The organism is Sphingomonas sp. CFBP 13720 (genome assembly GCF_014842075.1).
Lineage (GTDB): Bacteria > Pseudomonadota > Alphaproteobacteria > Sphingomonadales > Sphingomonadaceae > Sphingomonas.
In genome coordinates this window covers 57,672-172,330 of sequence record NZ_JACYVA010000005.1, presented here as the reverse complement: position 1 = coordinate 172,330, position 114,659 = coordinate 57,672, and the positions used below count along the sequence as shown (strand labels likewise).

Here is a 114,659-nt window from a genome sequence, read left to right as displayed (position 1 = left end):
CTGGCCGAACTCGGCGCATCGCTTCGGGCGGACCCGCCTGCGCTGGTCGTCACCTGTGCGCGGGGATCGTCGGATCATGCCGCGACCTATGGCAAATATCTGATCGAAACGCTTGCCGGCGTGCCGGTCGCGTCGGCGGCGCCGTCGGTCGCGTCGATCTATGCCACGCGGATGGAGCGGATGAACGCGCTGGTGATCGCGGTATCGCAATCGGGCCGCAGCCCCGACCTGTTGCGCACCGTCGAAAGCTACAAGGCGGCCGGCGCGCGGGTCGTGGTGCTGGTCAATGACGAGCGCGCGCCGCTTGCCGCGCTGGCGGACACCGTCCTGCCGCTGTCTGCGGGTGCGGAGACATCGGTGGCGGCGACCAAGTCGTTCATCGTCTCGCTCGCCGGCCTTGCCGCGATCGCGGCGCACTGGAGCGAGGACGCGGCACTGCTCGATGCGCTCGACGCGCTGCCCGGCGGACTGGCGCAGGCGTTCGAACTGGACTGGACACCCGTCGCCGATACGCTGGTCGATGCACGCAACCTGTTCGTGATCGGGCGCGGATACAGCTTTGGAATCGCACAGGAAGCGGCGCTGAAGATGAAGGAAACCAGCGCGCTGCACGCCGAGGCGTTCAGCAGTGCCGAAGTCCGCCACGGACCGATGGCGATTATCACCGATGGTTTCCCGCTGCTGGGTTTCGCCACATCGGACGAGGCGGGCGACGATGTCCGCGCGGCGGCGGCGGAGTTCGCGTCGAGAGGCGCGGCGGTGCATCTGGCCGATGCGCGGCGGGGACTGGCCAGCGAACCGCCCGCGATCTGCCAGCATCCCGCGATGGAGCCGATCCTGATGATCCAGAGCTTCTATCGCATGATCAACACCGTGTCGTTGCGTCGCGGGCTGAACCCCGATCAGCCGCCGCACCTGCGCAAGGTCACCGAGACGCGATGACCGGTTTCGTCTTTCGCGGCGGCCGCGTTCTTGCCGATGGCGGCGAGCAGGACGGATGCGCCTTCACCGTCGCCGACGGGCGCATCGCCGCATTCCACGCCGACCGCGATGCGCAGGCGATCGACCTCGACGGCGGCTGGCTGGTGCCGGGCTTCGTCGATACGCAGGTCAATGGCGGCGGCGGCGTGTTGTTCAACGACGCGCCGACGCCAGCGACGATCGCGACGATCGGCGCGGCGCATGCGCGATACGGCACTACCGCGTTCCTGCCGACGTTGATCAGCGACCGGCTGGACGTGGTCGCCGCCGCGCTCGACGCGGTCGATGCCGCGATCGAGGCGGGCGTGCCCGGCGTGATCGGTATCCATGTCGAGGGGCCGTTCCTGAGTCCCGATCGCAAGGGCATCCATGATCCCGTGCATTTTCGTGCGCTGGACGACGACGCGCTGGCATTGCTCACCCGCCCGCGTCGGGGCGTGGTGATGGTGACGCTGGCCCCCGAACGCAATCCGGCAGGCGCGATCGAAACGCTGACCGCCGCGGGGGTGATCGTCAGCATCGGCCATAGCGACGCGACCTATGCGCAGGCGCGGGCGGCGATCGATGCCGGTGCGCGCGGCGTGACGCACCTGTACAACGCCATGTCGCCGTTGCGCCATCGCGAGCCGGGCGTGGTCGGCGCGGTGCTGGAAGATCGCACGGTCTATGCCGGGCTGATCGTCGACGGTGCGCATTTGCATCCGGCCGCGATCCGCATCGCGCTGGCGGCACGCCCGATCGATCGCTTCATGCTGGTGACCGATGCGATGCCCAGCGTCGGCGCGGCATCGAAGGATTTCGTGCTGAACGGTCAGCCGATCCGCGTCGAAAACGGCGTGTGCGTGGGTGCCGACGGGACGCTGGCCGGGTGCGATCTCGACATGGCGCAGGCCGTGGCGAATTTGCACGACCTGGGGGTGGCGATGCACGATGCGGTGGCGATGGCATCGGCCAATCCCGCCGCGTTCCTGCGCCTGTCGCACCGGATCGGCACGCTGTCGGTCGGCAATCAGGCCGACTTCGTGTGGCTGGACGCCGCGCTGCGCGTCCGTGGCACATGGATCGGCGGCGTCCGTATCGTTTGAACCGCCGGGCGACCGGGGGACCATCTTCATCGCGTCGCGCGGCCCAGTCGGCAAGGCGGACGCATCATTCCGGGGCAGCCCATGACCGCCATCCTCCTGACCGCACCGCTTCAGGGCTGGGCCACCCCGCTGGACGACGTACCCGATGCCGTCTTCGCCGGGCGGATGCTGGGGGACGGGGTCGCGATCGATCCGGTTGGCGCCTGCCTGCACGCGCCATGCGATGGCGAGGTGCTGACGCTGCATGCCGGCGGCCATGCGATCACCATGCGGGGTGAGGGCGGCGTCGAACTGCTGATGCATATCGGCATCGATACGGTGCAACTGGGCGGCCAAGGCTTTACCGCCCGCGTTGCGGTGGGCGAGCGGGTCGAGCGCGGGCAGGCGCTGATCGACCTCGATCTCGACGCGCTGGTCCGGTCGGCGCCGTCGGTGCTGACGCCGCTGATCGTCACCAATGCCGATCGTTTCCGCATCGCGACGCGTGAAACCGGACGGCTGGTCGCGATCGGCGATCCGCTGCTGACGCTGGAGCCGATCGCGGTCACCAACGATACCGCGCCGCTGCCCGGCGGCGAACGCGTGGTCGCCAGCGTGCGCGTGCCCCTTGCGCACGGGTTGCACGCGCGCCCCGCCGCGCGGATCGGCGAGACGGCGCGCAGCTTCGCCGCCGAAAGCTGGCTGGCGAAGGACGGCCGCGAAGCCGGAACGCGCGGCGCGGTCGGGCTGCTCGGCCTCGGCATCCGGTTCGGCGACACGGTACAGGTCGCCGCCGCCGGACCCGATGCTGCCGATGCCGTGGCGGCGCTGGTCGCGCTGATCGAAGGCGGCATGGGGGAGGGGGTAGCGCATGCGCCCGTCCCCGCCGTTCCCGCCGCATCGGTGACGCAGGTCGAACTGCCCGCCGGACAATTGGCCGGCACGCTGGCCGCCCCCGGCTATGCGATCGGCATCGCCCGACGCTGGCAGGTCGCCGACATCGCGGTGCCGGTCGACGGCGCAGGCGTTACGGTGGAATTCGGTCGGCTCGATCGCGCGCTGGAGACGGTGCGCGCGGCGTTGAACGACGGAACCGGCGCGGCGGCGGCAATCCGCGCGGCGCATGTCGCGTTCCTCGACGATGCAGATCTGACTGCCGCCGCCCGCACCGCGATTGCCGAGGGCCGCGACGCGGGCCATGCATGGCGCCATGCGACGCGGGCGCAGGCGGCGGGGTTGAAAGGGCTGGGCGATGCGCGGCTGGCCGAGCGCGCCGACGATCTGCTCGATCTGGAACGACAGGTGCTGGGCGTGCTGACCGGCACCGCCGCCAGCGTGCCGGTGTTCGCGCCGGGTACGATCCTGATTGCCGACGATCTGTTGCCGTCGCAGGTGATGGCGCTCGACCCCGCCCACGTCGCGGGCCTTGCGGTGGAGCGCGGCGGGCCGACCTCGCACGTCGCGATCCTTGCCGCGACGATGGGATTGCCCGCGCTGGTCGCGATCGGCGACGCGTTGACGGCGGTGGCCGACGGCACGCCGCTGATCCTCGATGCCGATGCGGGAATCCTGCACGTCGCGCCCGATGCGGCGACGTTGGCGAGCGCGCGCGATGTCGCCGCAGCACGCCAAGCCGCGCAGGCAGCGGCGCTGGCCCGTGCCGACGAAGCCTGCGTCACCGCCGACGGCGTGCGGATCGAAGCGTTCGCCAATCTCGGCTCGCTTGCCGATGCCGAAGTCGCGGTAGCGAACGGAGCGGAGGGGTCGGGGCTGTTGCGCACCGAATTCCTGTTCCTCGATCGCGCGACCGCGCCCGATGTCGCCGAACAGGCGGCGCTGTACGGCGCGATCGCCGCGACGCTGGACGGACGACCGCTGATCGTACGGCTGCTGGACGTCGGTGGCGACAAGCCCGCGCCGTATCTGCCGATCGCTGTCGAGGAAAATCCGGCGCTGGGGTTGCGCGGCATCCGCGTCGCGCTGGCCATGCCGGAGTTACTCGAAGCACAGTTGCGCGCCATTCTGTCGGTTCGTCCGGCCGGACAATGCCGGATCATGGTGCCGATGGTCGCCAGCGTGGCGGAAATCGTCGCGGTGCGGGCCGTGGTCGAACGACTGCGCAGTGAAATGGGCATCGCCGAACCGGTGGAAGTCGGCATCATGGTCGAAACCCCGGCGGCGGCGGTGACGGCGGCGACGCTGGCCGCACATGCCGATTTCCTGTCGATCGGGACCAACGACCTGACCCAATATGCGCTGGCGATGGATCGCGGCAATCCGGCGGTCGCCAGCGGCGTCGACGGGCTGCATCCCGCCGTGCTGCAACTGATCGCCCACACCGCAACCGGCGCGGCGCGGCATGGCCGATGGGTCGGGGTGTGCGGCGGGCTGGCGTCGGATCGGCTGGCGATCCCGCTGCTGATCGGTCTGGGCATCACCGAATTGTCCGCCGCGCCGCGGTTCGTTCCCGAACTCAAGGCGCTGGTACGCGGCCTGACCATCAACCGCTGCGCCGCGTTGGCGACGGAGGCGCTGACGCTGTCGTCGCCGACCGAGGTCCGCGCCCTGTCGCGCGATTTCCTGAAAGGACTGGACGCATGAAGTCGCCGATCGAACTGCTCCAGCCGATCGGCCGTGCGCTGATGCTGCCGATCGCGGTGCTGCCCGTTGCCGGGCTGCTGCTGCGGCTGGGTCAGCCCGACCTGCTCGATATCGCGCTGCTGGCGGCGGCGGGCGACGCGTTGTTCAACAATCTGGGGCTGTTGTTCGCGATCGGCGTGGCGACCGGGCTGTCGCGCGACGGCAACGGCGCGGCATGTCTTGCGGGCGTGGTCTGTTATCTGGTCATACGTAACGGCGCACCGGTATTGATCGGCGTGCCGGGCGAGGTGACGGCGGGGTTCACCGAACCGGTGGCGGCGACGCTGTCGGCGGCGTGGAAGGCGAAGGCGTTCGGGCGCATCGACGTGCCGATCGGGATCATCGCAGGCATCGTGGCCGGTGCGTTCTACAACCGCTATTCCACGATCCGCGTGCCCGAATATCTCGCCTTTTTTGGCGGGCGGCGGTTCGTGCCGATCGTCAGCGGTCTGGCGGGCATCGCCATCGCCGCGCTGATCGGCCTCGGCTTCGAAGCCATCACCGGTGCGATCGACAGCGGCAGCCGCGCGCTGATCGCATCGGGCAGCTTCGGCCTGTTCGCATTCGGCCTGCTCAACCGGTTGCTGCTGGTGACCGGGCTGCACCACATCCTCAACAACGTCGCCTATTTCGTCATCGGCGATTATCACGGCGTGACGGGCGATCTGCGCCGCTTCTTCGCGGGCGATCCGTCGGCGGGAATCTTCATGAGCGGGTTCTTCCCGGTCATGATGTTCGGCCTGCCCGCCGCATGCCTTGCCATGTACCGGTCGGCGTTGCCCGAACGGCGCAAGGCGGTGGGCGGCATGTTGCTCAGCCTCGCGCTCACCTCGTTCCTGACCGGCGTGACCGAACCGATCGAATTCTCGTTCATGTTCCTCGCGCCGCTGCTCTACGTCGTCCACGCGGTGTTGAGCGGCCTTGCGGAAGTGGTGATGGACCTGCTGGGCGTCCGGCTTGGCTACACCTTCTCCGCCGGGCTGTTCGACTATGTGCTGAATTACGGAAAAGCGACGCGACCGATCCTGCTGATCCCGGTCGGGCTGGCCTACTTCGCGATATATTACGGGGTGTTCCGCTTCTTCATCGTGCGGTTCGACCTGAAGACGCCAGGCCGCGATGCCTCTGCCCCGTCGATGACCGCACCGGTCGCGGCGGGCGAGCGGGGGCAGGCGTTCCTCGCGGCATTGGGCGGCGCGGGCAACCTGACCAGCATCGGCGCATGCACCACGCGACTGCGCTTGCTGGTGGTCGATCAGGCGCTGGTCGACGAACCCGCGCTGAAGGGTCTTGGCGCGATGGGCGTGCTGCGTCCGTCCGCACTGGGGGTGCAGGTGGTGGTCGGTCCGATCGCCGATCAGGTCGCCGACGAGATCCGTATCGCGGGCGCTGCCGGTGGCGTCGCGACCTCCGCGCCGGTCATCGCGTCGGTCGCGGACGATGCGGTGACACTGTCGCCCGCACTGGTCGCGGCACTGGGCGGCGACGCGGCGATCGTCGAGGCGCGGTCGCTGGCAGGGCGGGTGCGCGTGGTGCTCGACCGCCCGGTCGAAGCCGCTGACCTTGCCACCTTGCCTGGTGTCCGCGCGGTGGCGCGGATCGACGGACGGGTGCTGCATCTGTTGATGTAGGCTCATCGTCCGACCGGCCTTCGTCGGACGAGGGACCGGTTTAATCGCGAAACCGCAGATGACCGCTATTCCGGGGCAACCCGGAATGGTGGTCACCGGCAATGCGTCGCCGCGTCCGATCGATTCGACTGTGACCGGAATGTCACGCCCGCTCGACAATACTTATAACCTTCTGAAAATTGGTCCTGTCCAGATTGACGAAACGTCGCATCGGCGAAAGACTGTCTTACAGGTGAAACACACCACGTAACCAATTGAAGGCGAACGGCGTCGATCAGGCGACGATGCTCCGGCGGCGACAAGGTCGCTTTCGGAACGTCGTTTCTGTGGGCGTAGCCGCTCGCCCTCGCTCGGACCGCGTCAATCCACGGACGAAGGGGGATTCATGAAACCGATCACCATGCTGCTGACCACATCCTGTCTGGCGACCATGCTGGCAGGCGCCGCCCATGCACAGACCGGCGTTCCCGCCGACGCACCGGTGCCCGGCGGCGTCGACCCGACGATCGCTGCCAGCGAAGATCCCGAAGCCGTCGTCGTCACCGGCACGCGCATCCGCCGTCCCAACGTCACGTCGGCCGCGCCGATCCAGTCGGTGACGTCGGAGGAAATCCGTCTCCAGGCCGCCGTCAATATCGAGGACGTGCTGAACCGCCTGCCGCAGATCGCCCCCGATGCGCAGCAGAATTATCAGGATTCGGACGGTCGCCAGCGGATCAAGCTGCGCAGCCTCGGTTTCGAACGCACGCTGACGCTGGTCGACGGGCTGCGGCTGGGCACGCAGAACGGCGTGGATGCCGGCATGATCCCGGTGGCGATGCTCGACCGGATCGACGTGCTGTCGGGCGGCGCGTCGTCGGTCTATGGATCGGATGCGGTTGCGGGCGTGGTCAACTTCATCCTCAAGAAGAACCTGAACGGCATCAACCTCAACGCCAACTACAATTTCTACAACCACCAGAACAAAGACAACCTGCTGACCCCGATCGCGACGCGCGCCGGGTTCCAGTCGCCGCGCGGGCTGACCAACGACGGCGGTCGCGTCGACGTGACGCTGACGGCGGGCAAGTCGCTGTTCGACGACCGCCTGAACGTGTCGGGCTTCGTCAACTATCGCAAGGCCGACCTCGTCCCGTATGACTCGCGCTCGACCTCGGCCTGCTATCTTCAGGAAGCAGGGCAGGACGGTCCGCTCAGCTGCGCCACGTCGACCTACACGCAATATGGCTATCTCAGCCCGCGTGGCGGCAGCAACAACGGCAACGTCTATGCCAACAACCCCGATGGCACGCGCAGCTTCGTGCCGTTCGGCGTCGGGATTCAGGCGAATCCGTATGACGGCTATTCGTACCAGCGCGAAAGCGACCGGATCAACGCGGGCGGCTTCGTCACGCTCAAGCTGTCCGACGCGGTCGAAATCTACGGCAACGGCCTGTGGTTCAAGGACAACAGCTACAACCGCTATCCGTCGCGCGCGCTCAGCTTCACCGCCTATGGCTCGACGCCGTTCAGCGTGAACTGCAACAACCCGCTGATGTCGGCGGGTCAGCAGTCGGCGATCTGCGGCACCGCAGCGGGTACGTCGGCGTCGATCCCGCTGGATGTGCGCTATCGTTTCAACGCGCTGCCCTATTCGCCCGACAAGTACGAGAATACCGGCTTCCGTGGCGTCGCGGGCGTGCGCGGCCAGCTGTCCGAAGCATGGAGCTATGACGTCGCCGGCGTCTATTCGCGCAGCCAGCAGGACGTGACCTATGGTCCGTTCCCCGAATTCGCGAAGATCAACCGGTCGCTGAACGTCGTCAACGTCGGCGGCGTGCCGACCTGTCAGTCGGTCGTCGACGGCACCGACGCAGGCTGCGTTCCGTTCGACGCGTTCACCGCCAACAACAACAGCACCGCGCTGTACAACTACCTGTTCAGCGGCCGCGACGGTACGCAGGGCAACATCACCCAGTTGTTCGACGTCGTCGCCAACCTGTCGGGCGATCTGAGCACCTACGGCATCCAGTCGCCGCTGGCCGAACAGGGCATCGCCTTCGCGGTCGGTGCCGAATATCGCAAGGACCGGTTCCTCGGCACCGCCGATTCGATCTTCCGCGAACAGAATGGCGGCGAAAACTTCCAGCTGCGCCAGAGCGTAAAGGAAGCGAACGTCGAGGTTCAGGTGCCGCTGGTCGAAAAGCAGCGCTGGACCCACCTGTTGCAGGTCAATGGCGGCTATCGCGTGTCGAAGTACGACACCAACCCCGACACGTTCAGCACGTGGAAGGTCGAAGGGCTGTGGGCACCGGTCGAGGACATCACCTTCCGCGGCGCGATCAACAAGGCGCAGCGCGCGCCGACCGTGATCGAAATCCGTCAGGCGACGCAGCGTCAGTATAATCAGGCGACGCAGTCGCAGGACTTCTGCGCCACCACGACGGTGCAGGTGCCCGATCCCGCCGATCCGACCCGGACGATCACCCAGAATGTCGCGCCGCGCGCGCCGATCGAGGTGTGCCGTGCCACCGGCCTTGCGGATTCGCTGTACGGCAGCCCGACGCTCAACTGCCCGAACGACCAGTGTACGGTGTTCACCGGCGGCTTCACCGTCGATCCGGAAACCGCGTACACCAAGACGTTCGGCATCGTCTTCAAGCCGCGCTTCGTGCCCCGGCTCGTCTTTTCGGTCGATCGCTTCCTGATCGATATCGACGATTCGATCGGCTACCAGCCCTATGACTATTGGCAGGAAGGCTGTCTGACGTCGGGCGGCGATGCGTATTTCTGCGACAAGATCGTCCGCGCGCCGACCACCGGCATCCTGTTCAGCGCGCCGGCGACCAACCCGACTTCGGGCTATATCCAGCAGGGTACGACCAACACCTATAAGACGAAGGCGCATGGCTGGGACTTCCAGGGGCAGTACGCGCTGCCGATCGACCGGATCGGTACGTTCGACTGGATCTTCGCCGCGACGCTGACGACGCTGTCGGGCAATCAGGAATCGCCGATCCGCGACGAACGCGACTGCACCGGCCTGTATGCCAATGGTTGCGGCCAGCTGATCCCGAAGTGGACCCACGGGCTGCGCACGACCTACACCACGCCGGACAAGGTCGCGTCGCTATCGCTCAACTGGCGCTATGTCGGTTCGCTGACCAACGCCAAGAATTCGGGCGATCCGGCGGTCGGCGGCACCCCGGCGGACGCACGGCGGACCTTCTATCGCATCGATCCGATCAGCTATTTCGATCTGGCGGCATCGTTCGCGGTCGGCCGCAACTTCTCGCTGCGCTTCGCCGCGAACAACCTGCTCGACAAGGTGCCGCCGATCCTGCCGGGCTCGCGCGACATCTCGCTGACCTACAACAACACCATTCCGGCGCGCTACGACTCGCTGGGACGGCAGCTGGCGATCGGGGCGACGGTCAACTTCTGATCGACCGCAACGGCGTTACGGGCGGCCCGCTTCCCCCACTGGGAGGCGGGCCGTTCCGCGTTCCGGATATGGGAACGCCCCGTTCGTCCCGAATGAGGCCGGCGGGACAGTCGCACCCGCAACCGGCTCCCCGCTCATCCTGAGTGCCATGAAGCCTGTCGAAATGGCGATATCGAAGGACTGTTGCCGGTGCTTCGATATCGCCGCCCGGCTTCGTCCGGTGCCTATCCGGTCTGAACGGACAGGAAGGAAGGTGGCATGCCCGTTTCCACGGCGGATCGGCATTCAGCGAACATTGGCCATCGTTCGTCACCCCGGCGTGTTCCGGGGTCACGGTCATGCATGCGGCAGCGGCGACATCGCGCGGGACGCTGATCCGCTCTAGCGCCGCAGGCTGGCCGACTTCACCACATTGCTGCGCCCGTCGTCGCCCGCCACCGAATAGGTGAAGCCCGGCAGGATCGCGAAGGCACCGACCTGTCCGTGCCGGTCCATCGCCAGAAAGCCGACCTGCACCCCGTCCAGCGCCTTGCCGCGCAGCTTAGCGATATGCTCCACCGCCTCGCGGCAGGCATTGCCCGGCGTCATCCCCGCGCGCAGCGACGACACGACCCGCGCGGCTCCGGCGATGCGCGTCACTTCTTCGCCAAGCCCGGTGGCGGTCGCGGCACCCACCCCGGCCTCGACGAACAATCCGCTGCCGACCTGCGGCGAATCGCCCACGCGACCATGTAGCTTGAACGCCATGCCCGATGTCGTGCACGCCCCGGCCAGCGACCCGTCGGGCGCGCGCGCGATCATGCCGATCGTGTCGTGGTCCAGCGGCCCGCCCAGCGGCGTGCGCCGGTTCTCGCTATTGGCGACCGGCGCATATTTCGACGTTTTCAGCCATGTGCGCCATTCGGCCTCCGCTTCGGGCGTCAGCAGTTTTTCGGCGGTGAACCCCGATGCCAGCGCGAACTGCCGCGCGCCTTCGCCGACCAGAAACGTATGCGGCGTGCGCTCCATCACCGCGCGCGCGACCGAGATCGGGTGTGCGATATCCTCCAGCGCCGCGACCGCGCCCACGCCGCCGCGATCGTCCATCAGCACCGCGTCCAGCGTCACCCGTCCGTCGCGGTCGGGATAGCCGCCCTTGCCGACCGAATGGTTGCTCAGGTCCGCTTCGGGAATCTTCGCCCCGGCCTCCAGCGCGTCGATCAAACTGCCACCGGCGGCAAAGCGCGCCACCGCCGCATCGTTGGCGGGCACGCCGAAGTCCCATGTCGATGCGATCTGCAACCGGCGGGGCCGGGCGGGCTGAGCGGGCAGTGCTGCGGTCCCGCTGGCGGCGGCGATACCGACCAGAGCGGCACGGCGGGTGATGTTCGACATGGACGACCTTTTTCGCTGATGAAACATCGTTGTGCGGGGTCGGGATTGGGTGGGCAAGTGCGGTACGGGACGAAGTGCCGAAAACATATCGGACGCGCCAGCGACGTCGATTTTGGCGTCACCCGGCAATTTCGCGCCCGCCCGGCAACATTGGCGTCACCCGCCTCCCACTTACGTCACCCCAGCGAAAGCTGGGGTCTCCCGAGGTGAAGCCCCGCCCGGCCCCCGGGAGGCCCCAGCCTGCGCTGGGGTGACGGGAGGGGGAGGGCAGATCGCGAGCCGGCGTGTACGACCGCTACACCGCCACTTCGCGCAACACTGCGTCGAGGTCGGCATCCCCGTCAGCGCTGGTCGCCGTCGTCCCACACACGGGTCGGGCAGGGGCGGGCAAGCAAAACGGTCGGCACGGACCATCCTACGTCACCCCAGCGCAGGCTGGGGTCTCTCGAGGTGAAGTCCCCCCCGGCCCCCGGGGCAGACCCCAGCCTGCGCTGGGGTGACGAAAGGGGGGAAGGGGGCTCGGGTGACGGACGAGAAAGCCGGATGCCGGGCGCCGGGCGGGGCGGCCGGCAGGCGTCCGACTCTACACCGCCACTTCGCGCAACACCGCGTCGAGCACCGGCATGCCCGCCGCCGTCAGCGCCAGCCGGTCGCCGTCGTGTCGCACCAGCCCCGCCGCCGCCAGCGCCGCCACCCGGTCGGTCCGCACCACCTCGCCGATCGTCCGCTCGCCCAGCCGGGCGATGCGGGCAAGGTCGATACCCTCCGCCATGCGCAGCCCCATCACCAGCGCCTCGGTCACGCGTTCCTGCGGGGTCAGCGCATTCTCGCGTTCGATGCCGTGACCGTTGCGCGCCACCGCCGCGATCCAGTTTTCGGGCTTCTTGCGTCGCGCCGTCGCATGTCCGCCACGTCGGCCATGCGCGCCCGGCCCGATCCCCGCATAGTCGCGATACCGCCAATAGGTCAGGTTGTGGCGGCTCTCCGCTCCCGGCCGCGCATGGTTCGACACTTCGTACAGCGGCAGTCCGGCGGTGGCGGTCATCGCCTGCGTCGTTTCGAACAGGTCGGCAGCCAGATCGGTATCGGGCAGCGTCAACGCGCCCTTCGCCGCGAGCGTGGCGAAGCGCGTGCCCGGTTCGATCGTCAACTGATACAGCGACAGATGCTCGGTCCCGAACGCCAGCGCGCGCGCCAGTTCGGATTCCCATGCCGCCAGCGACTGGCCCGGCCGCGCATAGATCAGGTCGAAACTGGCGCGCGCGAAATGGCGCTGTGCGACGTCCAGCGCCGCCAGCGCCTCGTCCACGCCGTGCGCCCGGCCCAGAAACGCCAGCGCATCGTCGTGCAGCGCCTGGATTCCCAACGACACGCGATTGACCCCGGCGGCGGCGATATCGGCGAAGCGCGCGGCCTCGACCGACGACGGATTGGCCTCCAGCGTGATCTCGATATCGTCGGTCGGCGGCCAGTAACGGCAGGCGGCGTCGATGATCGCCGCGACGGTCGCGGGCGGCATCAGCGACGGTGTGCCACCCCCGAAAAAGATCGACGCCAGCCGCCGTCCGGGCAACAACGCCGCCTCGTGCGCCAGATCGGTGAGCAGGGCGTGCGCCCATGCGGCCTGATCCACCTGTTCGCGGACATGGCTGTTGAAGTCGCAATAGGGACATTTCGACACGCAGAACGGCCAGTGGACATAGAGCGCGAGCGGAGGTTGGTGGCCGGACATTGCCGACCCATATGGGCGTCATGCGGTGGATACAAATAGCGGCGCTGTTGCTGGCCGGTTGCACGGTGGCCCCGGTCGCTCCGCCCGAGCGCGTCGTCGAACCGCGCAGCTTCGCCGGCGACGCCCCGCGTGGACCGGCGCGGTTGCGCGAGGCAATGGAGGCGGGGCACCGTGCCGCGCGGATCGCGGTCGGCGCGCCGTCGCTGACATGGGACGCCACGCTGGCGGCGGACGCGAAGCGGTATGCCGATACGCTGGCACGCACCGGCCGCTTCGAACATTCGCCACAGCCGCGCGGCGTGCCTGAGCAGGGCGAAAATCTGTGGACCGGTACGCGTAATGCCTATCGCTATGGAGAGATGGTCGGCCATTGGGTCGCGGAGCGGCGCGACTATGTCCATGTCGCGGTGCCCGCGTCGTCGCGGACGGGCAAATTCGGTGATGTCGGCCACTATAGCCAGATCGTGTGGCGCGACACGCAACGCTTCGGCTGTGCCGAGGCAAGCAATGCGACCGATGATTTCATCGTGTGCCGCTATGTCCCGGCCGGAAACGTCGCGGGGCGGGTCGCATATTGATGCCGTGGCGGCGCAACGCGCGCCGTCGATCACCCGCCCCGAAAGGACCTAGCCCCGCGCGCCAGCGATCATCTTGGCGGCGATCGATCGCACCGCGCCGTCGTCCCTGTCCGCGCCCGACACCGGATCGCCCAGCTTGTCGAGGCTGGCATCTAGCGAATCGAGCAGGCCGGGATGGCGTTCCTCGACGTAGCGCATCGTCCAGAACAGCAGATGTTCGACCGCGATCTCGCGGTGGCGGGTTTCGGTAATCGCGTCGGGCATTGCGTGCTCCTCATATTCGAAGCCCCCCAATGCCCGGACGCACCCCCGCGTTCCGTATCAGAACACCGCCGCGACCAGTTGCGCAAAGGCATCCGCCCGGTGGCTGATCGCGTGCTTTTCGTCCGGGTCGATCTCGCCATAGCTGCGGTCCATCCCCTGCTGGACGAACATCGCGTCATAGCCGAAGCCGTTGTCGCCGCGCGGTGGCCAGACCAGCGTGCCGTCGACCCGCCCCTCGAACCATTCGACATGACCATCGGGCCACGCCAGCGCCAGCGCGCAGACGAAATGCGCCGCGCGGCTGTGATCGGGGCCGCTCGCCTGCATCCGGTCCTCGACCAGCCGCATCGCCGCGCCGAAATCCTTCGATTCACCCGCCCAGCGTGCGGAAAAGATCCCCGGATCGCCGTTCAGCGCTTCGACGCACAGTCCGCTGTCGTCCGCCAGCGCGGGCAGGCCCGACAGGTCGGCCGCCTGCAACGCCTTCAGCTCGGCATTGGCGACGAAGGTTGTGCCGGTTTCCTCCGGCTCGGGCAGGTCCAGCTCGCCCGCCGAGATCGGTGTCACGCCATAGGGACCCAGCAGCGCCGCTATCTCCCGGATCTTGCCGGGATTGTGGCTGGCGATGACCAGTCGGCCGGGCGTCAGCTTGCGGATCGCCTGCGGCTCCTTGCCCTCGCCGCTCATCGACCGGTCGCCCGCAACTGTTCGGCGAAGATCCGGCCGCAGCCGATGCGCGCCAGCCGCAACAGCCGCAGCAACGCTTCCTCGTCATAGCATGCGCCCTCGGCGGTCGCCTGCACCTCGGCGATGTTGCCGTCGCTGGTCAGCACGAAATTCGCGTCGGCATCGGCACCCGAATCCTCGATATAGTCGAGGTCGAGCACCGGCGTGCCCTGATGGATGCCGCAACTGATCGCCGCGACCTGACGGCTGATCGGGTCGACGGTCAGCTTGCCCTCGCGCATCAGGCCGTCGACCGCGAGACGCAGCGCGACCCATGCGCCGGAAATCGACGCGGTGCGCGTGCCGCCATCGGCCTGAAGCACGTCACAATCGAGCGTGATCTGGCGCTCGCCCAGTGCCTTCAGGTCGACCACCGCGCGCAGCGATCGCCCGATCAGCCGCTGGATCTCCTGCGTCCGGCCCGACTGCTTGCCCTTGGCCGCCTCGCGGTTGCCGCGCGTGTGGGTGGCACGCGGCAGCATGCCGTATTCGGCGGTGATCCAGCCTTCGCCCTTGCCGCGCAGCCATGGCGGCAGTCGCTCTTCGATCGACGCGGTCACCAGCACGCGCGTGTCGCCGAAGCCGATCAGGCACGACCCCTCGGCATGGCGGGTATAGCCGGTTTCGATCGTGATCGTGCGCATTTCGTCGGGGGTGCGGCCGGATGGGCGCATGGGAATCTCTCCTGAAATCGGCCTTGCCCTAGCGATCCGTTCATCCATGCGCCAGTCGCCGCACGGTAGAAGCGACACAGAAAAAGGGAGGGGCACCATGAAGATCATCGCCTTGGGAATGCTGACGATGCTTGGCGGGTGCGTGATGGCGGTGGGCAACACCACGACCAACGCGCCGCCGGTCGCGATCGAACGTGAGACGATCACCTACGAAACCACGCCCTGTTTCGGCACCTGTCCGGTGTACAGCGTGACGATCCAGCCCGATGGTTCGGGCGTGTTCGACGGAAAGCGCTTCACCGCCGTCACCGGCACACGCACGTTTCGGGCGACCCCAGCGCAATACCGCGCCTTCGCTGCGAAACTGCAGCCCTATCGCCCGGAACAGGGTGAGAAGATTGTTCAGCCCGGATCGCCCGACTGCGGCAACGCGCCGACCGACATGCCATCGGTCGATATCCGCTGGACCGAGAACAGCGGCGGATCGCAGCGCCTGTCCTATTATTACGGATGCCGTGGCGCCGACGGTGCGATGGCGGACACGCTGCGCGCCGCCCCCACCGACCTGCCGATCGCCGCGTTCATCGGCAAGCGCTGAGCCAGTGTCTGATGAAAGAAGCAGTATCCGTCCATGCTGAGTAGGGACTGAGCTTGCCGAAGACTCGTATCGAAGCACGGGTGGCAGTCCTTCGATACGCCATTTCGGCTTCGCTCAATGGCTACTCAGGATGGAACGGTAACAGTTTCATGAAGCCCTCGGCCCTCTGGCCCCGGCCGGAGACAGACACGGGCAGGAACTTTCTTCTTTAACCCATCCCCCCTACATCCTTTGCCATGACCCCGCCCGTCCATGAACTGACCGACCGCGCGCGCGAGATTTTCCGCATCGTGGTCGATTCGTATCTGGCCACCGGCGCGCCGGTCGGGTCGCGGACGATCGCGCAGCGCAGCGAACTGAACCTGTCGCCCGCGTCGATCCGTGGCGTGATGCAGGATCTGGAGGAAGCCGGGCTGCTCGCCGCTCCGCATGTCAGCGCGGGGCGGATGCCGACCGATTCGGGCCTTCGGCTGTTCGTCGACGGCATGATGCATGCGATGGAGCCGTCGCAGCACGAACGTGCCGCGATCGAGGCACAGGCCGGGTTTCAGGGACCGGTCGAGGAAGCGCTGGCCGGCACCGCCGCCGCGCTGTCGGGGCTGTCGGCCAGTGCCGGGCTGGTGCTGGTTCCCAAGCACGAACCGGTGCTTCGGCAATTGTCGTTCGTGCCGCTGTCGGCGGATCGCGCGCTGGCGGTGCTGGTCGGGGCCGACGGATCGGTCGAAAACCGCGTGGTCGAACTGGCGCCGGGCACCAGCCCGCTCGCGCTGGTCGAAGCGGGCAATTACCTGACCGCGCGCCTGTCGGGGCTGACGCTGGGGGAAGCGCGGGCGCGTATCCTGCGCGAGATAGGACAGGAACGCGCCGAACTGGACGCGACCGCGCGGACGCTGGTCGAACGCGGGCTGGCGGTGTGGAGCGAAGATGGCGGCCATCGTCCGGTGCTGATCGTGCGGGGACAGGCGCGGCTGATCGACGAAGCGGCGTCGGGGGATCTGGAGCGCGTCCGGCAATTGCTCGACGAACTCGAAGGCAAGGAAGAGATCGCCCGTCTGCTCGAATCGGCACAGGGTGGCGACGCCGCGCGGATCTTCATCGGGTCGGAGAACACATTGTTCGCGTTGACCGGATCGTCCGTCATTGCCAAGCCGGTCCGCGCGCTGGACGGGCGCGTCGTCGGCGTGGTCGGCGTGATCGGGCCTGTCCGGTTGAACTATGCACGGGTCGTTCCCATGGTGGATTTCACCGCGGCGACGCTGGCCCGCCTGCTTGGCTGAAGACGAAAAGAGACCGGAATGACTGATACCCCCGCCAACGACGACACCGCCGATCTGCGCGACGCGACCGCCGAGGCCGCACCCGAAGTCGCCGAGGCCGATCGCGCCGCCGCGCTGGAAGCGCAACTGGCCGACGCGCAGGCCGAGGTGCTGTATGCCCGCGCCGATCTTCAGAACGTGCGCCGCCGTTCCGAAAAGGAAGTGGCCGACGCGCGTGCCTATGCCGCCACCGCCTTTTCGCGCGACGTCCTGTCGGTCGCCGACAACCTGTCGCGCGCATTGTCGGTGATCCCCGACGACCTGCGCGGCGACGAACGGTTGAAGGGGCTGATCGTCGGCTTGGAAGCCACCGGGCGCGAACTCGACAGCGTGTTCGCCCGGCACGGCATTTCAAAGATCGTCGCGGTCGGCGAAACGCTCGACCCCAATCGGCATCAGGCGATGTTCGAAGTACCGTCGGACGATGCCGCGCCCGGCACCGTGGTTCAGGAAATCCAGACCGGATACATGATCCGCGACCGGCTGTTGCGCCCCGCGCTGGTCGGCGTCGCGAAGGCGCCGGTCAAGGAAGGTGACGCCTGAACGAGATCGCACAACCCGATCTCGCCACCCCGCCGCGTTTCGAACGCATCGTCGATCCGACCGCGATCGTCGATCCCGCGCGGCTGGCGGGGGCATTGGCGGCATTGCCTGACGATCCCGACCGCGCGGCATTGCGCCGCGCGGCGACCGTCGTGCTGCGCGAGGCGCTGGTGCGCGGCCGGAACGAGATCGAGCGCCGTTTTCGCGAAGACCCCAGCCGGGGGCTGCGCACGGCGGCGGCCTATGCCTATCTGACCGATGCGATCCTCGTCGCACTGGCCGACGTGGTCGTGCGGCGGGTCCATCCCAACCCCAATCCGACCAATGCCGAACGCATGACGCTCATCGCGGTCGGCGGCTATGGCCGGGGCGAGATGGCACCCTATTCCGACGTCGATATCGGCGTGCTGACCCCGTGGAAGCAGACCGCGTGGTCGGAAAAGGTCATCGAATCGCTGCTGTACGCGCTGTGGGATCTGGGGCTGAAGGTCGGCCATTCGTCGCGCTCGCTCGACGAAATGGTGCGACAGGCCAAGGGCGACGGCACGATCCGCACCGCATTGGTCGAGGCACGCTATGTCTGGGGCGATACCGGCGTCTATGCCGAAGCGGCGCAGCGCTTCAAGACCGAGGTGCAGGAAGGCACTGCCCGCGCGTTCATCGCCGACAAGCTGGCCGAACGCGATGCCCGGCACAAGCGGATGGGCGACACCCGCTATGTGGTCGAACCCAATGTGAAGGAAGGGAAGGGCGGGCTGCGCGATCTGCACGCGCTCTTCTGGATCGGCAAATACGCCTATAACGTGAACCGCGCCGCCGAGCTGGTGCGCGCCGGGCTGCTCAGCGGTCCCGAATTTCGCAAGTTCAATCGTGCCGAGGATTTCCTGTGGGCGGTGCGGTGCCACCTGCACCTCATTACCGGGCGCGCGGAAGAACGGCTGACGTTCGACGTACAGACCGAAATCGCGACGCGGATGCGCTATTCCGACCGGCTCGGCAAATCGCGCGTCGAACGCTTCATGCAGTTCTATTTCCTGCAGGCGAAGCGCGTCGGCGACCTGACCGGCATGTTCCTCAGCCATCTCGACGAAACCTATGCCGCGCGCGGCGGCCGGTTCGGCCTGCCCCGGCTGCGGCGGCGGCCCCGGCGGCTGCATGGCTTCGTGCTCGATCGCGGTCGGCTGGCGTTGCCGAAGGACGATTTCTTCGCGCAGGACCCCGTACGGCTGATCGAAATCTTCGCGCTGGCCGATCTGCACGCGCTGGAGATACATCCGCTGGCGATGCGCGCCGCGTCGCGCGATGCCCGCCTTGCGGTGCATGTCCGGTCGCACCCGCGCGCCAACGCGCTGTTCCTCGACGTGCTGACCTCGCCGCGCGACCCGGAGTTGGTGCTGCGCTGGATGAACGAGGCGGGGGTGTTCGGCCGTTTCATTCCCGATTTCGGCCGCATCGTCGCCCAGATGCAGTTCGACATGTACCACCATTATACGGTGGACGAACACACGATCCGCATGATCGGCCTGTTGTCACAGGTCGAACGCGGGCTGCTCAAGGACGATCATCCGCTCGCCACCGCGCTGTTCGACGGCATCGTCCAGCGACGTGCGTTGTATGTCGCGGTGCTGTGCCACGATATCGCCAAGGGGCGCGGCGGCGATCATTCGATCCTCGGCGCGGAGGTTGCCGAACGGCTGTGCCCGCGTCTCGGCCTGACCCCGGCGGAAACCGAGACGGTGGCGTGGCTGGTGCGGCACCACCTGTTGATGTCCGCCACCGCGTTCAAGCGCGACCTGTCGGATTTCAAGACGATCCTCGACTTCACCGGCGTGGTGCAAAGTCCGCAGCGGTTGCGCATGCTGCTGGTGCTGACGATCGTCGATATCCGCGCGGTCGGTCCGGGGACGTGGAACGGGTGGAAGCGTCAGCTGCTCTCGACGCTGTTCGAAACCGCCGAGGAAGTGCTGCGGCTAGGCCACAAGCAGCGCGGGCGCGACGAACGCATCGCGGAGAAGCAGGAAACGCTGCGTCGGACGCTGGGCTGGGACAAGGAAACGCTGGCCGCCTATGTCCGGCACCTGCCGCCGGCCTATTGGATCGCGGAGCCGGACGACGTCATCGCCGCCAATGCGCAACTGGTCGACCAGTCGGGCGACACTCGCCTGTCGATCGAAACCAGCGTCGACGAGGATCGCGGCGCGACGCTGGTCACGGTCCATGCCGCCGACCATCCCGGCCTGTTCTATCGCATCGCCGGCGCGATCCATGCGGCGGGCGGCAACATTATCGACGCACGCATCCACACCACGCGCACCGGCATGGCGCTCGACAATTTTCTCGTTCAGAATCCGTTGGGCGGGCCGTTCGACGACGCCGGACAGCTCGAACGGCTGAAGACGACCATCGCCGACGCGCTGGCCAACCGCCTGCGGCTGAACGACCGGCTGGCGGCCAAGCCGCTGTCGCGGCCGCGTGCAGACGCGTTTCCGATCGAACCCAACGTGCTGATCGACAATGCCGCGTCGAACCGTTTCACGGTGATCGAGGTCAATGCCCGCGACCGCCCGGCATTGCTCCACCATCTGGCGCAGGCGTTGTTCCAGTCGAAGGTGACGCTGCATTCGGCGCATGTCGCGACCTATGGCGAACGTGCGGTCGACACCTTCTACGTCACCGATCTGACCGGCGACCGCATCACCGGCCAGTTGCGGCTCAAATCGCTCGAACGGCGCATGCTCGATGCGGCGGCAGGCAAGGATTTTGCCGTTTTCGCCTGACGCTTGCCTGTCCACCGTCGCCATGGCAGCATCGGTGCGCGGCGGAGGAGCAGCACATGGCGGTACTCGGACTGGGCGGCGTATTCTTTCGGGCGCGCGATCCCGATGCGCTGACCGAATGGTATCGCGATTATCTGGGCATCGGTGCGGGTTGCGTCGTGGAGGGGGCAGGGCCGGCCGATCCGTGGATGTGGCGCACGCTGGGCGGTCCGGTGGTCTTCGCCCCGTTCAAGGCCGACACCGATTATTTCGCGGCGGACAAGGCGTTCATGCTCAACCTGCGCGTCGACGATCTGGAAGGCATGCTGGAACAGCTGAACGCCGCCGGGATCGCGATCGAAACGCGCGAGGAATGGGACTCCCTCGAAACCGGCCGCTTCGCCCGCATCCACGATCCTGAAGGCAACGCGATCGAACTATGGGAGCAACCGCCATCGGCTGGGTGATCGTGGCGGCGCTGATCGGCGCCATGCTGGTCGTGGCGATCGCCGCCGCGCGGTCGCGGCCCAAACGCCGTGCGAACGGTGGCGGCTTCGACAGCATCGAAACCGATGGCGGTTCGGATTCAGGTGACTGCGGCAGCGATGGCGGCTGCGGCGGGGATTAGATCGGATCGACGATCAGTGCGATGGCGGCCCCTGCCGCCTGCACGATCGTCACCCCGGACATGTTCCCCGGTCTACCGTGCGGTAATCGCTGGCGGTCGAGCCGTTCTCCGCGTCGTTGGGGTCAGGTGGACCTTGGAAGGGGTCCGGGGTGACGAACGAAGGCCAGTTTTCGCTGAATGTGGATCTGGCCCGGGACGTCAGCGGCCCAGACGCCGCGCTCCGGGTACGCGGTGCGACTGTACGGCGCGAACGGACCTTTTGGCGTAGGATGTACCCCGCCTTCTCCGTTCGTGCTGAGTAGGGGCTGAGCGAAGTCGAAGACCCGTATCGAAGTACCGGCTGGCGTCCTTCGATACGCCATTTCGACTTTGCTCAATGGCTACTCAGGATGGACGGTGCTGGAGAATGATCCGGGTCCAGACCGCCTTTTCGCCCCGTCGAGCATCGGTTCGGCCGGACGGCGTGATCCACGTCCGGCCGGGATTCAGCGGCCCGGTCATCATCCCGGACATTTCCCGCGCCTGTCCGAGCAAGAGCAATGCCGAACGACGCTCGGTCGGCAGACATCGCCACACGGCGAACCCCTAAACACCTTCGGGGCGACGGTCCCGCACTATGACGAGGTCCGATGCGGCCCACCGTCACTCAAACCGGGAAGTCTCGGCCAATACCTCGCTACGCCAAGCCGGGGGACGGGCTATGCAACCCGGCCCAACCGCGCCGTTACGGCGTGGTCGTCCGCGCATTCTGTCCGTCGCCCTGTGGTGCTGCGACGATGTCGCGGGTGGTCGATCCCTTGTCGACCACATTGGTCGCCGGATCGGCCACGCCCGACCGGATGCCGGCATCGGCCTGCGCATTGCCCGCCTGTTCCAGCGTCAGCCGTTCGGTCGCGCTGCGCGCGGCGGGGCCGCCGAACAGCGCCTGCATCGCCTGCGTCGACGCGGCGGTATCCTGCGGACGCGGGGCGCCCGGCTGCGGCGGGACCAGCGAGAAATCGGGCGGGATCACCAGCGGCGCCTGACGCGCCACCGCGAACTCGTCGGGGCGCTGGCGGTTGAGCGCATTGCCCTGACACCCGGCAAGGAGCAGGCCGAGGCTGCTGACGACGACGAACTTACGCATTGGCCTTCTCCACAGGGACGTCGGTCTTGTCGCGGGCGAACAGCGCCCGTGCGAGCAGGACCAGCACGCCGATCGTTATCGCCGCATCGGCGATGTTGAATACCAGAAACGGGCTGTACCCGAAAATATGGAAGTCGGCATAATCGACGACATAGCCCAACCGCACGCGGTCGATGATATTGCCAATCGCGCCGCCCAGCACCAGCCCCAGCCCGGCCAGCTCGACCCGGTCGGTCTCGCGCCGGATCCAGAACGCCACCCCGGTCGCGATCGCCGCCGTCAGCGCCACCAGCGCCCAGCGCGCGGTTTCGCTGCCCGCCTGCAACAGCCCCAGCGACACGCCGAAATTCTGGACGAAGCGCAGGGTGAAGACCGGCAGCAATTCCCGCTCCGCACCCGGATAATCGATGCCCATCGGCCCGGTGACGACATGCTTGACCAACTGGTCCAGCACCAGCACCACCACCGCCAGCACGATCGCGATCGACCGGTTCCGCATCACGCCACCACCGTCGCGCAACGGCCGCACAGCGCACCGTCCTGTTCGACGTCGGGCAGATGCCGCCAGCACCGTCCGCATTTCGCATAGTCGGTGCGCGTCACCGCGACCTCGCCTTCTGCCGGCGTGACCTTCGCGACGATGAACAGCTCGGCCAGCTCGTCGGCATCCAGCGGCAGCGCCGGCACCGTCACTTCGGCCTCAAGGCTCGACCGCACCGTCTTGGCGCGGCGCAGCGGCTCGATCGCCTCGGTCACCTGTTGGCGCAGCGTGCGCAGGTCGGCCCATTCCGTCCCCATCGGCCGGTCGGCGGGCAGCGCGGGCAATTCCGGCCATTCGAGCAGATGGACCGATCCGTCCTCGCTGGGGAAGCGCGCCTGCCACACTTCCTCGGCGGTGAACGCAAGGATCGGGGCGGCATAGCGCACCAATGCATGGAACAGCGTGTCGAGCACGGTGCGATACGCGCGTCGCTTCGGATCGTCCGCCGCGTCGCAATACAGCGAATCCTTGCGGATATCGAAGAAGAACGCCGACAGATCCTCGTTCGCGAAGTCGAGCAGCGCGCGGGCATAGCGGTTGAATTCGAACGCCTCCGCCGCGCTGCGCAATTCGGTGTCGAGCGTGCCGAGCAGGTGCAGGACATGGCGTTCCAGCCCCGGCATGTCCGCGACCGCGACCCGTTCGCGATCGTCGAACCCGTCGAGCGCGCCTAGCAGATAGCGGAAGGTATTGCGCAGCTTGCGATACGCATCGCCGGTGCCCGCCAGCACTTCCTTGCCGATCCGCACGTCTTCGAAATAATCGGTCTGCGCCACCCACAAGCGCAGGATGTCCGCACCCGATTCGCCGATGATCTTCAACGGGTCGACGACATTGCCCAGCGATTTGGACATCTTGCGGCCATTGCCGTCCAGCGCGAAGCCGTGCGTCAGCACGGTATCGTACGGCGAACGTCCGCGCGTGCCGCAGCTTTCGAGCAGCGACGACTGGAACCACCCGCGATGCTGGTCCGATCCTTCGAGATACAGGTTCGCGCGCGTGCCCGCGCCGAAGCGCTTCTCGATCGTGAAGACGTGGGTGCAACCCGAATCGAACCATACGTCCAGAATGTCGGTCACGACCTCGTAGTCGGCCAGATCATAGCCGTCGCCGAGCAGCGCCTGATGATCCGCCGCGAACCACGCATCGGCCCCGCCATCGGCGAAGGCGGCGAGAATGCGGGCGTTGACGCCTTCGTCGCGCAGATAGTCGCCGGTCGTCCGGTGCACATACAGCGCGATCGGCACGCCCCACGCCCGCTGGCGGCTGATGACCCAGTCGGGCCGGCCCGCGACCATCGCCCCGATCCGGTTGCGCCCCTTGTCGGGCACGAACCGCGTCTGCTCGATCGCATCGAGCGCGATCTGGCGAAGGGTAGCACCGTTGCCTGCGGCCGCTCCACCGACCCCGGAAGTCGCCCCGGCCCCGAACGTCGTCCCAGCCCCGGACGTAGCCCCGGCTCCCGACGTAACCACGGCCCCGGACGACATCCCAGCCCCGGACGTAACCCCGGCCCCCGACGTCACCCCAGCGAAAGCTGGGGTCGCCAGCCGCTCCAGCCCTACGCTCGCCAACAGCGGATCGCCGGCCCCACCGATAGCGGCCCCAGCCTGCGCTGGGGCGACGCCCGCGCCCCACGATGCGGTTCGAGCGCCGACCTCCGCGCTCCGGTCCATCGGGATGAACCATTGCGGGGTCGCGCGGAAAATGACCTTCGCCTTCGACCGCCAGCTATGCGGATAGCTGTGGGAAAAGTCGTCCGACGCAGCGATCAACGCGCCCGCGTCGCGCAGGTCCGAACAGATCGGGCCGTCGGACGCCACGAACTTCTTGTTGATGACGCTCCCCTGACCGCCCAGCCACAGCCAGTCGGCGCGGTAGCTGCCATCCCCTTGCACCGCGAACACCGGCTCGATCCCGTTCGCCTTGCACAGGTCGAAATCGTCCTCGCCATGATCGGGCGCCATATGGACGAGGCCGGTGCCGGCATCGGTCGTCACGAAGTCGCCCGGCAGGAACGGGCGGGGCTTCGCGAAGAACCCGCCGAGCGCGTGCATCGGATGGCGCGCGGTCGCGCCGGCGAGCGCCGTTCCAGCAAAGCCGTTCGATACAAAATTGGCTAGGTTGCTATTCTCGTCCAGCCGATCAGGCTCGCTATCGAGTTTCTCCAGAGTGATTCCGGTACGCGCTTTAAAACGATCGATAAGGTCAAATGCGACAACGTAACGCCGTCCATCGCTCGCCTTGAAATGATGGTAATCAATCTCCGGCCCATAGGCCAAAGCCTGATTGACCGGAATCGTCCACGGCGTCGTCGTCCAGATCACCGCATACGCACCCTCCAACTCGGGAGCATTCGGCGCGCTATCAATCTGGAACGCCACGTCGATCTGCGTGGAAACCACGTCCTCATATTCGACCTCGGCCTCGGCCAGCGCGGTCTTTTCGACCGGCGACCACATCACCGGCTTGGCCCCACGATACAGCTGGCCCGACATGGCGAACTTCAGCAACTCCGCCGCGATCGTCGTCTCGGCGTCGAACTTCATCGTCAGATACGGATCGGCCCAGTCGCCCATGATGCCCAGCCGCTGGAACTGGCCCTTCTGCACATCGACCCATTTGGCGGCATAGGCGCGGCATTCGGCGCGGAATTCTGCCGCCGGCACTTCGTCCTTCGACCGCTTCTTCGCGCGATAGGCTTCCTCGATCTTCCATTCGATCGGCAGGCCGTGGCAATCCCATCCGGGGATGTACGGCGCGTCCTTGCCCATCAGCGACTGGGTGCGGACGACGATGTCCTTGAGCACCTTGTTCATCGCATGGCCCATATGGATGTCGCCATTGGCATAGGGCGGGCCGTCATGGAGCAGGAAGCGTTCGCGTCCCGCCCGTTCGGCGCGCAGCCGGTCGTACAGCCCGATCCGCGCCCAGCGGTCGAGGATCGCCGGTTCCTTGGCGGCAAGGCCGGCCTTCATCGGGAAATCGGTCTTCGGCAGGAAGACGGTGTCGCGCCAGTCGCGGGCAGGTTCGGTCGTATCGGTCATGAGCGGCCAAGCGATTAGCCGATGCACGATGCCGCGCATAGCCTCCTCACGCTTTCCTACACGGCGCGGCGATGGCAGGGGGAGGGCGCTCTTTCGATCGTTCAGACCCCTGCCCCGTGATGGTGCCTTCCTCGGCAGCGCGCAATCCTTCGCGCATGCCCGGCGGACGGACGCTTCGGTCGCCTATGCCGATGTCCGCGAGTGTGACTTTCGTGACCTTTGGCGCATTTCGCTGCGCTGTCGGCATCTGTCCGCCCGCACGCAACGCGTATGGAACACCGGTGCAACGGCCATGTCGCACCTCGCGCCGATCGGCCCGATCGCGCCAATGCGACGGACGCCGATGCACGTTCGCGCATCCCGATCGCACCCTGGACGAACCGTCCCGCACCGGTGGCGACCGCTCCGCCACAAATCGCGGCGGGTGTGACTTTCGTGACCTTTGACGCATTTCGCCGCGCTGTCGGCACCCGTCCGCCTGCACGCAGAAGCTATGGACTGCCGCTGCAACGGCCATGCCGCACCTCGTATCCGGTCGGCCCGATCACGCCGATGAGACGGACGCCGAAACCTGTTCCCCCAGCACCGGGCAACCCGATCTCACCCTGCACGAGCCGTCCCGCGTCGGTGGCGAACGCCCCCGTCACAAATCGCGGCGAGTGTGACTTTCGTGACCTTTGGCGCTTTACCGCGCCAGCAACCGCCGCGCCCGATCGCAATCCAGCGCCATTTGGATCTTCAGCGCGTCGAGCGAATCGAACTTCGCCTCGGGCCGCAGGAACTCGATCAACTCGACCTCGATCGTCTGGCCGTACAGGTCGCCGTCGAAATCGAAGAAATAGGGTTCGAGCAATTCGACCGGCTCGCCCGCGATCGTCGGACGGATGCCCAGATTGGCCGCACCGTCCAGCACCCGTCCGTCGCCCAGCCGCCCGCGCACCGCATAGATGCCGTAGGCGGGGCGCAGATATTTGCCCATCGTCAGGTTGGCGGTCGGATAGCCCAGCGTCCGCCCCAGTTGCGCGCCCGGTTCCACCACGCCCTCCACCGCGAACGGTCGCGTCAGCAGGGCGGCGGCGGTGCGCGGATCGCCCGCCTGCAACGCGTCGCGGATGCGCGACGACGACACGACCTGTCCGTCCAGCGTGACGGGTGCGACCGTCTCCGCCGCGAAGCCCAGCCGTTCGCCCAGCGCCGCCAGCACCGCGACATCGCCGTCGCGGCCCCGGCCGAAGGTGAAGTCGGTGCCGGTCACCACCCCGCCCGCGCCGATCGCGTCGGCCAGCCGCTCCTGCGCGAACGCCGCCGCCGACAGGCCGGCCAGCGCACCGTCGAACGCGAACACCAGCATCGCATCGGCGCCGGCCGCCGCGAACAGCCGCTGGCGCTGGTCCAGCGTGGTCAGCCGGAACGGCGGCGTGTCGGGCCGGAAATAGCGTTTGGGATGCGGGTCGAACGTCGCGACGATCGCCGGACGCCCTGCGGCATGCGCACGCGCCACCGCGCGCCCGACCACCGCCTGATGCCCGAGATGATATCCATCGAAATTGCCGAGCGCGACGATCCCGCCGCGCCACCGCGCCGGGACTGCCGCGCCTCCGTCCAGCCGCTCCATGCGCACCGCCCCTAGCGCCCGTCCACGTTTCGCGAAAGGGGGATGGGTGAAGGGCGTTCGAGCGAGGGGAAGGGACCGGTCATCGCGCCATCGACCGGCGGCGGCGTGCCAAGTGCCTGCCACGCCGGGGCAGGGTCCCCTCGCGATTGCAATGCCCGTCCGAAACGTGGCTTACCGGCCCCGTCGTCTGTCCGAAGCCGCATCGGTGGGTGGCCGCACCGCGCCCTACGCGGCCTTACCTGGCGGTCGGCCGCTCCAGCGTCGCGAACGCATAGCCGGGCCGATCGCCGTCTGCCGGATGTTCCTCGCGCCACGTTTCGACCCAGCCGTCGAACGCCGGCACCACCGCATCCCCGTCCGGCATGGCATGTACTTCGGTCAGGTCGATCCGGTCGGCGAGGGGGAGGAACAGCGCAAAGATTTCCGCCCCGCCGATCACCGCCACGTCGTCGCCGGCCAGCGTCAGCGCATCGTCTGGCGTGTGCGCCACCTCGGCCCCTGTCGCCTGCCAGTTCCGGTCGCGGGTCAGGACGATGTGCCGCCGTCCGGGCAGGGGGGCGGGGAAACTCTCGAACGTCTTGCGGCCCATCACCATCGGACGACCCATGGTCAGCGCCTTGAACCGCTTGAGATCGGCGGGCAGATGCCATGGCAGCCGCCCGTCGCTGCCGATCACGCCATTGTCCGCGCGGGCCAGCACGAACGCGATCATATCGCTACCGCCGCCTTGATATGCGGTTGCGCGACATAATCGTGCAGCACGAAATCCTCCAACGCATAGCCGTCGATCGCGTCGGGCCGGCGCGTGATTTCGAGTCGCGGCAACGGCCCCGGCGTCCGTGCCAGTTGCTCGCGCGCCTGCGGCAGATGGTTTTCGTACAGGTGGCAATCGCCGCCGGTCCAGATGAACTCGCCGACCTCAAGCCCGCATTGCTGTGCCAGCATGTGCGTCAGCAGCGCATAGCTGGCGATGTTGAACGGCACGCCCAGAAAGATATCGGCCGACCGCTGATACAGTTGCAACGACAGCCGCCCGCCCGCGACGTGCGTCTGGAACAGGCAGTGGCAGGGCGACAGCGCCATGGCGTGCAACTCGCCCGGATTCCACGCGGTGACGATCTGGCGACGCGAGGCGGGGTTGGTGCGGATCGTGTCGATCAGCCCGGCGATCTGGTCGATATGTCGGCCGTCCGCCGTTTCCCAATCGCGCCACTGCTTTCCGTACACTGGTCCAAGATCGCCATTGGCATCGGCCCATTCGTCCCAGATCGTGCAGCGCTGTTCCTGCAGCCAGCGGACATTGGTGTCGCCGCGCAGGAACCACAACAACTCGACGATGATCGATCGCAGGTGCAGCTTCTTGGTGGTCAGCACCGGAAACCCCGCCGACAGGTCGAACCGCATCTGGTGCCCGAACACCGATCGCGTTCCCACGCCGGTACGGTCGTCGGTCGGAACGCCATGGTCGAGCGCACGCTGCATCAGGTCGAGATACGGGGTCATGGCCGGCACCTTGCAAAACAACGAACCGCTTCGTCCCGGACAGCCATCGGGCGACGTCGAAACGCCGTATCGACCGACGCCGGCGCGCCATGTCGATACGGGGCTTCGGCTCCGCTCCGTCCCTACCGGTACGAACGAGGTTGCGTCCGCGTCCTAATGATCCTGCCGACGACGTACAGAAAAAAGGGCCGATGCGTTACCGCACCGGCCCAGGGGTTTTCCGCAGGAGGAAAGGAATGTCGGCGGCGGGGCGAACCCGCCGCCGGAAAAAGGATCAGTAATTGTAGGCGCGTTCGCCATGTTCGCCGAGGTCGAGGCCTTCCAGCTCGACTTCCTTCGACACCCGGCCACCGGTCAGGGCTTTGGCGACGAAGAACGCGATGGCGGTGCCGACCGACGCCCACACGATGGTGACGAGCACTGCGAACACCTGAACGCCCAGCTTGGCACCCATTTCATAGTCCGCCGCACCCGGCCCGCCGAGCGACGGGGCATAGACAATCGCCGTCCCGATCGCGCCGATGATGCCGCCGATGCCGTGGATGCCGAATGCGTCGAGCGAGTCGTCGTAGCCGAGCTTCGGCTTGATGACCGTCACCGCGAAGAAGCAGACGACCGACGCCACCGCGCCCAGCACGATCGCGCCGAACGGACCCGAATTGCCTGCCGCCGGAGTTACCGCGACCAGCCCGGCGATGATGCCCGAACAGAAGCCCAGTGCCGAACCCTTGTGACCCGAAAACTTCTCGGCCAGCATCCAGAACAGGCCCGCCGATGCCGTGGCGACGAAGGTGTTGATCATCGCCAGCGCGGCCGACCCGTTGGCTTCCAGCGCGGAACCGGCGTTGAAGCCGAACCAGCCCACCCACAATAGACCCGTGCCGACCATGGTCAGCGTCATTGAATGCGGCGCCATGCGCTCGGTCGGAAAGCCCAGACGCTTGCCCAGCAGTACCGCCAGCACCAGTGCCGACACGCCGGCATTGATGTGCACCACGGTGCCGCCCGCGAAGTCGAGCGCGCCGGCCTTGAAGAAATAGCCGCTCGACGCCCACACCATGTGCGCGATCGGAAGGTAGGTGATGGTCAGCCAGACGATGGCAAACACCATCACCGCGGCGAACTTGATCCGCTCCACGACCGATCCCAGCACCAGCGCGATGGTGATCGCGGCGAAGGTCATCTGGAAACTGATGAAGACATATTCCGGGATCTCGACCCCGGCGGTGAAGGTCGCGGCCTGCGATGCCGGCGTTACGCCCGCAAGGAACGCCTTGCCAAAGCCGGACACGAAATTGGACAGGGTGGCGTTGGCGACGTCGGGGCCAAAGGCGACCGAATAGCCGTACATCACCCAGATCAGCATCGCGAGCGCGGCGACCGCGCCGATCTGCGTCATCACCGACAGCATGTTCTTGGTACGGGTCAGGCCGCCATAGAACAGCGCGAGGCCGGGCAGGATCATCATCAGGACGAGGACCGTCGAGGTCATCATCCACGCGGTATCGCCCTTGTCCACCGTCGCGACCGGCGCGGCGGCGGCCGCTTCCTGCGCCCATGCGGGCATCGCCGCGAACAGGCCGAGGCCGGCACCGGCCAGTATCTTCATCGGAGTCTTCATGATGTCCCCCATCATCACAGCGCGGTCAGGTCGGTTTCGCCGGTGCGGATGCGCACCGCCTGTCCGACGTCGAGCACGAAGATCTTGCCGTCGCCGATCGCCCCGGTGTTCGCGGCGGCCTGCACCGCCTCCACCACGCGCGGCGCGATGCCGCTGTCGCACACGACCTCGATCTTGATCTTCGGCACCATGTTGGTGCTGTATTCGGCACCACGATAGATTTCGGTCTGGCCCTTCTGCCGGCCGAACCCCTTGACCTCGGTCACGGTCATGCCGGCGACCCCGATCTCGGTCAGCGCTTCGCGTACCTCATCCAGCTTGAATGGCTTGATGATGGCGATGACTAGTTTCATGTCGCCCCCTCGTCGGTTGTTTCCCTTGACGGGTTACCCAGCAACGAGCGTGCCAACCCCGCAAAAGCGTGTGTCGGGGCGTGAAACGTTCATGACGGAAGCGTTACCAAGCGGTTAATTTGTGCAACGCAAGAAAACTGCCCGCTTTTCAGGCAGGGTCGGTGATGATCCGGCGAGCATCGGACAGATCGTCGGGATCGACCATCACCCGCACCGGGATCAGCAGCCAGCTGCCCTCGCCAAGGCTGGTCTCACTGTCGAAGGCGATCGCCGGGATGCCTTCGCTTTCGAGCCGCCCGACGATGATCTGCGCCTCTACCCGAGGAAAGCGGCCCAGTTCGGCCAGCGCCATCACGCGGCGGTGCCGCCGACGGTCAGTCCGTCGACCAGCAGTGTAGGTTGTCCGACTCCGGCAGGGACCGATTGCCCGCCCTTGCCACACATGCCGACGCCCTCATCCAGCGCGAAGTCGTCGCCGATGCCGCGTACCTTCGTCAGCACGCTGGGGCCGTCGCCGATCAGCGTCGCGCCCTTGATCGGCGCACCGATCCGCCCGTTCTCGATCCGATAGGCTTCGGTGCACGAAAACACGAACTTGCCCGACACGATATCGACCTGTCCGCCGCCGAAGGATTTGGCGAAGATGCCCTTCTTCACACGGCTGAGCAGTTCGGCCGGATCGTCGCGGCCGCCGCGCATGAAGGTGTTGGTCATGCGCGGCATCGGCGCGTGCGAAAAATCCTGTCGCCGGCCGTTGCCGGTCGGCGCGACGCCCATCAGGCGCGCGTTAAGCCGGTCGTGGATATAGCCTTTCAGGATGCCGTCCTCGATCAGGATATTCTCCTGCGTCGGCGTGCCTTCGTCGTCGATCGACAGCGAACCGCGCCGGTCGGCGATCGATCCGTCGTCGACCACCGTGACGCCGGGCGCAGCGACCCGCTCACCGATCCGCCCCGAAAAGGCGCTGGTGCCCTTGCGGTTGAAGTCGCCTTCCAGCCCGTGGCCGATCGCCTCGTGCAACAGCACGCCCGGCCAGCCGGGGCCGAGCAGCACCGTCATCTCGCCCGCCGGCGCATCGACCGCGTCCAGATTGACCAGTGCCTGACCCAGCGCGACGTCGATCGCGCGGTTCCACGTTTCGGGCGCGAACAGCGAATCGTACAGATAGCGTCCGCCGATGCCGAAGCTGCCGGTTTCGCGGCGACCGTTCGATTCGACTACGATCGACACGTTCAGTCGCACCAGCGGGCGAACGTCGGTCGCGACGAAGCCGTCGGGGCGGACGATCTCGATCACGCTCCACGAACCCAGCAGGCTGGCCGACACCTGCACCACGCGCGGATCGCGCGCGCGCGCGGCGGCGTCGATCGACTGGCACAGCGCGACCTTTTCCGCGAACGGGATCAGGTCCAACGGGTCGGCAGCGGTGTATAGGTGCCGGTTGTTGCCGCGCGGCGGGGGTGCCTTCGTCCCCTTCGCCGGATCGATCAGCGCCATCGTCGCCCCTGCGCGCAGGATCGCAGCTTCGGACAGTTCGTTGGCATGCGCGAAGGCCGTCGCCTCGCCCGAAACCGCGCGCAGCCCGAAGCCGGTATGCGTGTCGTACGACGCGGTCTTCAGACGTCCGTCATCGAAACCGAACGCTTCGGAGCGGCGGTATTGGAGGTAGAGTTCACCGTCCTCGGCATTCGCCAGCGTGGCTTGCGTGGCGCGGAGCGCGGCGGCCGGGTCGAGGTCGCCGGAGTAGAGATACGAGCGGGGATCGGTTGCGGTCATCGCCACAATATAGGGGCCCGGCGGCGCGGGGGAATGGGGGGCGGACGGTGCCGGTGATCGATCGTTTTCGTCTTGCGGCCGTCATCGCGTGGCCCGGTACGCCCGTGCAGGCTGCTTGTTTGCGGCCTTCGACGGTTCGTCTGCATGGCAGTCGTCACGGTTTCGACTGTGCTGCAACTGATCTGGTCCGTGCAGCGGCATGTCTGAGCCCCTACTACGCGTGGCGTTCGCGCCAACCCCAAACCGTCGCCCCAGCGAAGGCTGGGGCCTCTCGCGGCGCTTGTCCAGCCCGATTACCGGTAGATCCCAGCTTTCGCTGGGATGACGTTTGGGGCGGGAGACAGGGCGTTTAATCGCAGTGGCAAAACCGCGCTATCGGTTGACGGGCAAGGGAGAGCTTGTCCGCCGCCAGCCTGGTTCGTCCGAACGGCGTTCGGCCTTACCGGCCTGCGCCGTCCCCGTGATCCTTCAACCCCGACTGGTCCGTACCGTCCGCCGGTCCGCCGACAAGCACGAAACGGCGGTCGCAATAGCCGCAGTCGACATAGCCGGTTTCGTCGATCTGGAGCCAGACGCGCGGATGGCCGAGCGCGGCGGCGATCTCGCCGGCGCCGTCGCAGGCGACGCGGGGGGTGGTGACGCGGACGGTTTCGGGCGGTGGCAGCATGAAGATCGCGATAGCAACCGCACCGTTCGCCGACAAGTTGCCAATCGACCGGCGATCGCACTTGGCGCGGCCGCTTCGCGCGCGTAATCGCGGGGCATGACCGTACCCGCCACCGACGCCGCCATCTCGATCCGCGACCTGTCCAAGACCTATGCCGCCGGAAAGGGCGGGGCACCGGCCAAGGTCGCACTGGACGGGGTGTCGTTCGACGTGCCGCGCGGGCAGATCTTCGGGCTGCTCGGCCCCAATGGCGCGGGCAAGTCGACGCTGATCAACACGCTGGCCGGACTGGTCAACAAGACGTCGGGCACCGCGTCGATCTGGGGCTTCGACATCGATCGCAACCCCCGCAATGCAAAGGCGTCGATCGGGATCGTCAATCAGGAAATCCTGTTCGATCCGTTCTTCACGCCCGCCGAAACGCTGGAGATCCAGGCGGGGCTGTATGGCGTGCCACGGGCGAAGCGACGCACGATGGAATTGCTGCGAGCGGTGCATCTGGAAGACAAGGCCAATGCCTATGCCCGCACGCTGTCGGGCGGGATGAAGCGCCGGTTGATGGTGGCGAAGGCGATGGTGCATTCGCCGCCGGTGCTGGTGCTGGACGAACCGACCGCCGGGGTCGACATCCAGCTGCGCCAGCAATTGTGGGACTATGTCCGCGAATTGAATGCGGGCGGGGTGACGGTGGTGCTGACGACGCACTATCTGGAGGAAGCCGAGCAATTGTGCGACCGGATCGCGATCATCGACCATGGCCGGGTCGTCGCCAACGAACCGACCCGCGCGCTGGTCGGCATGGCGCAGGACAAGGCGGTGGAACTGACCGTCGACCGCGACATCGTCGATGTGCCGGCGGCGGGCGTGTTCGAGAAGGTGGAGCGCAAGGGCGACCGGGTGCTGGTCGTCACCTATCGCAAGGACGTGACCAATGCAGGCGACGTACTGGCGGCAGTCGCGGCGCAAGGGTACGGCATCGTCGACGTGGTGACGCGCGAGGCCGATCTGGAGGATGTGTTCCTGAACCTGACCAAGGGTTCCTGATCGCCCCCCGCCCGAATGCGGCGCGGTGCGGTAGCGGCCGGTGCGACTAGAAAGCTCGCTCGTGAGCAACGCCGCTCTCCTTCGCCCGCAATCTCCGTTCGATAGCGTCCGTCGCGCGCGCACCTTCGCTTGGGTTGCAGGGCGGGTTTGGGCAGTCCGGCATCGGCGAACGGTGCGGGGGCGGCTACTTCCCCCCGTCGATTCCGCGCGGTAGGACCGCCGTTCTCTCTTCGCGAACGGATCGCCCTTGCCCGACCCCCATCATAGCGACGTCCTTATCATCGGTTCGGGGGCCGCGGGGCTGACCGCCGCGCTGAACCTTGCCGAACGGTTCCGCGTGACCGTGCTCGCGAAAGGCGCGCTGAACGAAGGATCGACCGCGTGGGCGCAGGGCGGGATCGCCGCCGTGCTCGAACCCGGCGACACGTTCGACAATCATGTCGAGGATACGATGGTCGCGGGGGCGGGGCTGAACGATCGGGCCATCGTCGAATTCGTGGTCGAAAGCGCGCCGGCCGCGATCGCGGGTCTGGCCAAGCTGGGCGTGCCGTTCAACATGGACGGAGAGACGCTGCACCTCACGCGGGAGGGCGGACATTCGCACCGGCGGATCGTCCATGTGGACGACGCGACCGGATGGGCGGTGCAGGAAGCGCTGATCCGTGCAGCACGGGCGCATCCCAATATCACGCTGGTGCCCGACATGGTCGCCGTCGATCTGGCGACCAGCCGGCACGAGCAACGCTATTCGGGCGCGGGCAATGTGTGGGGCTGCTACGCATTCAGCCGCGCGACCGACCGGGTCGAGTTGTTCACCGCGCGTGCGACGATCCTTGCGACCGGCGGGGCGGGGCGCACCTATCTGTTCAGCACCGCGCCGCGCGGGGCGACCGGCGACGGCATCGCGATGGCATGGCGCGCGGGATGCCGGGTGTCGAACATGGAATTCATGCAGTTCCATCCAACCTGCCTCTATAATCTGGAGGTCAAGAATTTCCTGATTACCGAAGCGGTGCGCGGCGAAGGCGGGCGGTTGATCAACCCGCAGACCGGCAAGCGTTTCATGCCCTATTACGACAAGCGGCTCGAACTCGCCCCCCGCGACGTGGTGGCGCGCGCGATCGATGCGGAGATCAAACGCTACGGCCTCGACTATGTCCATCTCGACATCAGCCACATGGACCCCGATTTCGTGCGGGGGCATTTCCCCAATATCTACGAAAAGCTGCTGGGGCTGGGCATCGACATGACGACGCAGCCGATCCCGGTCGTGCCTGCGCAGCATTACACCTGTGGCGGCGTGGTGATCGACCGCGACGGTCGCACCGACCTGCCCGGCCTGTATGCAGCCGGCGAGGTGTCGCAGTCGGGACTGCATGGCGCGAACCGGCTGGCGAGCAACTCGCTGCTCGAATGCTTCGTCTATGGCGAATCGGCGGCGCGGCATATCGCGGCGCATTGGGATGCACTGCCCGTGCCGCCCGCGATCCGGCCGTGGGACGAAAGCCGCGTCACCGATTCGGACGAGGAAGTCGTCATCAAGCAGAACTGGACCGAAATACGGCGCTTCCTGTGGAATTACGTCGGCATCGTCCGCACCACCAAGCGTCTGGAACGCGCGCGCCATCGGATCGCGGTGCTGAACGACGAAGTCGAGGACTATTACGGCCACTTCCGGGTGACCCCCGACCTGATCGAACTGCGCAACCTGTTGCAGTCGGCCGATCTGATCGTGCGTTCGGCGCTGCATCGCAAGGAGAGCCGGGGGCTGCACTATACGCTCGATTATCCGCAGACCGACGAGCACGCGGTCGACACGGTGCTGGTGCCATAGGCGGAGGCCGTTGACCCTGCGGCATGGCGGTTCGGTTCGTCGTCCGGCGCGGGGCATTCGTCGCAATACGGTTCGATTGCTCTTTCGCTTCACGCTGCGTCAACCATGGTCGTGGCAGACGGGGTGCGGATGACGGTGAAGATGATCGATTGGGTCCGGTCGCGACGGGCGACGGTGACATTGGGGCTACTGGCGGTGGCGGGCGCCGGGCTGGCGACGCGCACGCTGCCGCCGCCATCGGCGCATGCCAGCGCGACGACCTATGCCGTGGCGGTGCCGTTGCCCCCGGCGGTGCGGCCGGCACCACAGGCGCTGGTGATGGCGGTCAATGCGCTGGGCGGCGGGTTTCAGGGCAATGTCGGTATCGCGGTGCGCAGCATCGACGACGGTTGGGTCGTCGGCCATGCGATGGACCGCCGCATGCCGCAGCAGTCGGTCAGCAAGCTGTGGGTCGCGATGACCGTGATGGACGCGATCGACGCCGGCCGGCTGAAACTCGACACGCCGGTGGCGGTGACCCGCAGCGACCTGACGCTATTTCATCAGCCGATCGCGTATTTGATGAAGAACGGCGTGTTCAACACGACCGTCGCTGACCTGCTGCGCCGCGCGCTGACGATGAGCGACAATACCGCCAATGACAAGTTGTTGCGGCTGGCGGGCGGGCCGGTGGCGGTGCGCGACTTCATCGCCCGGCGCGGGCTGGGCAACATCCGGTTCGGTCCGGGTGAACGGTTGTTGCAGGCGAAGACCGCCGGGCTGCCGTGGAAACAGGAATATGCGCAGGGCAATGGCTTCAACCTAGCCCGCTCGCGGCTGTCGCCCGACGTGCGCCGGGCGGCCTATCAGGCATATATCGCCGATCCGCCCGACGGCGCGGGCGCGGGGGCGATCGCCGATGCGTTGACGCGGCTGCACGAAGGGCAGCTGTTGTCGGTCGGATCGACGCGCTGGTTGCTGGACACGATGGCCCACACACGCACCGGCCGCGCCCGCATTCGCGCCGCACTGCCGGCGGGATGGACCGTCGCGCACAAGACCGGGACCGGGCAGGACCTTGGTGGGCGGACGGCGGGGTTCAACGATGTCGGCATCCTGACCGCGCCCGACGGGCGGTCCTATGCCGTCGCGGTGCTGATCGGCGATACCGCACGCCCGGTGCCGGAGCGGCAGCAATTGATCCAGACCGTGGTGTCGTCGATCGTCGCGACGCACCGATAAGATCGGGCGAGACGATCGACGGACAAGCGCGCGACCGGCAATCGGTCGCGCGCTTGCCGGTCAGACGTTGAAGCGGAACAGCAGGACGTCGCCGTCCTGCACGACATATTCCTTACCCTCGGACCGCAGGCGTCCGGCGTCGCGCGCGCCGCTTTCGCCCTTGCACGCGATATAGTCGTCATAGGCGATGGTTTCGGCGCGGATGAAGCCGCGTTCGAAGTCGCTGTGGATCTCGCCCGCCGCCTGCGGTGCGCGGGCACCGACCGACACCGTCCATGCCCGTGCTTCCTTCGGCCCGACGGTGAAGAACGTCAGCAGGTGCAGCAGCGAATAGCCGGCGCGGATCACGCGGGCCAGACCGGTTTCGGCAAGGCCCAGATCGGACAGGAACTCGGCGCGGTCGGCCGGGTCCATCGTGGCGATCTCCGCCTCGATCGCGGCTGAGACGACCACCGCCTCGGCACCTTCGGATTTCGCACGGGCAAAGACCTTGGTCGACAGCGCGTTACCTTCGGCGGCGTCTTCCTCGTTGACGTTGCAGACGTACAGGACCGGCTTGGCGGTCAGCAACTGCGCCTGCGCGAACAGCCGCTGTTCCTCCTCATCCTTGATCTCGGTCAGCCGCGCGGGCTTGCCTTCGCGCAACAGGTCGAGCGCGCGGCCCAGCACCTGCGCGGCCAGCTTGGCTTCCTTGTCGCCCTGCTGTCCCTTCTTCGCGAGGTTCGGGACGCGCTTTTCGAGGCTTTCGAGGTCGGACAGCATCAGCTCGGTCTCGACCGTCTCGGCGTCGGCGATCGGATCGACCCGGTCGTCGACATGCTGGATGTCGTCATTCTCGAAACAGCGCAGGACGTGGACGATCGCGTCCACCTCGCGGATGTTGCCGAGGAACTGGTTGCCCAGCCCTTCACCCTTCGACGCGCCGCGCACCAGCCCGGCGATGTCGACGAACGCCAGCTGCGTCTCGATCTTCTTGGCCGATCCGGCGATGTCGGACAGCGCATCGAGCCGGGGATCGGGAACCGCGACGTTGCCGACGTTCGGCTCGATCGTGCAGAACGGGTAATTCCCCGCCTGCGCCGCCTGCGTCTGCGTCAGGGCGTTGAAGAGGGTGGACTTGCCGACATTCGGCAGGCCGACGATACCGCAGCGAAAACCCACTGGTCATATTCCTGAAAAGATGGAGCGGACGCGCCATAGGGCGTCCGGCGCGGATTGACCAGCATGGCCTTGCCGCTAGGACGGCGATTGGGCAGGATCGGCGGCATGCGCGTTCCGATCCTCCTCGCCTTTCTGTTGCCTGCCGCCGGCGCGGCGGCACAGACGATCCAGCCGGGCGAATGGACCGGCACGGTGACGGTCCGCGAACTGGTCGTGCCGGGCGCGCCGTCGTTCCTGCTGTCGATGGCGAAGGGCAAGTCGCGGTCGGAAAAGAAATGCCTATCGCCCGCACTGGCGCAGACTGGGGCCGTGGCGCTGCTGTCGCCCGATCCGAAGGCGAAGTGCACCGTGCTGCACCAGCAACTGGCGGGCGGGCGCTACGAACAGACGCTGTCGTGTCCGCAGCGCAATGGCACGCCGCTGAACGTGGTCCGGCGCGGCAGCTACGATGCGAACGGGTTGACTGGCACGGTGGTCATGACCGGAACGACGCCCAAGGGCGCGATGCGTTTTGCAGGCGATCAGGTGGTCCGGCGGACGAAGCCCGCCTGTCGCGGATGATTACCAGCGATAATTGAAGCTGACGCTGATCCGTTCGCCCTTGCCGGCATGCGGCAGGACTTCGTGACGCAACCAGCTTTCCCACAGCAACAGCGTGCCGGCGCGCGGCGCGACCGTGTCGAACGTGCCGGGGCGGGTGGGGGCGGCCATCAGCATCGGCAGGCGCGGGTCTTCGAACCGGATACCGCCCGCGCCGTCGGGGACGGCGACATACAGCGTGCCCGACACGACACTGTGCGGGTGCAGATGCCCCGAGTGACCCCCGCCGGGCTTGAGCAGATTGACCCACAGGCTGTCGAGTTTCAGCCGCCGTCCCGCCAGATCGAAGCCGCACGCCGCCGCGAACGCCGCGACATGCCGGTCGAGGACGCGCTTGAGGTCGGCAAAGGCCGGATCGCGCATCGGCAGGTCGTTGAGCGAGGCGTAGGACGTATAGCCACGATAGGCATGCGCCTTCGACCAGCGGCGTCCCGCCATGTCCTCTTCCGCCAGCATCCGAACCGATGCGTCGAGATCGGCGATCAACGCATCGTCGGCGATGGCTTCTTCATACAGGGTGGTCGGAAACAGCGAGCGGACGGTCATGGTCGATCCCTTCGGGCCAGCCGTCCGCTTGCCGCAAATGGCGCGGGTTGGAAAGGCAACGCGCCCCGGCTTACGGAAGAAGCCGGTCGGCCCGCAGCCGTTCGAACAGCGCGAAGAACGCGTCGTCGGTCGCGCGATAGCCGGTGAAGCCCAGCCGGCGGCTTTTCGACATGTCCGTCACGACCTCGATCGGGCGACCCAGATCGGCGTCGGTATGCCATGGCGAGGCGAGGCGCGCGAGATCGGGTTCGGCCAGCCCCTCGCGTTGCGCGATCGTGCGCCACAGGCCGGCATCGCCGGCCATCTGTTCTTCGAGCGGGCGGGGCGTGCCGTCGAACGGCGCGGGTTCGACGCCGAACCATTGCGCGATCCGCGACCACATCCATTCCCAACGGAAGATGTCGCCGTTGACGATATTGAACGCCTCGTTCTGCGCCGCCTTCGTCCCGGTCGCCCACAGCATCTGTTCGGCCAGTTGCCCGGCGTCGGTCATGTCGGTCAGCCCGTTCCACTGCGCCGCCGATCCGGGGAAGGCGAAGGGGCGACCGGTTTCGCGGCACAGCGTGGCATAGACCGCCAGCGTCGTGCCCATGTTCATGGCGTTGCCGACCGCCTTGCCGATGACAGTGTGCGGGCGGTGGACGCTCCACGTGAACCCGTCGCGCGCGGCAGCGGCGAACAGTTCGTCCTCCTGCGCGTAGTAGAAATTTTCGACGTCCAGCCGGCCCTGTTCCTCGCGGAACGGCGTCTGCGGCAGCGCGCCCTTGCCGTACGCCTCGAACGGCCCGAGATAATGTTTCAGCCCGGTGACCAGCGCGACATGGCGCGGCCGGGTGGGTGCCGGCAGGCCGTTCAGCAGGTTGCGGACCATCGCCGAATTGACGCGGATATTTTCCGCCTCGCTGTCCTGCCGCAGCCACGTGGTGATGAACACCGCGTCGGGATCGACCCCCTTCAGCGCCGTCGCCGTCGCGGCGGCATCGCGCAGGTCGGCGGCGACGGGTTTGACGCCGTCCTGTGCGGCGGGATTGCGGGCGAGGCCGTGGACGGCCCATCCGCGCTGCGTCAGCAGGGTCGCAGTCGCGTTGCCGACGATCCCGCTGGCCCCGACCACCAATGCTGTCTTGCCCATGTGTACGCTCCGTTTCGGTTGATGCGCAAAGCTGGTAACGCATTGGCGTGCCTTCCAGACGGCACCAGAAGGTGCCCAGCATGCAAGCCGGATCGAACGAGGACGAATGGCGGGAGGATTGCGCGCCGCGCCGCATCCTGACGATGTTCGCGACCAAATGGACCAGCATGGTGCTGCACACGCTGCACGCGCGCCACGGCGGGGCGGCCCGCACCGGCGCGTTGCAGCGCAGCCTGCCGGGCATTTCGCAGAAGATGCTGACGCAGACGTTGCGGCGGATGGAAGAGGCGGGGCTGTTGACGCGGCATGTCGGCGACGGGATGCCGCCCGCGGTCGAGTATCGGCTGACAGTGCTCGGCAGGCGGTTTCTGGAGCCGGTCGAGATGCTCTATGGCTGGGCGCGGGACAATGCCGATGCGCTGGACGCCCTCGGCGAGCGGCGGGGGTGAGTCGGGCTAGGGTGCTTCGATACGGGCCTTCGACTTCGCTCAGTCCCTACTCAGCATGGACGGGTGGGGCTGGGGAGCGCGGGTAGCGGGTAGCGGGGGATCAGGCAGTGACAGGACGACGGCCTGCCTCACGCCATCCGTCGGGCGACCTCGTTCATGAACCGCACGTCGTCGCCCGCCGCGAGCCATTCGGCCTCCGCCGCGACCGCGCCGAGCAGGTCGGTCAGGTCGTCCATCTCGGCCTTCGCGAAATTGCCCAGCACATGCGGCGTCACCCGGTCCTTGTGCCCCGGATGGCCGATGCCCAGCCGCACGCGGCGGAAGTCCGCGCCGATATGCGCGTCGGTCGAGCGCAGCCCGTTATGGCCGGCGGTGCCGCCGCCGGTCTTCACCTTCAGCTTGAACGGGGCAAGGTCGAGTTCGTCGTGGAACAGCGTCACGGCGGCCGGGTCCAGCTTGTAGAAGCGCATCGCTTCGCCGACCGCGCGGCCGCTTTCGTTCATCCACGTGCCGGGTTTCAGCAGTAGCACCCGGTGCGTGCCGATGCGCCCTTCCTGTACCCAGCCCTGAAACGCGCGCTTCGGCGCGGAGAAGCCGTGGACCGCCGCGATCGCGTCGACCGCCATGAAGCCGATATTGTGGCGGTGCATGGCATATTGCGGCCCCGGATTGCCCAGCCCTGTCCACAATTGCATCACGCGCACCCTTCTTCATACGAAAGGGGCGGGGCCGTGCCGCAGCACCGCCCCGCCCCCGATCAGGCCATTCCCGGCACGGACCTGTCCGCCTCCGCCGTTCGTGCTGAGTAGCCATTGAGCTTGTCGAAATGGCGTATCGAAGGTCCGTCCAGGCGGTACTTCGATACGGGTCTTCGACAAGCTCAGCCCCTACTCAGCATGAACGGCGTTATGCCCGGGGCAGAAGCCGAAAAGATCAGCCCTTCTTCTGGGGCGTGATCTTGTCGTCGTCGTTGTCGTCGTCGTTCGGCTCGACTTCGGCAGCTTCACCGGCCAGTTCGGCCTCATGCTCGGCCGACTGCGCTTCGGCGACTTCGGCGGCCAGCGCCTCGTCAGCCTGCGTCGGGACGGTCGGCGGCACGATCGTGGCGATGGTGAAGTCGCGGTCGTCGACCGAAGGCTCCACGCCGTCGGGCAGCGTCACGTCGGAGATGTGGATCGAATCGCCGACTTCGCGGCCGGTCAGGTCGATCGTGATCTCGCTGGGGATGTTCGACGCATCGACCACCAGCTCGACTTCGTGGCGCACGACGTTCAGCACGCCGTTCGCACGCTTGATGCCAGGCGCGTCGTCTTCGTTGATGAACACCACCGGCACGGCGACGGTCACGGTCGCGTCCTTGGCGATGCGCAGGAAGTCGACATGGATCGGCTGGTCGGTCACGACGTCGAAGCTGACGTCCTTGGCCAGCGTGCGGATCTGCTTGCCGCCGACGTCGACCATGATGACCGAGTTCATGAAGTGGCCGGTCATCAGCTGCTTCATCAGTTCGCGGGCATTCACATGGATGCCCTGCGGCTCCTGCTTGTTGCCATAGATTACGGCGGGGACGCGGCCTTCGCGACGAAGTGCCCGGGAGGCTCCCTTGCCAGCCCGGTCACGCGTCTCGGCCGACAGGTGCAGCGTATCGCTCATCATGTCTTCCAGTGCGTTAGATTCATGTACCTTGGCGCGGGCGGGCCTCCAGGGATGACCCCGTCCACGACAAGCGCGGGCGCATAGGGCAAAGGGGCGGCGGACGCAAGATTGCGCGGCGGCATCCGCGGATTTCCGCCAAAGGTCACGAAAGTCACACTCGTGCGCATTTGCGACGAAACGCGGTCCGGCGCGACGACGATGTCAAAGAACGGCCGGCATTCCGGCGGGCGACAGGATCATGGCAGGACCGAGTCGTGTAGGACAGCGCCGATCCGCATCACCGTACGCGCGACCGTACGCGCGCGGTCGCGATGCCGCGCAGCCGCAGCCGGGCCTGCACGGCGTCCGGCCCCGCCAGATGCCCCGCACCGACCGCGACGAAGCGCGTGCCGGGAAGGCGCATCCAGCGCGCGATGGCGGCGGCCCAGCGGTCGTTGCGGTCGGTCAGCAGCGCGGGGCGCATCGCGGGCGGCAGGTCGCGCCCGACGATCGCCGCCAGCGCGTGCGTATCGCCCGCACCCCACGCCGCAACCAGTTCCGCCATCGCCGCGACCGCCCGGTCGCCGCCGGCGATCGTCCGTTCCAGCATGGCCACCTGTACGTCATGCGGCAGCGAATCGAACATCGCGATCTGTTCCGCCTGATCCTCCAGTCCGATGACCGGCATGCCCGCGCGACGGGCGCGGGCGGCGAGCAGCGTTTCGGGCGCGCCGTCGCGGCGATAGCCCGCCGCGTGCAGCCGCGCCGCCGTCAGCGCGGTCGCCGCCAGCCACGGATCGGCGCGATCGAACGCGTCGGGGCGCAGACCCGCCGCTGCCAGCGCGGTGGGCAGGCGGGCTGCGACGGCGGCGGGCAGGCGTGCGGGCAGGGGCGGTGCGTCGGACGGCGGCGCGGCGTCCGCCAGCGCGGCAGCGGTTTCCGCCGGGGTGGGGGCGACCAGTTCGAGGACCAGCGTATCGCTGGCCGCCAATGCCTTCGCCGCCGCCGGGTACAACCATGCCGTGCCGGGGGGCAGGTCGTGGACCGTGCCGAACAGCCAGATCGTCGTGTCTGCATCGCGCGCGGCCCACAGCGCCGGGTGAAGCACGGCAGGCGCGGCGACCGGACTGGCGAGCAACAGCCAAGCGGCGATGGCGGCGAGCCCGTGGCGCAACAGGTGGACGGGGCGGGCGGACGTCATGGCGGATGCATGGGGCCGACGCTCGCAGGCGGTCAACCGGAGGGACAAATCGCTGCGTCCCGAACCCGCCCACGGCTCGCTTGACCCCTGTACGCCCATCCGGCAGACGCTCGGGCGTGACCCAGCCGCTCTCCTTCCAGAAGATGATCCTCACGCTCCATGACTATTGGAGCGACCGGGGATGCGTGATCCTGCAACCGTTCGACATGCGGATGGGGGCGGGGACGTTCCACCCCGCGACCACGCTGCGCGCGCTGGGGCCGGAACCGTGGAACGCCGCGTTCGTCCAGCCGTGCCGCCGTCCGACCGATGGCCGGTATGGCGAGAATCCGAACCGGTTGCAGCATTATTACCAGTATCAGGTAATCCTGAAACCATCGCCCGGCGACTTGCAGGAACTGTATCTGGGGTCGCTGGCGGCGATCGGAATCGACTTTACCCAGCACGATATCCGCTTCGTCGAGGATGATTGGGAATCGCCAACGCTCGGCGCATGGGGGCTCGGCTGGGAAGTATGGTGCGACGGGATGGAAGTCACCCAGTTCACCTATTTCCAGCAGATGGGCGGGTTCGATTGCAAGCCGGTCGCGGGCGAGCTGACCTATGGTCTCGAACGGCTGGCGATGTACATCCAGGACAAGGACAGCGTGTACGACCTGGCGTTCAACGACGCGGGCGTGACGTACGGCGACGTGTTCCTCGAAAACGAGAAACAGATGTCGAAATGGAATTTCGAGGTCGCCGATACCGATACGCTGTTCGACCTGTTCAGAAAGGCGGCGGCGGAGTGCGAGAACAGTCTGGCCGCCGACGTGCCGCTGGCTGCGTATGAGCAGGCGATCGAGGCGAGCCACGTCTTCAACCTGTTGAACGCGCGCGGCGTCATCTCGGTGGCGGAGCGGCAGGCCTATATCGGGCGGGTGCGCGATCTGGCGAAGGGGTCGTGCGCGAAATGGATCGAGACGCAGACGCCGGGCTGGCAGGCGAAGTTTCCGGGGTGGGTGGCATGACCGACTTCCTGCTCGAATTGCGTTCCGAGGAAATTCCCGCGCGGATGCAGGGCCGCGCGCGCGAGGATCTGGCGAAGCTGTTCACCGCCGAACTGGCGAAGGCGGGCATCGCCGCCGCGCGGATCACGACCTATGCCACGCCGCGCCGGCTGGCGCTGATCGCGCACGACCTGCCCGAACGGACCGAGCCGGTGCGCGAGGAAGTGAAGGGGCCGCGCGCCTCCGCGCCGCCACAGGCGCTGGAAGGATTCCTGCGCAAGACCGGGCTGACGCGCGACGCGCTGACCGAACGCGACGGCATATTGTTCGCGGTGACCGAACAGCCGGGGCGCGAGACGGCGCAGGTGCTGGCCGCCGCGATCCCCGCGATCGTCCGGGCGTTTCCGTGGCCCAAGTCGATGCGCTGGGGCGCCGCCTCGCTCAGCCCGGAAAGCCCGCGCTGGGTGCGGCCGTTGCAGGGGATCGTCGCGCTGTTCGGTGAGATGATCGTGCCGTGCGAGGTCGCGGGCGTAACCAGCGGCGCGGCGACGGTGGGGCATCGCTTCCACCATCCGGGCGCCATCACCATCGGGTCGGCGGCGGACTATGTCGAAAAGCTGCGTGCGTGCCACGTGGTGGTCGATCAGAACGAGCGCGCGGCGATCATCGCGATCGGTGCCAAGATGGCGGCGACCGGGGCCGGGCTGACGCTGGTCGAGGATGAAGGTCTGCTGATCGAGAATGCGGGCTTGACCGAATGGCCGGTGCCGTTGCTCGGTCGGTTCGATCCCGCGTTCCTGTCGGTCCCGCCGGAGGTCATCCAGTTGACCGCGCGGGTGAACCAGAAATATTTCGTGTGCCGCGATGCCGAAGGGCAGCTTGCCGACGCGTTCGTCTGCACCGCCAATATCGATGCGGCGGACGGCGGCGACCGGATCGTCGAGGGCAACCGCAAGGTGCTGGCGGCGCGGCTGTCGGATGCGAAGTTCTTCTACGAAACCGACCTGAAGACGCGGTTGGAAGACCAGTTGCCGAAGCTGGACAAGATCGTGTTCCACGAAAAGCTGGGCACGGTCGCGGACAAGGTCGAGCGGGTGGCGAAGCTGGCCGAATGGCTGGCGACGCAGGGCATCGTGCCCGGCTGCGATCCGGCGCTGGCCGGACGCGCGGCGCGGCTGGCGAAGGCCGATCTCGTCACCGGCATGGTCGGGGAATTTCCCGAATTGCAGGGGCTGATGGGCGGCTATTATGCCGCTGCGCAGGGTGAACCGCAGGAAGTCGCGGACGCGATCCGGGATCATTACAAGCCGGTCGGGCAGGGGGATGACGTGCCTACCGAGCCGGTTACGGTGGCGGTGGCGCTGGCGGACAAGCTGGATACGATTGCTTCTTTTTTCTTAGTTTCGGAACGTCCATCCGGTTCACGTGACCCCTTCGCATTGCGACGGGCTGCGCTGGCAATCATCGCATTAGTCCTTGCGAATAAATTACGGCTTTCGGTGAGCGCGGCCCTTCTCCGAAGCGGCCGCATGGCAATCAGTGACGTTGTCATTCGCGATACCAAAGGTGAATTAGCAGAACTCTGGAACTCACTTAGCGTCGCTATTCGTGATGAAGAACAAACGAATGAAGCTTTCCAGAAGATCTTGAAAGAAGGGGATCCCCAGCGTCGAAACGGTCGGTTCGATCCCGATTTTGTCAAGCTTTCCGTCGATTTCTTCGCCGACCGCCTAAAGGTCCAGCAACGCGAAGCCGGCGTCCGGCACGACTTGATCGACGCGGTGTTCGCGCTGGGGGGCGAAGACGACCTTGTCCGGCTGCTCGCGCGCGTTCACGCGTTGCAGGCGTTCGTCACGACCGAGGACGGTGCGAACCTGTTGGCCGGGTACAAGCGGGCGGCGAATATCCTGAAGAAGGAAGGGCCGGTCCCCGCCGTCGCGGAAATACCCGCGACCGGGGAGGAAGACCCGCTGGTCGAGGTCGAGGACCCCGATTTCGCGCCGATCGTTGCCGAGTTCGCCCGCACCGAGCGCGAGAAACATGCGTTCGAACCGGCCGAGGCCGCGCTGATGGCGGCGCTGGACGCTGCCGAGCCGCGCGCGGCGCAGGCGATCGCGGCGGAGGATTTCGCGGGCGCGATGGCGGCGCTTGCGACGCTGCGCGGGCCGATCGACGCATTCTTCACCGACGTGACGGTCAACGACGCGAACGCGAACAAGCGCGCGCACCGGCTGGCGCTGCTCGCACGCGTACGCAAAGCGGTACATCAGGTGGCCGACTTCTCGAAAATTGAGGGCTGACCTGGACGTTTAACCCGTTTAACGGGGGTTCGTACTGCCCGGCCGCGAATCGCGGCCGGGCGACGGGCCGGCTCGTCCGGTCCGCACACCCAACCCGCGGTCGCCGCCGGCGTCTGCGGACAGCACAGGAACGGACTGCATGACGCAATATGTCTATCGCTTCGGCGGCGGGGTTTCGGACGGCGGGTCGGGCGACAAGACGCTGCTGGGCGGCAAGGGCGCGAATCTGGACGAAATGGCGTCCATCGGCCTGCCGGTGCCGCCGGGCTTCACCATCGCGACCACGATGTGCACGCGCTATTACGAGGAAGGCCAGTCCTTTCCCGATTCGCTGCGCGATGAGGTCGCGAACGGCCTGATCCATATCGAGGGGATCACGGGCAAGAAGTTCGGCGACGAAGCCGATCCGCTGCTGGTGTCGGTGCGGTCGGGCGCGCGGGTGTCGATGCCGGGCATGATGGACACGGTGCTGAACCTCGGGCTGAACGACGCGACGGTGCAGGGGCTGGCGGCCGTGTCGGACGATGCGCGGTTCGCATGGGACAGCTATCGCCGCTTCATCCAGATGTATTCGGACGTCGTGCTGGAACTGGACCATGGCCGGTTCGAGGAGGCGCTGGAAATCGCGAAGGAAGATCGCGGCTATTATCTCGACACCGAACTGACCGCCGCCGACTGGCAGGCGCTGGTGGCCGAATACAAGGCGATCGTCGAGGAATTGTGGGGCAAGCCGTTCCCGCAGGACGTGCACGACCAGTTGTGGGGCGCGATCGGCGCGGTGTTCGGATCGTGGCAGGCGGACCGGGCCAAGGTGTATCGCCGGTTGAACAACATTCCCGGCGACTGGGGCACGGCGGTGAACGTGCAGGCGATGGTGTTCGGCAACATGGGCGACACGTCGGCGACTGGCGTGGCGTTCACGCGCGATCCGTCGACCGGGGCCAATGCCTATTACGGCGAATTCCTGATCAACGCGCAGGGCGAAGACGTGGTGGCGGGCATCCGCACGCCGCAATATCTGACGCTGGCGGCGCGTGAGGCGGCGAATGCCAAGCCGGCATCGATGGAAGAGGCGATGCCCGACGCCTATGCCGAACTGGCGGCGGTGTTCGACCGGCTGGAAAAGCATTATCGCGACATGCAGGACATCGAATTCACGGTGCAGCAGGGCAAGCTGTGGATGTTGCAGACGCGGTCGGGCAAGCGGACGGCCAAGGCCGCGCTGAAGATCGCGGTCGACATGGCCGAGGAAGGGCTGATCACGCGCGAGGAAGCGATCCTGCGTGTCGATCCGCAGGCGCTGGACCAGCTCCTGCACCCGACGCTGGACCCCAAGGCGCGGCGCGACGTGCTGACCAAGGGGCTGCCGGCATCGCCGGGCGCGGCGAGCGGCGTGGCGGTGTTCGACAGCGACACGGCGGAGCGCCGGTCGAACGCGGGCGACGCGGTGATCCTGATCCGCACCGAAACCAGCCCCGAGGATATTCACGGCATGCACGCCGCGCGCGGCATCCTGACCGCACGCGGCGGGATGACCAGCCACGCCGCCGTCGTGGCGCGAGGCATGGGCCGGCCGTGCGTGTCCGGCGCGGGCAGCATCTCGATCGATGCGAAGGCGGGCGTGATGAAGGTCGCCGGGCGCGAGATTCGCGAAGGTGATATCGTCACGATCGACGGTTCGACTGGTGAGGTGATGGCCGGCGCGGTGGCGACGGTGCAGCCCGAACTGGCGGGCGATTTCGGCACGATGATGGAATGGGCCGATGGCGTCCGCCGGCTGAAGGTGCGCGCCAATGCCGAAACCCCGCTCGATTGCCGCACCGCGCGCGAATTCGGCGCGGAAGGCATCGGGCTGTGCCGTACCGAGCATATGTTCTTCGAACAGAGCCGGATCACGTCGGTGCGCCAGATGATCCTTGCCGAGGACGAGGCTGGTCGGCGCGTCGCGCTGGAAAAGCTGCTGCCCGAACAGCGCAGCGATTTCGTCGAGATCTTCGAGGTGATGGTCGGGCTGCCCTGCACCATCCGCCTGCTCGATCCGCCGCTGCACGAATTCCTGCCGCATGCGGAAGCCGAGTTCGACGAGGTCGCACAGGCGGCTGGCATCGCGGTCGAGCAGTTGAAGCGCCGCGCGGCGGAATTGCACGAATTCAACCCGATGCTGGGCCATCGCGGGTGCCGGCTGGGCGTGACCTATCCCGAAATCTACGAGATGCAGGCCCGCGCGATCTTCGAGGCGGCGGTGATCGTCGCGGAGAAATCGGGTGCGGCCCCGATCCCCGAAGTCATGATCCCACTGGTCGGCACCAAGCGCGAGCTGGAGTTGATGAAGGCGGTGGTCGATGCGGCGGCAGAGGCGGTGTTCGCCGACAAGGGCCGGCGGATCGAGTATCTGGTCGGCACGATGATCGAACTGCCGCGCGCCGCATTGAAGGCAGGCGAGATCGCGGAGGCCGGGGAATTCTTCTCCTTCGGCACCAACGATCTGACCCAGACGACGCTGGGCGTCAGCCGCGACGACGCCAGCCGGTTCCTGGGCGCCTATGTCGACAAGGGCATCTATGCCCGCGATCCGTTCGTATCGATCGACGTCGAGGGCGTGGGCGAGTTGATCGAACTGGCCGCCGAACGCGGACGCAAGACGCGCCCCGACATCAAGCTGGGCATCTGCGGCGAACATGGCGGCGACCCGGCATCGATCGCGTTCTGTGAAAAGGTCGGTCTGGATTACGTATCGGCAAGCCCGTACCGCGTGCCGATCGCCCGGCTGGCAGCGGCACAGGCAGCGCTAGGCGGATGAGGCATGATGCCGCGCGGGTGACGCGGGACGGGTTCGATCGCATCGGCCCGTTCCACCCCGCCTTCCTGTGGGGGGCGGTGGTCGTGTTCGACCTGCTGGTCGTGCTGGCGATCCTGCTGGCGGTGACGAAGCTGGGCGACAAGGTCGAGGACGTCGTCGCGCCGGGCGGCGAGGAATGGGTTACGTTTTAAGGCGATCGGTCGGTGTTTGGTGGTCGCCGGCGTCGTCGGCACCCACGGCATCAAGGTAAACAGTCACCCCTTACATCATCACGCTTCAGAACCACGCCCGCACGCCTGCCACGATGCTCGCACCGCCGCTGTCGCCGCCGCGCGTGCGGGCGAAGCGGGCGGTGTCGCCGAATGTGCGTTCCCACGAGACGCCGACATAGGGCGCGAATTCGCGGGTGATCTCGTAGCGCAGGCGCAGGCCCAGTTCGGCGGCGGTGATGCCCGATCCGGTGCCGGTGTCGCGAATGTCCTGTGCCGACAGGTTCAGTTCGGCGCGCGGCTGCGCGATCCAGCGTTGCGTCAGACGCTGGTCGTAATAGCCTTCGATCCGGGCGAGCAGTTCGCCCTTGGTCGACACGAGCGCCGCCGCCTCGACCTCGAACCAATAGGGGGCCAGTCCTTCGACCCCGATAGTCGCGAAGGTACGCGTCGGCGTCGGGCGGATGTCGTGCCGGACGCCTGCCTGAAGGTTGAAATAGGGTCCGATCGCGCGCGAATAGAGTGCCTGAACCTCGGCGGCGTCGACGCGGTCGCCGCCTTCGCCTTCGGACTTGACCACCAGCCGATGGATGTCGCCGCCGAACCAGCCTTCGCCTTCCCAGCCATAGCCGGTGCCGCCGTCGCGTACGCGCAGTTCGGCGATGTCGAGCATGACCTGCGCGAAAGTCTGCGCGCCGCCTTCGTCATGCATCATCGTGGCACGGGCGCGGGCCATCGCGGCGGGGTTCCACACGCGGTCTGCCCATGTCGCCGTCGGCACCGGCGGGGCGGGGGCGTCCCCCGGCGGCAGGTCGGTGCCGAGCGGGGCCGTTTCCGGCGCGACGATGGCGGGGGCGGTCATGACGTGGCCGGCGTGCGGGTCGGCGGGCGCGGGATCGGCAGCGGCGGGGGCGGTGTGATCCATGCCCGCCATCGCCGAATGGTCCATCGTTGAATGGTCCATCGTCGAATGGTCCGTCTGCGAGTGATCCATTCCTGAATGGTCGACCGGCGCGGCTGGTTTCGGCGCGGCGGGTCGGGGCGCGGCGGGCTTGGGCGTGGTCGGCTTCGCAGCCGGACGCTTGCGCACGCGCGGTCGGGCGGCGGGCGTTGCAGGCATCGGCATCGTCATGCCGGGCATGGCATGGCCCGAATGATCCTGTGCCGGGACCAGCGTGGCGAGCAGGGCGGCCAGCATCATGCGGCGTCGCCGCGCGGGCGGACGCTGACGACGCGCATCATGCCCGCCAGCATGTGATAGAGCATGTGGCAATGGAACGCCCAGTCGCCGACCGCATCGGCGGTCAGGTCGAACCGGACCATGCCGCCGGGCTGGACCAGCACGGTGTGTTTGCGCGGGCTGTACGCGCCATGCCCCGTGACCAGGTCGAAGAAATGGCCGTGCAGGTGGATCGGATGCCCCATCATCGTGTCGTTGATGAGGTTCACGCGCACCCGCTCCCCTTCGGTAAAGGCGAAAGGTTCGTGCGCCTCTGACATTTTCGCACCGTCGAAGCCCCACATGAAGCGTTCCATATTGCCGGTCAGGTGGATGTCGAACTGCCGACCGGGTGCGCGCAGGTCGGGATTGCGATCGAGCGATTTCAGGTCGCGATAGGTCAGTACGCGGTGGCCGACGCCGTCCAGCCCCTGTCCCGGATATCCGGTGCGGTCGACCGGCATGGCGGACAGGGTCTGGACCCCCGGACCCTTGCGCACCTGCGGCGCGACGCGGAAATCGCGCATCTTCATCGCGCCGTGATCCATCGTCGAATGGTCCATCGTTCCGTGGTCCATCGCGCCATGATCCATGGCCGCGTGATCCATTCCCGGCATATCCGGCAGGACATCGCGCGCGCCCGGCGTGGCGAGGTAGCGCGAGGCATTGCGTTCGACGGTCGGATCGACGCCGCGCGGGGCGTTCGCGTCGCCCATGCCGGGCATCCCCATATCGGCCATCGTCGCCAACGGGCGGGGACGCAGCGGCGGCACCGGGGCGGTCATGCCGGCGCGGGGGGCCAGCGTCGCGCGCGCCATGCCCGACCGGTCGATACTCTCACCGACCAGCGTGTAAGCGCGATCTTCGGGCGTGACGATCACGTCATAGGTTTCGGCGACGCCGATCTGCAGCTCGTCCACCGTCACCGGCTGGACGTTCAGTCCGTCGGCCTGCACCACCGTCAGCGCCAGCCCCGGAATGCGGACGTTGAAACTGGTCATCGCCGATGCGTTGACGATGCGCAGCCGCACCCGTTGCCCGGCATCGAACAGTGCGGTCCAGTTGTCGCGCGGGCCATGGCCGTTGACGAGGTAGGTATAGGCCGCGCCGGTCGCGTCGGCGATATCGGCGGGGTCCATCCGCATCGCGCCCCATGCGTGACGGTCCTTCGCCCGCTGGTCGCGGCCCGCGATCAGGCCGCCGAGCGTCTGGCGCTGAAAATTGTAATAGCCCGGCTGGACCTTCATCCGGCGAAAGATCGCCGCCGGGCTGGACCGGCTATGGTCGGACAGCAGGACGACGTGCTGCCGGTCCGATTCCACCGCATCGGGACCGGCGGGGTCGATTACGATCGGACCGTACAGCCCCTCCTGCTCCTGTCCGCCCGAATGGCTGTGATACCAGTAGGTGCCGTTCTGCCGCACCGGAAATTCATAGGTGAAGGACGTCCCCGGCGCGATGCCGGGAAACGAAACGCCGGGCACGCCGTCATACTGGAACGGCACCAGCAGCCCGTGCCAGTGGAGCGAGGTATCGACGTCGAGATCGTTGACCACGCGGATGCGCGCGGTCTGCCCTTCGCGCAGGCGGATCAGCGGGGCGGGGGACGATCCGTTGATCCCGACCGCGCGGGTGGCGACCCCGTCCACCATCAGCACCTGCCGCGCGATCCGCAGCACGATATCGTCTCCCGACACGACCGGCAGCACGTCGGCCAGCCCGGTCGCGACGCTGCGCGCCCATGCCGGCGTCGCGGCGGCCAGCGCCATGCCGCCGCCGCCAAGGGCGGCCGCGCGTAACAGGCGGCGGCGATCGATCGGGTTCACACGGGTTCCTTCGGCACGATGGTGGGACCGATATCGGGTCGCGGACGGGATACGCCAACCCGTTGGTCCCGACCGGCGCAGCGCGAATATCCAGTACGAACGGAACGCTACGCCAGCATCGCCGCCAGCGCCGGTGTCACGACCTCGCGCACACCCTCGGGGGTGCGCAGGACCAGCCGGGCCGCAATCCTCATCCGGTCGATCGGCACGGTATCGGGATAGCCGACCGCCAGCGCCGTTGCCAGCGCATCGGCCAGTGCGGCGGACGACGCGACGACGCTGACCGCGATCACGCCGTTGTTGGCCGGGCGACCGGTACGCGGGTCGATCGAATGGTCGCCCTTGCGATAGGTGCCGGTGGTCGCCACCGCGCACTGGTGCAACGCCACGCGGAGCGGGGGCAGGCCGATGCCCGGCGGCGTTTCCAGATCGACCCACCACGGATCGCCGTCCGGTCGCATGCCACGTCCCGCCAGTTCGCCGCCGACTTCGGTCAGGCAATGGAGGATGCCATGTTCGGCCAGCAGATCGGCAAGCGCGTCGGCCGCATATCCTTTCGCGACACCCGACAGGTCGAGCGCGAGGCCGCCGGGCTGGCGCAACCGGCGCCCGGTGGAATCGTAGCGCAGGCGTCGCCAGCCGGACGCCGCGCGCGCCGCGTCGATCGCGGCGGCATCGGGAACCGGCATCGGGCCGGGCGGGCCGAATCCCCATCGATCGACCAGATGCCCGATCGTCGGATCGAACGCCCCCCCGCTTGCCGCCGCGATCCGCAGCGACAGGTCGATGACCGCCGCGAAATCGGCCGGCAGGTCGATCGTCCGCCCCGCCGGTACATGGTTGAAGCCGCACAGCGCCGATTCCGGTTCCCAATGGCTCATCTGCGCGACCAGATCGGCCAGCCGCGCCTCGATCGCGTGGCGGACCGGTTCCGCATCATGGGCGGACGGCGCGGCATAGCGCACCGTCCATCCGGTCCCCATCGTGGTGCCATCCAGCGTCACGACGATCGCATCGGGATCGTGCGTCGCCAGTGCCGCCGGGTCCAGCCGCGACGGCAGTGCGATACGCATCGTGTCGGTCAGGGCGTCATGACCTCCAGCGTCGTGATATAGCCCATGCGTCGTCCGGTGACGCGCGGTGCACTGCCCTTAGCATCCTCAGCCGTTGCGTTGAGCCAGTACATTCCCGCCGCAGGCCAGTCGACCGCCAGCACGCCATCGGCACCGGTGGTGAGTTCGCGTGCCCCCTCCGCATCGCGATACCGCTTGCCGCCCGGCACCACGGTCACCTTGATGCCCGGCGCGGGGCGGCCGTCGATTAGGAAGCGGAAGCGCGCGGTTTCACCGGCGACCAGTTCGTCGGGATGCGTGACGGGGTCGAGTTCCAGACCCTTGCCGGTCGGTTTGAACACGGTGCGCGTCGGTTCGCCGGCCGTCACGAAAATCTCGTTCCGTGTGCTGACGTCGGTCAGCGTGACGTCGGTGGCGTCGGCGGGAATGTCGGCCACGGTGAGCGGCGGACGGCGCACCCCGTCGGGTCCGGGCGGACCGCCGCGTCCGCCGACGCGGCGTTCCTCGCCATTCACCTTGAAGCTGCCTTGCACCCCCGACATTTCGGTGCCGATCTTCCACGTCCCGGCCTTGTCCAGCTGCACGTCGAACACCGAGCGATAGCGGCCGGTCGCGCCGTTCTGGACCCGGCCCGGCGATCCGTCGGGCTGCCACACCTTGACCCCTTCCAGCCGGCCGGGCTGGTGATCTGCATAGAACAGGTCGTTGGATGCGGCGAAATCGACCGTGACCCAGCTGGTGGTCCCGGAAAAGACGGTGCCCGACGGCAGCATCCACAGGCGATGGGCGGACACGGCGGCAGGCAGCGAAAGCAGGGCGGCGGCGACGATCAGGCGTCGGGCGAAACGGGGCATCGGCAGGTTCCTTCGTACGGGATCAGCGGGCGGCGATGGTGACGGCGCCGAGTTCATGGCTGCCGGTGGCGCGCGCGACCTTTGCCGGGACCGACAGCGGCACCTGTACCAGCTCGCGACCGCCGGTTTCGCGCGCGGCCTCGACGTTCAGGACATAGGCACCCGGTTTCAGGTTCGCGGGCAGCGGGATGACATGCGTGCCGGGCGCACGGGTTGCCCCGCTGACGCCATCGGCGGGCAGGGCAAGGCTGCGTCCGCCCTTGCGCCACCATGCGCGCAGATCGGCGAGCCATTTCGTCCCCGGCTCCGCGCCGCGCTTCTTCACATCGTACCACAGCGCCAGCGTCCGTGCGCCGCCGCCGCCCACCGGTTCGACCCACACCGCGACATAGGGCCGGTGATATTCGGCGACGTTGAGCCGGGGAATGGTGACGCTGACCGTGCCGGCGGACGGGGGCGGGGCGGGGGCGGCGGCGATGGTCACACCGCCCAGAACCATGAGAGACAAGGTGCGCATGACGGAAAACCCCTTCAGTGGATCGCGAAGACGGCAAGGATGACCGGCAATGCCACGCCCGCCGCGACCAATGGCCATGTCGATGGTCGTCGCTTCGCATGAAGCTGCAACAGCAACAGCCCGGTGATCGAAAACAGGATGCAGGCGACGGCGAACACGTCGATGAACCAGAACCAGCCGGCGCCCGCATTGCGCCCCTTATGCAGGTCGTTGAGATAGCTGATCCAGCCGCGATCGGTCGTTTCTGCCCGGATCGCGCCGGTCGCGCGGTCGATGCTCACCCACGCATCGCCGCCGGGACGCGGCAGCGCGACATACGCCTCGCCGTCCGACCATTCGACCGCACGCCCGGCGGTATCCAGCCCGGTCGCGTCGCGTACCGCCGTCACCACCGGCTGGGGCAGCGTCGCGTCGGCGGACGCGGGCGTTGCCAGCGCGGCGCGCAGCGGCGGCGGCAGTGTGCCGGTACGTTCGGCGACCACCGGTTCGGCGGAAATCGACCCGGCATGGTTCAGCGTGATGCCGGTGATCGAGAACAGCAGCATCGCCGCCAGCGACAGGCCCGCGCTGATCCAGTGCCATGCGATCAGCTGTTTCGCCCACCACGCCTTCCAGTTGCGCGACCGACGTTTCGCAGCGGCGGCCGCATGCGGTTGCCCGCCCTGCGCGGTCGTCGGAAATGGACTGGTCATCGTCGTGCTCACCCCTGCTGTGCCGTGCGCTATTGCGAGGCACTCGCAGTGTCAAGCGCGAACGCCGGGCCGCCGGATCAGCTTTTCCCCGCCACGCGAAGTTCGGGTTTGTATCCAGGACGTTGGGCCCGTTCGATCAATAATGCCGTCGTAGCGTCCCGATCGGCCGGGCGTGCGTACAGATATCCCTGACCCAGCACGCAACCGGCACGGGCGAGATGGTCCGCCTGTTCCTCGGTCTCGATTCCCTCGGCGATCAGGCGGATGTCGAGCTTTCCCGCGATCTGGATCAGCCCTTCGATGATCGCCATGCTGGCATTGTCCGCCGCCAGCCGGTCGACGAAGCTCTTGTCGATCTTGAGGATGTCGACCGGCACGGTCAGCAGGTGCGTCAGCGACGCATAGCCGGTGCCGAAATCGTCGAGCGCGACGCGCAGCCCCTGCGCCCGCAACGCCTCTACCGCCTTGCGGACCGACCGGTCGCCTTCGCCCATATAGACGGTTTCGGTGATTTCGAGGATGACGTGCCGCAACGGCACGCGCTCCTGTTCGAACGCCGCCGTCAGCGTCCGGTCCAGCGTGCCGCCGTGGATATCCGCCGACGACACGTTGATTCCGACATGCTGGAACGGGATGCCCATATCCAGCCACCGGCGCACGTCCTTCGCGACGATCGCCATCATGCGGCGGGTCAGCGCGGTGGCGACGTGGACGTCGCTGGTCGCTTCGTGGAAATGCGCGGCGGGGACGATCCGGTCGCCGATCCGCATCCGGCACAATGCCTCCAGCCCGACGATCTCGCGCGTGTCGAGCCGCACGACCGGCTGGTAGAAGGCGTCGATCCGACCTTCGCGTAACGCCGCGTCGACGTCGCGAATGTCGCTGAGGCGTCGGGTGATCGACGTGCCGAGGCCCGGCCAATAGCGGACGAAACCGCCGCGATTGACCGTTTTCGCATGATACAGCGCGAAATCGGCATTCTGGCGCACCCGTTCCGCCACGCAGTCGCCATCCGCCAGGATCGCGCCGCCGATCGTCGTGCGGGGGATGACGACGTGACCGCCGCAATCGCCCGGCTCCGCCAGCGCGAGGAGGACGCGTTCGGCGGTGCGTTCCAGATCGCGCAGTGATTCGGGCGTCCGCAGCAGGATCGCGAATTCGTCGCCGCCCAGCCGGAAGGTGCGTTCGCGTTCCATCGCCGCAGAGATACGTTCGCCGACGATCCGCAACAGGCAGTCGCCGGCAGCATGGCCGAACGTGTCGTTGACGACCTTCAGATTGTCGAGATCGAGCACCAGCAACGCCCAGTTGCCCGGTGTCGTGCAATCGAGCGCGCCCAGCGCGATGTTGAACGCCGCCCGGTTGGCCAGCCCGGTCAGTGCGTCGGTGAAGGCGCGACGTTCATGTTCGACGACGCGCTGATGCCGGTCGAACGCGATCACCGCCAGCGGAAGGCAGTGGCGTACGATCATGCGTTCCAGATCGGTCGGTCCGCGCGGTTCGCGGTAATAGAAGGCGAAGGTGCCCATCACCTGCCCGCGTGAATCGATGATCGGGCTGGACCAGCAGGCGCGCAGCCCGAGCGGAAGCGCCAGATCGCGATAGCCTTCCCAACGGGGATCGGTGGCGATGTCGACGGCCGCCACCTCGCGGCGCAGGAACGCCGCCGTACCGCATGATCCGGCGTTGGGGCCGATCGGCACGCCGTCGGCGGCTAGGAAATATTCCTGCGACATGCCGGGTCCAGCCAGCGGACGCAGCTTTCCAGCCGGATCGACCGCGATCAGCGTGCAGATGACGTCGGGAAGCAGCTTTTCCGCTTCGACGCACAGCCGGGTGGCGGTGCTGGCCAGCGTGTCGCCCCGCGCAATCGTTTCAAGAATGATATTCTGAAATTGTAGCATGTCATCCCCGAACGCGACGGCGGTACCGAATGCCGCATTGCGTTCTGTAAACTGGCGGTCAGCCATTGTGCGCACGACCATCCTTAATAAAGCTCGAACGCAAGCAGCCGCAGCTCATAATATCGTGCAAGGGTACGGTGCGCGCGCATCGCCTCGACCGTCCACGCGGTGCGCGCCATCCGGCGTTCGCGATCGATGCAGCGTTGAAGGTGCGCGCGTTCGTCTCCGCCCTTCGCAATGGCCGACTTCGCTGTCCGCATGATCCGTCCCGCTCCTGTCTGCACCGGTCGATACCCTAGGGCCACCGGCGTTCTCCTGATCCTTAGCTACGCTTGGGATCCCGGGGCGGGTTAGGTCTTTCCGATCCGGCATCGGATCAAATGCAGCATTCGTCCCGGCCCCCATATTATGTGTTGCGGGTAACGGTGCCGACAGGACCTGACGCGGTCCCGAAAGAGCGGCGCCCCTTCAGGGGATCGAGCGCCATGGACGTCGAAGTAATCAGCAAGACGAGCGGTGCCGTCAATATCGTCTCTACCGATGCGATCGAACTGAATGGGGCCAGTATCGTGCAGCTTCGCGTCGAACGATCCGCGATCGCGGCGTTCGAACGGCAGGGCGACGACCTCATACTTCGAATGGCGGGCGGTGAAATGATCCGCATCCCGCGCTTCTATGTCCTGCATCAGGGGGGCGACAGCGATCTGGTGCTGATCGAACGCGATGGCGGGAAATGGCTGGCGCAGTCCGGTTCGGGCGTGCCGCGGTTCGTTCCGCTGGAAGAGATCGATCCGTTGCTGGCGGTCGGTGGTCCGGGCGGCGGGGGATCGGGGCTGTTGATCCCGGCCCTCGCGGTCGGTGGTGCCGCCACAGGCGTAGGCGTCGGCGTCGCGGCATCGGGCGGGGGTGGCGGCGGTAACGATGGCAACGGCGGTAACGACGGCGGCAGCACGCCGCCCGACACGATCGCGCCGTCCGCGCCGACCGCGACCATCACGGCGAACGGGTCGGGCGTATCGGGCGTGGGCGAGGCGGGGGCGACCGTTCAGGTCCGCAGTACGGCGGGCGCGGTGGTCGCGACCGGAACGGTGGGTGCCGACGGCAATTATGCGGTCGCGCTCACGCCACCGCGCATCACTGGCGAGCCGTTGAGCGTGATCCAGACCGATGCGGCGGGCAACGCATCCGTCCCGACCACGGTGACCGCGCCCGATCTGGTCGCGCCGACGGCACCGGCCGCGACCGTTTCGGACGATGGCGCGCAAGTGACGGGACAGGGTGAGCCGGGCGCGCGGATCGAGGTGCGCGACGCGGCGGGGACGGTGATCGGCACCGCCGTGGCAGCCGCCGACGGCAGCTTCGCGGTCGCGCTGACGACGCCGCAAACCGCAGGCGGTTCGCTGACGATCGTGCAGGCCGATGCCGCCGGCAACGTCTCCGCCCCCGTGACGCTTGCGACCTCCGACTTGACCGCACCCGACGCGCCGGTGGTGACACTGTCGCCGGATGGCGCCACGGTCGGCGGTACGGGAGAACCGGGGGCGACCGTGCGGGTGATCGATGGCAGGGGCACGATGATCGCGACGGGCACGGTCGGCGCGGATGGCGGCATCCTCGTCGCGCTGGTCCCGCCCGCCAATGACGGCGGGACGCTGACCGTCGTCCAGATCGATGCCGCCGGCAACGTCTCCGCCCCCGTGACGCTTGCGACCTCCGACTTGACCGCACCCGACGCGCCGGTGGTGACACTATCGCCGGATGGCGCCACGGTCGGCGGTACGGGAGAACCGGGGGCGACCGTGCGGGTGATCGATGGCGCGGGCACGACGATCGCGACGGGCACGGTCGGCGCGGACGGCGGCATCCTCGTCGCGCTGGTCCCGCCCGCCAATGACGGCGGTTCGCTGACGATCGTGCAGGCCGATGCCGCCGGTAACGTCTCCGCCCCCGTGACGCTTGCGACCCCCGACTTGACCGCACCCGGCGCGCCGGTGGTGACGCTGTCGTCCGATGGCAGCTCGGTCGGCGGTACGGGGGAACCGGGGGCGACCGTGCGGGTGATCGATGGCGCGGGCATGACGATCGCGACGGGCACGGTCGGCGCGGACGGCGGCATCCTCGTCGCGCTGGTCCCGCCCGCCAATGACGGCGGGACGCTGACCGTCGTCCAGATCGATGCCGGCGGCAATGCGTCGCCCGCCGCGACGCTGGTGACGCCCGACGCCACCGCACCCGCGTCGCCGGTTGCGCAGGTCGCGCCCGATGGGCTGACGGTGTCGGGTACCGGCGAAGCGGGTGCGACCGTCACGGTCGCTGCGCCCGCCGGGGCGATCATCGGCACCGCGCTGGTGGGAACCGACGGCAGCTACGTCGTGCGGATCGCGCCGGCGCAGATCGATGGCGAAGCGTTGCGCGTCGTCCAGACCGATCCTGCCGGCAATGCCTCCGATCCCGTGACCGTGGCCGCGCCCGATCTGACCGCGCCTGACGCGCCGGCCGTCGTACTTGCCCCGGACGGCGCGAGCATCAGCGGCACCGGCGAACCCGGCGCGACCGTGACCGCGACGACCCCGGCGGGCGTTCCGATCGGCAGCGGGATCGTGGCGGACGACGGCAGCTTCGTCGTCACGCTCAACCCCGCACAGGCGAATGGCGAGACGTTCGCCGTCGCCCAGACCGATCGGAGCGGCAATAGTTCGCCATCGGTCACGCTGACCGCACCCGATATCACCGCACCGGGTGCGCCGGTGGCGCAGGTCGATGCCGACGGAATCTCGGTCGCGGGCACCGGGGAGCCGGGCGCGATCGTCCGCATCCATGACCCGGCGGACGTGGAGATCGGATCGGCGACCGTCCGGGCCGACGGCACCTATCTGGCCCCGCTCAATCCGCCGCAGACCAACGGCGAAGCGCTGTCGGTCGTTCAGGTCGACGACGCGGGGAATGTGTCGGTCGCGGTCGTGACGGTAGCGCCCGACTTCACCATGCCCGCCGCACCGACCGCCGCCATCAACGGCGACGGAACCAGCGTTACCGGCACCGGAGAGGCTGGCGCGACGCTGAACGTCACCGATACGGACGGCACGATCGTCGGCACCGCGACCGTTGCGGCGGATGGCACGTATCTGGCGCCGCTGACCCCGCCGCAGGCCGATGGACAGGCATTGTCGGTCGTGCAGCGCGACACCGCCGGCAACGCGTCACCCGCGATCCCACTGGTCGCGCCCGATATCACCGCCCCCGTCGCCCCCGCCGCGACGATCGATCCGACCGGCACGGTCGTGACCGGATCGGGCGAACCGGGAGCGGCGATCGTGGTGCGCTCCGCCGACGGCACCACCATCGGCGTCGGCACCGCCGATGCGCGGGGCGCGTTCGCCGTACCGGTCACGCCGTCGTTGATCGATGGTCAGACGTTGTCGGTCGTGCAGGCAGACGCGGCAGGCAATGTGTCACCCGCGACACCGCTGACCGCGCCCGACCTGACCGCGCCGGCCGCGCCGGTCGCGGCGGTTTCGCCCGATGGTGCCAGCGTTGTCGGGACGGGCGACCCCGGCGCGACCGTGTCCGTCACCGATCCGCTGGGGGTGGCGATCGGGTCGGGCGTGGTGGCACCGGACGGCAGCTATGCCGTTACGCTGGTCCCGGCGCAAATCGATGGCGAAGCGGTCGAGGTGGTGCAGACCGATGTCGCGGGCAATGTTTCGCCGCCTGCCGTCGCGATCGCGCCCGATCTGGTCCCCGACACGGGTCCCGATGCCCCGACCGCGTTGTTCGCGCCGGACGGCACAGCGGTGTCGGGCACGGCGGAGGCGTTCGCGGCGATCACGGCACGCGATGCGACCGGCGCGGTAATTGCCACCGGTTCCGCTGCCGCAGATGGCAGCTACACGCTGCCGATCGCGCCGCCGCGGATCGATGGCGAGACGGTGCGCGTCACGCAGACCGATGCCGACGGGCTGGTTTCGGCACCCTCCACCGCGTTCGCGCCCGATCTGACCGCACCGTCCGCGCCGACCGCGACGCTGGATGCCAGCGGGACCGTCGTCACCGGCACCGGCGAACGCGGCAGTGCGATCACGATCCGCGCGGACGACGGCAGCGTGCTGGGCACCGCCACGGTCAATGCGCGTGGCAGTTACGTCGCGTTGCTGACCTCCGCACAGCGCGACGGCGAAACCCTGTCGGTCGTGCAGACCGATCGCGCGGGCAATGCGTCGTCGCCGCTGTTCCTGACGGCGGCCGACGTTACCGCGCCGCCCGCACCGCTCGCGACGGTCGACGCCACTGGTGCGACCGTCACCGGCACCGGCGAGCCGGGAGCGACCGTGCGCGTGTCCGGTCCGGGCGGCGTACCGCTGGGATCGGCATTGGTCGCGGTGGACGGCAGCTATGTCGTACCGATCGCGCCGGCACAGGCGAACGGCCAGCCGCTGACGGTCGTGCAGGTTGATACCGCCGGCAACGTCTCGCCCGCGACCGGTGCGCTTGCGCCCGACCTGACGGCACCCGCGACGCCCAGCGCGATCGTGTCGGTCGACGGGACGGCGGTATCGGGGGTTGGGGAACGCGGCGCGGTGGTCGTGGTGACCGCCGGCGACGGCACGTTGCTCGGCAGCAGCACGGTGCGTCCGAACGGAAGCTATACCGTCCTGCTTCAGACCCCGCAGATCGATGGCGAAACGCTGTCGGTGGTCCAGCGCGACGCGGCCGGCAACACATCCGCGCCTGCTACCCCGATCGCACCCGACTATGTCGCGCCGCCCGCCCCGGTAGCGACGGTCGCGCCGGACGGGGCGGCGGTGACCGGGACGGGCGAGGCTGGGGCGATCGTCACCGTGCGCGATGCTGATGGGGACGTTCTGGGCAGCGCCACCGTCTTGCCGGACGGCAGCTTCACGGTGCCGCTTACGCCGCGTCAGGCGAATGGCGAGGCGCTGTCGGCGGTGCAGGCCGATGCGGCGGGCAATGCGTCGCCCGTCGTGCCGCTGATCGCGCCCGATATCACCGCGCCGACAGCACCCGTGGCAGCGGTCGCGCAAGACGGAACGGCAGTGACCGGGACGGGCGAGGCCGGGGCGACTGTTACCGTGCGCGATGCCGATGGGGACGTTCTGGGGAGCGCCACCGTCTTGCCTGACGGCAGCTTCACGGTGCCGCTCACCCCGCGTCAGGCGAATGGCGAGGCACTGTCGGTCGTGCAGTCCGATGCGGCGGGCAATGCCTCGCTCGTCGTGCCGCTGATCGCGCCCGATATCACGGCGCCGGCAGCCCCCGTGGCAGCGGTCGCGCAGGACGGTACGGCAGTGACCGGGACGGGTGAAGCCGGGGCGATCGTTACCGTGCGCGATGTTGATGGCGATCCGCTGGCCAGTGTCGTGGTCGGGGCCGATGGCAGCTTCGTGGTGCCGCTCACCCCGCGACAGGCGAATGGCGAGGCACTGTCGGTTGTGCAGGTTGATGCCACGGGTAACGCGTCGCCCGTCGTGCCGCTGACCGCGCCGGATATCACCGCGCCGACCGCGCCCACGCTGACGATCGGGCCGGACGGTGCGAGCGCCGCCGGCACCGGAGAACCGGGGGCGGCGATCACGATCACCGATCCGCAGGGGGCGGTGATCGGCACGGCCACGGTCGATCCGGACGGCAATTATACGACGCCGCTCATACCAGCGAAGGTCGATGGCGAGCGGTTGACGGCAGTGCAGGCCGATGGGACCGGCAACGCGTCGGCCGGCGTGACCGCCGTGGCACCCGACTTCACCGCGCCGCCCGCGCCGACCGCCACGGTATCGGGCGACGGGACGCAGGTGACCGGAACCGGTCAGCCGGGCGGGACCATCCTGATCGCCGATGCGACCGGTGCGACGATCGCGATCGCTACCGTCCAGCCCGGCGGGAACTACGTCGCCACGCTGGACCCGCCACGGGCGAATGGCGAAGTGTTGACCGTCACGCAGTCCGATGCCGCCGGCAACCTGTCGCCCGCGATCGACATCGACGCGCCCGATATCACCGCGCCCGCCGCGCTGGACGCGGTCATCGCCACCGATGGTTCGGGGGTGTCGGGCACTGGGGAGCCGGAGGCGGTCGTCACGATCGTGGCGGAGGACGGTACGCTGCTGGGCGGCGTGGCGGTCGAGCCGGACGGCAGCTTCGCGTTCCCGTTCGTACCGCCGCTGGTCGAGGGCGAGGTGCTGAGGCTGTCGCAGACCGACGCTGGCGGCAACGAATCGTCGCCGGTGACCTTGGTCGCGCCCGATCTGACCGCGCCCGGTGCGCCGTTGGCATCGATCGATGCGACCGGATCGGTGGTGACCGGCGTGGGCGAGGCGGGAGCGACGATCACCGTGTCGACCGCGACCGGTACGATCGTCGGCACCGCCACGGCGGCGGCGGACGGCAGCTTCACGGTGCCGCTGACCCCGCCCCAGGCCAATGGCGGATCGCTGGTCGTGGTGCAGGAGGATGCGGCGGGGAACGTGTCGCCGGATCTGCCGCTGATCGCGCCCGACATCACGCCGCCTGCGATCCCGGTCGCGGCCGTCGCGATCGGCGGCACGGCGGCCACGGGCACCGGAGAGGCGGGGGCGACGGTCCGCGTCGTCGGGGCGGGCGGCGTGCTGCTCGGGGCGGTTCAGGTCGCGACCGACGGATCGTTCACCGTGCCGCTGACCCCCGCACAGGCCGACGGCCAGCCGCTGGCGGTGGTGCAGGAGGACCGGGCAGGCAATTTGTCGCCCACGCTGTCGCTGACCGCGCCCGATATCACTCCGCCGCCCGCACCGACGATCCAGATCGTCGGCAATGGCGCGGTCGCGACCGGTATCGGCGAACCCGGCGCGCGTGTGACGATCACCGACGCGGCCGGCACCGTGCTGGGCAGCGCCACGGTGCGGGCGGGAGGCGGCTATGTCGTGCCGCTGTCCCCGCCGCAGACCGACGGCGAGATTCTGCGTGCGATTCAGGTCGACCGCGCCGGCAATCCGTCGCCGCCCGGCATCGCGATCGCGCCGGACATGACCGCACCCCTGGTGCCGACCGCGACGGTTTCGGCCGATGGCGCGACGGTCAGCGGGACCGGCGTGTCGGGCGGGCGGATCACGGTGACCGGCCCCGACGGGACGATCATCGGCACTGCGGTGGCCGACGGCAACGGTGCCTATGTCGCGCCGCTGTCGCCGGCGCAGGGCAATGGCGAAGTGCTGAACGTGGTGCAGGCCGATGGTGCCGGGAACGTGTCGTCGCCGGTCCCGGTCGTGGCCCCCGATTTCACCGCGCCCGCCGCGCCGGTCGCCGCGCTGGACGCCAATGGCGCGATCGTCACCGGGTCGGGCGAACCCGGCGCGCGGATCAGCGTGACGAACGCGGCCGGCGTCGAAATCGGCACCGCGATCGTGCGGGCCGATGGCGACTATGCCGTCGCGCTGTCGCCGCCGCAGGCCAATGGCGAGGTGCTGTCCGTCACGCAGACCGACGGGGCGGGCAACCCGTCGTTGCCCACCGGGCTTCAGGCGCTGGACGTCACCGCGCCGCCGCCGCCCGCCGGACTGACCGTCGCCCCCGATGGCACCAGCGTCAGCGGACAGGGCGAAGCCGGTGCCACGGTGGTCGTCCGCGATTCAGCCGGCACGGTATTGGGCAGCGCGGTCGTGGCCGGGGACGGGCGCTTCGTCGTCCCGCTGGCCGTGGGGCAGACCGACGGCGATACGCTGTCGGTGCGGCAGACGGATGGTGCGGGCAACCAGTCCGGTCCGGCCCTTGTCGTCGCGCCGTTCGATATCGTCGCGTTCGACAACGCCGACGCGGCGGGCATCGACCTGCTGGCTCCGACGACTTCGGTCGACTTCGGCGGCGCCGCCTATGTGTTGCTGACGTCGGTCGGGCTGCTGAACCTTCAGGCGGAGGTGCTGGGCACGCCCGCGGTACGGTTCTCGGTCGATCCGGGGCATTCGCTGGGGGCGGTGTTCACCTATGGCGCGGTCGCCGATATTACTGCGCTCGCCGGTTATTCGGTGGTCGTGCAACGGTTTGACGGGACGCGGTGGGTCGCGGCCGATGGACCCGGCAGTACGTCCGTGCTGCGTCTCAACCTGCTGAACGGGGATCTGGTCGCGACCGACAGTTTCGGACCCGGCGAATATCGCGCGTTCCTGGCGTATAGTGGCACCGTCGGCCTGGGGCTGCTGGGCACGCTGGCGGTGAGGGGAACCGATACCGATTTCACGCAGGTGTCCGCCGCCGTACCGCAGGCGACCGACGGCAATTTCATCACCGACGCGAATGCCGGTGGCGACGTCGATTCGGCCAGTCCACAGACCAGCGTGCAAAGCGTGACGGTCAACGGCGTCACGACCGCGATCGCGGCGGACGGCACCGTCGTCGATGGTGCCTGGGGGACGCTGATCGTCGACCGCGACGGCAGCTATACCTATACCCCCGATGCCAACCCGGCGGCGATCGGGCGGACCGAGACGATCGGATACACGCTGTTCGATGCCAGCGACGGCGAAACCGCGACGGCAACGCTGTCGATCGCCATCGGCAGCCCCGATATCGCCGCCGCGCCGACCGCGGCGAACGATTTCGCCGTGGTCGCAGTCGATTACGTCAACGTCGAGACGTCGATCGCACCGGCGCAGGAATTCAGCTTCCTCACGCCGACTGCAGTGCTGGTATCGCGTACCGCCAGCGGAGCCGATACCTTCACCGTCGCCACCAACACTACGTCGGACGTCACGATCATCGCGGCGCGGTCAGGGCTGCTCGCGGTCCTGCCCAGCTATACGATCGTCGTCACCGACAGCAGGGGGACGGAAGTCGGCCGCGTGACGCAGACGTCGGCGGCCAACCTGCTGGGATCGGGCGCGACGCTCACCATCCCCGACCTGCCGGCGGGGACGTACAGCTATACCGTGTCGAGCACCAACTTCGTCGGCACGGGCTATGGCACCACCGTCTACATCAGCGAGGTCGTGACGCATCTCGACCGGTTCGTGGCGACCGATATCGGCACGGTCGACGGCAATGTGTTCGATAACGACGCCGCCGGCTCGGCGTTCGCGACGCTGCGGATCGGCAATGCCGCGATCGGCGATCCGGTGACGATCGCCGGCACGTACGGCACGCTGACGATCGACGGCACGGGCAGCTATTCCTACCAGCCCGCCGCCGGGCTGCCCTATTCGACCAGCGATCTGGTGGACCGCTTCACCTATCAGATCGTCCAGCCGAACGGCGCGGTCGCGGAGGCGACGCTGGCGATCACGATCGACGTTCCGGGCGTGGGCGGTTTCGGGAGGCTGGCGGCCGATGCGATCGCGCTGGACGACGATATGCTGGCGGGGCTGGCGGTCGATGATCTGGACGGGGCGGACCTGCCGACCGTCGACGCCGACCTGTTGTTCGCCGAGTTCGAAGGACAGGGCACGCCCGAGGACGTGCTGACCCGGTATCTCGACGAGCCGATGGACGGGGAGCAAGCGGGGCAGATGACGGGTGTCGATATGACCGGGGCGGTCGTCTTCGAACCGGCCGATCCGCTGGATTACCTTGCAGCGATCGACGAGCAGGATCGCAACGGAGCCCTCCACCACCCTGTATTATGAGCACCCCGACAGAGTCTTAATTGTGATATTGTCTTTATTTAACAAATGTTTCTAATTTTTGTCGACTTATCAATACGTTCATGTTTATTGAATGCCTTCTCCGTTAGATGTTCGGCGGACGATAGGGAAATCGAGAACATGAGTTGCCCTTGGCGCGATTTCCCAAGGTACGGCGTACAACTGGTGATAACGGCGGCGATCGGCATGGCCGGTGCCGTCGGCGCGACGGAAGCGGATGCGCCGCTGACGCTGGAACGTGCCGCACGTGCCGCCGTCGAGTGGCATCCCGTCATCAGCGAAGCCGCCGGTGTGCTGAACGCGCGCGGTGAGCAGGTGGCCGTCGCACGCGCCGGCTATCTGCCGCAGGTGTCGGCAGGCGTGGGCACCGGGATCGACAGCCGGATCGGCGGCAACTGGCGCCCGCGTCCGCAACTGAACGCGTCGCAGATGCTGTATGATTTCGGCAAGGTCGCCGGCACCGTCGATGCCGCCCGCGCCGATACGGCGGCGGGCCGGGCCGAACTGCTGCTCGCGATCGACCGGCTGATCCGCGACACCGGCTATGCGGTGGTCGAGGCGCAGCGTGCCGCCGCGCTGCGAATCGTCGCGATCGATCAGCAGGCCAGCGTGGGCGAACTGGCGCGGCTGGTCCGCAGCCGCGCCGATCTGGGTGCCGCCACCCGGTCGGATGCATTGCAGGCGCAGGCGCGGGTCGAGGCGGCACAGGCGACGTCGTCGCAGATCGAGGCGGAGGAACGCCGCTGGGGCAGCAATCTGGCGTTCCTGATCGGACAAGACACGCCGCCGACGCAGATCGTCGCCGATGTGCCGGCATGGCTGATGCAAAGCTGCGAGCGCACGGCCCCCGGTTGGGATGTGGTGCCCGAAGTGATGGCAGCCGACGCGCGCGCGGACCGCGCCGCCGCCGATTTCCGCCGCAGCAAGGCCGAACGCTATCCGACGCTGTCGATCGCCGGCGATGCGTCGACCGACATCGCCGATCCGCTGGGCAACCGGTCGCTGTACGGCGGCGGCCTGCGCGTTTCCGGCAATGTGTTCGGCGGTGGCGCATCGCGTGCCCGGCTGCGCGGCGCGGCGTTCGCCGTGGAGGCGGCGGGGGCGGCGGCACGCAATGCGCGCAACGATACGCGGCAGCGGCTGGCCGAGGCGCGGCAGCAGATCGCCGCACTGACCCGGCTGATCGGAACGCAGGCGTCGCGCGAGGCGAACATGCGCGAGACGGCGAAGCTGTACCGGCTGCAATATCTCCAGATGGGCACCCGGACGCTGGTCGACCTGCTCAACGCCGAACAGGAGCTGCATCAGGCGCGGTTCGATTCGGTCAACACGCTGCACGACCTGCGGCGGCTGGAGCTGGAGTGCCTGTACAGTTCGGGTCGCGCGCGCGATGCGTTCGGGCTGACGGGCACGCGGGTGCGCGGAGTGACACTGTGAACGCGCCGGTCGATCTGGCCGGGATGCGCGCCGCGCTGTCGGTCGAACGCTGGATCGCGGCGCTGGCGCGATCCGCCGAACATTTCCGGCTGCCCTTGTCCGAACAGCGTGCGCGACTCGCGGGCCTTTGGAGCGCGACGGGTAGCGAGGAAGCACGGGTCCGGGCGATCGCGCGGGCGTTCGGGCTGGACGTGCGCTTCATCGCGCCGCACGCGATCCGTCTGACCAGCTGGCATCTGCCCGCGATCGTCATCCTCGACGACGGCGAAATCGCGCTGGCCGAAACGATCGATGCGGACGGACAGGTCGGTATCGAGGTGGTGGGCGACGGCGGATATCGCACGGTCGTTCCCGTCGCCGAACTGACCGGCCGGGCCAGCGGTTTCGTGGTGCCGCGCCCACTGCGCAGTGCCGCCGATGCGCGGGTCGACAGCTATATCCGGCCGTATGAGGACCATTGGCTGCGCCGCATCCTGTTGCGCGATGCGCCCGCCTATACCCATGTCATGCTGGCGTCGGTGGTCGCCAACTGCCTTGCGCTGGCGGGCGTGCTGTTTTCGATGCAGGTCTACGATCGGGTGATCCCTGCGGCGTCGCGGCCGACGCTGACGGTGCTGTTCGTCGGCGTGCTGATGGCGATCGGGTTCGATTTCCTGTTGCGCAGGCTGCGGACCGACATCGTCGACGTGCTGGGCAAGCGCGCCGACCTGACCATGTCGGATCAGGTGTTCGGCCACGCGCTGCGCGTGTCGAACCGGGCGCGGCCCAAATCGACCGGCACGTTCATTTCGCAACTGCGCGATCTGGACCAGGTCCGCGACCTGCTGACGTCGACCAGCGTCGCCGCCGCCGCCGACCTGCCGTTCTTCCTGCTGTTCCTCGGGCTGTTGTGGTGGATCGGCGGCGTGCTGGCGTTCGTGCCGCTGGCGGCGCTGGTGCTGCTGGTCGTGCCCGCGCTGCTTGCCCAGCGCCGGCTGCGCGCGCTGGCGACCGAAGCGATGCGTGAATCGTCGCTGCGCAACGCGATGCTGGTCGAAGCGGTGCAGGGGATCGAGGATATCAAGGCGCTGCAGGCCGAGGAACGGTTCCAGCGCCATTGGAACCATTACAACGCGGTGGCGGGGGAAGCGCAGCTCCGGCTGCGCGGGCTGACCGGCACGCTGTCGCTATGGACGCAGAACGTCCAGAACGCGGTCTATGCCGCGGTGATCTTCGTCGGGGCTCCGATGGTGATCGCGGGCGACATCACCACCGGCACGCTGGTCGGCACGTCGATACTCGCGTCGCGGATGATGGCCCCGATGGGCCAGGTGACGCAGCTGTTGAGCCGGTGGCAGCAGGCGCGCGTCGCGATGGGCGGGCTGAACCAGTTGATGGCGTTGCCGGTCGATGCGCCGGCGACGGAGCGGCGCATTCCGGTCGCGGCGGTCAGCGGCGGGTTCACGCTGCGCGACGCGGTGTTCGGCTATGGCGACGACGATGCGCCGCCCGCGCTGACGGTCGCGGCGCTGGACATCCGGCCGGGCGAAAAGATCGCGCTGCTCGGCCGTAACGGCGCGGGGAAATCCACGCTGTTGCAGGGGCTGTCGGGCATGATGCCGCCGCTTTCGGGCGAAGTGCTGCTCGACGGGCTGACGCTGGCGCAGGTCGATCCGGTCGATGTGCGTCGCGACGTCGCGCTGCTGACGCAGAACAGCCGGCTGTTCCATGGAACACTGCGCGAAAATCTCGCGCTGGGCGCACCGATGGCGACCGACGACGAGATGCGCGACGCACTGGCGATGGTCGGGGCCGAAGCGTTCGTCCGGCGGTTGCGCGACGGGCTGGGGCATCCGGTGCTGGAAGGCGGGCTGGGTCTGTCCGGCGGGCAGGTGCAGGCGCTGTTGCTGGCGCGGCTGTTGCTGCGGCGTCCGGTGGTGGCGTTGCTCGACGAACCGACGGCGGCGATGGACGAGGCGACCGAACGCCAGTTCATCCAGCGGTTTGCCCAGTGGAGCCGTGGGCGCACCGTCGTGGTCGCGACACATCGTATGCGGATGCTGGATCTGGTAGACCGGATCGTCGTGATTGATCGCGGGACGGTGGTGCTCGACGCGGCGAAGGACGTGGCGCTGGCACGGATGAACGGCAAGCGGGGCGAGGCGGCATGATCGGGACCGACATACCCGAACCGTTCGGCGACCATGGCGAGGGTCGCCTGCACCGGTCGCGGCGGCTGGTGTGGATCCTCGCTGCGCTGTTCGTGGCGGGGCTGTTATGGGCATGGCTCGCAAGTCTGGATGAAGTCGCGACCGGCGAAGGGCGGGTGGTGCCGACCCGGCGCGAACAGGTGCTGCAATCGCTGGAGGGCGGATTGCTGGCGAAGCTGATGGTGCGGCAGGACGATATCGTTCAGCCCGGACAGGTTCTGGCGCAGCTCGACCCGACGCAGGCGGGATCGACCGTCGAGGAAAGCGCCGCGAAATACCGGGCCGCGCTGGCCAGCGTCGCGCGGCTGGCCGCCGAAGCCAACGACACGCCGCTGACCTTTCCCGCCGAACTGGCCGGGTATCCGGGTCTGCAGGCGGCGGAACGGCGGCTGTATGAAACGCGGCGGCGCAGCCTGCGATCGTCGCAGGGGCTGATCGACGAATCGCTGTCGCTGATCGGTCGGGAAGTGTCGATCGGCGAATCGCTGATCGCGGTCGGCGCGGCGAGCAATGTCGAGGTGCTGCGGCTGCGGCGGCAGCGCGCCGACCTGCAACTCAAGAAGGCGGACCTGCATTCACAATATATGGTCGAGGCGCGGCAGGATCTGGCGCGGGTGAGCGAAGAGGTGGAGGCGCTGGCCCCGGTCGTGCGGGGCCGGTCCGACACGTTGCAACGGCTGACGCTGCGATCGCCGGTCAAGGGCGTGGTCAAGAACATTGAGGTGTCGACGATCGGCGGCGTCATTCCGCCGAACGGCAAGGTCATGGAAATCGTGCCGATCGACGAGCGGCTGCTGGTGGAGGCGCGAATGTCCCCGCGCGACATCGCCTTCATCCGTCCGGGGCAGCGCGCCGGCGTCAAGCTGACGGCGTACGACTATTCCATCTATGGCGGACTGGAAGGTGCGGTGACGAGCATCTCCCCCGACACCATCCGCGACGACGTGAACCCGGAAATCCTGTATTACCGTGTGTTCGTGCGGACCAATTCGGACGCGCTGACGAACAGCGCAGGCAAGCGTTTCGCGATCACGCCCGGCATGGTCGCGACGGTAGATATCCACACCGGCAGCAAGACCGTGCTGCAATATCTGCTCAAACCGCTCAACCGTGCGCGAGAGGCGCTGCGTGAGCGATGACCGGCGGTTTTCCATCGAAAGGCGAAACGTGACCGGAACCCCTAAAAGAGATGCCGTCCGCGGTACGGGCGGGGAATCGCTGCTGCTGGCCCGCGCGCGGCAGGCGCGCCGGCTGCGCGCGACGATGGCGGCGGTGATGCCCCCCAGTCTGTTGCTCGATCCGGCATGGGATTTGATGCTGGACCTGCTGATCGCGTTCGAACAGTGCGAAAGTCTGTGTGTGAAGGACGTGGTGTACCTGTCGGGCGAGAACCCGACCAGCGCGCTGCGCCGGCTGGACAAGTTGCAGGCGAGCGGACTGCTGCGCCGGACGGTCGACCCGCACGATCATCGGCGGACGCAGGTCGAACTGACCCCGGCCGGGCGCGACGCGATGGCGCGGATGCTGGACCATCTGTTCGACCTGCACCCGACCGACGACGCGCCCGCCCGGCCCGGCCCCAGGTCGTTCAGGCCGGAAGGGCTGTAGCCACGTCCCGTCGGCGGGTCAGGATCAACAGCATCGCCAGCGCCGCCCCGGCCATCGCCGCCCCGGCCAGCGATACGGCGGGCAGGCCGAACCCCGCCCCGATGACGCCGCCGCCCAGCGCCGCACCGAACGCGTTGCCCAGATTGAACGCGCCGACGTTCATCGCCGATGCCAGATTGGGCGCTTCCGCCGCCGCCTCCATCACGCGCATCTGCAACGGCGGCACGATCGCGAAGCTGGCGATGCCCCATATCAGGATCGCGACGGCGGCGGGGGCCGGCCACTGCATCACGCCGGCAAAGACGACCAGCACGACCGTCAGGACGGCGAAGCTGCCGACCAGCGTCCGGTGGATCGAGCGGTCCGCCAGCCGCCCGCCCAGCGTGTTCCCGATCGTCAGTCCGATGCCGTACAGGATCAGCATCGCGGTCACGAACGCGGTCGATGCGTGCGTTTCCTCGCGCAGGATCGGCACGATATAGGTGAAGACGGTGAACATCGCGCTTGCCCCGACCACGGTCAGCGCCAGCGCCGCCAGTACCGGTCCCCGCGACAGGACACGCAGTTCGTTGCGGATATCGCCGTCCTGTGTGGCCGGGAGCGGCGGCAGCGCCAGCCGCAGCGCAAGCATCGCCACCGCACCGACGACGGCGATGCCGGCAAAGGACGCGCGCCAGCCCAGCGTCGCGCTGGCCCAGGTGGCGAGCGGGACACCGCCGATGGTCGCGATCGTCAGGCCGGCGAACATCGCCGCGATGGCCGCCGCGCGTCGGTCCGGCGCGACCAGACCGGCGGCGACGACCGATCCGACCCCGAAGAACGCGCCGTGGTTGAACGACGTGACGACCCGCGCGGCCATCAGCAGCCAATAGCCGTCGGCCACCGCCGACAGGGCGTTGCCGAGCGTGAAGATACCCATCAGCCCGACCAGCAATGTGCGCCGGTCGACCCGGCCGGTGGCGAGCGTCATCAGCGGTGCGCCGATCAGCACTCCCATCGCATAGGCGCTGACCAGCAGGCCCGCCGCCGGGATCGATACGCCCAGATCGGACGCGATATCGGGCAGCATGCCCATCGGGGCGAATTCGGTCACGCCGATGCCGAAGGCGCCGATGGCGAGCGCGAGGACAGGGAGGTTGAGGCGCATGAGAGGCTTCCCGTTGTTGCAGACGATGACATGATCGTTGGCAACGCCCACGGGTAGGCGCAGAATGGGACCAGCAGTCGTGCGTGGGGATCACAGATGGATGTCGGTGGCCGGTCGGGCGAAATGACGGTGTTCGCCGTGGTGGCCGAACAGGGCAGCCTGTCGGCCGCCGCGCGGACGCTGGGGCTGACCCCATCGGCGGTCAGCCGGATCGTCGCGCGGATCGAGGCGCGGCTGGGGGTGCGGTTGCTGGTGCGGACGACGCGGGCGTTGTCGTTGACGGTCGAGGGCGACGCCTATCTGCGCGCCGCGCGACGCATCCTCACCGACCTTGCGGAGGTGGAGGGCGCGATCGCCGATCAGGCGTCCCCGCGCGGGCGGTTGCGGGTCACCGCGTCGCTGGCGCATGGCCGGTTGTTCGTCTTGCCGTTGCTGGGCGATTTCACCGCGCGCTATCCCGGCATCGTGGTCGATCTGAACCTAAGCGACCGGATCGTCGACGTGCTGCGCGGACAGGCCGATGTCGCGATCCGGTTCGGCCAGCTCGCCGACAGTCCGCTGACCGCGCGCAAGCTGGGCGAAACGGGGCGGGTGGTGGTGGCGTCGCCCGACTATCTGGCGCGTCATGGCGTGCCGCGCGTGCCGGACGATCTGCTGAACCATAATTGCCTCAGCTTCAGTTTCCGTCGTGCGGAGCCGGGATGGCCGTTCCGGCAGGACGGGCGGGACCGCGCGCTGGCCGTCACAGGAACGATCGAGGCGAATAACGGCGAATCGCTGACGCAACTGGCGCGCGCGGGCGTCGGGATCGCCCGCGTCGGACGGTTCGCGGTGGAGGACGATCTGGCCACCGGACGACTGGTGCCGCTGCTGGAGGCGTATAATCCGCAGGATCACGAGCCGCTACACGCGCTGTTCGTCGGCGGGGCGACCATGCCGGCACGGGTGCGGGCGTTCGTCGATTTCCTGGTGGAGCGCATGAACGGGCGCGGCGTGGCCTGAACCGGTGTCGGGGGTTCAGCCGGGCGGCGGCGCGGGGCGGCCGGACGCCATCGCGGCGGCGAGGGCGGCGATGCGGTGCGCGGCGGGGGGTGCGTCGTCATGCCACAACAGCGCGGTCTCGATGCGTTCGGCGAACCCGTCGATCGGCCGGGCGACCAGCGAATCCACCCCCAGCCGCGCGAGCGATGCCGGTGCGAGGACGACGCCGTATCCGGCCGCCGCCATGCTGGCCGCCGTGATGAAGTCACCGGTGTGGACGGTATCGGGCATGCCCGATCCGCCGATCGCCGCCAGCCGTTCGACATTTTCGCGAAAGCCGACGCGTTCGTTGAACTGCGGCAGCAGGAAGGTCTGCGACCCCAGCGCATCGGCGGGCACGGTGTCCAGCGCGGCGAACGGATGATCCCGTCCCAGCAACAACAGCAGCGGTTCGTCATGGACGGTCATCGCCCGGACCCCGGCCGGATAGGCGGGACGCGGACGTACCAGCGCGATGTCGATCCGCCGTTCGGCGATGGCGCGGATCTGTTCGGGCGTCTCGGTCATGCGAGGAACCATGGCGAGCATCGGCATTTCCCGACGGATCGACGTCAGCAGACGTGGCAACACCCCGCTGGCGACGGCCGAAAAGATGTATCCCATCGCGATCCGTCCAGCTTCCCCCCGCGCCGCCGCGCGTCCGACCGTTTCTGCGCGCATCAGCCGGTCCAGCGCCTCGCGCGCTTCGACAAGGAACAGTTCGCCGACATCGGTCAGGCGGACGGGTGCGCGCTTGCGTCGGGTGAACAGTTTCGCGCCGATCCTGTCCTCCAGCCGGGCCAACTGCATCGACGCGGTCGATTGGGCGAGGTTCGCGCGCTCGGCGGCACGGCCAAAATGGCGTTCCTCGGCCAGCAGGACGAACAGGTGCAAGAGTTGAGGGTCGAGCATGCACGGTTTAATCACGCAGGCCGATCAAATGCCATCGTCATGCTCCTTGATCGCGTCCGCCGGAACCGACATGCCGGGGGCATCAAGGATGGAGGACCGGATGGCGGACGCGGCTTCAGGCATGGCACGGTTCGATTGGGCGGACCCGTTCCTGCTCGACGATCAGCTGACCGACGAGGAGCGGATGATCCGCGACACGGCGCGCGCCTATGCGCAGGACCGGCTGGCGCCGCGCATCGTCGATGCGTTCCAGCATGAACATACCGATCCCGAAATCTTCCGCGAGATGGGCGAACTGGGGCTGCTCGGCCCGACGATTCCAGCCGAATATGGCGGCGTCGGTGCAGGATACGTGTCGTACGGTCTTGTCGCGCGCGAAGTCGAGCGCGTCGATTCGGGCTATCGTTCGATGATGAGCGTCCAGTCCAGCCTCGTGATGTATCCGATCAACGCCTATGGATCGGAGGCGCAAAAACAGGCGTTCCTGCCCAAGCTGGCGTCGGGCGAATATATCGGCTGCTTCGGGCTTACCGAACCCGATGCCGGGTCGGACCCCGCCGCGATGACGACGCGCGCACGCCGCGTCGATGGCGGCTACGTGATCTCCGGCGCGAAGACGTGGATCAGCAATTCGCCGATCGCCGACGTGTTCGTCGTATGGGCGAAGTCCGACGAACATGACGGTGCGATTCGCGGCTTCCTGTTGACCAAGGGGTTGAAAGGGCTTGTCGCGCCCAAGATCGACGGCAAGCTGTCGCTGCGCGCGTCGGTCACCGGCATGATCCTGATGGACGAGGTCGAGGTCGGCGACGATGCGCTGTTGCCGCATGTGCAGGGGCTGAAAGGGCCGTTCGGCTGTCTCAATCGCGCGCGCTACGGCATCAGCTGGGGCGTGCTGGGTGCGGCGGAGTTCTGCATGCACGCCGCCCGGCAATATGGACTGGACCGCAAGCAGTTCGGCACGCCTCTGGCCGGGCGGCAACTGTTCCAGAAGAAGCTGGCGGATATGGAAACGGAGATCGCGCTGGGGTTGCAGGCGAGCCTGCGCGTCGGGCGGCTGATGGACGAAGGCCGGTTCGCACCGGAGATGGTCAGCCTGATCAAGCGCAACAATGTCGGCAAGGCGCTGGATATCGCGCGGGCCAGCCGCGACATGCATGGCGGCAACGGCATTTCAGGCGAATATCATGTGATGCGGCACATGATGAACCTCGAAACCGTCAATACATATGAAGGTGCGCACGACGTTCACGCGCTGATCCTCGGGCGTGCCATCACCGGCATCGCCGCGTTCTGATGACCGGGCTGCCGCTTGCCGGGGTGAAGGTGATCGAGCTGGCGCGTATTCTGGCCGGGCCATGGGCGGGGCAGGTGCTGGCGGATCTGGGGGCCGATGTCGTCAAGGTCGAAAGCCCGGCGGGCGACGATACGCGGCATTGGGGACCGCCGTTCATCGACAATGGCGACGGCACGCAGGATGCCGCCTATTTCCACAGCGCCAATCGCGGCAAATCGTCGCGCGTAATCGATTTCGCCACGGCGGAAGGACAGGCGGAGGTCCGCGCGCTGGTCGCCGACGCCGATGTGCTGATCGAGAATTTCAAGGTCGGCGGGCTGGCGCGCTATGGCCTCGATTACGCTTCGCTCCGCGCAATCAATCCCCGGCTGGTCTATTGCTCGATCACCGGGTTCGGGCAGGACGGTCCGTACGCCACGCGCGCCGGATACGACTTCATCGTGCAGGGGATGAGCGGGATCATGAACCTGACCGGCGAACCCGATGGCGCGCCGCAGAAGATCGGCGTTGCCTATGCCGATATCCTGACCGGGCTGTATGCGGTGATCGGCATCCAGGCGGCGCTGCGCGAGCGTGAGACGACCGGGGTCGGCACATGGATCGACATGGCGCTGTTCGACACGATGGTCGGCACGCTGGCCAATCAGGCGATGAATTGCCTGTCGTCCGGTATCGACCCGCGCCGGATGGGGAATGCCCATCCCAATATCGTGCCCTATGCGGTGTTCCCTGCCAGCGACGGCTGGTTCATCCTCGCCACCGGCAATGACGCGCAGTTCCGTCGCGTGTGGGCGTTGCTGGGGCTGGCCGACGATCCGGCGCTCGCCACCAATCGCGGTCGGGTGGCGCAGCGCGAGCGGGTAACCGCGATGATCGAGGACGCGACCCGCCGCTGGCGACGCGACGACATCCTTGCCGCGCTGGAGCGGATCGCAGTTCCCGCCGGCCCGATCAACACCGTCGCGGAGGCGCTGGCCGATCCGCAGATCCGGGCACGCGGCATGGTGATCGATGCGGCGCGTCCGGGCGGCGGTTCAGTCCCCGGCGTGCGCACCCCGATCCGCTTTGCCACGGCCGCCGCCCCGTCCGGCCGTGCCGCGCCCGGGCTGGGAGAGGGCTGATCCGCGCCAGATCTTGACCGGGGTCGACGCTGACACGCCACCCTGATGCGCCGGGCAGCGAGCGTAGCGGCGTTGCCGGTCGAGACAGATCCACACTTCGTCCAGCCAGCCGCGCTTGTCGGTGGTGATCCGCATTCCTTCGGCGGTGATGCCCGGATTGGCACGGGCGATCGCCGCCGCCAATTGTCCGGCGGTCAGTCCGGGACGGCGCGACAGGGCGGCCATGTCGGGAAAGCGCAACCGCTGGAACATGGTGCGCGATTCGTTGAAATAGGCGGCCGGCGTCACGCCCATGCATGTCCCGTGCTTGGCATATTCATGCTGGAGAAGCTGCGCGGACGGCGTGACGCACAGGTTCCGGCGCACTTCCGCTTCGGACAGGATGGGGGCGGGGCGGCAATATTGCGGCCACGCCTTGCCCGTGCCGTCCGGCCACAGTCCGTGAAGCGTAAAGCCGAAGACGTTGTCGCCGCACTGGAACGCCGCGCGCGGATCGTCGCCACGGGTGCGGCAATATCCCGGGCTCCACGTGATCGCCAGCGTATAGCCGCCGATCGGCAGGACGCGGCGCGGCTGCGACGGGGAGGGAAGATCGGCGCGCGGTCGGTCGATCTGACGGGGCGCGGTGCATTGCAGCGCCTGTGCGGACGCCAGCGCGGGCGTCAGCAGCGCGGCGAGAAGAAAGAGGATGCGCTTCATCGGTCGTTACCTTCGCCCATCGGCGCGAACCATGCGACGGCATCGGGCCGGAACAGGTTCACGGTCGCCACGACCTGCAACACCACCGCGACCATCCGCGCGATCCCCGCCGCGTCGGTCAGGACATAGCCGTTCGCGATCGACAGCAGCAGCCCGACGACCGAAATCGCGGTGAAGGCGACGATCACCCATTTGGCGACGGTGACCGCGCGACGGGCGGCCAGATACCACAGCAGCAGCGAGAGCAGCGTGCCGACCGCCAGCATCGCGGCGGCAACGGCCGAAGCCGCACCGCCCAGCGCCGCCGTTTCGGGCTGCGACGCGATCCGCGCGGTCGTTACCGGCCATTCGAGGATGCTGCCGACCAGCCCGATGGCGATGGCGGCAAGGTAGAGCCGGTCGAACCGGACGATCGATGGCGGACGCATGGTTTCCCCCTGATGAAGCCCCGGCCCGATCATGCCCGCGCGGGTGCGGCGGCGTCGAGCGTGAAATCCAGTCCGATGTCGGCGGCGGGTGCCGATTGGGTCAGTCGCCCGACGCTGACATAGGTCACGCCGGTCTCCGCAATCGCGCGGATGGTGTCGAGCCGGACGCCACCCGACGCCTCGGTAGGGACGCGACCGGCGACCAGCGCCACCGCATCGCGCAGCATCGCCGGGGGCATGTTGTCGAGCAGCAGGTGCGTCGCACCGGCGGACAAAGCGGGTTCGATCTGGTCGATGCGATCGACCTCCACGATGATCCGTTCGATCCCCGCCGCCTTGGCGCGGGCGGTCGCCTCCCCCACCGATCCGGCGACGGCGACGTGATTGTCCTTGATCATCGCTGCGTCCCACAGCCCGATGCGATGGTTGGTCGCGCCGCCCATCCGCGTCGCGTATTTCTCGATCCGGCGCAGTCCGGGAATGGTCTTGCGCGTGTCCAGCAGCGTCGCACCGGTCCCCGCGATCGCATCGACATAGGTGGTGGTCAGCGTGGCGATGCCCGACAGGTGCTGCACGGTGTTGAGCGCCGATCGCTCGGCGGTGAGCAGCGCGCGGGCATTGCCGCGCAGCCGCAGCAATTCGGTGCCCGCCGCTACCCGGTCGCCGTCCGCGACCAGCCGGTCGATCAATACGGCGGGGTCGAGATGGCGGAAAAACGCTTCGGCGATGGCGATGCCGGCGACGGTGATCGCGTCGCGGCTGTCCATCACGCCGGTAAACACGGCATCGGCCGGGATCACCGCCTGCGACGTGACGTCGCCGCCGGTGCCCAGATCCTCGGCCAGCGTGGCGGCGACGAAGGCGGGGAGGTCGAATCCGGGAATCATGGGCGACGGGGTCCGAAGCTGACGGTCCGGCGGGCGGTGCGCGGACGGGTTGGGAAGAGACATCGATGTGCCGTTAGCGTACGGCGTTTGGCCAGACATAGGGCGATCGAACGCTGCTGGACAAGGCGCGAACGATGAACCGATGCGGTGCGGCCTGTGCAACTGGATCAGGGGCGGGAAACCGGTTCGGGACGGAGATAGGCGAACATGTGCGGGACATAATCGCCCTTGCCGATCGCAATCCCATTGTTCCGCAGGATCGCATAGGCGGTTACGACATGGAAATAGAATTGCGGTAACGCCCAGTCCCGCGCGAACGCCTGTCCGGTCATGTCGAACGTCATGCCGCCGGGAAGCTCGATCGTGATCGGCAAGGTGGCCCCGGCATCCAGTGCGTCCTCCCCCAGTCCGTCGACATGCGACAGCGCCGCTTCGATCCTGTGTCGCGCATCCGCCAGCGATCCCGGTTCGGCTTCGGCATTGCGTCCTTCGGCTGCGACCGCGAGGACCGAAGCCGGAATTTCGATTCCGCGCAGACGGAACGTCGCTTCCTGCGCCTGATAGGCGGCGAAACGGAGTTGCGCGGCAAGCGGAAACATATCGGGCGCAAGACGCGCGGAAAGCAGGCTTTCGGCACGATCGGGCGCGTCCCGTTCAGCCTTGTCCAGCAATCCGTTCAACGTGCGCAGCATGTTGCGATAGGTCGGAACGAGCAGGGCGGTCAGCGACATAGGTTCCTCACCTTTAAGGGCTAGAGCGATTTTCGACCAATTTGAACCACCGTCATCGCCCTTCGGGCGCCTGCTTCGCAGCGGGGTGCTTTCGATCCGGGCCGGCGTTGCTCGTCGGTCACGATGCTTCAGCATCGCTCCCTCCTCGCGCCTTGCCCCGAACCGAAATCACCGCCGTGACGGTGATCCAACCTGATCGGAAACCACTCTAGCCGGCCGTCTAGACCCGTCCACGTCGAACGGCCAGTTTCAAACCGGCAGCGAAACGATCAGGAGCGCTGCGGCTATTCGTTTCGGATCGAACGAACGCCTGTTCGCGCGACATGGACGACCACCGCGGTCGACAACAGGATCGCCGACACCAGCGCGCCGATCGCCAACAGGCCGCGATCGGTTACCGCCACGTCGGCCGTCAGCCGGGCACGCTTACCGATGCGGATCGCCAGTCGGGCCTGCTGGAGGTCGTGGCGCGGGGCGGGGGTCGTGGTCTTCATACGCGGTCAACGCCGCACGCGCCGGTCCGCTCCGTTGGGTCAGCCGGCACGCTGCCCCTCGACGATCGCGATCGCGCGGTCGATCGCGGCTTCGATCGACAGGAAGCTGGTGTCGAGCGGCGCGGCGTCGGGCGACATGGCGAGCGGCGCGGTAGCTCGGCCCGAATCGCGTTCGTCGCGCGCGCGGATGTCGGCAAGGACGCGGTCGAACGTTACCGTCTCGCCCGAACGCACCAGTTCGAGATGGCGGCGACGGGCGCGGATCGACGGAGTCGCCTTCACGAACAGCTTCGCATCGGCATCGGGCGCGATGACCGTGCCGATATCGCGACCGTCGAGGACCGCGCCACCGGGCTGGGCAGCGAAGCGACGCTGACGGTGGAGCAGCGCGGCGCGGACCAGCGGATGCGCCGACACGATCGATGCGGTCTTGCCGGCATCGTCGGTGCGCAGCCATGGATCGCCCAGCAACGCATCGTCGAAATCGCAGGCGGCGACGCAATCGGCCTCGATCGTCGGGTCCAGCCCCTCCCGCAGTACGGTGGCAGCGACCGCGCGATACAGCAGCCCGGTATCGAGATGCGGCAGGCGGTAATGCCGCGCCAGCGCGCGGGCGATCGTACCCTTGCCCGACGCGGCGGGACCGTCGACCGCGATAATCACAACGGTGCGCCCAGATCGCGCAGCAGCGTGGTGAAGGTGGGAAAGCTGGTCGCGACCGGTGCCATGTCGTCGATCGTGACCGGTGCGCTGCTGACGAGGCCGGCGACGACGAAGCTCATCGCGATCCGGTGATCCAGCTTCGCCGCGATCGTGCCGCCGCCGGGCAGGGGATCGCCGCCGGTGCCGTCGATGATCAGGCCGTCTTCGGTTTCCTGCACCCGCGCGCCGATCATGCGCAGCCCTTCCGCCATGGTGGCGATGCGGTCGCTTTCCTTGACGCGCAGTTCGTCCAGTCCGGTCGTTACCGTCCGCCCCTTCGCCAGCGCGGCGGCGACGAACAGGATGGGAAACTCGTCGATCATCGACGGCGCGATGGCCGGATCGACGGTGATTCCGGTCAGCGTCGACGCGCGTACGACCAGATCGGCGACCGATTCGCCACCGACCTCGCGCGCATTAGCGTACGTTATGTCCGCGCCCATCGCGCGCAGCACGTCGAACAATCCGGCGCGCGTCGGGTTCAGCCCGACATTCGTAACCGTCACCACGCTGCCCGGCACCAGCAGCGCCGCGACGACGGGGAAGGCGGCGGACGATGGATCGCCCGGCACGGTGATCGTCTGCGGCCGCAGTTCCGCCTCGCCATGCAGTTCGATCACGCGGCCGGTCGGAGTCTGCTCGACGGTCAGCGTCGCGCCGAAGCCCTTCAGCATGCGTTCGCTATGGTCGCGGGTCGGGACCGGTTCGACCACGCGGGTGATCCCCGGCGTGTTGAGGCCGGCCAGCAGGATCGCCGACTTCACCTGTGCCGAGGCGACCGGCAGCGTATAGTCGATCGGCACGGCGGGCGCGATCCCTCGCAGCATCAACGGCAGGCGACCGCCGGGGCTGGCGGTGATGTCCGCGCCCATCGCACGCAACGGATCGATGACCCGCCCCATCGGCCGTCCGCTGAGCGAGGCGTCGCCGGTGAAGGTCGCGGTGATCGGATGCGACGAAACCAGCCCCATGAGCAGCCGGGTGGACGTCCCCGAATTGCCCATGTCGAGCGCGCCTGCGGGTTGCAGCAACCCACCCACGCCGACGCCATCGATCGTCCATACCCCGTCGTCGCCGCGCACGATCGTCGCCCCCATCGCGCGCATCGCGGCGGCGGTGGCGAGCACGTCCTCTCCCTCCAACAGGCCGGTGACGCGGCTGGTGCCGACCGCGAGCGCCGACAGCATCAGCGAACGATGGCTGATCGACTTGTCGCCGGGAACGGGGATCGTGCCGGTGAGCGGGCCGCTGGCAGCGAGCGACAGGGGGCGGGGAGGGGAGCCATGCATGGCCGGCGGCTTTGACAGCGCGTGCCCGCTATGGCAAGGCGCGCGCCAATCCGGGGCTTGTCGCTCCGTTTTTCCACAGCACTGAAAGGCTTGGGGCTACACATGGTGAAGCCGGAATGGGGTACGAAGCGTACCTGCCCGAAATGCGCGACGCGCTTCTATGATCTCGGCAATGACGAACCCGTCACCTGCATCAATTGCGGCGTGCACTGGAATCCAGAACCGATCCTGAAGTCGAAGCAGCCGATGCCGTTCGAACAGGTCAAGGCTGTCGAGAAGGAAGGTCCGAAGGACGCCGATCTGGGCGACGATCTGGATATCGAGGGCGACGACGAGCCGTCGGCCGACGACGATGTCGATCTGGGCGGCGACGACGATCTGGGCGTCGACACCACCGATGAGGACAGCGATACCGAGCGGTGACGCTTTTTTCATGGCAGGCGCGTCGATACGCGCTTGCCAAACCGGCGCCCGTTGCATAGAGGGCGCCTTCCCCGCCAGCGGGGAGGCGGACGGATTGCCGATGGCAACCCGACGCAAAAGGTTCGGGGCCGTAGCTCAGCTGGGAGAGCGCTGCAATGGCATTGCAGAGGTCAGGGGTTCGATCCCCCTCGGCTCCACCATTTCCAAAGAACCCCGCAGCGATGCGGGGTTTTTCGTTTTGGGCGACCAAGTCCACGAAGGTCCGCGCGACTACCAAATCGGTTACGGCCGCAATGATATTAAACCAGTATATCGTGGCGTTCCCTAACAAACGCTAGCTGGTTCCCCCTATCATCTTGGGGAACCGGGTTCTGGAACGTCGAACACGACTGCTGGCTTTTTCGGGATTGGCGGATGCCGACCGGACGTCGATCGACTTGTTGCTGGACCAGCGTCAGCGCACGATCGCCGCACGTCGTGACGTCGTGTCCGAGGGGCATTTGCCGCACTGCGTCCATTTCCTGTTAGAAGGATGGGGATGCCGGTATCGCCAGTTGCGCGACGGGCGGCGGCAGATACTGGCGCTGCTGCTGCCGGGCGACATGTTCGACGCCAATGTGCAGGTGCTGGCCGCCATCGACCATTCGATCAGCGCGATTACGCCGATGACGATCGCGGAGGTCGCGCCTGAAACGGTCAGCGACCTGATCCGCACGAATCCGGCGATCGCCCGCGCGATCTGGTGGAACGATCATGTTTGCGTCGCGACGCAGCGCGAATGGACCGCGACGCTGGGCATGCGCACGGCGCGGGAGCGGATCGCCCACTTGTTGTGCGAGGTCTATTTCCGGTTGCGGTTGATGGGTCGCTGCGTCGGGCGGACCTGCGAATTTCCCCTGACGCAGGTCGATGTCGGCGAAGCGACCGGGCTGACCCCGGTCCACGTCAACCGGATGGTCCAGGAGCTTCGTCGCGAACGGTTGATCGAATGGGCGGGACGGACGCTGACGATCCTCGACCTCGACGGGTTATGCGAGGTGGCGCAGTTCGCGCCGGCCTATCTGCATCTCGACCGGACGGTGCCGGCGGACGCGATAGCGGGGTAGGCGGCGTCCCGTAACCGGACTCGGGCGGACAAATCACCGCGCGACGAAATGCCTAACGCGGCGTTAACGTTGCATGATGACGCCGCACGATCAGATCCGCCCGCAAGGCCACCCATTCCGCGCCCGCTTGCCGCGCGCCGTCGCCCTGCCGGCGGAGGAAAGCGAGCTGAAGCTGTTCGCGGTCAGCTTCACCGCGTTCTTCGTCTGCTTCTATACGTTCCTGATCTGACGTCGCGCCGATCGGGGGCGCGACCGGACTAGGCGGGGCAGCCATCGTCGCAGGCGCGGTGGAGTCGCCATGCCAGCCACGCCGATCCAAGGCACAGCGCCGCCACGATCAGCAGCATGTCGGTCGGCCCGACACCGGCACGGGTCAGCAGGATGACCCCGACCGCCCCGAACGACATCGCGGCGCAATTGACCACGTTGTTCGCCGCGACGGTGCGCGCGGTCTGGTCCTTCGTCACGGTCGTCGTGAGGAAGGCGTAGAGCGGAACCACGAACATGCCGCCGAAGATGGCGATCGCCCCCAGCGTCAGCAGGACGAACAGCGATTGCGGATGCGTCACGAAATCCACCGCGCCGTACAGTTTGCCGGGGGGTGCGGGCGTCCACGCCTTTGCCTCCAGCGCGAAGGCGACGAGGCATACCGCCATCGCGATCACCGATCCGGGCGAATAGCGCGCCGATATCCGGCTTTTCAGCAATGCGTTGATGATGAGCGACCCGATCGCCACGCCGATCGAGAAGATCGCGATGGTGAGCGAGGCGACACGTTCGTCGGCGGTCAGCACGTTCTTGACCAGCACGGGAAAGGTGACGATCAGCACCGACCCGATCATCCAGAAGAAGCTGATCGCGAGGATGGCGAGGAACAGCCGGCGGATGTGCATCGTCGCCGACACGAGGTGCCATGACGCGGTGAACGGGTTGTAGTTGATCTTGAGTTCGGGGCCGACGCGTGGCGCGGCCGGGACCATCCGCCCGGTGAACCAGCCGAGAATCGCGACGACGACGACCAGCGCGGCGGCGGTTTCGACCGAGATATAGCCCGCGACGATCGTGCCGGTCAGGATCGACAGATAGGTCGCGGCCTCGACCAGCCCGGTGCCGCCCAGCACTTCATGATCCTTCAGATGCTGGGGCAGGATCGCGTATTTGATCGGGCCGAAAAAGGTCGAATGGCAGCCGAGCATGGCAACCGCGCTCAACATCATCACCAGCCCGACCGTCGAATGCCCCGACCGCGCGACCAGCATGCCCGCCGCGCCATAGATCATGATCCCGATCTCGATCGTCTTGACGATGCGGATGATCTTCGCCTTGTCGTGATTGTCCGCCAGTTGCCCCGACAGCGCGGACAGCAGCACGAACGGCACGATCGACAGGCCGGTGGCCAGCGCGTTGAAATTCTGTTCGCCCGCCGGGTCGCTGAACAACTGGTAGGTGGCGAACAGCACCATCGCGGTCTTGAACAGATTGTCGTTGAACGCGCCCAGGAACTGGGTGGCGAACAACGGCAGGAAACGGCGCTGACCCAGCAACCCCAGCGCATTGTCCATTCGATATCCGGTCCGTCCCATGTCCCCCGAAGGGTGTTGGCGGCGGTGTAGCCGAGGCGTCATGCCCGCTTCAATCGCCGAATGGCCTTTCTCCCGTCACACAGGCGGTGCTAAGTGGTTCGGGTGTTGACGCTTCCCAATATATTGACGCTGTCGCGTATCTTCGCGGTTCCGCTGCTGGTCGCCCTGTTGTGGTGGCCGATGTGGCATGCGGGCTATGCGCTGGCCTTCGCGCTGTACTGCCTGATGGGCATCACCGATTATTTCGACGGCTATCTCGCGCGCGCGCAGGGGACGGTGTCGAAACTGGGCGTGTTCCTCGATCCGATCGCCGACAAGATCATGGTGGCGGCGGTGATCCTGATGCTGGTCGGTACGCGGCACGACGTGGCGATCATCACCGGCATCCACCTGATCGCCGCGCTGACCATCCTGCTGCGCGAGATCGCGGTATCGGGGCTGCGCGAGTTTCTGGCGGGCATTCAGGTGTCGTTGCCGGTGTCGAAACTGGCGAAGTGGAAGACGACGCTGCAACTCGTGGCGTTCGGCGCGCTGATCCTTGCCGGTGCGATGCCGGCCTATCCGTTCGTGCATGTCACCGGACTGGTGTGCCTGTGGGGGGCGGCGGCGCTGACCGCGATCACCGGATGGGACTATCTGCGGATCGGCCTGCGGCACATGGACAGCTGATGCGAATCGATCTGCTCTATTTCGCATGGGTGCGCGAAGCGATCGGGACGGGGGCCGAGACGGTCGAAGTGCCCGACGACGTCACCACGGTCGCGACGCTGATCGACTGGCTGGTGACGCGCAGCGACGGGCATGCGTCCGCGCTGCGCGACAGGGCGCGGTTGCGCGCCGCCGTCGATCAGGTGTTCGTCGATCACGACGCGTCGATCGTCGGCGCGCGCGAAGTGGCAATCTTTCCCCCGGTGACCGGCGGATGATTCGCGTCGTCGTCCAGTCGGAACCGATCGACATCGCCGCCGAACACGCTGCTGCCGAACAGGCCGATGCGGGGGCGGTGGCCAGCTTTACCGGTCTGGTACGCGGCGACGACGGGGTGACCGAACTGGCGCTGGAGCATTATCCGGGAGCGACCGAGCGTGCGCTGACCAAATTATGCGAACAGGCGGTAGCGCGTTGGTCGTTGGCGGGGGCAACGGTGGTTCACCGGGTCGGCCCGATGGTGCCCGGCGACCGGGTGGTGTTCGTGGCGACGACCGCGCGGCATCGCGGCGCGGCGCTGGAAGCCTGCGCGTTCCTGATCGACCGGTTGAAGACCGGCGCGCCGTTCTGGAAACGCGAGCAGCGTGGCGCGGCGGCGACATGGGTCGAGGCGCGCGACAGCGATGCGGCAGCGGCGGAGCGCTGGCGCTAGCGCGTGCCGATTTAAGGAGTGCGCATTCCTCGCAAGTGCCGTCGAACTTGTCGAAATAGCGTGAGAACTGCCACGCTGCTTCGATACGCGCCTTCGACTTCGCTCAGTCGCTACTCAGTACGAACGAATGTTCCATGCCATAACGGCCGATACGCGCGATAGCGGCGCGGAGGCGGAATGGGGGGGACGGACCGTGGCCCGTCCCCGACCGGTCAGCCCAGCTTCGGGGCGAGTACGCCGTTCACAACGTGCACTACGCCGTTCGACTGCTGCACATCATACTGCGTGACATAGCTCTTGCCGCCGCCGACGTCGGTCAGCACCAGCGCGCCGTTTTCAACCGTGGCGGTGAGCGGCTGGCCCTCGACAGTGGTCAGCGTCGCCTTGCCCCCGCCCGACTGGACCTGCGCCTGCAACGCGGCCGCATCGAACTTGCCCGCCACGACGTGATAGGTCAGCAGCTTGGTCAGCGATGCCTTCTGCTCGGGCTTCAGCAGCGCGTCGAGCGTGCCGGGCGCGAGACGGCCGAACGCTTCGTCGGTGGGGGCGAAGACGGTGAACGGTCCCGGGCCGGACAGCGTTTCGGCGAGGCCGGCGGCCTGCACCGCCTTGACCAGCGTGGTCAGGTTGTTCGCCTTCGACGCATTGGCCACGATCGTCGCGGTCGGCAGCATCGGTGCCCCGCCGACGGTCACGGGCGCTGCGTTGGTGGCGGGGGCGGCGGGCTGCGCGGTCGTGCCGGGCTGGGCGGGCGCGCCCGGCTGGGCAGGGGCGCCGGGCTGTGCGGGCGTACCGGGCTGTGCAGGCTGGGCCGTCGGCGTGGTCGGCGGCGGCGCGGTGGGTGCGGTCTGGGCAGAGGCGGTGCCTGCCAGCGCAATGGCAAGGGCGGCGGCGGAAATGGTGGCGCGAATCATCGGGATCTCCGGTGGTTGCGGTGGAACATCGTCCGATGCGTGATCGCATCGACCCGGGGAATACGGTTCGCCTACCGAAACGGTTCCCGGAAAGCGCGGCGACTGGTCAGGCTTGGTCCGCCGACAGTATCTCGGCCAACAGCCGGAAGTCGCGTTCGCGCGGCGATGCGCGCCGCCATACCAGCGCGATGCGCCGCGACGCATTCGGCGATTCGATCGCGCGTGCGGTAACGCGGGTATTGTCCAGGATACCCGCTGCGATCGCCATTTGCGGCAACATGGTGGTGCCAAGGCCGTTGTCGATCATCTGGACGATCGTGTGCAGCGACGTTCCCATCATCGTCGCCTGTCCGCGCGCTTCGGGCTGTTCGCAGGCCCGCAGCGCGTGATCCTTCAGGCAATGACCGTCCTCCAGCAACAGCAGCCGGTGGGGATCGATATCGTCGGCGAACATCGGACCGCCCGACGCCCCCGCGTCATTGTCGGGCACGGCGAGGAACAGGCGATCGTCGAACAGCGGTGCGGTTTCTACTTCGCCGCAATGATAGGGCAGCGCCAGCAGCACGCAATCGGTGCGGCCATGGTTCAGCCCTTCGCACGCCGCCGCGCTGGGTTCCTCGCGCAGGTAGAGCTTCAGATCGGGATAGTCGCGGCGCAATCGCGGCAGCAGGCGGGGCAGCAGGAACGGCGCGATCGTCGGGATGACGCTCATCCGCATGTCGCCCGACAGCGGTCGCCCGGCCGCGCGCGCCATGTCGGTCAGTTCCTCCGCCTCGCGCAATACCCGGCGCGCCTTTGCCACCATCGCGTCGCCCAGCGGAGTGAAGCGCACCACGCGGCGGGTACGTTCGACAAGGACCACGCCGATCAGCGTTTCCAGTTCGCGGATGCCCGCCGACAGCGTGGACTGGGTAACGAACGTCGCTTCCGCCGCCCGGCCGAAATGCCCGGAATCATGCAAGGCGACCAGATATTGAAGCTGTTTCAGCGTCGGCAGATAGGTGGACATGCCGGCCTATTTATCGACTGCGTCGATCGATCCCAAGGGTATTTCCGATTTGAACGGTCCGAACCGTACCCTATAGCGCATTGCAGCAATTCATGGTGCTGCGACGCACCGCAACGAAAGGGCTTCCCTATGCTGACCGTCGGCGACAAGCTTCCCGAATTCACCGTTCCCGTCCAGCAGGGCATTGCTGCACTGCCCGCCGGCGAGACGCTGAGCCACGACGCGTTCCCCGGCAAGTGGAAGGTGCTGTTCTACTGGCCGAAGGATTTCACCTTCGTCTGCCCGACCGAGATTGTCGGTTACAGCGAACTGAAGGGCGATTTCGAGGATCGCGACGCCGTGCTGATCGGTGCATCGACCGACACCGCGCACGTCCACCTCGCATGGCGCAAGTCGGACCCCGATCTGGCCGCTGCCGATTTCCCGTGGATCGCCGACAATGGCGCGGTGCTGGCCGGTGCACTCGGCATTCTCGACAAGAACGAGCATGTCGCGTTCCGCGCAACCTTCATCATCGATCCCGACAACGTGATCCAGGCGGTGCAGGTCAACGGGCTGAACGTCGGCCGCAATCCGCAGGAAACGCTGCGTGTGCTCGACGCGCTCCAGACCGACGAACTGTGCCCGTGCAACTGGAACAAGGGCGACGACGTCCTGCAGGTCGCGGCCTGATCTTACGGGGGCGGGCCGTACGCCTGCCCCCCTTTTTCTGCGTCACCCCAGCGAAGGCCGGGGTCTCTCCGTCACCGGGAGACCCGGGCTTGCGCTGGGGTGACGTGTATCTGCCATTTGGAGAATGATGATGTCGCTCAAGGATTTCGCCGGGCAACTGCCCGACTATGCCAAGGATATCCGGCTGAACGTCGGGTCGCTGCTGAACGAAACCGTGCTCGATCCGCAGAAGAAGTTCGGGACGATGCTCGCCTGCGCGCATGCGACCGGGCACAAGCCGCTGGTCGACGCGGCCGAAGCCGAAGTGGCCGACAAGCTGTCACCCGAAGCCGCCAATGCGGCGCGTGCGGCGGCGGCGGTGATGGCGATGAACAACGTCTATTACCGGTTCGTCCACCTCGCGAAGAACAAGGAATATGGCAATCTGCCCGCCAAGCTGCGGATGAACGTCATCGCGGCCCCTGGCATCGACAAGGTCGATTTCGAGCTATTCAGCTTGGCGGTGTCGGCGATGAACGGCTGCGGCATGTGCATCGACGCGCATGAGGATGTGCTGAAGAAGCACGGCGTGAAGGCCGAAGTCATTCAGGGCGCGGTACGGATCGGCGCGGTGATGCAGGCGGTCGGGACGATCCACGCCGCCGTTGCGTAAACGGTAGCAGAAGATGTTTCACGCGAAGGCGCGAAGGCGCGAAGGCCCGGAGAGATGGTGGCTTCCCGCCGTCTCGCGACAGCGAAACCTTCGCACTCGATTGCGACGGGGTGAGTCCGGGATCGCTACGCGATCGATTACCCGGAACGAGCCTCTCCGCGCCTTCGCGCCTTCGCGTGAAACCTCTATTCTTCTACCGACCGGCCTTACGACAGGGCGCGGTACACGCTGTACAGGCTGGTGATCGTCAGCACCGTGCCGACGAGCACCAGCAGCGTCCTTGCCGGGATATATTTCGCGAACATCGCGCCGAACGGTGCGGCGACCACGCCGCCGATGAGCAGTCCGGCAACGGCGGTGGTGAAGGCGCTCAATCCCAGATGGATCAGGAACGTCGCAGAGATGCTGACGGTCAGGAAGAATTCGACTGCGTTGACCGTGCCGATCGTGGTGCGCGGCGTGGCCCCCTGTACCAGCAGGTTGGACGTCACGACCGGCCCCCAGCCGCCGCCGCCCGCCGCGTCGAGGAAGCCGCCGATCAGCCCCAGCGGTGCGATCACCTTCGGCTCCTTCGGCGTCGGCGGATGGCGCAGCCCGCGCCACAGCAGGTAGACGCCGATCGCCGCCAGATAAGTCATGACGAACGGCCGGGTGACCGATGCGTCGAGCGTGGAAAGCAGATACGCGCCGGTCACGCCGCCGATGACGCCCGGCACCAGCAATCGCCAGAACAGCTTCCAGTTGACGTTGCGATGCAACGCGTGGCTCAACCCCGACACGCCGGTGGTGAAACATTCCACCAGATGGACGCTGGCGGATGCCGTGGCGGGGGGGACGCCGATCACGCTGACCAGCAGCGTCGATGAGATAACGCCGAACGCCATGCCGAGCGCGCCGTCGACGATCTGGGCCGCGAACCCGGCGGCGATGAACTCCGACAGTCGCACCCAGTCGATGTTTTCGAACATTCCGGTCCCTTCACTGCACGTCGCGGTCCCCCTGATGACGGCAAAGCAAAATGCCTACAAGATACATAGGGTTTGTTACGCTGACAGCATGGCTTGGCGATACGGCCCTGCCTGCCTACATATGGCGGCAGTTCAAGGGGATTGCGGATGCTCGCACGCGTGGTGCGCTATGTGGATTCGATCAAGGCGCGCGACCCCGCGCCACGGTCGCGCATGGAAATCCTGACTTATCCGGGGGTGTGGGCGCTGGCGTATCATCGCGTCGCCCACCGGCTGTTCCGCGCGCGCTGGTATTTCGCGGCGCGGGTGGTCAATCACTGGTCGCGGTTCCTGACGTCGATCGATATCCATCCGGGTGCCACGATCGGGCATAATTTCTTCATCGACCACGGCTTTACCGTGATCGGCGAGACTGCCGAGATCGGCGACGACGTCACCATCTATCAAAACGTCACGCTGGGCGGGACCAGTCCCGACAACGGCGTCGCGGGCAAACGGCACCCGACGATCAGCGATGGCGCGATCATCGGATCGGGCGCGCAGGTGCTGGGACCGATCGTAATCGGCCCGCGCGCGCGGGTCGGTGCAAATGCGGTGGTGACGAAAAGCGTGCCCGAAGCGACGACGGTCGTCGGTATCCCGGCACGTCCGACGGTGGTCGAGGGCGGACAGGGCGGCGATCCACGGTTCGTGCCGTACGGAACGCCTTGCCGCGACACGTTCGATCCGCAGACCCAACGGATCGAATTGCTCCGTTGCGAGCTGGAAACGCTGCGTCGGCGGCTGGACGAGGTGCTGGCCGAACAGCAGGACCAGCGCGACCGCGCCTGATGGGCACCGTCACCCCCTTTCCGATGCCGCAGACGCCCGGACAGGTCGGGTTCGATCGCGCCGAACTGACCCGCATCCTCGATCTATACGGGCGGATGGTCGCTGCGGGACATTGGCGCGACTATGCGATGGACATGGGCAAGGACGCGGCGGTGTTCAGCGCGTTTCGCCGCGCGACCGAGCGCCCCGAATTCCGCATCGAGAAACGCCCGGCGCTGCGCAACCGGCAGGGCATGTGGGCGCTGATCGGCGAGGCTGGGGCGGTGGTGAAGCGCGGGCAGGAACTGGGGCCGGTCCTGGCACCGGTCGAACGCCGGTTGATGAAGCTGGTCGAGGAATAGGAAACGGCCCCGGTTTCCCGGGGCCGCATCGTCCATCCATCCTTGTAACGCGGTTCAGGCGAGCGCCACCGGAGGCAGACGGTGGCCGAAGCCACCCAATGCACCGACCACCCGCCGCCGCATCGGCTGCCAGAATACCGACAGCGTCAGCAGCGCCGATCCGATGACGAACGCGGTAAAGGCGGCGGACAGCTCGACCGCCCCGGCCTGTTCGAACAGCGCGTAGAGTGCGTAGAGGACGTAGGCGAGACTGGACACCAGCAGCGCGCGGCGATCGACCGCCAGCGCGACGATGCCGAAGCCGATGTACAGCGCGATCACCACCGCCGCCATCGGCAGCGTGACGTTGGGGCCGAACACGCCCAGCAACTGGAACAGCGAATGCGCGATCAACGGCGCGGCTACGAGGTGCAGCCAGAAGGCGACGTCACTGCGCCGGGTCCGCCGGTCGCGATCGGACATGTCCCAACGCATCGCGACGAGGAACACGCCGAGACCGCCGAGCAGCGTGATCGGATAGACGCGATCCTCCAGCCCCGGAAAGGCGGCCAGCGCCAGACCTGCGACCGTCGCGACCAGCGCGAGCGCGCCCGCCGCAACCGTGATCGGCACCATGAACCGCTTCCAGTGCGCCCATGCCGCACCCGCCGCGACCAGTCCGATCCCGGCACCGATCACGGCGTTGACCCGGTCGGAGAAGTCGGGATCGAGTTCGACCATCACGCCGACCAACGTGGCTGCAACCCCACCGACGAAGGCGAGCAGCAGCAGGATGCTCGGCAGTGCCATCCGGCGACGCGCGGTGAAATATTCGGCAAGGAACCATGCCGCCCCCGCGACGCCCAGCCCCCCGAGCGGCGCGGTGATCGATCCGCCGATCCACGCCAGCGACACCAGCAGCAGTGCCAGCGCGACCGACACGAAGATGTCGTTGAACCCGGTCAGCAGCCGAAAAGACTCTTCGTCGACGACCGGCGTCGCACGCTGGCGGGCGACGTGGTTGCGCAGCGCTTCGGCGGCATCGGGCGACAATATCCCTGCCTCCACAGCACCGCTCAGATCGGTTTCACTATACATGCCCGTACCTCCTGTATTGGTGGAGTATGACACCAGTGTGTTGGATGGGCAATACGGTAATTACCGGCGTACCGGAGGGGGCCGCGTACTGCACCGACGGGCGGGGCGACGGGATGCGGACAACGAAAAAGCGCCCCGCCGTCGCCGGCGGAACGCTTTCTCTAAAGCCCGAAATTGGTCGGCTTACTTGCCGCCGGGGTTCCGGCATCCGTCACGCACGGTGCGCGAACAAACCGGATAGCTTTCCTTCGGCGCCGGTGCGGGCGTTGTCATCGGCGGCGCGTACTGCACGCCGGTCGCGCCGGGAGCGCCCGTCATCGGCGGGGGCGGCGGGGGCGGCGTCATCGTGTCGGCGGGCGGGGCACCCGGTGCCGGCGGCGGTGGTGCCATCGGATCGGCCGGGGGCGTACCAGGTGCCGGCGGGGCCATGCCGTCGGTCGGCGGCGGCGGCGGTGCGTCCGGTCCCATCGGTGCGCCGGGCTGCATTGTCTGGCCGGGGGCGGTGGGTGCCATCGGCGGGGTAGTCTGTGCGATTGCGGCGGTGCCGAGCAGCATCGCGGCCATGAAAGCGACGGTCTTCATCGGAATTCTCCTTATGACGTAGTTCGTTCAGGCTGCGCACCTAACGAACCAGTTCGGGATCGTATCCGTTGCGCCGTCGTCAGCCCGCCGCGTCCAGAGCATAGCCCGCCGACCGTACCGTGCGGATGATATCGGGCCGGTCGCCGATATTGATCGCCTTGCGCAGGCGGCGGATGTGCACGTCCACGGTACGCGATTCGATATCCGAATCATGCCCCCACACCGCGTCGAGCAGCCGTTCGCGCGAGAACACCCAGCCGGGATGTTCGAGGAAATGCTTGAGCAACCGAAACTCGGTCGGACCGAGCGGTACGACGTCGCCGCCGCGCCGGACCCGGTGGCCGACCGTGTCCATTTCGATATCGGCATAGGTCAGCGCCTCGCCCGCCAGCGCCGGACGGACGCGACGCAGCACCGCGTTGACGCGCGCGACCAGTTCGCGCGGCGAGAACGGCTTGGTCACATAATCGTCGGCACCGGTTTCGAGACCGCGGACCCGGTCCTCTTCCTCACCGCGCGCGGTCAGCATGATGATCGGCACGTTCTGCGTCTCGGCCTGCCGCCGCAACTGCCGGCATACCTCGATTCCCGACAGCCCTTCGACCATCCAGTCGAGCAGGACGATATCGGGCGTCGCCTCGCGCGCCAGCAGCAACGCTTCCTCGCCCTCGTGCGTGCGGACGACTTCGAAATCCTCGCGCTGGAAATGGAAGGCGATCAGTTCGGCCAGCGCCGCATCGTCTTCGAGAAGCAGCATCCGTGCCTTGCTCATCCCGCTACTCCCAGCGTTTCACGCTCTGCCAGCGTCTGTCCGGTCGCCGCGAAATAGACCATTTCGGCGACGTTGGTCGCATGATCGCCGATGCGTTCGAGGTTCTTGGCGACGAACAACAGATGCGCGACCTGGCTAATCGTCTTCGGATTTTCGACCATATAGGTCACCAGCACCCGGAAGATGCTGTTGTAATAATCGTCCAGCGCATTGTCGCGCTTGCAGATCTCGACCGCCGCCTGCGCATCGCGCGCCGAAAACGCGTCGAGCACGTCGTGGACCATGTCGGCGGCCAACTGCGCCATGGCAGGCAGGATCGACAATGGTTCGATGCGCGGATCGTGCGTGTCGCCGTGGATCGATGCGACGCGCTTGGCAATGTTCTTGGCATAATCGCCGATACGTTCGAGCACCGCCGCGATCTTCAGCGCCGCGACCACTTCGCGCAGGTCGTCGGCCATCGGCGCGCGCAGTGCGATCACGCGGACGACTAGCTTCTCGACCTCCGCCTCGATCGCGTCGATCGCCTTGTCCTTGGCGCGGACTTCCTTCGCCAGGGCGGGGTCGTTGCGGGCGAGCGCGGTCATCGCGTCGCTAATCGCCTGTTCCGCCAGCCCGCCCATCTGCGAGATGAGCGCGCGGAGGTGGCCGATGTCGCGATCGAACGCCTTGACCGTATGGTCGTTGCCGGTTGCCATGTCGTTCAACTCCTCAGCCATAGCGGCCGGTGATATAGTCCTTCGTCCGTTCCTGACGCGGATTGGTGAAGATGTCGGAGGTCCGACCATATTCGACCAGCGTGCCGAGGTGGAAGAAGGCAGTGCGTTGCGACACGCGGGCCGCCTGTTGCATGTTATGCGTAACGATGGCGATCGCATAGCGTCCGCGCAACTCGTGGATCAGTTCCTCGATCTTCGCGGTCGCGATCGGATCGAGCGCCGAACAGGGTTCGTCCATCAGGATCACTTCGGGATCGACCGCGATCGCGCGCGCGATGCACAGCCGCTGCTGCTGCCCGCCCGACAGCGCCGTGCCGCTGTCGGTCAACCGGTCCTTGACCTCGTTCCACAGGCCGGCGCGGGTCAGCGATCGTTCGACGATGCCGTCCATGTCCGATTTGGACGATGCCAGCCCGTGAATGCGCGGGCCATAGGCGACGTTTTCATAGATCGATTTGGGGAAGGGGTTCGGTTTCTGGAACACCATGCCCACCCGCGCGCGCAGCTGCACGACGTCCATCGCGGGCGAATAGATATCCTCGCCGTCCAGCCGGATGTCGCCGGTGACCCGCGCCGACGACACGGTGTCGTTCATCCGGTTCATCGTGCGCAGGAACGTCGATTTGCCGCAGCCCGACGGGCCGATGAAGGCGGTGACATGTTCCATGTCGATATCGATCGACACGTCCTTGATCGCCTGTTTCTGGCCATAGAACACGTCGACGCCGCGCGCCGACATTTTGGGCGTGCCGTTGTTGAGAGTGGTGTCGGTCATTACCAGCGGGTCTCGAAGCGATTGCGGAGATAGATGGCGAGGGCGTTCATCGCGAGGAGGAACGCCAGCAGCACGAGGATCGCGGCACTGGTCTTTTCGACGAAGCCGCGGCTGACCTGATCGGACCACAGGAAGATCTGCACCGGCAGCACGGTCGCCGGATCGGCGAACCCCTGCGGTGCCTGCGCGATGAAGGCGCGCATGCCGATCATCAGCAACGGCGCGGTTTCGCCCAGCGCGCGCGCCATGCCGATGATCGTGCCCGTCAGGATGCCGGGCAGCGCGAGCGGCAGGACGTGATGGAACACCACCTGTACCTTCGACGCGCCGATACCCAGCGCGGCGTCGCGGATCGACGGCGGCACCGCCTTGATCGCGTTACGCCCGGCGATGACGATCACGGGCATGATCATCAGCGCCAGCGTAAGGCCGCCGACGATCGGCGCGGAACGCGGCAGGCCCAACGTGCCCAGAAACACGGCCAGCCCGAGCAGGCCGAAGATGATCGACGGCACGGCGGCAAGGTTGTTGATCGATACCTCGATCAGGTCGGTCCAGCGGTTCCGGGGGGCATATTCCTCCAGATACAGCGCCGACAGCGTGCCGACCGGAAACGCGATCATCAGCGTGATGAGCATCGTCATCAGCGAGCCTTTCAGCGCGCCCCAGATGCCGACCGCCGTCGGATCGGTCGAATCGGCGGACCGGAAGAATTCGAGGTTGAACCCGGTGCCGATCGCGTCGGCCGCCGTCAGCCGGGCGACGATCGCCTCCGCTTCGGGCGTGCCGTCGGCCTTGGCCGCTTCCTCGACGTCCGAGGTCGCGGGAACATGGATCACGACCTTGCGCGACAGGATCGACGGATCGTCCTTGATCGCGTCGCGGACGGTCAGCCACGCGCTGTCGGACACGACTTCGTTGCCTTCGCCGAACGCGGCGGCGGCGGCACCGTTGACGGCATTCTCCACGCCCGCGCCCGCCAGTGCCAGGTCCGCGCCGCGACCCTTGAGCTGGGCGGGGTTCACTTCGACGCCCGCCGCGCGGAAATCGATCGGCAGCGCGACCAGCGTGCGCTGGAACCCGCCGACCCCGGCGGCCAGCATGGTGACGAGCAGGAAGGCGAGGAAGCCCGCCGACAGCACGACCGCCGCCAGTCCGAAGAAGCGGAACCGGCGTTCGGCGGCATAGCGACGGCGGATGCGACGCTGCATCACGCTGGTCTTCCAGTCGGTCGGCGCGCGGTCGGGCGCGGCGCGTTCGACTGCGGGGGATCCGGCCACGAGGCTGGGGCTATTCATATGCTTCCCGATAGCGTTTCACGACCCGCAGGGCGACGACGTTGAGCAGAAAGGTAATCGCGAACAGCGTGAGGCCGAGCGCGAAGGCGGCAAGCGTCTTGGGACTGTCGAACTCCGCCTCGCCGGTCAGCAGGTCGACGATCTGCTTGGTGACCGTCGTGGTGCTTTCGAACGGGTTGAGCGTGATCGATGCCGCCCCCGATGCCGCCATCACGACGATCATCGTCTCGCCGATCGCGCGGCTGACCGCGAGCAGCACGCCGGCGACGACGCCGGGCAGCGCGGCGGGCAACAGCACCTTGCCGATCGTCTCGCTGGTCGTGGCGCCCATCGCCAAGCTGCCGTCGCGCATCGACTGCGGCACGGCGGCGATCGAATCATCGGCCATCGACGACACGAACGGGATGATCATCACGCCCATCACCAGCCCGGCGGCCAACGCGCTTTCCGAACTGGCGAACGGCATGCCCAGCATCACTGCGATGTCGCGGATCGCGGGGCCGACGGTCAGCGCGGCGAAATAGCCATAGACGACGGTCGGTACGCCCGCGAGAATTTCGAGGATGGGTTTCATCCACGTCCGCACCGCCGGCTTCGCATATTGCGTCAGGTAGATCGCGCTCATCAGCCCGAACGGAATCGCGACGATCATCGCGATCACCGCGCCGATGAAGAAGGTGCCCCAGAACAACGGCACCGCGCCCAGCGTCGCGCCGGGATCGGACGCGCGAATGACCTGCGGGCTCCAGTTGGTGCCGAGCAGGAAATCGGTGACGGGGACGATGCGGAAGAATCGGATGCTTTCGACCACCAGCGACAGGAAAATGCCGAGCGTGGTCAGGATCGCGATCAGCGAGGCGACCAGCAGCGCGAGCATCACCGCGCGTTCGACCCGCGTCCGGGCGCGGAAGTCGGGACGGATGCGGGTGAACGCGAACGCCCCGCCGGCAAAGGCCAGCAATACCGCCAGCGCGGTGCCGATCCAGTCGTAGCGCGACTCGGCGGCGGCATAGGCCGGGGCGAGCGTCTCCGCCTCTGGATTGAAGGCGCCATAGGCGTCGCCGCGCGCCAGTGCGCGTGCCTCCGCAAGGATCGCCGAGCGTTCGAACCCGGCGGGGGGCAGTGCGGCGGCGGCAGGCGTCGCGAGGACGGTTTCGCGTACCAGCGCAGGTGACGCGATACTCCACACCGCAAGGAACAGCAGGGCAGGTGCGGCGACCCAGATCGCCATGTGCCAGCCATGTTGTCCGGGCAGCGAATTGGGCCGTTCGGCGGCGGTTTTCGGCGCGGCGAACCGGGCGGCGCGGGCGCGTGCCACGATCCAGCCGATCAGCGCGAAGCCCAGTACCAGCAGAATGAGGGTGAAGCCGCCCATCAGTGCAGCCCCGCCGGATCGAGCGGCGTCTGGCTGGCGATTTCCGCCGTCGACTTCGCGCGGATATCGGCCGGGGCGGCGATCATGCCGCGACGGGTCAGCGGACCGCCGGGGTCCCATGACCGGGCGAAGGCGGTGAGGAAATCGGTCATGCCGGGCACGGGTTTGATATGCGCCTTCTTGACGTAGATGAAGAGCGGACGCGCGCCGGGATAGCTGCCGTCCGAAATGGTGTCGTAGCTGGGGACAACGCCCTCGATCGGCACGCCGTGCAGCCGCGCCGCATTCTCTTCGAGATAGCTGTAGCCGAAGATGCCGACGGCGTTCGGATTGGTCGACAGGTTCTGGACGATCAGATTGTCGTTCTCTCCCTTGTCGACATAGGCCGAATCGTCGCGGATGCGGGTGCAGATATCCTCGTACCGGTCCTTGTCGCTGGTCTTGAGCGCCTTGACCTGCGGCATCGCCGCCTCGCACGCCGGGACCATCACCAGTTCGACCAGCGCGTCGCGCGTGCCGCTGGTCGCGGGCGGGCCGAACACCTGGATCGGGATCGACGGCAGCGCCGGGTTCACGTCGCTCCACATCCGGGCGACGTTGGGCTTGCCCAGCGGATTGGCCGACAGCGCCAGATACACGTCGTTCTTCGACAGTTTCAGCTTTGGCCCGTTGTTCGATTCGGCCAGCGCGACGCCGTCGACGCCGACCTGTATTTCCATGATATCCTTGACGCCGTTGCCGACGCACGTCTCGTATTCCGACTTTTTCAGCCGGCGCGACGCGTTGAGGATGTCGGGATGCTGCGGCCCGATCCCGGCGCAGAACAGGCTGGCGCCCGCACCCGTGCCGGTCGATTCGATCACCGGCGCGCGCAGGTTGGGATTGGCGTTGACCAGCGCCTCCGCCACTGCGGTGGTGAAGGGGTAGACGGTCGACGAACCGACGACCTTGATATGGTCGCGCGACGTCTGCGGTTCGCATGCGGCAACGGTCAGGCCCAATGCCACGACTGACGCGATCCGGCGGTACATGCGCTTGCGAACTCCATGGTCGTATACGTTCATCCGTACCGTCCAGCGTCCCTGTGTTACCATCGCGTTACGACTTGATGACAGCGGCAAGGGGTAGCAGCACCGTGACGGTCGTGCCATCGCCCACGACACTGCCGATATCGAGGCGGCCGCGATGCCGCTCGACGATGTGCTTGACGATCGCCAGACCGAGGCCGGTTCCGCCCAGCGCGCGGCTTCGGCCTGAATCGACACGATAAAACCGTTCGGTGAGGCGCGGCAGATGATCGATCGCGACCCCTTCGCCATGGTCGCGCACCGCCAGTTCGGCCATGCGGTCGCCCGCGCGGATGCGGACTTCGACCGGCGTGCCGGCGCGACCATATTTCATCGCATTGCCGACGACGTTGTGCAGCAGCTGCGACACCTGTGCCCGGTCGCCGATGACCGTGACCGCCGGATCGATGTCCAGCGCGATGTCGGCCGCGCGGTTCGGGTTGGTCGATGCCAGTTCGTCGCAGACTGCCGTCAGCATCGCCGACAGGTCCACGGCCTGGTCGGGGGCGCGGTATTTCTCCGCCTCGATCCGGCTGAGCGAGATGAGGTCGTCGATCAGCCGCTGCATCCGGCGCGCTTCGTCGTTCATGACCTTCAGGAAGCGTTCGCGGACCGCCGGGTCTTCGCCCGCTTCGTCGCGCAGCGTTTCGATGAAGCCCAGCAGCGAGGCGAGCGGCGTGCGCAATTCGTGGCTGGCATTGGCGACGAAATCGACGCGCATCCGTTCGGTCGCGCGGTTGCCGGTCCGGTCGACCAGATGGACGAGGCGATGGTCGCGGGGCAGCGGGCGGACGCGCATCTCCCAACTCTGGTCGCGCGCGCCAAGCCCCACCAGATTGACCGGTTCGCCATCGTCGCGGTCGCCGAACAACCGTTCGGCGGCGGCGGGATGGCGGATGGCGAGGCGGACGTCGCCACCGACGATATGCTGTCCCAGCAACGCGCGCGCCGCCGGGTTGGCGAGTACGACATGTCCGCCCGCGATGGTCAGGACCGGTTCGTCGATCGCATCGATCGTCGCACGCGTCGCGGCGGTGCCGTGGGTGCGGGTGGTATCGGGCGATTCGGGGGCGGTGCCGCCATGGCTGTGGAACCCCGCGATCAGCACGGCGGCGATCGCGCCGACCAGCACGACCGCGCTGGCATTCACGCCCGCGCCCAACACGAAGGCCAGTATGGCGACGATGACCGCGAGCGCGAGTGCCAGCGGCAGGCGGGGGCCGAAATCTTCCATGCCGCCCGATAGGCGCGCGCGCCGCTTTGCGCCAGAGGGCCGCGCCGGTCGCTGTTTACGATTGCGTAAGCGGGACGCTTCATCAACATGGCCGCATGGACGACGCCCCCGAACCCCGTTCCACGCCCGGCATCGCGCGCCGCACCCTGTTGATCGGCGCGGCGGGCGCATCGGCGGTGGTATCGATCCGTCCGGCGCTGGCGCAGGTGCAGGCATCGGTGATGAACTGCGAGATTCCGGTGCCCGATCAGGCGCGCGCCGGACGCCATATCGCCGCCGACGGAACGGTGGTCGCGCCGGGGACGCCGGGCGCATTCGCCCCCGCCAACCGTGCCTATACCGGCGAGGAAGTGCGCCGCGCGATGCAGGGCATGAACCTGCCCGGCGCGGACGGCGAACGGACCCGCGCCTATACCAACTACATCCGCAAGCTGCAGTCGGGGACCAGCGGCTTCACCTGTTTCGCATCGCTTCAGATGCCGCGCGGCTGACGATCGTGGCGGCGCGGTATCATGCGCCGCCGGGGCTGCGCGTCATCGCGCTGGATACGCTGTCCGCCTTGTATCACCGCGCGTCGGGGCAGACGCATGTCGTGGCCCCGCCGGTGCCCGAAATGCTGGCGATCCTTGCGGAAGCGCCGATGACGGCGGCGGAGATGCGGGCGGTGCTGGCCGCGCGGTACGACCTGGCCGATCCCGACCCCGACGCGATCGCCGCGCGGCTGGACGAACTGGCCGCGATCGGCGTGGTCGAGAAACGATGAAGCACGTCGCGATGCTGCGCATCGGGCCGGTCGGATTCCGCATCGGCAGCGACTGGCGCGCGCCGGTCGCCGCGATCCGCGACCTGTATCGCGACTATCCGACGCCGGAGGACGGGATCGCCGATTTCAACGTCCGGCTGTTCGCGGCGGGCCCGTGGCGGCGCGTCCTGCGCCCGGCGGTGATGATCGGCGGCGACTTCACCATTCCCGATGCGGCGCCGCTGCCGCTGCGCCAGGGGCTGCTGGCGGCGGAGATGGGCATGAATCTGCAGATGGCGCTGGCGCAGCGACGCTATCTGTTGCTCCACGCATCGGCAGTCGAGCGCGACGGGCGGGCGCTGTTGATGACCGGCGTGTCGGGCGCGGGCAAGTCGACGCTGGCGGCGCTGCTGATGACGCGCGGCTGGCGGCTGATGGGCGACGAATTCGCGCTGGTCGACACGCAAACCGGGCGCGTCCATGGCTTTCCCCGGCTCATCAGCCTGAAGAACGACGCGATCGGCGTGATGGAGCGCGCCGCGCCCGCCGCGCGCTTCGGCCCGTTGCTGGCGGCGACGCCGAAGGGGGATGTCCGGCATATGGTCCCCGACGCGGTCGCGATCGGCGCGATGGACGTGCCTGCGATCCCCGCGTTGCTGCTGTTCCCGACCTTCGGCCCCGCAGCCGCGACCCGCATCGTCGAACCGGCCGAAACCTTCGTCCGGCTGACGCAGGCGTCGACCAATTACGTCGCGCTGGGCGAGCGCGGGTTCGACGCGCTGACCCGGCTGGTGGGAACGGTGCCGGCGCGTGCGATCGATTATCCCGATACGGCGACGGCGATCGCGCTGGCCGACGCGCTGTGGGACGAACTGGCATGACCGGCGCTTTGGTCGCGCGAGTGCTGGCCGACCCCGCGCACATCGCCGGTCTGGACAGCGCCGGATGGAACGCGCTGATCGCGGCGGCGCGTGCGGAACAGCTGATCGGAAGCGTCGCGGTGCGGACGCAGGGGCTGCCGATGCCCGCATCCGCCGCACGCGTCCTGAACGATGCCCGCCGATCCGCCGAACAGGGGCGGGTTGCCGCGCTGTGGGAAGCGGAGGCGGCGCGGCGCGTGCTGGCCCCGCTGGACGTGCCGGTCGTGCTGCTGAAAGGCACCGCCTATGTCGCCGCCGGGCTGGACGCCGGGCGGGGGCGGGCGATCGGCGACCTCGACATTCTGGTGCCGCGCTCGGCGATCGAGGCGGTCGAGCACGCGCTGCTGGCAGGCGGATGGGAATGGGTAAAGCCCGATCCGTATGACGATTCCTATTATCGCCGCTGGATGCACGAATTGCCGCCGATGATCCACCGCACCCGCGACCGGATGATCGACGTGCACCACACCATCCTGCCGCTGACCGCGCGGCCCCGGCCCGATGCGGCGGCGCTGATCGCGTCGGCGGTGCCGCTGGGCACCGGGCTGTCGGTGCTGTGCCCGGAGGATATGGTGATCCACGCCGCCGCGCACCTGTTCGCGGATGGCGACTTGGCGGGCGGATTGCGCAACTTGTGGGATATCGACCGGCTGGTGCGCGAGTTCGCGGACGGGGAATTTTTCGACCGGTTGCACGAACGCAGCGCGATGCACGGGCTGGCACCGGCGGTATCGCGCGCATTGCGGCTGGCGGCGTGCATCTATGCGACGCCGGTCGAGGGGGCGGGGCCGACACGGCCATCGGATCGGTGGTTCGCGCGAAAGCTGCTAGCGCGCGACGGCTGGGGGCGGTCACGCCATCCCGGGACCGGGTTCGCCTTCTATGTCCGGTCGCACCTGCTGCGGATGCCGCCTGCGATGCTTGCACGGCATCTATGGACCAAGTGGCGTAGATGACGTTCGACCTGGCTCGTCCTACACTCCGTCTGTCGCGGCAAGTGATTGTGTAAGCCTGTCTTAACCTTGAACGATCTATTGTTGGGCATGAGCGCGGAACCGGGGGCGTCCATTGTGCGGATACTGATCGTCGACGATGAACCGACGGTTCATGAGTCGTACCGTCGGTCGTTCTGCCGGTCCGATGCCGGGGATGCGCTGGCCGCGATGGCGGCGGACCTGTACGACGATATCGATTCGCCTGCCGACCGTCCGCCGGACTTCGTGCTGACGCACCATGTCCAAGGGCTGGATGCGGTCGAGGCGGTGCGTGCGGGCGTGGCGGATGGGGACCGCTTCGCCGTCGCCTTCATCGACGTCCGCATGCCGCCGGGCATCGACGGGCGCGAAACCGCTGCGCGCATCCGCGCCATCGACCCGGAAATCCAGATCGTGATCGTGACCGGATATTCCGATTTCTCGCCGCTGGACATCAGCCGGGTCGCGGGGCCGGCGGACAAGATCTTCTATATCGCCAAACCGTTCGAGGTGGAGGAGATCGTCCAGACCGCCACCGCGCTGGCGCACCGCTGGCAACTGGACCGCGAACTGGCAGTGACCCGGGCCGTGCTGGCCGACAAGATCGTGCTGCTGGAGGAACAGGCGCTCGAACTCGCGGCGAACGAGAGCAAGGCCGTCCACATGGCCAATCACGACGCGCTGACCGATGCGCCCAACCGGCTGGCGTTCGTCCGGCGGCTGACCGAGCAGGTGCGCCAGCCGCACAGTTTCGCGATGGCGATGATCGATCTGGACCGGTTCAAACAGGTCAACGACACGCTGGGGCATCTGGCGGGCGACGAACTGATCCGCATCACCTGTTCCATCCTGATCGACGCGGTCGGTGCCGACGGGTTCGTCGCACGGCTGGGCGGCGACGAATTCGGTGTGCTCATGCCCGTCACCGACGAAGCCGACGCGGTACGTAAATGCGACGCACTGATCCGCGCCTGTTCGACCAGTTTCAGCGTGTTCGGTCATTCGGTGCAGGGTGCGGCATCGGTCGGGCTGGTCGTGGTCGACGCTGGCGACGACGGGCGCGAGCCGGTGAGCGTACTGCGCCGGGCCGACCTTGCGCTGAACGAGGCGAAACGATCGGGTCGCGGCGTGGCGCGCGCCTATGACGACAGCATGGACGAATCGATCCGGTTCCGGCGTGGGATCGAAACCGGCCTGCGCGGCGCGATCGCGCGAGGCGAGCTGACGTTGCTGTACCAGCCGATCTTTGCCCGCGAAGGGCTGGAAATCGTCGCGTTCGAGGCGCTGTTGCGGTGGAACAGCCCGGAATACGGCGCGATCGGCCCGGCGATGTTCATCCCGATCGCCGAGGAATCGAACCTGATTCACGAGCTGGGCGACTGGGTGCTGGACGAGGCGCTGCGGATGCTGCCGCACTGGCCGGGGCAATATGTCTCGGTCAATTTTTCGCCGCGTCAGTTCCGCCGCCCCAATTTCGCCGGGCTGGTGATGGACCGGCTGAACGCATGGGGCATTGCCGCCGACCGGTTGCAGATCGAGATTACCGAAACGGCGATCTTCGACAATGCCGACCGCGCAGCAGAAACGCTGTCGCAACTGCGGCGGATGGGATTGCGCATCGCGCTCGACGATTTCGGGACGGGATATTCATCGCTCTACAACATCCGTACCTTCGCGCTCGATTGTCTGAAGATCGATCGCAGCTTCATCGACGGCATGGGCCGCGAACGCGAAAGCGCGGCGATCGTGCATTCGATCATCCATCTCGGCCGCGCGCTGGGGCTGGAAGTCGTCGCCGAGGGGGTCGAAACCGACGCGCAGGTCCAGGCGCTGCGCGTCGCGGGCTGTTCGCAGCTTCAGGGATATCATCTGGCGCGACCGGTCGACGCGGCCGCCGCGATCGCGCTGGCGCGGCGCAGCGACGGGGCGATCGCGGCGCGGCGCGCGCGTCCTTGAAACGCTGGCGTCGCCTGTTCGTCCCGCGATCGCTTGGCGGCAAGCTCGTCTGGATGCTGACGGCGATTGGGCTGGGCGGGGCGGTGGCGATCACGATGATGCTGGCGGTGGTCATCACCCCGACGTTCGAACGGCTGGAGGATGCGGCGGTCGACGGGCATGTCGAACGCACGCATATCGCGTTGCGCGACTTCGCGGCAAAGGTGGAGCGTGCGTCGCGCGATCAGGGCGAACGGTTCGCGACGCTGCCCGCACCGGCCATGGCCGATGCGGATATCGACGGCGTGGCCTATGTCGCGCCCGACCGAAGCATTCGTGCGCGCTGGATCGATCCGGCGACGCGGCGGGATATGCCGCCGATGCATGACCGGTGGACGGCCGGTATCGCCGCGATCGATCTGGACCGCCGGCTGGGCACGCGTGGATCGGCCAGCTTCTATCTGCGGCTGGACGACCGGCTGGCGGCGGTCGGCGTGGCGCGGTTGCGCGACGGGGTCGCCGCCGCGCCCGACGGGTTCGTGGTGATGGCGCGCACGCTGTCTTCGCGCGAACTGGCCGGCCTTATCGGGCAACGGGCCGCGATCCGGTTCGATTCCGCCGGGTCGGAACGGCGCGTGGCGACGTCCGCCCGGTCGCTGCGAATCGCGGTGCCGGTGGTCGGCGCCGACGGGGCGCCGGTTGCCGACGCGGTGTTCACCGTGCGGCGCGACCTGACGATGCTGGGACGGCAGTTGCTGTGGCTGTCGGTCGGCGGCACGTTGTTGCTGCTACTGATCGTACTGGCGGTGTTGACCCGGATGATCGCGCAACTGGTGCTGCGTCCGCTGGCGACCGTCGAACGCCACATGCAGGCCGTGCGCAAATCCGGGACGATGCGCGTGTTGCCGCAGGATCGCCGCGACGACGAGATCGGATCGCTCGTTACCAGCCTGAACGCGATGCTGCGCCAGTTGAACGACCTGTCCGAACAGGTGGAGGCGCAGTCGTTCACGCTGGGGCGTACCGAAAGCGCGGTGGCGGTGATGCACAATGTCCGCAACGCACTGTCGCCGATCAGCACGATCCTGTCGCACGGGCTGGCGCAGCCGCCGGTCGCGGATCGCGCCGTCGTCGATCGCGCCATCGCCGAACTGGCGGACGACACGGTATCGCCGACGCGGCGGCGCAAGCTGGCCGGCTATCTCTCCGCCGCCGCGCAGGCGACGATGGAGTCGCGGCTGGAGCGGGTGCGGCAACTGGAGATCGGCCGGGCCGCATTGCATCAGGTGCTGGAGATCATCGGCCAGCAACAGCATGCGTCGCACGAACGCCCGCCGGTCGATCCATGCGACGTCACCGATATCGTCGCCCGCAACGCGGCCATCGCGCGCTATTCGCGCGAACGCTCGATCGCCTTTTCCTTCCCTGCCCAGCCGCGCTGGGTGCTGGCGAACCGCGTGATCCTGAGCCAGGTGATCGGCAACCTGTTCGCCAACGCGTCGGAAGCCATCGCCGCGCAGTCGGAGGAGGGCGGTCAGATCGCCGTGACGATCGCGGAAGCGGCGGGCGAGGTGATCGTGACCATCGCCGACGACGGAGAAGGATTCGATCCGTCCGATGCGCCGATGCTGTTCCAGCGCGGATTTTCGACGCGTACGAACAAATCGGGCGGACTGGGGCTGCACTGGTGCGCCAATGCGGTGGTCGCGATGGGCGGGCGGATCGACCTGTTCAGCGACGGACGCGGGCGAGGCGCGCGGGCAGTGCTGCGGTTGCCGGCGGCGAAGGCGATGGTGAATCAGGCCGCGTAGGACAATGCAACCGCCGCCGCGATGTCAGTTTCCGGCGGCGACCAGCGCCAGCACGCGCGCCGCGTCTTCATGGCGGCAGATCAACAGGTCGGGCAGCCACGTTTCGTGACAATTATACCGGAGCGGCGAACCGTCGATCCGCGACGCGTGTAATCCGGCGGCCAGCGCCACCGCGACCGGGGCACAGCTGTCCCATTCATATTGTCCGCCAGAATGCAGATAGATGTCGGCATCGCCGCGCACCACCGCCATCGCCTTTGCCCCCGCCGATCCCATCGGGATCAGTTCGGCATCGATCGCGGCGGCAACGGCCAGCGCTTCGGCGGCGGGTCGCGACCGGCTGACGACCATGCGTCGCCGGGGCGGGGCGGGGGGGACGATCGCGGCGGGATCGCTGGACAGGACGACGCCCATCGCGGGCAGCGCGACTGCCCCCGCCACCGCCACGCCGCCTACCGCCAGCGCGATATGCACCGCCCAGTCGTCGCGTCCTTCGGCATATTCGCGCGTACCGTCCAGCGGATCGATGATCCACGTATGCGGCGCGGCGCAGCGCAGCTTGTCGTCGACCGATTCTTCGGACAGCACGAAATCGTCCGGGCGGGCGGTGCGCAGCCGGTCGAGGATCAGCGCATTCGCCTGATGGTCGCCGCGATCGCCCAGCGCCTTACCCGTTTCGCGGCCTTCGTTGCGGATCGCGAGGAGCAGCGCGCCAGCTTCTGCAGCGATCGACGCGGCGAGTTGGGCGTCGCTCACAATACCGGCGCCCAGATGCCGAGCACATGTTCGACGATGCGTTCGGCCGCCGCCTCGGGCGTTTCGCGCGTCGTGTCGACCCGTATTTCGGGTGTCAGCGGCGGTTCGTACGGGCTGTCGATGCCGGTGAAATTGGCCAGCGCCCCGCTGCGTGCCTTTGCATACAGCCCCTTCACGTCGCGTGCCTCGGCGACGTCCAGCGAGGTGTCGACGAATACCTCGACGAATTCCCCGGCGGGCAGCATCGACCGGGCCAGATCGCGCTCCGCCCGGAACGGCGAGATGAACGCGGTGAGTACGATCAGCCCGGCATCGGCCATCAGCTTGGCGACCTCACCCACCCGGCGCACATTCTCGACCCGGTCGGCGTCGGTGAAGCCCAGGTCACGGTTCAGCCCGTGGCGGACATTGTCGCCGTCGAGCAGGAAGCTGTGCTTGCCCAGAGCGTGCAGTTTTTTCTCGACCAGATTGGCGATGGTCGACTTGCCCGAACCCGACAGGCCGGTGAACCACAGGACGCGCGGCGACTGGTTCTTCTGCGCGGCATGCGCTTCGCGGGTGATGTCGATCGATTGCCAGTGGACGTTCTGGCTGCGGCGCAGGGCATAGTCGATCATGCCCGCCGCGACGGTCGCGTTGGTGATCTTGTCGATCAGGATGAACCCGCCCAGATCGCGGTCGTCGGCATAGGCTTCGAACGCGATGCCGCGATCGGTGAACACGTCCGCCACGCCGATATCGTTGAGTTGCAGCGTCTTTACCGACAGTTCGGCCAGTGTGTTGACGTCGATCGCATGGCGCGGTTGCTGGACGGTGGCGGAGACGGTGTTCGCCCCCGTCTTCAGCCAATAGGCGCGGCCCGGCAGCAGCGGTTCGCCGTCCATCCACACGATCGTCGCGCGAAACTGGTCGGCGACCTGTGGCGGGGCGTCGGCCGCGACGATCACGTCGCCGCGCGAACAGTCGATCTCGTCCGTCAGCGTCAGCGTGATCGACTGGCCCGCCACCGCTTGGGTCAGGTCGCCGTCCATGGTGACGATCCGCGCGACATGGCTGGTGCGGCCCGATGGCAGGACCCGCACCGCGTCGCCCGGCCGGATGGTGCCGCTGGCGATCAGTCCCGCGAAACCGCGAAAGTCGAGACTCGGACGGTTGACCCATTGCACCGGCAGGCGGAACGGCCGCACGGCGGCGGCTTCGCTGTCCAGTTCGACGCGTTCGAGATGCTCGATCAGCGCCGGTCCGTCATACCATGGCGTATTCGCCGAAGGACCGGTGATGTTGTCGCCGCGAAACCCGGACAGCGGGATCGCGGTGAACGCGTCGATCCCGATCGACGTGGCGAAGGCGCGATAGTCCGCGACGATCGCGTCGAACGTCGCCTGATCGTACCCGACCAGATCCAGCTTGTTCACCGCCAGCACGATGTGACGGATGCCGATCAGATGCGCGAGGAAACTGTGCCGCCGCGTCTGCGTCAACACGCCCTTGCGCGCGTCGATCAGGATCACGGCAAGGTCGGCGGTCGATGCTCCGGTCACCATGTTGCGGGTATATTGTTCGTGGCCGGGCGTGTCGGCGACGATGAACTTGCGCTTCTCGGTCGCGAAAAAGCGATAGGCGACGTCGATCGTGATGCCCTGTTCGCGTTCGGCGGCCAGCCCGTCGACCAGCAGCGCGAAATCGATCTCCTGCCCCTGCGTCCCGACCCGCTTCGAATCGCTTTCCAGCGCGGCGAGCTGATCCTCGAAGATCATCTTCGAATCATACAGCAGCCGGCCGATCAGCGTCGATTTTCCGTCATCGACCGATCCGCAGGTGATGAAGCGCAACAGCGACTTCGATTGGTGCTGCGCCAGATACGCATCGATGTCCTGTGCGATCAGCGCGTCGGGGGTGTAGGCGGGGATGGGGGCGGTCATATCGTTACGTCACCCCGGCAAAGGCCGGTGGCTCCCTGTGGTCGGGGGTATCGTTCATGGTGGGCGACCCCGGTCTGCGCCGGGGTTGACGCTTCGTCATGGGCGGCATGACGAAGCGTCAGAAATACCCCTCCTGCTTCTTCTTTTCCATGCTGGCCGATCCGGCGTCGCGATCGATCGCGCGCCCCTGTCGTTCCGACGTCGTGGTCAGCAGCATTTCCTGGATCACCTCGCCCAGCGTCGCCGCCTCGCTCTCGACCGCGCCGGTCAGCGGATAGCAGCCCAGCGTGCGGAAGCGGATCGAACGTTCGACCGGCGTTTCGCCCGGGGCGAGCGGGAAGCGGTCGTCGTCGACCATCAGCAGCATGCCGTCGCGTTCGACGGTCGGGCGGGGCGCGGCGAAGTAGAGCGGCACGATCTCAATCCGCTCGGCAAGGATGTATTGCCAGATATCCAGTTCGGTCCAGTTCGACAGCGGGAAGACGCGGATCGATTCGCCCTTCGCCTTGCGCGCATTGTACAGGTGCCAGAGTTCGGGCCGCTGCGCCTTGGGGTCCCAGCGGTGATTGGTCGACCGGAACGAAAAGACACGCTCCTTCGCCCGGCTCTTTTCCTCGTCGCGCCGCGCGCCGCCGAATGCCGCGTCGAAGCCATAGTGATCGAGCGCCTGTTTCAGGCCCTCGGTCTTCCACAGATCGGTGTGCAGGCTGCCGTGATCGAACGGATTGATGCCGCGCGCGACCGCGTCGGGATTTCGGTGGACCAGCAGTTCCATCCCGGCCTCGCGTGCCGCCCGGTCGCGCAGGTCGTACATCGCACGGAATTTCCACGTCGTGTCGACATGCAGCAGGGGGAAGGGCGGCGGCGCGGGAAAGAACGCCTTTTTGGCGAGATGCAGCATCACCGCCGAATCCTTGCCCACCGAATAGAGCATTACCGGGCGTTCGGCCTCGGTCACCACCTCCCGCAGGATGTGGATGCTTTCGGCTTCGAGCCGCTGGAGATGGGTAAGGGTAGGGGAAGCCATGATCGGGCGTCAGGTAGCGATGTCGACGGCGCGAACGAAGCAACCTTTACTGGTCCGTACGGCAGTTGATCTTTGCCGCGTGGCATTCGGAGCGAACGTTAATAGGGTGGAGACAGGCGTGGGCATCAAACCGTCTGGACCGGTAACGGAAACCGTACCCGGTCCAGACGTCATTCCGTTCAGATCGGGCGCAGATCGCCGCCGTAGCTGTCACGGAAAAGGCTCAGGAATGCGTGCATGTTTATTCTCCCAGTAGCGCCGAGGCGCGAGGCATTCTTTAACGTAAAATTAACCATCTCACAAATGACAAATTCCAATAAAATGCCGGGTTAGAGCGTTAACGGTTGGTTCGTGCTTTGCCGGTAGCATCGAGCCATCATGACGCTGGCCGACTCCGACTCACCGTCCTTCCCGCCGCCGGGCCCCGTGCCCGGCGACGGGGCGGGTGTGCGTAACGGGCCGTTGCCCGGATGGCCCGAGCCGCCGGCCTTGCCATGGCGGTTCATGCTGTCGGCGGAGATCGAGAACTTCGCCGTCCTGCGACGCCATGTCGGTCTGGGCCGCGCCGCGACGCTGATCGAGGATATCGCGGGCCGAATCGGACGATGCCTGCCCAGCCTTCGGCTCTCCGTGACGGGTCGCGCGACGCTCGAACTCGCGTTCGAGGGCGATTCGAGCGAATCGGGTGCAGCGATGGCGGCACTGATCCGGGCGACGCTGGCCGAGCCGTTCGATCTGGACGGCGAACGCCACCTCGTGCGAATCATTATCGGGGGCACGGGGGCGTCGTCGCTCGATATCGACGACGTGCGCCTGATCGAAGCCGCCGAAAAGGCACTGGCCGAAGCGCGGGTCAAGGGAAGCGACGTGCTGCACGATCTGGCCGAGCCGGTCGATACCTATGACCCGGTCATGCTGATGCGCGAATTGCCCGGCGCGATCGAGGACGGGCAGATATTCCTTCAGTACCAGCCGAAGATCCGCATCCGGCAGCAGAACGTGGCAAGTGCCGAGGCGCTGGTACGGTGGCGGCATCCGACCCGCGGGCTGATCCTGCCCGGCGATTTCATCGAAGCGGCGGAGCGGAGCCACGTCATCGGCGCGTTGACCCTGTGGACGATTCGCCGGGTCATCGCCGACCAGCGTGCGCTGGCGGCCGTGGGGCATGATTTTCCGATTTTCATCAACATCTCGGGTGTCCTGCTGTCCGATCAGGGATTCATTCGGGACGCCTGTCATCTGATCCGCGATGGCGGTGCAAGGATCGGGTTCGAGATTACCGAAACGGCCGTGATCCGCGATCCCGAAAGCGCGATCGCCAACCTGCGCACGCTGGCCGATATCGGGATTTCGCTGGCGATCGACGATTACGGGGCCGGACTGTCCTCGCTCGCCTATCTGAAGCGTCTGCCCGCCGGCGAACTCAAGATCGACAAGCTGTTCGTCACGCAATTGACGAGCAGCAACCGCGATCCGTTGATCGTCCGGTCGACCATCGATCTCGCCCACGCACTGGGCATGCAGGTAACCGCCGAAGGGGTCGAAACCCCGGCCGCGCTTGCCCTGCTGGGGGTGATGGGGTGCGACATGGTGCAGGGATATCTCATCAGCCGCCCGATCGAATTCGGCGCTTTCCGCGTCTTCCTTGACGGTAGCCGGCATCTCGACGCGATGGCCAGCCCGCGCCTGTCGTTCCGTCGCAACGAAGGCCTGTGGAAAACCGGCTGATCGTTACGTTCGCTTAACCATTCCGTGCGACCATAAGGTCATGCAGTTGCGGCTTCTTTCAATGGCGATCGGTGTTGCGCTGATCCAGTTGCCGGCTGCGGCGGGGGGGCAGGGC

General features: G+C 67.4%; 102 protein-coding genes and 1 tRNA gene (2 of these 103 cut by a window edge). 48 read left to right on the top strand and 55 right to left on the bottom strand.

All coding sequences use genetic code 11. The features are described 5' to 3' along the window. The 5 genes from IFT55_RS12165 to IFT55_RS12145 all read left to right on the top strand — a co-directional run. On the top strand, positions 1-942 hold the 3' portion of the coding sequence (locus IFT55_RS12165; RefSeq protein WP_192092378.1) for an SIS domain-containing protein. Its footprint begins 120 nt before the window's first position; the window shows 942 of its 1,062 coding nt (coding positions 121-1,062); the start codon falls outside the window, past its left edge; the stop codon is at positions 940-942. Beyond that, positions 939-2,066: an N-acetylglucosamine-6-phosphate deacetylase gene (nagA, locus tag IFT55_RS12160; protein WP_192092377.1), complete on the top strand. Its 1,128-nt coding sequence runs from the start codon at positions 939-941 to the stop codon at positions 2,064-2,066. Before IFT55_RS12165 ends, nagA begins: the two co-directional genes overlap by 4 nt. An 81-nt stretch (positions 2,067-2,147) precedes the next feature. After that, a complete protein-coding gene (gene ptsP, locus IFT55_RS12155; RefSeq protein WP_192092376.1) occupies positions 2,148-4,646 on the top strand; it encodes a phosphoenolpyruvate--protein phosphotransferase in 2,499 nt (832 codons plus the stop codon). Then, positions 4,643-6,316 (top strand): N-acetylglucosamine-specific PTS transporter subunit IIBC, encoded by a 1,674-nt coding sequence (gene nagE / locus IFT55_RS12150; RefSeq protein ID WP_192092375.1) that lies wholly within the window; start codon positions 4,643-4,645, stop codon positions 6,314-6,316. Before ptsP ends, nagE begins: the two co-directional genes overlap by 4 nt. 385 nt (positions 6,317-6,701) lie before the next feature. Then, complete coding sequence (locus IFT55_RS12145; protein WP_249403792.1) at positions 6,702-9,740, top strand: TonB-dependent receptor domain-containing protein; 3,039 nt, start codon at positions 6,702-6,704, stop codon at positions 9,738-9,740. A gap of 381 nt (positions 9,741-10,121) precedes the next feature. Here IFT55_RS12145 and IFT55_RS12140 read toward each other — a convergent pair whose 3' ends face one another. Further along, on the bottom strand, positions 10,122-11,114 hold the full coding sequence (locus IFT55_RS12140) for a N(4)-(beta-N-acetylglucosaminyl)-L-asparaginase (protein WP_192092374.1): 993 nt from the start codon (positions 11,112-11,114) through the stop codon (positions 10,122-10,124). 583 nt (positions 11,115-11,697) lie between these two features. After that, positions 11,698-12,846, bottom strand: coding sequence for a radical SAM family heme chaperone HemW (gene hemW / locus IFT55_RS12135; RefSeq protein WP_192092373.1), 1,149 nt, complete (start codon positions 12,844-12,846; stop codon positions 11,698-11,700). A 20-nt stretch (positions 12,847-12,866) separates the two neighbouring features. Here hemW and IFT55_RS12130 point away from each other — a divergent pair, with 20 nt between their 5' ends. Continuing rightward, positions 12,867-13,424, top strand: a complete 558-nt coding sequence (locus tag IFT55_RS12130) for a CAP domain-containing protein (protein ID WP_249403791.1) — start codon at positions 12,867-12,869, stop codon at positions 13,422-13,424. A gap of 48 nt (positions 13,425-13,472) precedes the next feature. On the opposite strand, the gene IFT55_RS12125 is transcribed toward IFT55_RS12130, so the two are convergent. Genes IFT55_RS12125 through rph form a run of 3 tightly spaced genes read right to left on the bottom strand, consistent with a single transcriptional unit; the run spans position 13,473 to position 15,088 of the window. Beyond that, entirely contained in the window at positions 13,473-13,688 is a 216-nt protein-coding gene (locus tag IFT55_RS12125; protein WP_192092370.1) for a hypothetical protein, read from the bottom strand. Positions 13,689-13,745: 57 nt separating this feature from the next. After that, positions 13,746-14,375, bottom strand: a complete 630-nt coding sequence (gene rdgB / locus IFT55_RS12120) for an RdgB/HAM1 family non-canonical purine NTP pyrophosphatase (RefSeq protein WP_192092368.1) — start codon at positions 14,373-14,375, stop codon at positions 13,746-13,748. Then, complete coding sequence (gene rph / locus IFT55_RS12115; RefSeq protein WP_192092366.1) at positions 14,372-15,088, bottom strand: ribonuclease PH; 717 nt, start codon at positions 15,086-15,088, stop codon at positions 14,372-14,374. Before rph ends, rdgB begins: the two co-directional genes overlap by 4 nt. Before the next feature lie 97 nt (positions 15,089-15,185). Here rph and IFT55_RS12110 point away from each other — a divergent pair, with 97 nt between their 5' ends. The 6 genes from IFT55_RS12110 to IFT55_RS12085 all read left to right on the top strand — a co-directional run bounded on the left by IFT55_RS12110 (position 15,186) and on the right by IFT55_RS12085 (position 20,929). Beyond that, on the top strand, positions 15,186-15,686 hold the full coding sequence (locus IFT55_RS12110) for a DUF6438 domain-containing protein (protein ID WP_192092364.1): 501 nt from the start codon (positions 15,186-15,188) through the stop codon (positions 15,684-15,686). A 236-nt stretch (positions 15,687-15,922) separates the two neighbouring features. Next, positions 15,923-16,963, top strand: coding sequence for a heat-inducible transcriptional repressor HrcA (gene hrcA, locus IFT55_RS12105; protein ID WP_192092362.1), 1,041 nt, complete (start codon positions 15,923-15,925; stop codon positions 16,961-16,963). A gap of 18 nt (positions 16,964-16,981) precedes the next feature. Then, positions 16,982-17,545: a nucleotide exchange factor GrpE gene (locus IFT55_RS12100; protein ID WP_192092360.1), complete on the top strand. Its 564-nt coding sequence runs from the start codon at positions 16,982-16,984 to the stop codon at positions 17,543-17,545. Between the two features lie 47 nt (positions 17,546-17,592). Then, positions 17,593-20,322: a [protein-PII] uridylyltransferase gene (locus IFT55_RS12095; RefSeq protein ID WP_446740727.1), complete on the top strand. Its 2,730-nt coding sequence runs from the start codon at positions 17,593-17,595 to the stop codon at positions 20,320-20,322. 56 nt (positions 20,323-20,378) lie between these two features. Further along, positions 20,379-20,768, top strand: a complete 390-nt coding sequence (locus IFT55_RS12090; protein ID WP_192092358.1) for a VOC family protein — start codon at positions 20,379-20,381, stop codon at positions 20,766-20,768. After that, complete coding sequence (locus IFT55_RS12085) at positions 20,741-20,929, top strand: hypothetical protein (protein WP_192092356.1); 189 nt, start codon at positions 20,741-20,743, stop codon at positions 20,927-20,929. Before IFT55_RS12090 ends, IFT55_RS12085 begins: the two co-directional genes overlap by 28 nt. A gap of 724 nt (positions 20,930-21,653) precedes the next feature. Here IFT55_RS12085 and IFT55_RS12080 read toward each other — a convergent pair. The 11 genes from IFT55_RS12080 to IFT55_RS12030 all read right to left on the bottom strand — a co-directional run bounded on the left by IFT55_RS12080 (position 21,654) and on the right by IFT55_RS12030 (position 33,178). Further along, positions 21,654-22,055: a DUF3035 domain-containing protein gene (locus IFT55_RS12080; protein ID WP_192092354.1), complete on the bottom strand. Its 402-nt coding sequence runs from the start codon at positions 22,053-22,055 to the stop codon at positions 21,654-21,656. Then, on the bottom strand, positions 22,048-22,554 hold the full coding sequence (gene lspA, locus IFT55_RS12075) for a signal peptidase II (RefSeq protein ID WP_192092352.1): 507 nt from the start codon (positions 22,552-22,554) through the stop codon (positions 22,048-22,050). The genes IFT55_RS12080 and lspA overlap by 8 nt, the downstream gene beginning before the upstream one ends. Beyond that, on the bottom strand, positions 22,554-25,643 hold the full coding sequence (locus IFT55_RS17445) for an isoleucine--tRNA ligase (protein WP_192092350.1): 3,090 nt from the start codon (positions 25,641-25,643) through the stop codon (positions 22,554-22,556). Before IFT55_RS17445 ends, lspA begins: the two co-directional genes overlap by 1 nt. Positions 25,644-26,328: 685 nt before the next feature. After that, positions 26,329-27,258 (bottom strand): bifunctional riboflavin kinase/FAD synthetase, encoded by a 930-nt coding sequence (locus IFT55_RS12065; RefSeq protein WP_192092348.1) that lies wholly within the window; start codon positions 27,256-27,258, stop codon positions 26,329-26,331. A gap of 235 nt (positions 27,259-27,493) precedes the next feature. After that, entirely contained in the window at positions 27,494-27,970 is a 477-nt protein-coding gene (locus IFT55_RS12060; RefSeq protein ID WP_192092346.1) for a dihydrofolate reductase, read from the bottom strand. Then, complete coding sequence (locus IFT55_RS12055) at positions 27,967-28,761, bottom strand: thymidylate synthase (RefSeq protein ID WP_192092344.1); 795 nt, start codon at positions 28,759-28,761, stop codon at positions 27,967-27,969. The genes IFT55_RS12060 and IFT55_RS12055 overlap by 4 nt, the downstream gene beginning before the upstream one ends. A 274-nt stretch (positions 28,762-29,035) precedes the next feature. Then, positions 29,036-30,382 carry an ammonium transporter gene (locus IFT55_RS12050; protein ID WP_192092342.1) on the bottom strand — a complete coding sequence of 449 codons (1,347 nt, stop codon included), beginning with the start codon at positions 30,380-30,382 and terminating at the stop codon, positions 29,036-29,038. 14 nt (positions 30,383-30,396) lie between these two features. Beyond that, positions 30,397-30,735 carry a P-II family nitrogen regulator gene (locus IFT55_RS12045; protein WP_192092340.1) on the bottom strand — a complete coding sequence of 113 codons (339 nt, stop codon included), beginning with the start codon at positions 30,733-30,735 and terminating at the stop codon, positions 30,397-30,399. 148 nt (positions 30,736-30,883) lie between these two features. Continuing rightward, positions 30,884-31,087 (bottom strand): putative signal transducing protein, encoded by a 204-nt coding sequence (locus IFT55_RS12040; protein WP_192092540.1) that lies wholly within the window; start codon positions 31,085-31,087, stop codon positions 30,884-30,886. Continuing rightward, a complete protein-coding gene (gene tldD / locus IFT55_RS12035; protein ID WP_192092338.1) occupies positions 31,087-32,511 on the bottom strand; it encodes a metalloprotease TldD in 1,425 nt (474 codons plus the stop codon). Before tldD ends, IFT55_RS12040 begins: the two co-directional genes overlap by 1 nt. A gap of 439 nt (positions 32,512-32,950) precedes the next feature. Then, positions 32,951-33,178 carry a zinc-finger domain-containing protein gene (locus tag IFT55_RS12030; protein WP_192092336.1) on the bottom strand — a complete coding sequence of 76 codons (228 nt, stop codon included), beginning with the start codon at positions 33,176-33,178 and terminating at the stop codon, positions 32,951-32,953. Positions 33,179-33,274: 96 nt separating this feature from the next. Between IFT55_RS12030 and IFT55_RS12025 the strand changes: the two genes are divergently transcribed. The 3 genes from IFT55_RS12025 (at position 33,275) to IFT55_RS12015 (ending at position 37,277) form a co-directional block, all read left to right on the top strand. Next, positions 33,275-34,222: an ABC transporter ATP-binding protein gene (locus tag IFT55_RS12025; protein WP_192092334.1), complete on the top strand. Its 948-nt coding sequence runs from the start codon at positions 33,275-33,277 to the stop codon at positions 34,220-34,222. Positions 34,223-34,469: 247 nt separating this feature from the next. Beyond that, the gene (gene nadB / locus IFT55_RS12020) at positions 34,470-36,056 is read left to right on the top strand and encodes an L-aspartate oxidase (RefSeq protein WP_192092332.1); all 1,587 of its coding nucleotides are present in this window, start codon (positions 34,470-34,472) and stop codon (positions 36,054-36,056) included. 105 nt (positions 36,057-36,161) lie between these two features. Then, positions 36,162-37,277 (top strand): serine hydrolase, encoded by a 1,116-nt coding sequence (locus IFT55_RS12015; RefSeq protein WP_249403790.1) that lies wholly within the window; start codon positions 36,162-36,164, stop codon positions 37,275-37,277. A 60-nt stretch (positions 37,278-37,337) separates the two neighbouring features. Here IFT55_RS12015 and ychF read toward each other — a convergent pair whose 3' ends face one another. Next, positions 37,338-38,438: a redox-regulated ATPase YchF gene (gene ychF / locus IFT55_RS12010; RefSeq protein WP_192092330.1), complete on the bottom strand. Its 1,101-nt coding sequence runs from the start codon at positions 38,436-38,438 to the stop codon at positions 37,338-37,340. Positions 38,439-38,543: 105 nt separating this feature from the next. On the opposite strand from ychF, the gene IFT55_RS12005 reads away from it, so the two are divergent. Next, entirely contained in the window at positions 38,544-38,999 is a 456-nt protein-coding gene (locus tag IFT55_RS12005; protein ID WP_192092329.1) for a DUF3617 domain-containing protein, read from the top strand. Here the strand turns inward: IFT55_RS12005 and IFT55_RS12000 are convergent, their stop codons facing one another. Continuing rightward, positions 39,000-39,584: a TIGR02466 family protein gene (locus IFT55_RS12000; RefSeq protein ID WP_192092327.1), complete on the bottom strand. Its 585-nt coding sequence runs from the start codon at positions 39,582-39,584 to the stop codon at positions 39,000-39,002. Between the two features lie 70 nt (positions 39,585-39,654). Continuing rightward, entirely contained in the window at positions 39,655-40,716 is a 1,062-nt protein-coding gene (locus IFT55_RS11995) for an SDR family oxidoreductase (protein ID WP_192092325.1), read from the bottom strand. A gap of 80 nt (positions 40,717-40,796) precedes the next feature. On the opposite strand from IFT55_RS11995, the gene IFT55_RS11990 reads away from it, so the two are divergent. Beyond that, on the top strand, positions 40,797-41,165 hold the full coding sequence (locus IFT55_RS11990) for a winged helix-turn-helix transcriptional regulator (protein WP_192092323.1): 369 nt from the start codon (positions 40,797-40,799) through the stop codon (positions 41,163-41,165). A 128-nt stretch (positions 41,166-41,293) separates the two neighbouring features. On the opposite strand, the gene pth is transcribed toward IFT55_RS11990, so the two are convergent. From pth to IFT55_RS11975, 3 genes are all read right to left on the bottom strand, one after another. After that, a complete protein-coding gene (gene pth, locus IFT55_RS11985; protein WP_192092322.1) occupies positions 41,294-41,860 on the bottom strand; it encodes an aminoacyl-tRNA hydrolase in 567 nt (188 codons plus the stop codon). Between the two features lie 238 nt (positions 41,861-42,098). Further along, positions 42,099-42,818 (bottom strand): 50S ribosomal protein L25/general stress protein Ctc, encoded by a 720-nt coding sequence (locus IFT55_RS11980; RefSeq protein ID WP_192092320.1) that lies wholly within the window; start codon positions 42,816-42,818, stop codon positions 42,099-42,101. 280 nt (positions 42,819-43,098) lie between these two features. Continuing rightward, positions 43,099-44,001 carry a TraB/GumN family protein gene (locus IFT55_RS11975; RefSeq protein ID WP_192092318.1) on the bottom strand — a complete coding sequence of 301 codons (903 nt, stop codon included), beginning with the start codon at positions 43,999-44,001 and terminating at the stop codon, positions 43,099-43,101. 143 nt (positions 44,002-44,144) lie between these two features. Here IFT55_RS11975 and IFT55_RS11970 point away from each other — a divergent pair, with 143 nt between their 5' ends. From IFT55_RS11970 to IFT55_RS11955, 4 genes are all read left to right on the top strand, one after another. Further along, entirely contained in the window at positions 44,145-45,011 is an 867-nt protein-coding gene (locus IFT55_RS11970; protein ID WP_192092536.1) for a glycine--tRNA ligase subunit alpha, read from the top strand. Further along, a complete protein-coding gene (gene glyS / locus IFT55_RS11965; protein ID WP_192092534.1) occupies positions 45,008-47,290 on the top strand; it encodes a glycine--tRNA ligase subunit beta in 2,283 nt (760 codons plus the stop codon). Before IFT55_RS11970 ends, glyS begins: the two co-directional genes overlap by 4 nt. A 139-nt stretch (positions 47,291-47,429) precedes the next feature. After that, a complete protein-coding gene (gene ppdK / locus IFT55_RS11960) occupies positions 47,430-50,090 on the top strand; it encodes a pyruvate, phosphate dikinase (RefSeq protein ID WP_192092316.1) in 2,661 nt (886 codons plus the stop codon). Next, the gene (locus tag IFT55_RS11955) at positions 50,087-50,281 is read left to right on the top strand and encodes a hypothetical protein (protein ID WP_192092314.1); all 195 of its coding nucleotides are present in this window, start codon (positions 50,087-50,089) and stop codon (positions 50,279-50,281) included. The genes ppdK and IFT55_RS11955 overlap by 4 nt, the downstream gene beginning before the upstream one ends. Before the next feature lie 85 nt (positions 50,282-50,366). Here the strand turns inward: IFT55_RS11955 and IFT55_RS17605 are convergent, their stop codons facing one another. The 8 genes from IFT55_RS17605 to IFT55_RS11915 all read right to left on the bottom strand — a co-directional run bounded on the left by IFT55_RS17605 (position 50,367) and on the right by IFT55_RS11915 (position 58,644). Beyond that, complete coding sequence (locus tag IFT55_RS17605; RefSeq protein ID WP_446740726.1) at positions 50,367-51,497, bottom strand: copper resistance protein B; 1,131 nt, start codon at positions 51,495-51,497, stop codon at positions 50,367-50,369. Next, positions 51,497-53,344, bottom strand: a complete 1,848-nt coding sequence (locus tag IFT55_RS11945; RefSeq protein WP_342029302.1) for a copper resistance system multicopper oxidase — start codon at positions 53,342-53,344, stop codon at positions 51,497-51,499. The genes IFT55_RS17605 and IFT55_RS11945 overlap by 1 nt, the downstream gene beginning before the upstream one ends. A 107-nt stretch (positions 53,345-53,451) precedes the next feature. Then, positions 53,452-54,417: an FAD:protein FMN transferase gene (locus tag IFT55_RS11940; RefSeq protein WP_249403789.1), complete on the bottom strand. Its 966-nt coding sequence runs from the start codon at positions 54,415-54,417 to the stop codon at positions 53,452-53,454. Between the two features lie 8 nt (positions 54,418-54,425). Further along, a complete protein-coding gene (locus IFT55_RS11935) occupies positions 54,426-55,271 on the bottom strand; it encodes a DUF4198 domain-containing protein (protein ID WP_192092312.1) in 846 nt (281 codons plus the stop codon). A 22-nt stretch (positions 55,272-55,293) separates the two neighbouring features. Further along, positions 55,294-55,788, bottom strand: a complete 495-nt coding sequence (locus tag IFT55_RS11930; protein ID WP_192092310.1) for a DUF2271 domain-containing protein — start codon at positions 55,786-55,788, stop codon at positions 55,294-55,296. Between the two features lie 14 nt (positions 55,789-55,802). Beyond that, positions 55,803-56,480: a PepSY-associated TM helix domain-containing protein gene (locus tag IFT55_RS11925; RefSeq protein ID WP_192092308.1), complete on the bottom strand. Its 678-nt coding sequence runs from the start codon at positions 56,478-56,480 to the stop codon at positions 55,803-55,805. 77 nt (positions 56,481-56,557) lie between these two features. Next, positions 56,558-58,384, bottom strand: coding sequence for a putative bifunctional diguanylate cyclase/phosphodiesterase (locus tag IFT55_RS11920; protein ID WP_192092306.1), 1,827 nt, complete (start codon positions 58,382-58,384; stop codon positions 56,558-56,560). Positions 58,385-58,467: 83 nt separating this feature from the next. Beyond that, positions 58,468-58,644, bottom strand: coding sequence for a hypothetical protein (locus IFT55_RS11915; protein ID WP_192092304.1), 177 nt, complete (start codon positions 58,642-58,644; stop codon positions 58,468-58,470). 225 nt (positions 58,645-58,869) lie between these two features. Here IFT55_RS11915 and IFT55_RS11910 point away from each other — a divergent pair, with 225 nt between their 5' ends. The 5 genes from IFT55_RS11910 to IFT55_RS11890 all read left to right on the top strand — a co-directional run bounded on the left by IFT55_RS11910 (position 58,870) and on the right by IFT55_RS11890 (position 73,244). Continuing rightward, complete coding sequence (locus tag IFT55_RS11910) at positions 58,870-67,992, top strand: BapA/Bap/LapF family large adhesin (RefSeq protein ID WP_192092302.1); 9,123 nt, start codon at positions 58,870-58,872, stop codon at positions 67,990-67,992. Between the two features lie 138 nt (positions 67,993-68,130). Then, the gene (locus IFT55_RS11905) at positions 68,131-69,447 is read left to right on the top strand and encodes a TolC family protein (protein WP_249403788.1); all 1,317 of its coding nucleotides are present in this window, start codon (positions 68,131-68,133) and stop codon (positions 69,445-69,447) included. Next, positions 69,444-71,597: a type I secretion system permease/ATPase gene (locus tag IFT55_RS11900; RefSeq protein WP_342029301.1), complete on the top strand. Its 2,154-nt coding sequence runs from the start codon at positions 69,444-69,446 to the stop codon at positions 71,595-71,597. The genes IFT55_RS11905 and IFT55_RS11900 overlap by 4 nt, the downstream gene beginning before the upstream one ends. Beyond that, on the top strand, positions 71,594-72,775 hold the full coding sequence (locus IFT55_RS11895) for an HlyD family efflux transporter periplasmic adaptor subunit (RefSeq protein WP_192092299.1): 1,182 nt from the start codon (positions 71,594-71,596) through the stop codon (positions 72,773-72,775). The genes IFT55_RS11900 and IFT55_RS11895 overlap by 4 nt, the downstream gene beginning before the upstream one ends. 28 nt (positions 72,776-72,803) lie before the next feature. Next, on the top strand, positions 72,804-73,244 hold the full coding sequence (locus IFT55_RS11890; protein ID WP_192092297.1) for a MarR family winged helix-turn-helix transcriptional regulator: 441 nt from the start codon (positions 72,804-72,806) through the stop codon (positions 73,242-73,244). Here IFT55_RS11890 and IFT55_RS11885 read toward each other — a convergent pair. Continuing rightward, complete coding sequence (locus tag IFT55_RS11885; protein WP_192092295.1) at positions 73,225-74,391, bottom strand: MFS transporter; 1,167 nt, start codon at positions 74,389-74,391, stop codon at positions 73,225-73,227. The genes IFT55_RS11890 and IFT55_RS11885 overlap by 20 nt on opposite strands. 96 nt (positions 74,392-74,487) lie before the next feature. Here IFT55_RS11885 and IFT55_RS11880 point away from each other — a divergent pair, with 96 nt between their 5' ends. Next, positions 74,488-75,393 carry a LysR family transcriptional regulator gene (locus tag IFT55_RS11880; RefSeq protein WP_192092293.1) on the top strand — a complete coding sequence of 302 codons (906 nt, stop codon included), beginning with the start codon at positions 74,488-74,490 and terminating at the stop codon, positions 75,391-75,393. Positions 75,394-75,408: 15 nt separating this feature from the next. On the opposite strand, the gene IFT55_RS11875 is transcribed toward IFT55_RS11880, so the two are convergent. Continuing rightward, positions 75,409-76,323, bottom strand: a complete 915-nt coding sequence (locus IFT55_RS11875; protein ID WP_192092291.1) for a LysR family transcriptional regulator — start codon at positions 76,321-76,323, stop codon at positions 75,409-75,411. Between the two features lie 100 nt (positions 76,324-76,423). Between IFT55_RS11875 and IFT55_RS11870 the strand changes: the two genes are divergently transcribed. After that, positions 76,424-77,620 carry an acyl-CoA dehydrogenase gene (locus IFT55_RS11870; RefSeq protein WP_249403787.1) on the top strand — a complete coding sequence of 399 codons (1,197 nt, stop codon included), beginning with the start codon at positions 76,424-76,426 and terminating at the stop codon, positions 77,618-77,620. Further along, positions 77,620-78,741, top strand: coding sequence for a CaiB/BaiF CoA transferase family protein (locus IFT55_RS11865; RefSeq protein ID WP_192092289.1), 1,122 nt, complete (start codon positions 77,620-77,622; stop codon positions 78,739-78,741). The genes IFT55_RS11870 and IFT55_RS11865 overlap by 1 nt, the downstream gene beginning before the upstream one ends. Here the strand turns inward: IFT55_RS11865 and IFT55_RS11860 are convergent. The 7 genes from IFT55_RS11860 to aroA all read right to left on the bottom strand — a co-directional run bounded on the left by IFT55_RS11860 (position 78,655) and on the right by aroA (position 83,971). Next, entirely contained in the window at positions 78,655-79,440 is a 786-nt protein-coding gene (locus tag IFT55_RS11860) for a ribonuclease T2 (protein ID WP_192092287.1), read from the bottom strand. The two genes, IFT55_RS11865 and IFT55_RS11860, sit on opposite strands and share 87 nt — an antisense overlap. Then, positions 79,437-79,868 (bottom strand): hypothetical protein, encoded by a 432-nt coding sequence (locus IFT55_RS11855; protein WP_192092284.1) that lies wholly within the window; start codon positions 79,866-79,868, stop codon positions 79,437-79,439. Before IFT55_RS11855 ends, IFT55_RS11860 begins: the two co-directional genes overlap by 4 nt. Before the next feature lie 29 nt (positions 79,869-79,897). Continuing rightward, complete coding sequence (gene nadC, locus IFT55_RS11850) at positions 79,898-80,755, bottom strand: carboxylating nicotinate-nucleotide diphosphorylase (protein WP_192092282.1); 858 nt, start codon at positions 80,753-80,755, stop codon at positions 79,898-79,900. 167 nt (positions 80,756-80,922) lie between these two features. Further along, positions 80,923-81,486, bottom strand: coding sequence for a DUF1993 domain-containing protein (locus IFT55_RS11845; protein ID WP_192092280.1), 564 nt, complete (start codon positions 81,484-81,486; stop codon positions 80,923-80,925). 284 nt (positions 81,487-81,770) lie between these two features. Continuing rightward, positions 81,771-81,980 carry a hypothetical protein gene (locus tag IFT55_RS11840; RefSeq protein WP_192092278.1) on the bottom strand — a complete coding sequence of 70 codons (210 nt, stop codon included), beginning with the start codon at positions 81,978-81,980 and terminating at the stop codon, positions 81,771-81,773. A 39-nt stretch (positions 81,981-82,019) separates the two neighbouring features. Beyond that, positions 82,020-82,643: a (d)CMP kinase gene (locus tag IFT55_RS11835; protein WP_192092276.1), complete on the bottom strand. Its 624-nt coding sequence runs from the start codon at positions 82,641-82,643 to the stop codon at positions 82,020-82,022. Further along, complete coding sequence (aroA, locus tag IFT55_RS11830; RefSeq protein WP_192092274.1) at positions 82,640-83,971, bottom strand: 3-phosphoshikimate 1-carboxyvinyltransferase; 1,332 nt, start codon at positions 83,969-83,971, stop codon at positions 82,640-82,642. The genes IFT55_RS11835 and aroA overlap by 4 nt, the downstream gene beginning before the upstream one ends. A 102-nt stretch (positions 83,972-84,073) precedes the next feature. Here aroA and IFT55_RS11825 point away from each other — a divergent pair, with 102 nt between their 5' ends. The 4 genes from IFT55_RS11825 to IFT55_RS11810 all read left to right on the top strand — a co-directional run bounded on the left by IFT55_RS11825 (position 84,074) and on the right by IFT55_RS11810 (position 85,729). Further along, complete coding sequence (locus tag IFT55_RS11825; protein ID WP_192092272.1) at positions 84,074-84,394, top strand: TIGR02300 family protein; 321 nt, start codon at positions 84,074-84,076, stop codon at positions 84,392-84,394. Between the two features lie 124 nt (positions 84,395-84,518). Continuing rightward, positions 84,519-84,594 (top strand) — tRNA-Ala (locus tag IFT55_RS11820). A 207-nt stretch (positions 84,595-84,801) separates the two neighbouring features. Further along, positions 84,802-85,500, top strand: a complete 699-nt coding sequence (locus tag IFT55_RS11815; protein ID WP_192092271.1) for a Crp/Fnr family transcriptional regulator — start codon at positions 84,802-84,804, stop codon at positions 85,498-85,500. Between the two features lie 76 nt (positions 85,501-85,576). Next, positions 85,577-85,729 (top strand): hypothetical protein, encoded by a 153-nt coding sequence (locus tag IFT55_RS11810; RefSeq protein ID WP_192092269.1) that lies wholly within the window; start codon positions 85,577-85,579, stop codon positions 85,727-85,729. Between the two features lie 28 nt (positions 85,730-85,757). On the opposite strand, the gene IFT55_RS11805 is transcribed toward IFT55_RS11810, so the two are convergent. Further along, on the bottom strand, positions 85,758-87,062 hold the full coding sequence (locus IFT55_RS11805) for an MFS transporter (protein ID WP_192092267.1): 1,305 nt from the start codon (positions 87,060-87,062) through the stop codon (positions 85,758-85,760). A gap of 123 nt (positions 87,063-87,185) precedes the next feature. Between IFT55_RS11805 and pgsA the strand changes: the two genes are divergently transcribed. The 3 genes from pgsA to IFT55_RS11790 are packed head-to-tail and all read left to right on the top strand — an operon-like array spanning position 87,186 to position 88,443. Then, positions 87,186-87,752 (top strand): CDP-diacylglycerol--glycerol-3-phosphate 3-phosphatidyltransferase, encoded by a 567-nt coding sequence (gene pgsA, locus IFT55_RS11800; RefSeq protein WP_192092265.1) that lies wholly within the window; start codon positions 87,186-87,188, stop codon positions 87,750-87,752. After that, entirely contained in the window at positions 87,752-88,009 is a 258-nt protein-coding gene (gene moaD / locus IFT55_RS11795) for a molybdopterin converting factor subunit 1 (RefSeq protein WP_192092263.1), read from the top strand. The genes pgsA and moaD overlap by 1 nt, the downstream gene beginning before the upstream one ends. Continuing rightward, entirely contained in the window at positions 88,006-88,443 is a 438-nt protein-coding gene (locus IFT55_RS11790; protein WP_192092262.1) for a molybdenum cofactor biosynthesis protein MoaE, read from the top strand. The genes moaD and IFT55_RS11790 overlap by 4 nt, the downstream gene beginning before the upstream one ends. A 212-nt stretch (positions 88,444-88,655) precedes the next feature. On the opposite strand, the gene IFT55_RS11785 is transcribed toward IFT55_RS11790, so the two are convergent. Both IFT55_RS11785 and IFT55_RS11780 read right to left on the bottom strand, forming a co-directional pair. Further along, positions 88,656-89,357 carry a fasciclin domain-containing protein gene (locus tag IFT55_RS11785; RefSeq protein WP_192092261.1) on the bottom strand — a complete coding sequence of 234 codons (702 nt, stop codon included), beginning with the start codon at positions 89,355-89,357 and terminating at the stop codon, positions 88,656-88,658. 106 nt (positions 89,358-89,463) lie between these two features. Next, positions 89,464-90,366 (bottom strand): hydrogen peroxide-inducible genes activator, encoded by a 903-nt coding sequence (locus IFT55_RS11780; RefSeq protein ID WP_192092259.1) that lies wholly within the window; start codon positions 90,364-90,366, stop codon positions 89,464-89,466. A gap of 129 nt (positions 90,367-90,495) precedes the next feature. Here IFT55_RS11780 and IFT55_RS11775 point away from each other — a divergent pair, with 129 nt between their 5' ends. Together IFT55_RS11775 and IFT55_RS11770 are read left to right on the top strand one after the other, a co-directional pair. Beyond that, the gene (locus tag IFT55_RS11775; RefSeq protein WP_192092257.1) at positions 90,496-91,038 is read left to right on the top strand and encodes a peroxiredoxin; all 543 of its coding nucleotides are present in this window, start codon (positions 90,496-90,498) and stop codon (positions 91,036-91,038) included. Positions 91,039-91,168: 130 nt separating this feature from the next. Then, complete coding sequence (locus IFT55_RS11770) at positions 91,169-91,690, top strand: carboxymuconolactone decarboxylase family protein (RefSeq protein ID WP_192092255.1); 522 nt, start codon at positions 91,169-91,171, stop codon at positions 91,688-91,690. A 206-nt stretch (positions 91,691-91,896) separates the two neighbouring features. Here IFT55_RS11770 and IFT55_RS11765 read toward each other — a convergent pair whose 3' ends face one another. Beyond that, a complete protein-coding gene (locus IFT55_RS11765; RefSeq protein WP_192092252.1) occupies positions 91,897-92,658 on the bottom strand; it encodes a sulfite exporter TauE/SafE family protein in 762 nt (253 codons plus the stop codon). 147 nt (positions 92,659-92,805) lie between these two features. Here IFT55_RS11765 and epsC point away from each other — a divergent pair, with 147 nt between their 5' ends. Both epsC and IFT55_RS11755 read left to right on the top strand, forming a co-directional pair. Next, the gene (gene epsC, locus IFT55_RS11760) at positions 92,806-93,489 is read left to right on the top strand and encodes a serine O-acetyltransferase EpsC (protein ID WP_192092250.1); all 684 of its coding nucleotides are present in this window, start codon (positions 92,806-92,808) and stop codon (positions 93,487-93,489) included. Next, entirely contained in the window at positions 93,489-93,830 is a 342-nt protein-coding gene (locus tag IFT55_RS11755) for a DUF2794 domain-containing protein (RefSeq protein ID WP_192092248.1), read from the top strand. The genes epsC and IFT55_RS11755 overlap by 1 nt, the downstream gene beginning before the upstream one ends. Positions 93,831-93,884: 54 nt before the next feature. Here IFT55_RS11755 and IFT55_RS11750 read toward each other — a convergent pair whose 3' ends face one another. The 9 genes from IFT55_RS11750 to IFT55_RS11710 form a co-directional block, all read right to left on the bottom strand. After that, positions 93,885-94,907, bottom strand: coding sequence for a hypothetical protein (locus IFT55_RS11750; protein ID WP_192092246.1), 1,023 nt, complete (start codon positions 94,905-94,907; stop codon positions 93,885-93,887). A gap of 183 nt (positions 94,908-95,090) precedes the next feature. Further along, positions 95,091-95,489 carry a Fe-S oxidoreductase gene (locus IFT55_RS11745; RefSeq protein ID WP_192092244.1) on the bottom strand — a complete coding sequence of 133 codons (399 nt, stop codon included), beginning with the start codon at positions 95,487-95,489 and terminating at the stop codon, positions 95,091-95,093. Positions 95,490-95,568: 79 nt separating this feature from the next. Then, positions 95,569-96,261, bottom strand: coding sequence for a phosphate regulon transcriptional regulator PhoB (gene phoB / locus IFT55_RS11740; RefSeq protein ID WP_192092242.1), 693 nt, complete (start codon positions 96,259-96,261; stop codon positions 95,569-95,571). Continuing rightward, positions 96,258-96,959, bottom strand: coding sequence for a phosphate signaling complex protein PhoU (phoU, locus tag IFT55_RS11735; protein WP_192092240.1), 702 nt, complete (start codon positions 96,957-96,959; stop codon positions 96,258-96,260). The genes phoB and phoU overlap by 4 nt, the downstream gene beginning before the upstream one ends. 13 nt (positions 96,960-96,972) lie before the next feature. Beyond that, a complete protein-coding gene (pstB, locus tag IFT55_RS11730) occupies positions 96,973-97,755 on the bottom strand; it encodes a phosphate ABC transporter ATP-binding protein PstB (protein WP_192092238.1) in 783 nt (260 codons plus the stop codon). Further along, a complete protein-coding gene (gene pstA / locus IFT55_RS11725; RefSeq protein ID WP_446740724.1) occupies positions 97,755-99,053 on the bottom strand; it encodes a phosphate ABC transporter permease PstA in 1,299 nt (432 codons plus the stop codon). The genes pstB and pstA overlap by 1 nt, the downstream gene beginning before the upstream one ends. Beyond that, positions 99,046-100,428 (bottom strand): phosphate ABC transporter permease subunit PstC, encoded by a 1,383-nt coding sequence (gene pstC, locus IFT55_RS11720; RefSeq protein WP_192092236.1) that lies wholly within the window; start codon positions 100,426-100,428, stop codon positions 99,046-99,048. The genes pstA and pstC overlap by 8 nt, the downstream gene beginning before the upstream one ends. Next, the gene (locus IFT55_RS11715; protein ID WP_192092234.1) at positions 100,428-101,459 is read right to left on the bottom strand and encodes a substrate-binding domain-containing protein; all 1,032 of its coding nucleotides are present in this window, start codon (positions 101,457-101,459) and stop codon (positions 100,428-100,430) included. The genes pstC and IFT55_RS11715 overlap by 1 nt, the downstream gene beginning before the upstream one ends. Before the next feature lie 67 nt (positions 101,460-101,526). Beyond that, on the bottom strand, positions 101,527-102,729 hold the full coding sequence (locus tag IFT55_RS11710; protein ID WP_192092232.1) for an ATP-binding protein: 1,203 nt from the start codon (positions 102,727-102,729) through the stop codon (positions 101,527-101,529). 95 nt (positions 102,730-102,824) lie between these two features. On the opposite strand from IFT55_RS11710, the gene IFT55_RS11705 reads away from it, so the two are divergent. From IFT55_RS11705 to IFT55_RS11680, 6 genes are all read left to right on the top strand, one after another. Beyond that, a complete protein-coding gene (locus IFT55_RS11705) occupies positions 102,825-103,220 on the top strand; it encodes a hypothetical protein (RefSeq protein WP_192092230.1) in 396 nt (131 codons plus the stop codon). A gap of 5 nt (positions 103,221-103,225) precedes the next feature. Beyond that, positions 103,226-103,492 carry an HPr-rel-A system PqqD family peptide chaperone gene (locus tag IFT55_RS11700; protein WP_342029300.1) on the top strand — a complete coding sequence of 89 codons (267 nt, stop codon included), beginning with the start codon at positions 103,226-103,228 and terminating at the stop codon, positions 103,490-103,492. Further along, entirely contained in the window at positions 103,489-104,352 is an 864-nt protein-coding gene (locus IFT55_RS11695; protein ID WP_192092228.1) for an HprK-related kinase A, read from the top strand. Before IFT55_RS11700 ends, IFT55_RS11695 begins: the two co-directional genes overlap by 4 nt. Further along, positions 104,349-105,347 (top strand): nucleotidyltransferase domain-containing protein, encoded by a 999-nt coding sequence (locus IFT55_RS11690; protein ID WP_192092226.1) that lies wholly within the window; start codon positions 104,349-104,351, stop codon positions 105,345-105,347. Before IFT55_RS11695 ends, IFT55_RS11690 begins: the two co-directional genes overlap by 4 nt. A gap of 114 nt (positions 105,348-105,461) precedes the next feature. Beyond that, on the top strand, positions 105,462-107,321 hold the full coding sequence (locus tag IFT55_RS11685; RefSeq protein WP_342029299.1) for a putative bifunctional diguanylate cyclase/phosphodiesterase: 1,860 nt from the start codon (positions 105,462-105,464) through the stop codon (positions 107,319-107,321). Beyond that, entirely contained in the window at positions 107,318-109,111 is a 1,794-nt protein-coding gene (locus IFT55_RS11680; RefSeq protein ID WP_249403786.1) for a sensor histidine kinase, read from the top strand. The genes IFT55_RS11685 and IFT55_RS11680 overlap by 4 nt, the downstream gene beginning before the upstream one ends. 24 nt (positions 109,112-109,135) lie before the next feature. Here the strand turns inward: IFT55_RS11680 and IFT55_RS11675 are convergent, their stop codons facing one another. The 3 genes from IFT55_RS11675 to cysD all read right to left on the bottom strand — a co-directional run bounded on the left by IFT55_RS11675 (position 109,136) and on the right by cysD (position 112,816). Next, positions 109,136-109,867 carry an inositol monophosphatase family protein gene (locus IFT55_RS11675; protein WP_192092223.1) on the bottom strand — a complete coding sequence of 244 codons (732 nt, stop codon included), beginning with the start codon at positions 109,865-109,867 and terminating at the stop codon, positions 109,136-109,138. Beyond that, a complete protein-coding gene (gene cysN / locus IFT55_RS11670; protein ID WP_192092222.1) occupies positions 109,864-111,789 on the bottom strand; it encodes a sulfate adenylyltransferase subunit CysN in 1,926 nt (641 codons plus the stop codon). The genes IFT55_RS11675 and cysN overlap by 4 nt, the downstream gene beginning before the upstream one ends. A gap of 118 nt (positions 111,790-111,907) precedes the next feature. Further along, positions 111,908-112,816, bottom strand: coding sequence for a sulfate adenylyltransferase subunit CysD (gene cysD / locus IFT55_RS11665; protein ID WP_192092220.1), 909 nt, complete (start codon positions 112,814-112,816; stop codon positions 111,908-111,910). Between the two features lie 378 nt (positions 112,817-113,194). Here cysD and IFT55_RS11660 point away from each other — a divergent pair, with 378 nt between their 5' ends. Both IFT55_RS11660 and IFT55_RS11655 read left to right on the top strand, forming a co-directional pair. After that, positions 113,195-114,544: an EAL domain-containing protein gene (locus IFT55_RS11660; RefSeq protein ID WP_249403785.1), complete on the top strand. Its 1,350-nt coding sequence runs from the start codon at positions 113,195-113,197 to the stop codon at positions 114,542-114,544. A gap of 61 nt (positions 114,545-114,605) precedes the next feature. Next, a protein-coding gene (locus IFT55_RS11655; RefSeq protein WP_192092218.1) for an ATP-binding protein crosses the window boundary here: on the top strand, positions 114,606-114,659 show its 5' portion. The gene runs 2,367 nt beyond the window's last position; the window shows 54 of its 2,421 coding nt (coding positions 1-54); it begins with the start codon at positions 114,606-114,608; its stop codon lies off the right edge, out of view.

What these genes read in the sequence shown, in the direction of transcription:
- nagA (WP_192092377.1), top strand. Translation starts at nt 939, where the DNA reads ATGACCGGTTTCGTCTTTCGCGGCGGCCGCGTTCTTGCCGATGGCGGC.
- ptsP (WP_192092376.1), top strand. Translation starts at nt 2,148, where the DNA reads ATGACCGCCATCCTCCTGACCGCACCGCTTCAGGGCTGGGCCACCCCG.
- nagE (WP_192092375.1), top strand. Translation starts at nt 4,643, where the DNA reads ATGAAGTCGCCGATCGAACTGCTCCAGCCGATCGGCCGTGCGCTGATG.
- IFT55_RS12145 (WP_249403792.1), top strand. Translation starts at nt 6,702, where the DNA reads ATGAAACCGATCACCATGCTGCTGACCACATCCTGTCTGGCGACCATG.
- IFT55_RS12140 (WP_192092374.1), bottom strand. Translation starts at nt 11,114, where the DNA reads ATGTCGAACATCACCCGCCGTGCCGCTCTGGTCGGTATCGCCGCCGCC.
- hemW (WP_192092373.1), bottom strand. Translation starts at nt 12,846, where the DNA reads ATGTCCGGCCACCAACCTCCGCTCGCGCTCTATGTCCACTGGCCGTTC.
- IFT55_RS12130 (WP_249403791.1), top strand. Translation starts at nt 12,867, where the DNA reads ATGCGGTGGATACAAATAGCGGCGCTGTTGCTGGCCGGTTGCACGGTG.
- IFT55_RS12125 (WP_192092370.1), bottom strand. Translation starts at nt 13,688, where the DNA reads ATGCCCGACGCGATTACCGAAACCCGCCACCGCGAGATCGCGGTCGAA.
- rdgB (WP_192092368.1), bottom strand. Translation starts at nt 14,375, where the DNA reads ATGAGCGGCGAGGGCAAGGAGCCGCAGGCGATCCGCAAGCTGACGCCC.
- rph (WP_192092366.1), bottom strand. Translation starts at nt 15,088, where the DNA reads ATGCGCCCATCCGGCCGCACCCCCGACGAAATGCGCACGATCACGATC.
- IFT55_RS12110 (WP_192092364.1), top strand. Translation starts at nt 15,186, where the DNA reads ATGAAGATCATCGCCTTGGGAATGCTGACGATGCTTGGCGGGTGCGTG.
- hrcA (WP_192092362.1), top strand. Translation starts at nt 15,923, where the DNA reads ATGACCCCGCCCGTCCATGAACTGACCGACCGCGCGCGCGAGATTTTC.
- IFT55_RS12100 (WP_192092360.1), top strand. Translation starts at nt 16,982, where the DNA reads ATGACTGATACCCCCGCCAACGACGACACCGCCGATCTGCGCGACGCG.
- IFT55_RS12090 (WP_192092358.1), top strand. Translation starts at nt 20,379, where the DNA reads ATGGCGGTACTCGGACTGGGCGGCGTATTCTTTCGGGCGCGCGATCCC.
- IFT55_RS12085 (WP_192092356.1), top strand. Translation starts at nt 20,741, where the DNA reads ATGGGAGCAACCGCCATCGGCTGGGTGATCGTGGCGGCGCTGATCGGC.
- IFT55_RS12080 (WP_192092354.1), bottom strand. Translation starts at nt 22,055, where the DNA reads ATGCGTAAGTTCGTCGTCGTCAGCAGCCTCGGCCTGCTCCTTGCCGGG.
- lspA (WP_192092352.1), bottom strand. Translation starts at nt 22,554, where the DNA reads ATGCGGAACCGGTCGATCGCGATCGTGCTGGCGGTGGTGGTGCTGGTG.
- IFT55_RS17445 (WP_192092350.1), bottom strand. Translation starts at nt 25,643, where the DNA reads ATGACCGATACGACCGAACCTGCCCGCGACTGGCGCGACACCGTCTTC.
- IFT55_RS12065 (WP_192092348.1), bottom strand. Translation starts at nt 27,258, where the DNA reads ATGGAGCGGCTGGACGGAGGCGCGGCAGTCCCGGCGCGGTGGCGCGGC.
- IFT55_RS12060 (WP_192092346.1), bottom strand. Translation starts at nt 27,970, where the DNA reads ATGATCGCGTTCGTGCTGGCCCGCGCGGACAATGGCGTGATCGGCAGC.
- IFT55_RS12055 (WP_192092344.1), bottom strand. Translation starts at nt 28,761, where the DNA reads ATGACCCCGTATCTCGACCTGATGCAGCGTGCGCTCGACCATGGCGTT.
- IFT55_RS12050 (WP_192092342.1), bottom strand. Translation starts at nt 30,382, where the DNA reads ATGAAGACTCCGATGAAGATACTGGCCGGTGCCGGCCTCGGCCTGTTC.
- IFT55_RS12045 (WP_192092340.1), bottom strand. Translation starts at nt 30,735, where the DNA reads ATGAAACTAGTCATCGCCATCATCAAGCCATTCAAGCTGGATGAGGTA.
- IFT55_RS12040 (WP_192092540.1), bottom strand. Translation starts at nt 31,087, where the DNA reads ATGGCGCTGGCCGAACTGGGCCGCTTTCCTCGGGTAGAGGCGCAGATC.
- tldD (WP_192092338.1), bottom strand. Translation starts at nt 32,511, where the DNA reads ATGACCGCAACCGATCCCCGCTCGTATCTCTACTCCGGCGACCTCGAC.
- IFT55_RS12030 (WP_192092336.1), bottom strand. Translation starts at nt 33,178, where the DNA reads ATGCTGCCACCGCCCGAAACCGTCCGCGTCACCACCCCCCGCGTCGCC.
- IFT55_RS12025 (WP_192092334.1), top strand. Translation starts at nt 33,275, where the DNA reads ATGACCGTACCCGCCACCGACGCCGCCATCTCGATCCGCGACCTGTCC.
- IFT55_RS12015 (WP_249403790.1), top strand. Translation starts at nt 36,162, where the DNA reads ATGGTCGTGGCAGACGGGGTGCGGATGACGGTGAAGATGATCGATTGG.
- IFT55_RS12005 (WP_192092329.1), top strand. Translation starts at nt 38,544, where the DNA reads ATGCGCGTTCCGATCCTCCTCGCCTTTCTGTTGCCTGCCGCCGGCGCG.
- IFT55_RS12000 (WP_192092327.1), bottom strand. Translation starts at nt 39,584, where the DNA reads ATGACCGTCCGCTCGCTGTTTCCGACCACCCTGTATGAAGAAGCCATC.
- IFT55_RS11995 (WP_192092325.1), bottom strand. Translation starts at nt 40,716, where the DNA reads ATGGGCAAGACAGCATTGGTGGTCGGGGCCAGCGGGATCGTCGGCAAC.
- IFT55_RS11990 (WP_192092323.1), top strand. Translation starts at nt 40,797, where the DNA reads ATGCAAGCCGGATCGAACGAGGACGAATGGCGGGAGGATTGCGCGCCG.
- pth (WP_192092322.1), bottom strand. Translation starts at nt 41,860, where the DNA reads ATGCAATTGTGGACAGGGCTGGGCAATCCGGGGCCGCAATATGCCATG.
- IFT55_RS11980 (WP_192092320.1), bottom strand. Translation starts at nt 42,818, where the DNA reads ATGAGCGATACGCTGCACCTGTCGGCCGAGACGCGTGACCGGGCTGGC.
- IFT55_RS11975 (WP_192092318.1), bottom strand. Translation starts at nt 44,001, where the DNA reads ATGACGTCCGCCCGCCCCGTCCACCTGTTGCGCCACGGGCTCGCCGCC.
- IFT55_RS11970 (WP_192092536.1), top strand. Translation starts at nt 44,145, where the DNA reads ATGATCCTCACGCTCCATGACTATTGGAGCGACCGGGGATGCGTGATC.
- glyS (WP_192092534.1), top strand. Translation starts at nt 45,008, where the DNA reads ATGACCGACTTCCTGCTCGAATTGCGTTCCGAGGAAATTCCCGCGCGG.
- ppdK (WP_192092316.1), top strand. Translation starts at nt 47,430, where the DNA reads ATGACGCAATATGTCTATCGCTTCGGCGGCGGGGTTTCGGACGGCGGG.
- IFT55_RS11955 (WP_192092314.1), top strand. Translation starts at nt 50,087, where the DNA reads ATGAGGCATGATGCCGCGCGGGTGACGCGGGACGGGTTCGATCGCATC.
- IFT55_RS17605 (WP_446740726.1), bottom strand. Translation starts at nt 51,497, where the DNA reads ATGCTGGCCGCCCTGCTCGCCACGCTGGTCCCGGCACAGGATCATTCG.
- IFT55_RS11940 (WP_249403789.1), bottom strand. Translation starts at nt 54,417, where the DNA reads ATGCGTATCGCACTGCCGTCGCGGCTGGACCCGGCGGCACTGGCGACG.
- IFT55_RS11935 (WP_192092312.1), bottom strand. Translation starts at nt 55,271, where the DNA reads ATGCCCCGTTTCGCCCGACGCCTGATCGTCGCCGCCGCCCTGCTTTCG.
- IFT55_RS11930 (WP_192092310.1), bottom strand. Translation starts at nt 55,788, where the DNA reads ATGCGCACCTTGTCTCTCATGGTTCTGGGCGGTGTGACCATCGCCGCC.
- IFT55_RS11925 (WP_192092308.1), bottom strand. Translation starts at nt 56,480, where the DNA reads ATGACCAGTCCATTTCCGACGACCGCGCAGGGCGGGCAACCGCATGCG.
- IFT55_RS11920 (WP_192092306.1), bottom strand. Translation starts at nt 58,384, where the DNA reads ATGCTACAATTTCAGAATATCATTCTTGAAACGATTGCGCGGGGCGAC.
- IFT55_RS11915 (WP_192092304.1), bottom strand. Translation starts at nt 58,644, where the DNA reads ATGCGGACAGCGAAGTCGGCCATTGCGAAGGGCGGAGACGAACGCGCG.
- IFT55_RS11910 (WP_192092302.1), top strand. Translation starts at nt 58,870, where the DNA reads ATGGACGTCGAAGTAATCAGCAAGACGAGCGGTGCCGTCAATATCGTC.
- IFT55_RS11905 (WP_249403788.1), top strand. Translation starts at nt 68,131, where the DNA reads ATGAGTTGCCCTTGGCGCGATTTCCCAAGGTACGGCGTACAACTGGTG.
- IFT55_RS11895 (WP_192092299.1), top strand. Translation starts at nt 71,594, where the DNA reads ATGATCGGGACCGACATACCCGAACCGTTCGGCGACCATGGCGAGGGT.
- IFT55_RS11885 (WP_192092295.1), bottom strand. Translation starts at nt 74,391, where the DNA reads ATGCGCCTCAACCTCCCTGTCCTCGCGCTCGCCATCGGCGCCTTCGGC.
- IFT55_RS11880 (WP_192092293.1), top strand. Translation starts at nt 74,488, where the DNA reads ATGGATGTCGGTGGCCGGTCGGGCGAAATGACGGTGTTCGCCGTGGTG.
- IFT55_RS11875 (WP_192092291.1), bottom strand. Translation starts at nt 76,323, where the DNA reads ATGCTCGACCCTCAACTCTTGCACCTGTTCGTCCTGCTGGCCGAGGAA.
- IFT55_RS11870 (WP_249403787.1), top strand. Translation starts at nt 76,424, where the DNA reads ATGGCGGACGCGGCTTCAGGCATGGCACGGTTCGATTGGGCGGACCCG.
- IFT55_RS11865 (WP_192092289.1), top strand. Translation starts at nt 77,620, where the DNA reads ATGACCGGGCTGCCGCTTGCCGGGGTGAAGGTGATCGAGCTGGCGCGT.
- IFT55_RS11860 (WP_192092287.1), bottom strand. Translation starts at nt 79,440, where the DNA reads ATGAAGCGCATCCTCTTTCTTCTCGCCGCGCTGCTGACGCCCGCGCTG.
- IFT55_RS11855 (WP_192092284.1), bottom strand. Translation starts at nt 79,868, where the DNA reads ATGCGTCCGCCATCGATCGTCCGGTTCGACCGGCTCTACCTTGCCGCC.
- nadC (WP_192092282.1), bottom strand. Translation starts at nt 80,755, where the DNA reads ATGATTCCCGGATTCGACCTCCCCGCCTTCGTCGCCGCCACGCTGGCC.
- IFT55_RS11845 (WP_192092280.1), bottom strand. Translation starts at nt 81,486, where the DNA reads ATGTCGCTGACCGCCCTGCTCGTTCCGACCTATCGCAACATGCTGCGC.
- IFT55_RS11840 (WP_192092278.1), bottom strand. Translation starts at nt 81,980, where the DNA reads ATGAAGACCACGACCCCCGCCCCGCGCCACGACCTCCAGCAGGCCCGA.
- aroA (WP_192092274.1), bottom strand. Translation starts at nt 83,971, where the DNA reads ATGCATGGCTCCCCTCCCCGCCCCCTGTCGCTCGCTGCCAGCGGCCCG.
- IFT55_RS11825 (WP_192092272.1), top strand. Translation starts at nt 84,074, where the DNA reads ATGGTGAAGCCGGAATGGGGTACGAAGCGTACCTGCCCGAAATGCGCG.
- IFT55_RS11810 (WP_192092269.1), top strand. Translation starts at nt 85,577, where the DNA reads ATGACGCCGCACGATCAGATCCGCCCGCAAGGCCACCCATTCCGCGCC.
- IFT55_RS11805 (WP_192092267.1), bottom strand. Translation starts at nt 87,062, where the DNA reads ATGGACAATGCGCTGGGGTTGCTGGGTCAGCGCCGTTTCCTGCCGTTG.
- moaD (WP_192092263.1), top strand. Translation starts at nt 87,752, where the DNA reads ATGCGAATCGATCTGCTCTATTTCGCATGGGTGCGCGAAGCGATCGGG.
- IFT55_RS11790 (WP_192092262.1), top strand. Translation starts at nt 88,006, where the DNA reads ATGATTCGCGTCGTCGTCCAGTCGGAACCGATCGACATCGCCGCCGAA.
- IFT55_RS11785 (WP_192092261.1), bottom strand. Translation starts at nt 89,357, where the DNA reads ATGATTCGCGCCACCATTTCCGCCGCCGCCCTTGCCATTGCGCTGGCA.
- IFT55_RS11780 (WP_192092259.1), bottom strand. Translation starts at nt 90,366, where the DNA reads ATGTCCACCTATCTGCCGACGCTGAAACAGCTTCAATATCTGGTCGCC.
- IFT55_RS11775 (WP_192092257.1), top strand. Translation starts at nt 90,496, where the DNA reads ATGCTGACCGTCGGCGACAAGCTTCCCGAATTCACCGTTCCCGTCCAG.
- IFT55_RS11770 (WP_192092255.1), top strand. Translation starts at nt 91,169, where the DNA reads ATGTCGCTCAAGGATTTCGCCGGGCAACTGCCCGACTATGCCAAGGAT.
- IFT55_RS11765 (WP_192092252.1), bottom strand. Translation starts at nt 92,658, where the DNA reads ATGTTCGAAAACATCGACTGGGTGCGACTGTCGGAGTTCATCGCCGCC.
- epsC (WP_192092250.1), top strand. Translation starts at nt 92,806, where the DNA reads ATGCTCGCACGCGTGGTGCGCTATGTGGATTCGATCAAGGCGCGCGAC.
- IFT55_RS11755 (WP_192092248.1), top strand. Translation starts at nt 93,489, where the DNA reads ATGGGCACCGTCACCCCCTTTCCGATGCCGCAGACGCCCGGACAGGTC.
- IFT55_RS11750 (WP_192092246.1), bottom strand. Translation starts at nt 94,907, where the DNA reads ATGTATAGTGAAACCGATCTGAGCGGTGCTGTGGAGGCAGGGATATTG.
- IFT55_RS11745 (WP_192092244.1), bottom strand. Translation starts at nt 95,489, where the DNA reads ATGAAGACCGTCGCTTTCATGGCCGCGATGCTGCTCGGCACCGCCGCA.
- phoB (WP_192092242.1), bottom strand. Translation starts at nt 96,261, where the DNA reads ATGAGCAAGGCACGGATGCTGCTTCTCGAAGACGATGCGGCGCTGGCC.
- phoU (WP_192092240.1), bottom strand. Translation starts at nt 96,959, where the DNA reads ATGGCAACCGGCAACGACCATACGGTCAAGGCGTTCGATCGCGACATC.
- pstB (WP_192092238.1), bottom strand. Translation starts at nt 97,755, where the DNA reads ATGACCGACACCACTCTCAACAACGGCACGCCCAAAATGTCGGCGCGC.
- pstA (WP_446740724.1), bottom strand. Translation starts at nt 99,053, where the DNA reads ATGAATAGCCCCAGCCTCGTGGCCGGATCCCCCGCAGTCGAACGCGCC.
- pstC (WP_192092236.1), bottom strand. Translation starts at nt 100,428, where the DNA reads ATGGGCGGCTTCACCCTCATTCTGCTGGTACTGGGCTTCGCGCTGATC.
- IFT55_RS11715 (WP_192092234.1), bottom strand. Translation starts at nt 101,459, where the DNA reads ATGTACCGCCGGATCGCGTCAGTCGTGGCATTGGGCCTGACCGTTGCC.
- IFT55_RS11710 (WP_192092232.1), bottom strand. Translation starts at nt 102,729, where the DNA reads ATGGAAGATTTCGGCCCCCGCCTGCCGCTGGCACTCGCGCTCGCGGTC.
- IFT55_RS11705 (WP_192092230.1), top strand. Translation starts at nt 102,825, where the DNA reads ATGGACGACGCCCCCGAACCCCGTTCCACGCCCGGCATCGCGCGCCGC.
- IFT55_RS11695 (WP_192092228.1), top strand. Translation starts at nt 103,489, where the DNA reads ATGAAGCACGTCGCGATGCTGCGCATCGGGCCGGTCGGATTCCGCATC.
- IFT55_RS11690 (WP_192092226.1), top strand. Translation starts at nt 104,349, where the DNA reads ATGACCGGCGCTTTGGTCGCGCGAGTGCTGGCCGACCCCGCGCACATC.
- cysN (WP_192092222.1), bottom strand. Translation starts at nt 111,789, where the DNA reads ATGACCGCCCCCATCCCCGCCTACACCCCCGACGCGCTGATCGCACAG.
- cysD (WP_192092220.1), bottom strand. Translation starts at nt 112,816, where the DNA reads ATGGCTTCCCCTACCCTTACCCATCTCCAGCGGCTCGAAGCCGAAAGC.
- IFT55_RS11660 (WP_249403785.1), top strand. Translation starts at nt 113,195, where the DNA reads ATGACGCTGGCCGACTCCGACTCACCGTCCTTCCCGCCGCCGGGCCCC.